Source organism: Rheinheimera fenheensis (assembly GCF_039871805.1).
In the GTDB taxonomy this organism is placed as follows: Bacteria; Pseudomonadota; Gammaproteobacteria; order Enterobacterales; family Alteromonadaceae; genus Alishewanella; species Alishewanella fenheensis.
On record NZ_JBDPJM010000013.1, the window covers coordinates 1 to 108,360 of the forward strand.

Here is a 108,360-nt window from a genome sequence, read left to right on the forward strand (position 1 = left end):
GATTGGCTATGTCAGCCCGGCTGAGTTTGAGCGCAAATGCGCATAACCGAGTGTCTACTTTTTATGGGTAAGAACAGTTACTGGAGATTTCATATGCCACATACTTGCCCAACATGGGCTCACGGAGCTACTCCTCATACTGACAATAATGCTGTCGCTAGCTCTAGCTCTACGGTGAGCGGTGTGACTGTAATCGAAGTCGTGGATGCCACATATAGAAACAGTCGCCCTTTTAGTGGAATTTTTGAGATGGTAAATCCAATCCGAGATCCACGAAGTTGGCGAGGGTTGAGAGTTGAAGTCTATTGCTCTTGGCATGGAGTAAGACCGCCAACGACATGGCCTAATATCAAAGTTGCTCCTAATAATTACAAGATTATTACCAATTATTCAGGTGTTGTCATTCGTGACATATCTTAACCTAACAAATAAAGGCAGTATTGCCCTGCGGGCCGGACGCGCTGACGCGCGCCGCTGCTTTAGGCGTTATATTTACTGATGAATCACTTTAACTTCTCAGCATCGGAGCATCAAAAAGCAGGCTGGCTGCTTGTCCTATTTGCATGTTGCTACTTTTTTGCGTTGCTTGCAGGTTCGCAAAGCTCTGGAAATATAAATTCCTCTGACGGGCCCGGAAATAGTTGTATTGAGTTGTCTGGCAGCGAGCAGTTGGAATGCTATCGTGTTGAAAATAACTTACCACAGTTATACAGCGACACTGTTTCTTTTCGTAAAGAGCTAATTTTTTTGGGGCAGTTGTTTTTTGTTGTTCAACTACTGATGCTGACAGCGTTTAAAATAAATTGGCTACAGGCATTATTGGTGTTCGGGTTTAATGGCGCAATTGTGTTATTTACTTCGGTTGGCCTGTGGCTATTTGCCTTACTTGTGCCGCTTATATGCTTTTCGTTAGTGCGTAACTATTGGCATTTAAGAGCTTGGTTTTGGTAAATATAACAAACGCCATCAAAAACGCGCCCTTTGGGCGCTCGACTCGCAATACGTTGCTCGCGTTTGTGGCGGGCGTTAGGCAACAATATGGATTTCGTGGCAACAAAAAATTTCATTATTAGCTTGCTAACTTTTGCGCCGGTAGTTGTTTTAGCAATTATTTCTTTGCCTGTGTTTTACGGAATAGGTGCACTGAAAAAGAGACATGTTGACTATCACATGATATTTAGGTGCTGTGGAAAGGCGATCTTTATCCAATTTTTGTTCTTACTGGCTACAATGGCTTTTTTCTTGGTGCTTTATCTGAATGAGAGCATTCAAGGTATTCCCGTAGTTCTACTTTTGTCAGTATCAACTCTAATATCGTTTATCGTGTTTGTTTCTACATGTATTAAAAGGCGAGCATTAATTTATGCCTAACAAACGCAGTCACAATCGGCCACTGCGTGGCCTGGACCTCAACCGCTGCGCGGGTTTCGGCCTGTGCTGCGAGCGTTAGGTGCGCGAGTATCAGAGTATGAGATGTTGTAGCAGAGAACTCAAAAATCCAGACATCGTTGACGGAACTGCATACTTTGTTTGCCCTGAATGCGGTGGTGTTCGAGAAGTTGAAAACTATCGAGTTTACACGCACGAAGAAGCTCTTAGTTACTTCAAAGAAAAATATGGATTCACACTACCTAAAGAGTATGTGAAATTCTCCGAATCAGAAGAAACTAAGGTAGTTAAACTCCCGTCTTGTGAAAACGAAACTCTAAAATACTATTTTGGTGAAGGCTTTTACGAAATTGGCACTTTTGCAAGCGTAGATCCTAATTCGGAATACTCAATATATAGCTCCATAAGCTCTGGCAGAGAGTGGGGCCTTCCGGAAACATATGTGCCGCTAGAAGGTGATGGCCATACATGGTTGGCCCTAGACTATGGAGATTCTTTTACTGAACCCAAGGTTGTTGTCACAGAGACGGATGAAGGCAATAGTCTAGTTGTGGCAAATACTTTTAATGAGTTTGTATCAAACCTCCTTCAATATGAAGAGGTTTATGATTTAAATGGTAATGTAATCTACAGTGAATAAAGCACCTAACAAGTCAAAGCACGCGGACTTGGTAAAGCTGTCACCTTTTTCGCTTGCGCAAAAAAGCCGCCAACTTCACCAATCCGGTGTTTGAGGCGTTAGCACTATTACAGGGAGTTAAGATGACTACCAAGAAAATGGTTGATTATGCAGCACTTTTACATTTCATATTTTATGGTGTTGTGTTTATCGTCGAGTTATTGAGCAAAAGTACTATACCAGCCAACTATATTCAGTTTGTTATTGTTGCTCTGGGGTTAGGTTTTGTTGCACTAACTAAAGACAGAAGCCACCTCGTTAATTGTTTAGCCTTTTCTGCCATAGTAAGCAGCTTTCTTTTGTATATTGCATCCCTTTTAGGCGCGGTAATAACAGATGAAATCTTTATGGTATTTACTGGCTATTTCGTCATTTGTTGGTGCGTTGTGCTAGTTAATGCCATTCGGGTTAAGGTGTTTAATTCCCGTGCTAACAATCAAATTTTATCGCCAGCAAAAAGCGCTGGCTGCGACGTCAACCCGCTGCGCGGCTTTCCGCGCTAAATTTGGGCGTTATAAATTATTGCGAGTTTTGATGAATCGGATAGCTAGCTTTTTGCTTCTGCTTTTTACTGCCAATTCCGTTGCCTGTGACAAGGAAGCGGATAGCAGTATTGAGCCTTTTTTAAGTTATAAATATTCCAGTTCAGAAACCGAAAGTTGCAGTTTAGTAAACCTTTATGTTCCAGAAAGACTAAATAACCAGAACCTTTCAAGCATTAGCTATAAGTTCGGTGAGGGACAAAAAAATGAGGTTCCGGTTATGTTCTTTGATCCGACAGGAATTGAAGGAATTGAAAAGCCGGGGTATGTGTTATCTCAGTTGTGTTTAACGCAAGAGAGCTTACAGCTTTCGGCAATAACGCTGATTTATAAGCCTGAAGCGGAGCTCAATGGTGCTATTGCCTTTTGTGTGTCGGCAAAGGATTATCAGCTTAAAGAGTTAAATAATTTATAACAATCCGCGTCATTCGGTGCCTACGGCCCCTGCGACGCTCACAAGTTCGCGCGCATGCGCGGGGCGTTATAAATCCTTACCACCTTGAGAGTAACGTCATGTTTAAAGTAGCTAAAACTCAACATGTACTAGCAGTTGCCGATTTTGATTCTGCGGTAAGGTTCTTTACAGAGAAGCTCGGTTTTACCCTGGAGAACACTATTGGCGGCTGGGCATTTTTGCACCTTGATCATTTTTATCTGATGGTCGGCGACTGTCGTGGTGAAGTTCCGGCAAGGGAAACGAATAATCACGCGCTTTTTGCCTATGTCAACTGTGAGGGTATTGATGAGTTGTATAACCAGTACCAACAGCGAGGTGTTAACTTCACCCAAAAAATTTCAAATAAACCTTGGGGGTTACGAGAATTTGGCGTCGAAACGCCTGAAGGGCATAGAATCATGTTTGGGCAAAGCCTGAGCGTTGCACGTGATAGTGAATAATAAAAAGGAGTTTGATACATGGTGAGTAATTCAGCCAGAAAACGGAATATTGTCGTGTTGTCTTTAGTGGGTATCGCAGTTGCCTGCGCTTGGGGCTACTCGAAATACCACTACGCTAAATCGGTAGCAGATGAAATAGACGCCTTAACACCGTTTGCCAATGAAAAAATCGAACTGATCGCGGTGGAAGCATCGGATAAACATTTTACGCTGCAGCTAAGTATTGCCGGTGTTCACCCTGACGCTGAAAATATTCAGGCGCTAAAAGCCTATTACGACGATGTCGCGGTAAATTATGTGTGTAGCAGCGAACAGTTTAAGTCGCAGTTTGAAGACGGTTATCGAATTAGTTTTGATATCAGCTATTTAGACCAGTCAGAGTTGACCTTTAAAAAGACCTTTGTGGCAAAAGAGCAATGTGGCGGGGTTAAATCTTAACCAACTTATCAGGCAGTGAAACGGTGTAGGCAGAACCAGTTGCTATGCCGCTAAGAAAGGTTTTGTATAGGAGTAATTAAGTGCGTTTATTGGCGTTTATAGTTTTGTCTTTGCTGGCAAGCGGCTGTGCCTCAAATACAGCCGTGCAGGAACCGGTAGAGGTGGTTACGGTGCAAAAAGAGTTTCCACCGCAGCTATGGTCTGATCATAAGGAGTTAACGGTATCAGCAGCAGCTTGCGCGGAAAAAGGTATGCAGATCCTTAACTCGCTGGGGTTTACACAAGTAGTTAAAAGCCGTCATGGTGAGTACCTTTACGGTAATTACAGTAACAACCGGGCAGCCATAAAATGTATTGCTGTTAAAGGCCAGACATTGGTTTACGCAATAGTGGCTGGCCCTAAAAAAGCTGTAGTTGAAAAACTACGCAACGAAATAATGTGGCAGTACTAACAATAGAGCTGTATGACCTGTTAAGTGTTATTACCTGTTGTCACTGTTATCTGGTGTTACCGCGGCGCTAATCCGGCAGCGCCGCTAATACTTTACCCACCAGCTGGTTTAGCTCATCGCCATTACCAATCCAGCGCGTGACAATCAGTAAATCATTGTATTTGTCTATATAAATAACGTTGCGGCCAGCGCCCTGAAAGGTGACTGCGGTTTCAGGCGCGTTGGGCAGGGCTTTGCGGCCGGGGTTTAAAAACCAGTTGGCAAAGCCGTATTCCGCATTGGCGCTGCCGCCGGTACGTGCCATTGCTATCCAGTCTTTGCTGATTAACTGCTGGTCTTGCCATTTGCCGTCGCGCAAAAACAAATAGCCAAAGCGGGCTAAGTCCCAAGCGTTAATAAAAATGCCGCCACCCCAGTGGCCACCGCCAGATACCGACTGCACTTTTTGCCCATCCAGCTCAATCCAGCTGTTGTCATAGCCATACCAGCGCCAGGTGGTTGAGGCGCCAATGGGCTGCATAATCTGCTCGTTTAACACCTCAGGTAAGGGTTTGCGCCAGACATACAAGGTAGACAGTGCCAGCAGGTTAATGCGTACATCATTGTATTTGTAATAGCTGCCGGGAGTGCGCAGTGGCCGGTTTGGCCAGTCGGCCGGGGTGTTGCCTTCGGGGCGGTCGGCCCAGTCGGGTTTGCCCCACAGTGCGCCTTGCCAGTCACTGGTTTGGCGCAGCAGATGCTCCCAGCGAATTTGGCTGTTGTGTTCGCCCTCAAATAGCGCTGTGCCATGCGGCATGTAAGGGCCCACTTTATCGTTCAGGCTGCGAATTAACCCCTGCTGCCAGGCCAGACCGGTAACAGTGGTCAAAAAGGTCTTGGCGATGCTGTGTGTCATATCGACACTGTCGACATCTCCCCAGCGCGCGATCAGTTTGCCCTTGTAAACAACAAGGCCATTAGCGCCGGCGCGCACACCCATCGGGCCAATAATCTGATCATAAGGCTCGCGCGCACCAAAGGTGGTGGCCTGCACGATGGCTTGATCACGCGAGGCCGGGTTTTCACTCTCAATCGCATAAGCCACTGCTGCTGCGAGTTTTTCGTCATTAACGCCCAGTGCCTGCGGCTGAGCGCTGGCCCAGTCGCCGCGGGGTGGGTAATACGTATCGGCCAGTATTGGCAGTGCACAAAGCGTTAGCATTAAGGTTAGGGTTAAGCGCACAGCATACTCCTATTAAAAATGACTGCAGGCAGTGTGGCTGGCGCGCCACCGGCCGGCAAGAGGCATGGATTAAAATTGCGCCTGGCTAACCACTGGCTGCGATTGCACGCCCTGGATTGCACCCTGTAAAGATTACCGCTGGCGGGTAACTTCTACAGCCGGTTTGGCAAACTGACGCGGGTGTTATGTAAATAATATTTCTTAGAATACTGTTTTAATTCGTTTTTCTATAGCTGGCATGGCCATTGCGTTTAGTGTAAGCACGCGGCAGCCAAACGCTGCCATTAGATGTTACCAACATAAGGAGACATAGTATGGCCAGTGCAACCAGTACAAACAGTCAAGCGAACAGCAAAGCTAACAGTGGCTTAAACTCGCCGGTAACCGCCAAAGCCAGCGAAGCGGCGCACCATGCGGTGGATGCCGTGGCGGCCAAAGCGGCTAACGCTGAAGACAGCCTGCGCAAAACGGCGGCCAGCTCGCAAGAAACCCTGGCACATAAGCAGGAAGAAATTAAACAGCAACTGCAAAGCTCGTACAGTAAAACCCGCGAGTTAGCCGCGCAAAACCCGCTGGCTACGGCAGGTATTGCCTTTGCTGCCGGTATGTTGGTAACCGCCTTACTGCGCCGGCGCTAGAGGTAGCTATGCAAAGTCGTGAAACCGCCGCAGCCCCAGCGCAGCGGCCAGATCATGTGGTAAAAGACTCGCTGTCAGCCCATCGGAAGGCTACGCAGAGCGCGCCAGGCAGCAAACTGTCGCCAGGTGCTAAAGCATTAGACGATATTACCGCATTGGCGGCGCTCGGGTGGTCGGTGGCTGAGCTTTATGTTGCGCAGCTTAAACTGGCCGGCAAAACGGCCAAAGCCGAATGGCAGCTAACTGGTCGCAGCCTGTTAATTGGCGCTGCGCTGCTGGTGTGCTTTGGGGCCGGGGTTATCTTGCTGTGGGCCGGCACGTTAACGTTACTGGGTATGTTGCTGTGGCAGGTGTCTCAGTCAATTACTGTTACCGCTGCGACACTGATAATACTGCAGCTTGCTTTGCTATGGTGGTGCTGGCACAGCCTGGCCTATGTGTTGACGCAAGTGGGTTTTACGCAAAGCTGGCGTCAGTTACGCCGCATATTTGTCCGCAGCGCCCGGGCAAAAAGCAATAAAGACACCCATCACCCAACACAGGAGTAGCGCTATGCTTATTGGCCGCTTGCTTAAAACCGAACAACAACAGGTACAGGTGTTAGCAGAAAAAAGCCTGCAGCAGCACAAGCAGCTGCAGGCTTATCAGTTTTTACTCAAGCGAAGTACAATGCGCTTTTTAGCGTCAGCACCCGGGCTGACACTGAGTTTTAGTGCCGGCGTGTTATTCCAGCTACGCCATCATCACAGCATGAAAACCTTACGCAGCCTGATGCGATGGCGCCACCTTAGCGGCCTCTAGTAAGGCTGCTCTTCACTTTCCGCCGCGGCAACCTACAGTCGCGCGCTTTACTTGCTGTATCTTTTTAAACGCTTAAATAATTAAGTTGTTTTAAATCAATATTTTATATGTTTCGGCGCAATTGCTTGTGTTTATGTCTTGCTTTTATACTGTGCGGCGCCTAGTATTTATTGCTGTGCGGCGCACAGTATGTGGTGCACAGTATAAAGCTAGAGACAGGAATGCACAGCATGACCACTGCACAACTAGACAAAATGCGCTTAGAGCTGCGCCGGGGCGTGCTGGTGCTGGCCGTACTGGCCTCGCTTAAGCAGCCACACTACGGCTACTCACTGCGCCAGCAGTTGCAACAGGGTGGTATCGATATTGACGAGGGCACGCTGTACCCGCTGGTACGCCGGCTGGCCGAGCAGGAGCTGTTAACCAGTGAATGGCGCCAGGGCGAGGGACGCGAACGGCGCTATTACCAGTTATCAGAACTGGGTGCACAGTTACTCGGGCAGTTAACGGATGAATGGCAACAGCTAAATAATGCGCTTGGCAGTTTATTAGGCACAGCATCACAGGAGCAACTGTAATGGAATTGGTACAACGTTATATCGCCGCCGTGCAGCGTGAATTGCCGGAAGACAAACGCGATGAAATAGGCCGCGAGCTTAACGCCAATATTATGGATCAGCTGGATGCACTGGCAGCGCAGCAGGGTAAGCTTAACGAAGCTGAAGTTGCAGCAATATTAAAGCAGATGGGCCACCCACGTACGGTAGCGCAGCAATTTGTACCGCCACAGCCGCTGATTAGCCCGGGCTATATGCCGCTGTATAAAAACACCTTATTTATGGTGTTGGGTATTTTGCTTTTGCTGCAGGTTGTTGATGCCACGGCCGCCTGGTTGGGTAGCGATATGAGCTTTGTGCTGTATATGAAACGCTTGCTTAGTGGCTATGTTGAAGATGTGCTGTTGGGTTTTACCAGTATTACCCTGGCATTTTGGCTAATGTCGCGCAATAAACCTGTAGCGCACAGCCAGTGTGAGCAGAGTTGGCAGCCAGAGAAACTGCCGGCGGTTGGCCCGCACTGGCAGCATATTCCCCTGTCGGATATTTTTACCGATCTGGCGACCTATTTGTTTTTGTTCATTGTGATTTGGTATCCCTTGTGGCTGTCGCCAGAGCAGTTGGCAAACAACAGGTTTTTACTCAACGACGATGCACAACATGTACTGAGATGGTTCAGTCCGCTGGTGCTGTTTGGTATTGCCAATAGCCTGTGGCAACTGCGGCAGCGATTCTGGCAGCGAGGTATGCTGTTGGCGAATATCGTATTAAATAGCGCTTTTGTCGTGGCTATAGTACTGCTTGCGTTAAGTGGCCCGCTGTTACAGCTGGAACCTGCGGCCTGGCAAAAGGTGTTGGACTTACACCAGATAGAACGTGCGGTGCAGATAAGTTTGTTTATTATAGCGTTGTTTCCGCTTTGGGAAGTGTTGCGCGATCTGTGGCGGCTGAAAAAACTGCGCTAAAACCTGCAGTGCCGCCTGTGTTACAGGCGGCCACTGTTTATCAGGCCAATAATAACGCCGGTAAAACCCGCGCCATACCCCAAAACTAAACCGCAAATACACCACAGCTTGTTCCTGCGGTATGCTGCTTCGCCCCGTTGCTTTAATTGTGGCGTCATTAACTGCCAGCCACGATAGTTAAACCACAGTAAGCCGCCGATAAATAGCGTAAACGCACTAAGCGGCCCCCAGGCGCCTTTTGTTAATTCATAGCTGGCGGTGAGTAACAGCCCGCTCGCCAGCACCCAGGCAATGGTGCGGTTACGCAGTGCAATCAGCTGCTGCTTTTCCACCGCGCTGCCCGCCCGTTTTATTGGCTGGCGCATACCGGCCACCACCCCAACTACGCCGGCCATTGCCCCCAGCATAGCGCCGCCCAGTAACAAGCCAATTTTACCCAGCCATGAACTCTGGCTGGCACCAGCGCTTACCGTAGCGGCAGCCAGCGGCGGGCTGGCTACAGTTAGCGCACTGCAAATGGCTGTGGTTAAACCCAGGCCGGGCGCGGTGGTTAAGATGAGCTTACCGTACTTGGCCAGCATCTGCTCTTTTAACAGCTCGCGCACCCGTTGCAGCTTTTTACGTACATTGGCTTCGCTTAACCCCAGCAGCTCAGCCACTTGCTGGCTGTTTTGCTCTTCGCGGTAAAACAACAGCACGATCTCGCGGCTATCTTCTGGCAACTGGCTAATAAAATTCGCCATGATCTGATTTTGCTGGGCTTGTTCCAGCTCGCCGGCGAGGTCGCTGTCGCTGGCAAAATCGGCCAGCAAGGTTTCGGCCTCACCGGCGCTTACCCTTGCTGCTATTTTGTTATCGCGCAGGTAATTAAAGGCGCGGTAGCGGGTGATCTGGCGCACCCAGGGCAAAAAGCTGGCCGGGTTTTGTAGCGTATTCAGCTGCTGCCAGATATGAATAAACACCTGCTGGGTAATATCTTCACTGGCATCGAGATCTTTTACTATTGCCAGCGCAATGCTGCTGACACTACGCTGACAACGCGCCACCAGTCGGCCAAAGGCGCTGACATCACCTTGCTGCGCGGCGCTGACATCGGGGATCAGCTGTTGTTCGGTCAGGGTAATACTCATGGCGGTTAGTCCTTTAGTACTGCGCTCAGTTGTGCCAGTAGCCAATCAGGCTGGTCCAGCATAATAAAATGCCGTGCCTTAGGGTGAAACTCAAGTGTGGCATTAGCAATACCGGCCAGTTGTTGCTGATACAGTTGCTGCGCATGCTGGCGTTCGGCATCGCTTCTAAGGGCGCCCCCGGCACCTAACAGCAGCACTTTGCTTGTTATGGCACTTACTGCCGGACGCAGATCGGTGGTCAGTAGCTCATACAGCGCCTGGCCGGCCGCTTTGGGATCTGACGCTGTTGCCATGCTTAGCACCAGTTGCTGATGCACATCGCTGCTGGCCTGAATAAACAAGCCCTGCGCCGTCATTGCACTTAGCTGTTCTGAGCTCATCTGCTGGTACTGCTGGCGCAAAAATGCGGCCTGGCCCTGCATCATCTTAGTGGTGGTGTCGTTGCTGCGGCTGAATACCGGCGCCAGATAGGGCAGGCCGTCCACGGCGATAATAGTACCAATCCTATCCGGTGCGCTGCTGGCCAGGTTAAAGGCCATAAAAGCGCCTAAACTGTGGCCCACCACAGCCGGCTTATCCAGTTGCTGCTGGGCAATATATTGTAGTAACTCTTGTTTAACCTTGGGCAACAAGTCGCCTTCAATGGCAGGCTTACCGGCAAAACCGGCGATACTGACTAAATGCAGCTGATAGTCGCGGGCTAATGCTTCGGCAGTTGGGCGCCAGACCCGGGCGTCTGACATTAACCCCGGTATCATTAGTACCGGTTTGCCTGTGCCAATGACTTCAACGCTGAAGCTCTCGGCGGCGTTGCTATTAAAATTTGCTGCCAGCATGCCGCCGACAATGGTCAGGCTGATGGCAAAGTAAGTCCAGAAGCCGGGTTTGGTTTTAGTGTTTTGTGCGGTGCTGTTCATAGATGCTCCTTGATAATTAACGCTGTTCATTACCAAGTACCGTCAGCAACACCGGCTGTGACAAAAAACGGAAAAATATTTCAAGCGGGCAGAACTGGAGCGGGTGGCGGGAATCGAACCCGTGTCTAAAGCTTGGGAAGCTTTCGTTCTACCATTGAACTACACCCGCTGTGGTTGCGTGCTAAGATAAGGCCTTATTCGCGGTAGCGTCAACACTGTTTACGTTAACTAAGATGCCATAACAGGACACAAATATGCTCCGTTATAAAATTGCAGGTCTGAGCCTTTTACTTATTAGCTGGGCGCGCGCCACGCCGCAATTTAGCCAGGCTGAGTGTATTACACTGAACCAGCAGCGGCTGGAGCTGCGTAAACAGTTGCGCCAACCTTACGATGCGGCTCATGGCCAAAGGTTACAGCAAGAGCTGCGTGAGTTAGAGCGCTTGTTGGCACAACACTGTAAAAAACCGGTTAAAACGCCGCCGTCGGTGCAGCCGCTGTCACGACAAAGCGACTAACGCCAATCAGCTGGTTTGATGCCGTCACAACTTTTACCTGCCACTGGCCTGTTGCATGCTGCGGAAAATGCTGTTTGCGGCTCCAGGCACGATAGCCACTGTCGCGCCCTCCACTGATATCCAGTTCAATCCGGTCTACCTCTTTGCCGTTGTGCAGCCAAACATGGTAAATGGCTTCGTGCAAACCGCGCGGAGCCTTAACAGCGGTGAAACTGTACAACCCACTGCGGTGCAGGCTTTGCTCGTCCAGCTGGTTAATACTGCGCCCGGGCAGACGCTGCTCGGTATTCAGTTGTTGCGTCAGCACTATGCTCGTCAGGCGCAGCGCCGCGGGCGGGATCACGCTGCGTAATTGCCATAGCATGGTGCCCAAAGCACTGAGTAACAGCAGCAAGCAAGGCAAACGCCACCAGCGGCCGCCTGGCAACAGGCGGCCCAGTGCTGTCAAGCTAAACAGCACTGCACACACCAGTGCTGTAGCCAGACTTTGGCTGGTCGTTAGCTTAAGCAATACCGGTAGAATAACCAGCAGTACCACAAACAGGGCAAAGGCGTGAAAGATAGCAAACAGGGTGCGCTGCGGTGCCAGTTTGCGGTAATACAGCGGGTCTGTTACCGACACCAGCGCACAGATAATGATCAGTACAGTAAAGCCGGCCTGAGCATGGTTCCAACTGGTAGCGGCCAGAAAAAACGGCAGGGCGAAAAACAGACTTTCCTGATGCACCAGCTGCAGCGCAAAGCGCACAGCATTGTCGGGAATGGCAACGCCAAAACGCTGTTGTACGCGCTGGCTTACCCAGTTATCCAGCCAGAACCAAAGCCAGCTTAACATCAGCAATACCGCAATCAGTTGTGCCAACGCCTCTTTGCGTTCAACCAGAAAAAAGCTGGCCACGCCGCTAAAAAAGGCCAGCACCGCCATTAAACCGGGGCGGCGCTGTAAAAATGCTATGCTGCTAACAAACACATGCTTGGCGACAATCAAGGGTGCGGCTCAACCTGAATAAACTGGCTAAAGCCTAGCACAAGCCGCTGAATGCTGGCTTTACCGGCAGCCGCATTCCGGGCACTTAGCCGGCGCTTACCAGGCCGCGGGCCTGCATCAGCTGGGCAATTTCTGGCAGGCTGGCTGGGTCGTCTATGGTTGACGGCACGCTGTACTCACTGCCATCGGCTATTTGCCGCAGTAACTTGCGTAGTATTTTACCCGAACGGGTTTTCGGTAAGCGTTTGACAATAAGCGCTTTTTTAAAGCAGGCCAGGGCGCCAATTTCTTCGCGTACCATGGCCACCAGCTCGGCTTCTAAAATGGTTTCATCTACTTCAACGCCGTTTTTAATCAGTACCAGTGCCATCGGTTGCTGGCCTTTAATTGGCTCAGGAATACCAATTACGCAGCATTCGGCAATGGCCGGGTGGCTGGCAACGATTTGCTCCATTTCACCGGTAGACAAACGATGCCCCGCCACGTTGATGACATCATCGGTGCGGCCCATCACAAACAGATAGCCGTCTTCGTCAATATAACCGCCATCACCGCTGGCGTAATAGCCGGGGAAGGTGGCGAGATAACCGTCGACAAAGCGTGCGTCATTGCCCCAGATGGTGGTTAAGCAGCCGGGTGGCAGCGGTAGCTTTAAGGCAATATAGCCTTGCTCATTGGCTTTTTGCGGCTGACCGGCCTCGTCGAGAATTTGCACATTAAAGCCTGGCACCGGTACGGTAGACGAACCGGGTTTCGCGGGTAACAGGGCGATACCTGCCGGGTTGGCGGCAATCGGCCAGCCGGTTTCGGTTTGCCACCAATGATCGATTACCGGCTTGTGCAGTTTATCGACCACCCATTGGTATGTTGCCGGATCCAGCCTTTCGCCAGCCATAAAAATGGTGCGCAGTGCCGATAAGTCATACTGCTGCAGCGCCGCTTCTGGGTCTTCTTTACGGATCGCGCGAAAGGCGGTGGGCGCAGCAAACAAAATATTGACTTTATGCTCGGCACACACGCGCCAAAAAGCCCCGGCGTCAGGGGTAAAGACCGGTTTACCTTCATACAATACCGTGGTGCAGCCAGCGATTAACGGCGCATAAACAATATAAGAGTGGCCAACTACCCAGCCTACATCGGATGCGGCCCAGAACACATCGCCCGGTTTGGCGTTATACACCGCCTGCATGCTGTAATTCAGCGCCACCGCATGGCCGCCGTTATCACGCACCACGCCCTTGGGTTTGCCCGTGGTGCCCGAGGTATAAAGCACATATAGAGGATCCGTGGCTTTTACCGGCACACAAGCAGCCGGTTCGGCTTTAGTCAATGCGTGCTGCCAATCCAGATCGCGGCCGGCTTTTAGCTCAGCCACACATTGTGGCCGCTGGTAAATAACGCAATGTTCAGGTTTATGTGCGGCTTTGTCGATAGCATCATCCAGTAGCGGTTTGTAGGCAATCAGTTTGCTAATTTCAATACCGCACGAGGCGCTAAGTACCACTTTGGGCTTGGCATCATCAATTCGCAGCGCCAGCTCGTGGGCGGAAAAGCCACCAAATACCACTGAGTGCACGGCGCCCAGACGCGCCACGGCCAGCATGGCAATGGCGGCCTGCGGGATCATTGGCATGTAAATCACCACCCGGTCGCCTTTTTGTACGCCCAGGCTTTTTAATACCCCGGCGAATTGTGCCACCTCATCGCGCAATTCACGGTAACTAAAGCGTTGTTTGGTTTTGGTTACCGGCGAGTCGTAAATCAGCGCTGTTTGCTCCCCCCGGCCTTGTTCAACCTGGCTGTCCAGTGCCAGATAAGCGGTGTTTAACACGCCGTCGCTAAACCACTGATAATGCACAGCGTCCTGCTGCAGTAATATCTGTTGTGGTGCCTTATACCAATGCAGTTTTGCTGCCTGTTGTTGCCAAAAAGCTTCAGGGGCGTCGGTGGCTTGCTGGTACAGTTGTTGGTAGTCGAGTTTGGCTTGTGTTGTCATTGGAGATCTCCGCACCAATTAAAGCTCAGTTACTAGCTACTACTGTAGCGAAAAACCGGCGTTAGCGAACTTAGACTTAAGGTGCATAGACTTTAGGCTAAGGTGCTTAGCTTGTATCTGGCCCAGGCTTGTGGTCTGATCCATGTCAGTGTGGCGAGGCAGTGGTTTCCGATGGCAATTGAGATTTCAAACAGTGTGGTGTTGGCCGATAACGAGCTGGAATGGCAGTTTATCCGCTCCAGTGGTGCCGGTGGCCAGCATGTGAATAAAGTGTCTACCGCTGCCCAGCTGATTTTTGATATTAAGGCGTCGAGTTTACCGGCGTTTTATAAAGATAGGCTGCTGGTAAAAAGCGATCATCGGATTACGCAAAGTGGCAAAATTATTATTAAATGCCAGCAAAGCCGCAGCCAGGAGATGAACCGCGAACAGGCGCTGGCACAGTTTATTGAGTTGGTGCAGTCGGTAGCGCGGGTAGCGAAAAAGCGTATTGCCACCAAGGCCACCTATGGCAGCCAGCAGCGGCGGCTGGAGCATAAAAAGCAGCGTGGCGCTACTAAGGCGCTGCGCCAGCAGAAGCCCCAGACCTAAAGCGCCCTGGCGCGAATATTTTTACCTTTAATCTTGCCCTGTTGCAGTAACTGCAGGGCCAGCTTAAGTTTGCTGCGTTTTACCGCAACAAAACTCCAGATATCGTGCAGCTGAATTTTGCCTAAGTCATCATTAGTTAGCTGCTTGCTGGCCGTTAAGGCGCCAACGATGTCGCCGGCACGGATCTTATGCTTTTTACCGCCGTCCAGCTGCAAGGTGGCCATTACTGGCGCTGCTGGTCGTGCTGAAGCATCGGCTGGCGGTAGCTCAGCCGGTTCAATGGTTATCCCTAAACCATCTTCCAGCGCCAGCAACTTGCCAGCATCGCTGGCGGTAAACAAACTCAGCGCCATACCGCTTTGACCGGCGCGGCCGGTGCGGCCAACACGATGGGTATGAGTATCGGCATCATGCGCCAGTTGGTAGTTAAATACCGCATCGACACTGCTGATATCCAGCCCGCGGGCGGCGACGTCGGTCGCGACCAAAATGCAGGCACTGCCATTGGCAAATTGCACCAGCGTTTGATCGCGGTCTTTTTGCTCCATATCGCCATGCAGCGCCAGCACACTAAAGCCTGCATCGGCTAAGGCGTCGGCGACGTCTTGCGTTTCACGCTTGGTATTACAAAACACCATGCTGCTTTGGCCCTGATAATTCAGTAGCAAAGTCTGCAGCGCTTGCAAGCGGTCGTTATTGTGGCTGAGCTGATAAAACTTCTGCTCGATACTGCTGCTGGTATGTTGCTCGTCGACGGTTACCCGAAGTGGCGAGCGCAGTAACCGCTCACTTAAGCTGGCAATCGCGCTGGGGTAGGTCGCACTGAACAGCAGGGTTTGCCGTGCAGCAGGTGCCATGGCAATTACGGCGTCTAAATCGGCGCTAAAACCCATTTCCAGCATGCGGTCGGCTTCATCCAACACCAGTGTGGTTAAATCGTCCAGTTTCAACCGGCCTTTGTCCAGATGATCGATCACCCGGCCGGGTGTACCAACGATAATGTGGGCGCCGTGCTCTAACGAGCCAATTTGCGGGCCAATCGGCACACCGCCGCACAGGGTCAGAATTTTAATATTGTGAATGCTGCGCGCCAGTTTACGCAGCTCTGCCGCGACCTGATCGGCCAGCTCGCGGGTAGGACACAGCACCAGGCTTTGTACGCGGAAATACTTTACATCCAGTTTGGCCAACAAGCCTAAACCAAAGGCCGCGGTTTTACCTGAGCCGGTTTTCGCCTGAGCAATAACATCTTTACCTTCAAGAATTGCCGGCAGTGCCTGTGCCTGAATGGTGGTCATGCTGCTGTAGCCTAAATCGCTCAGATTACTGACTAACGCCTGAGGTAAATTAAGGCTGGAAAATGGGGTATTGCTCATGCTGCGACTCCGCAAAATAACACACTGCGGGCCTGCGCCTGCAAAAGGGGCGGCATTGTAGCAGAAAGGTATAGCTTTGCATCTGTTTTGCTGAAAATTTCAGCAAAACAGATGCGGTTACGCAATGTTACATAACCCGATTACGCCTTCGGCATGAGATCCAGCAGTGCGATTACCGTTGCCTCAACGCCTTTGGTTACTGCAGGCTGTGGGGCGATTTTAAACAGCGGGCTATGGTGGCTTGGTACGGCCGGGCCGCCGGCTTTTTCCGCGGCAAAGGCTTCAGCCGGTGTACCACCTACCGCAAAGTAGGTGCTGGGAATATAGGGCTCAGTGGTAAAGAACGGAAAGTCTTCCGCGCCCATACCCAAGCGCTTGTAGTTTTCGTCAAAGACCGGTTGACCCATGTTGGCCGCCCAGGCTTTTTTCAGCCGCTGCGTCAGTGGAATATCATTCACGGTTGGCGGTGTGGGCTCGTCATCAATAATCACTTGTGGCAGTTTATCTTCCGGCAAGCCTGCCGCGCGGCCTAAGTTCTCCGCCACCCGTTTAATGGCTGCAATTAAATATTCGCGGGTTTCCCAGCTGTCATTACGCACGGTCAGCTGCAGGTGCGCCTTATCGGAAATAATATTGTGCTTGGTGCCGCTGTGAAAGGCGCCAACGGTTATCAGCGCCGGCTCTTTGGGCGCAATTTCACGGCTGATAATGGTTTGTAGCGCCAGCACGATTTGCGCGCCCAGCACGATAGGGTCTTTACCCCGGTGCGGGCTGGCACCGTGGGCGCCAACGCCATGCACGATAATATCAACACTGTCTACGCCCGAGTACGGTGAGCCTTCAACGGCGACAATTTTGCCCGCCTCAATTTCTGAAGAAACGTGAAACGCCAGCGCATAATCGGGTTGGCCAAAACGGCCCCAGATATTGTCTTCCATCATGCCTTTGGCACCACCGACGCGCTCTTCAGCCGGTTGCCCTACCAGCATCAGCGTGCCAGACCATTGATCTTTCATCGCCGCCATACGCCTTGCTGTGCCGACCAGGCTGGTAATATGCACATCGTGGCCGCAAGCGTGCATCACATGCACCTCGTTACCATCCCAGTCTTTTTGTTTCGCTTTAGAGGCGTAGGGTAAACCGGATTTTTCCTCAACCGGCAGGCCATCCATATCGGCGCGCATCATGACCAGTGGACCCGGGCCGTTTTTCATCATTGCCACAACACCGGTTTTACCTACGCCTTCGGTGACCTCAAACCCGGCCGCACGCAGCTCATTGGCCAAACGTTTGGCCGTTTTAAACTCCATATGCGACAGTTCAGGGTTTTGATGGAAGTGGGTAAATAAGGCACCCAAATGCTGCTGGTAATCTTGTTGGATCAGTGTGCTAAGATTGTTGCTGTCAGCTGACACAGCAAAGCTGCTAAGGCTAATCAGGGCGGCAATAAGCGTTGGTTTCATAATTGGACTGCCATCGACTGTTAAGTACTGTCTAAGCTACCCTGCTGGTGATGAAAACACCAGCCTTCGTCGTTACAGGCTGCGCCCGATGGCAAAAATAGCAGGTTAACCCGTCTGTTGACGGTTGCTACCTTGTTCCAGTGATTTGGCCGCCTGCTCTTCTTTGGGCAGGGCCACAACATGCTCTGCTGAGGTTGGCAGGGTTTTGCCTAAAAAGCTGCCGCCACGTTCAATGCTTAAATCGTCGCAATGAATAGTGCCATGGGCTTTACCCTGCGGCAGAATTTCTACGCTGTTGGCGTAACATTCACCGTCGAACAGGCCATTAATAATGACTTTGTCGGCGGTAACTTCGCCTTTAATACGGCCGGATGCACTGATAATTAACGTTTTGTCGCTGACAAGTTTGCCTTCGACGTAGCCGTCAACCTGCATATCACAGCTTAGTCGGAGACTGCCGTTAATTGAGCATCCTTGTGCGATGACAGTTGTAACTGAGTGCTTGCTTTGGTTTCCAGCATGCTTACTAAAGAGTCCCATTTAATGCTCCTTTCCTTTTCAAACACCAGATCGAAGTTAGTGGCATCCCAGTCCATAAAGTGCTGAGGGTTAAGTGCCCGATCAAGGAAATGTACTTCATAGTGCAAATGTGGTGCGGTAGACAGCCCGGTATTACCCGAGGTAGCAATTAACTGGCCCTTGTGCACAAAGTGGCCAGGTTTCACTTTAAAGTCCTGCAGGTGGGCATACAGTGTAGAGAAACCAAAAGCATGGCGGATCTTTAACAGGTTGCCAAAACCTTGCTTGCTCGAGCGTACTACCTCGACCACGCCGTCAGCCGGGGCGTATATTTCGGTGCCGCGGTTAGCCGATAAGTCCACACCTTTATGGTGTTGCTGTTTGCCGACTATAGGGTGTTGGCGCAGGCCAAAGCGAGATGAACGGCGGCTAAACTCCAGCGGTGAACCATTAGGGACCAGCTGCAACATGGCCATACGGGCGGCCGAGTTTACCGAAGCCGTGTCCAACCTTGCTTCCAGATTTTGTGGATATTGCTGTTCCAGACCCAGTGCCAGTTCAATTTCACCGACGCGGTTGATCACCTGCAGCATTTCGTCCTGCTTCTGGTTCAGCTCGTGCTCCAGTTGATTTTTGTTGTCCTGTAGCAGCGCAATTTCGTCACGCAGTGCGCTGGCTTGGCTGGCCAGATGGGCGCGCTGTGCCTGGCTTTGCTCTACGCTTTGCAGCAGGTACTCAATGACGGCAGCAGTAATAACCAACCCGAAAAGTAGTAGCCACATTGCAATAATAGCGTTACGTTTGAACAGCTTACTGACATTAAAATGGCGTGTACCATTGATTGTCGAAACAGAAATGATAATGCGATCTTTCATTCAGGCCGGTTTTCGCTCAATGGTTTTGGGTTGCTCAGGGGGCTAAAAATAGGGGGCTTTGAATACGCTGTCAAGAATTTACTGCGCTTGCTAATGCGGTGTTACCAACGGGCAAAATGGTCCTCTGCCAGTCCAGGCACTTGTTGTAGCGTAAGTTTCTCGCCGTTTGCAAGGGTAATTTCGCCGCAAAAAAAACCGCAATACTGCCGAAAATTACTCGCCAATATGCCCAGGTTAAGTTTCTGCTGCCGCACTTGCTGCGGGGTAAATTGCAGTGCTATCCGGCCGGTGTCGTCGCGGTATTGCCAGGGCGCCTGTGGCTGTTGGCGGTTTAGCGCTATCGCGACGGGTGGCAGGCTTTGCCACTGGCCATTTAGCCATAAGCCATTCTCTGTAGTGCCGGTTTCATTAACGCCACAGGCCAGGTTTAAACCAAAACGGCCCTGAGGTAGCACGGCACTGATACTGCCCCAGCGCCAGCTGGTTTCGCGGCGCATAAAGCCGGCAGAAAAATCATAACCGGCCAGGGCAGCAGTTAAATCCAACGGCTTGCCTCGGTAGCTTAGTGTACCGTTAACCGCCAAGGCATTATGCTTTTGTGTGTAAGTCCAGCCGTTGTAGCCGGTGGGCGTGCACAGCGCCAGTGGCGAGGCATCTGCTGCGCCATTCAGGCTAAACTCGCCCTGCAGCAAGGCGCCACTTAAGCGAACCTGCCAATTGTACTGCTGTAGTGTCAGGCTGATTTGCTGCTTGCCACTGATGCGCGCTTCGCCCTGTACCGGGCTTGGGCTCATGCGAGCGCCCAGGCTAAAAGGCTTTAACAGCTCCAGCTCGTCCAGTTGGCCGGTTTTGCGATCATAAAAATAACAAAAGGCGCTGGCCAGGTAGCGGATATCAGCAATAGCAATACCAATTTGCCAGTCGGGGTGGCTTAGACTTACAAACTGAAACTGTTTAAAATGCAGGTATTTACTAAGTGCACTGGCGGGTTTGTCCATCACAGTGCGATAGACAAAGCGCTCAAGGCCAAGCTCTGTGGGCGGCGTGGCATAATGACCAAAACAGGGCTGGCCATCCTGGCCGATAACGGCGCTGGCAGAGGTGATAGTTGACATTAGCTGGGCGGGCAACGATACGGCAGACGGCAGTTTACACACCGTCTGCCAGCAGCATTAATGACCAGCGTGACCGTCTATGCCATGGACATGGCCGTGATCGAGCTCTTCATCAGTGGCATCGCGCACCAGCACCACTTCTACGTCGAAGGTCAGGTCAATGCCAGACAGCGGATGGTTACCATCTACCACCACTTCATCTTCTGTCACTTCCAAAATAATCACTGACTGTTCGCGGCCATCCGGGCCTGCCGCGCGAAAGCGCATACCTACGGCAACTTCCATACCGTCGAACATCGACTTAGGCACGGCCTGAGTTAACGCATCGTGACGTTCGCCATAAGCATCTGCGGCAGCAATGTTGGCAGTAAATTTATCGCCGGCACTTTTACCGGCTAATGCTTGTTCCAGACCAGGGATCAGCGAGCCGTGGCCAAACAGAAAGACTAAAGGCTCGCCACCGACTGAGCTGTCCAGTTGGTTACCTTTGCTGTCGGTAACGGTGTAGTGCATGGCGACGACTTTGTCTTGAGAAATGGTCATGAAAACCTCATTAAGTTAGCGAATAGGGTAACGGCATTAATTGCAACAGTGGCGCGCTGTCACTGTGCAGCCGTAACGTATCTGCCGCGGTTATGTCGTTCGGTAATACTGCGATTAACCATAATTCGTTATTAATATTCGCAGCATTGACGACCTGGCCACTGCGGCGCCAGTTGTCTCCAAGTTGTATTTCAATATCGGTGCCGGTGGCGGGCAGCTCGTCGGTCTTCGCCGTTAATATAAAGGCTGCCCGTTTATTGCCGCCACGGTATTTCAACCGCGCCACGGTTTCCTGGCCGATATAACAGCCTTTGCTAAAGCTGATGGCATCCAGCGCCTGTAAGTTAAGCATCTGTGGCACTAACTCGCCAATTAAGCCCTGCTCCAGATAACTAAAACCTTGCTGAATATGGCGCACCAGCCAGGCATTGGGGCAGGCCAGTGGCAAGCCTTGTTGCATTAACTGCTGGGCCTGAGCTAACGGCGTTAGCAGTAAAAAATGCGTGTCGGTCAGTGCCAGTAACATCGCCTGCTGCTGTCGGCTAACAGTGCCTTTGGCCGGGCGCTCAAAGCCCAGTTGCTGGATCAGTGCGCTTAGGGCAGAGCTATCAGTGCCTTCACTGCAGCTTAAGCCAAACACAGCATAATGCTGCAGGCCGGCTTCAAAGCTCACTTTGGAGAATACACCAAATTTTTTCCACTGTGCGCCAGAGGCAGTTAGCTCATCACGAAATGCAATAACCACTAACTGCTCGCCGGCATCGGCCAGATAAAACTGCGACCACATTTTACCTTTGGCGTCACAGTGGGCGCCGTGTAAAAAGTTAGCATCGGTTAAGCTGTTTACGTCGCAGGTGGTCTGCCCCTGCAGGTACTTGCGGTTGTCAACGCCACCAACCAACAGCGTATCAAAGGCCGGCAGCGGCGACAGGAAGGCGCCCTGAACTTTTGTGCTTAAACTGGCGTATTGTTCTGCGGTTAACCAGGATGTGTGCATAATACTGTGACGGTCGTTAAGGCTGATAAACAATAGCACTATGATTGGGGGTAAGCGGCAAAAGCTCAACCCCGCGGGTGGAATTTTGTTAGAATCAGCCGGCAATAGGGCTGTACCCGGCAGCAAATTAACTAAAACAGGAATGATAAAGCAGATATGGCAGAATTAATGAGTAAACCCCGGCTACGCTGGGCGTGTCGGCGCGGCATGCTGGAGCTGGATGTGCTGTTGGCACCGTTCGTGGAAGAAGGTTACGACGCCCTGGATTTACAACAGAAACAAGATTTTGAGCGTCTACTGGCCTGTGATGACCCGGATTTATTTGCCTGGTTTATGGGTCACGCCAAATCGTCAGATGCAGCTATTCAGGCCCTTATTCAGCTGATCCTGGATCGTGTCCGCGTCTGAGCTGGTGCTGACGCCGTCGCGTTGGGCACAACGTGTGCTCATGCTGACGGCCCTATGGCCGCCACTGTTATTCGGGCTGGTGCCCATGCCCTGGTGGGCCTTATTGTTGGCAGTACCTTTGCTGTTCAGCAGTTATTGGCTGGGTGTCAGACAATATCAGCAGTTACGCCAGCCGCAAGCATTACTGTTACATGCTGACGGTACTGTGCATTGGTTTACGCTGCCAGCAAGCGCCGCTGTTGTCAGCGGCACGTTGTGTGGTGGCTTGGTTAGCCAGTGGGCCATCAAGTTGTGCTGGCAACGGGATAATAGTAAGGCGATAAGCCAGCAGTGGGTATTTGCCGATCAATGCCCGCGAGCGCAGTTTCGTGCACTGGCACGGGCGGTTAATCAGGCTAACTGGCAGCGCCAGCCGGTAGATTAAGCTACAGCATTAGGCTTTAGGCGTCAGGATGCTGGGGCCACTGCCTTCACGCTGCTGCGGGTAATCCAGGTTGTAGTGCAGGCCCCGGCTTTCTTGTCGTTGCATGGCGCAGCGGATAATCAGCTCTGCTACCTGTACCAGATTACGCAGCTCCAGCAGGTTATGGCTGACACGGAAATGGCTGTAATAGTCCTGGATTTCCCGTTGTAATAGTTCTACCCGGTGCAGTGCGCGTTCCAGCCGCTTATTGGTGCGTACTATGCCAACATAATCCCACATAAAAAGCCTAAGCTCATGCCAGTTGTGCGTTATGACCACTTCTTCATCAGAATCACTCACCCGGCTATCATCCCAGGCAGGCAGCGTCGGTAGTGGGCTTTGTTTGTCCAGCTGGGCCAAAATATGTTGCGCTGCGGCGCGGGCAAATACCACGCACTCCAGCAATGAGTTACTGGCCATGCGGTTAGCACCATGCAAACCCGTGTAGGCAACTTCACCAACAGCGTATAAGTTATCTAAGTCGGTTTTGCTGTTTAAGTCAGTCATCACGCCGCCACAGGTATAGTGGGCGGCCGGTACCACAGGTATCGGCTGTTTGGTAATGTCGATGCCAACACTTAAGCACTTAGCGTAGATAGTGGGGAAGTGCTCAATAATAAAATCTTTTGGCTTGTGGCTGATATCCAGATACACGCAGTTAGCGCCCAGACGCTTCATTTCATAGTCGATGGCACGGGCAACAATGTCGCGTGGTGCTAACTCGGCGCGCGCATCAAAATCAGGCATAAAGCGGCTGCCATCCGGCCGTTTTAAATAGGCGCCTTCACCGCGCATCGCTTCGGTGATTAAAAAATTAGGTGCATCGGGGTGATACAAGCTGGTCGGGTGAAACTGGTTAAACTCCATATTGGCCACCCGGCAGCCAGCGCGCCAGGCCATGGCAATCCCATCACCACTGGCGACATCGGGGTTACTGGTGTACAGATACACCTTGCTGGCGCCGCCGGTAGCCAGTGCGGTAAAGCGCGCTTTAACCAGCTCTACTTTGGCCGCGCTTTTATTCCAGACATAGGCGCCATAGCAGCGTTTGGGGTCTAGCCCCAGCTTGCGGCCATTAATCAAATCTATCGCGTTATAGTTTTCCAGCAAGCGGATATTCGGGTGTGCTTTCACCTGATCGACTAGCGTAATCTGCACGGCCTGGCCGGTGGCATCAGCCGCATGCAATATACGGCGGTGGCTGTGGCCACCCTCGCGGGTTAAATGATATTTAAGGCTGCCATCCTCATCTTTGTACTGGTCAAAGGGTACGCCTTGCGCAATCAGCCATTCCATCGCCGCTTTGGCATTGCCCGCGGTGAACTGCACGGCAGTTTTATCGCATAAACCGGCGCCGGCAATCAGCGTATCTTCCACATGAGAGGCGATACTGTCGTTTTCATCAAATACGGCAGCAATACCACCCTGGGCATACAGGGTCGAGCCCTCACGCAGCGGGCCTTTACTTAACACCAGCACCTTTGCCTGCTCTGCCAGCTGCAACGCCAGCGACAGCCCGGCGGCACCACTGCCGATAATTAAAACGTCACACAGATGTTCATTTGCTTGCGTCATGCGATACACTTGCCATCAATGAAAGTGCCGCTATTGTAGCTTTTTTGTCAAACTTAGCAGAACTATTTCTCAGACCCAGAGTCCTAACTGCACGCGAGATAAGCGCCAGTTAGCATAAAGACGAGTATTACAGGGGATAAGCTCAGATATGAGCGAGCAAGAATTGGACTGGCAGATTGTCCAGCGCGTACAGCAAGGCGATAAAGCCGCGTTTAATGTATTGGTGCGAAAATATCAGCATCGTATTGCGAACTTAATTTCACGCTACGTTTCTAACCACGGAGACGTAGCCGATGTGGCGCAGGAAGCCTTTATTAAAGCTTACCGGGCAATACCGGGGTTTCGCGGCGAAAGCGCCTTTTATACCTGGTTGTATCGCATCGCCGTGAACAGTGCGAAAAATTATTTGGTTGCCAATGGCCGTAAGCCGCCGGCAACCGATGTAGACGCAGAAGATGCCGAATATTTTGAAGGTAGCGATGCGTTAAAAGAACAGGACTCACCGGAAAAACTGCTGTTATCCGACGAGATCCGTCATGTGGTGTTTAGCACCATAGAAAAACTGCCGGACGAGCTGCGCACGGCCATTACGCTGCGTGAGCTGGAAGGGTTAAGTTACGAGGAAATTGCAGATGTGATGGGGTGCCCGATAGGCACTGTCCGCAGCCGCATTTTTCGCGCCAGGGAAGCAATTGATCTGCAGCTTAAGCCGTTAATAAGCTAGCGGGCAGGGCAACAACCAGTAATTAAGACAGGAAACATTATGTCGTTAGAAAATCAGGATTGGCTTTCAGCTGCCAGCGACAACCAGCCACTGAGTAAAGCTCAGCTTGACAGCTTGCTCAGTAGTGCGCAGTTGCAGCAAACACTGGAGCGCTATCAGATGCTAGGTGCTGTGTTACGCCACGAAACGCAAAGCCCGTTACCGGCCAGTTTTGCCGATGACTTTGCTGCCGCACTGGAAAACGAACCAACCTATCAGCTAAAAAGCAGCCAAAGCCTGTTCAGCCGGATTAAAAGCGGTGTGGCACAGGCGGCGAATGGCCGCTGGCTGCAACCTGTGGCACAGGGCGCTGTGGCAGCAGGTGTGGCGCTGATTGCAGTACTGGGTGTGCAGCAGTATCAACAGCCCGGTGAAGAGATGCTGACCCCTCAACCTATGTTGCAAACCCAGCCAATTGCCGGTTTTGCTACCCCGGTTAGCTTAAGCCAAACCACAGTGTCTGACCGTTTCGCTGAGCAAGAGCAGCAAGCGATGTTGGAGCAGCAAAAGCGGTTGCAGGCGCTATTAAACGCCCATCGCCAGCAAGTGCGGGTAATGGAGCAGGCACAGCAAGCCAAACAGCAAAACAATGACGGACCCAAACCTAACGAGCCTTAATGATGCGAACCTCTGGCGTATGTAGTGCCATTGTATTCATGCTGCTGTCTGCCCTGGCGCACGCCGAGCAGACTGCCTGGCAGCTGTTTGATAAAGTGCAGTACGCGGTTAAACACTACAACTTTGACACCTCTTTCGTGGTGTTAAAAGGCAGCAAAGTCGACACCTACCGCTGGTTACATGGCCAGACAGCCGATCAGGAAATAGAACATCTTATTCCGCTGGACACCAGTGGTGTAGACATTCTGCGCCGCGATGCACTGGTGTATTATTTGCTCACTGACCGGCCGGCCTTTGTTACCCGCGCCAGCCATATCCCCGAACTGCCAGCGCTGTTGTTTGAAGACAAAGACACCATTAGTAAGCTTTACCATGCGGTTGCTGGCAGTAGCTCAGTGATGTCGGGTCGCAGCGCTCAGCTATTGCGTCTTACCGCAAAAGAAAATGGGCGCCACCATTATTGGTTATGGTTAGACGCGCAAACTGGCTTTCCGCTGCGCATCGATACTATGTCAGATAACCAGAACGCGCTGGAGCGTTGGCTGGTTACCCATATGCAGATAAGTCCGGAGCTGCCGGAGAATTTACGCGCCCTGATGGCGGCCGAGTTACCCAAGCCGGCTGATACCACGGTTGCCGCGGTTTTTAACAGTATCCACCAGCTAACCTGGCTGCCGGAAGGTTATCAGCCAGTGGCAGAGCCGGCCAGCATACCGCAGCTTGAAGGCAGCTTGTTAAGCTATTGGCTACTAAGCGATGGCCTGCATCAGGTATCGGTATTTGTGCAAAACGCCCAGCGTTTACCTACCCAGGCGTACCGCGATGGTGCCACCACCATTTATGTGCAAACCAATGCCCAGCTGGAAGTGACGGTAATCGGCCCGGTGAGTATAGATACTGCCCGGCAACTGGCAGCAGCGGTACGCTGATGGTCGAGCAAATTGCTACCGTACTGCGGGTTGAGCAAGACGGCGTTTGGTTAAGCTCTACCCCGGTGGCCAGCTGTAATGCCTGTCAGGTGTCCAGTGATTGCGGTACCGGTATCGTCGCTAAAACCTTAACTGCGCGCAGCCAGCAGTTTTTTGTCCCTACCCGTTTAAACTTATTGCCCGGCGAGCAGGTAAAAGTCGGCCTGAGCGAACAGCAACTGATTGTCGCCGCCCTGATGGTGTATTTACTGCCGCTGGTATTGCTGTTAACTCTGGCATTAGCCGGCGCGGCTGCCGGACTTAGAGAGGGTTACCTGATGCTACTGGGGCTGTTAGGTGCTGCTGCGGGGTTTATGCTGGCACGTCGCTATGGCAAACAGCAGGAGCAACACAGTCAGGTAGTGATCCTACAGGTGCTGCCTTCGGTTGGCGTGCAGCAATAACACATAGCAAGCGCGCGCTGGATAGAGTACAATTCGCGCTAATTTATCGGAATAACCCGCGTTGCACTGCTGCAGGTTTTGGTTAACTAACACCATAGCGCCCTGTGCTACGCCTACTGTTTTTTGCGGACAAGATGCCTAAACTCACTCATATCAGAAACTTTTCTATCATCGCCCACATTGACCATGGTAAATCGACACTGTCTGACCGGTTAATTCAGTACTGTGGTGGCCTGTCTGACCGCGAGATGCAGCAGCAGGTATTGGACTCGATGGACTTGGAACGCGAGCGCGGTATTACCATCAAGGCGCAAAGCGTCACCCTGCATTACAAAGCTGATGACGGCGAAACCTACCAGCTGAACTTTATCGATACACCAGGCCACGTCGATTTTACCTATGAAGTCAGCCGCTCGCTGGCCGCCTGTGAAGGGGCACTGCTGGTAGTCGATGCCGGCCAGGGGGTAGAAGCGCAAACGGTAGCCAACTGCTACACCGCGTTGGATATGAATTTAGAGGTACTGCCGGTACTGAATAAAATCGACTTACCGCAAGCCGATCCGGATCGTGTATCGCAGGAAATTGAAGATATTATCGGTATTGAAGCAGTAGGCGCAGTGCAGTGTTCAGCCAAAACCGGCCTGGGCATTAAAGACGTACTGGAAACTATCGTGAAAAAAATTCCGCCACCGGAAGGCGAACCGGAGCAGCCTACCCAGGCACTGATTATTGACTCCTGGTTCGACTCTTACCAGGGCGTGGTGTCTTTGGTGCGGGTAAAGCACGGCAGCATTAAAGAAAAAGACAAAATTAAAGTGATGTCGACCGGCCAAACCTACGAAGTAGATAAAGTCGGCGTATTCAGCCCTAAAGCCACTAACACCGGTGAGCTGAAAACCGGTGAAGTAGGCTTTGTTATCGCCGGTATTAAAGAAATTAAAGGCGCGCCGGTGGGTGATACCCTCACATTGGCGAAAAACGCGGCCGAAAAGCCATTGCCCGGTTTCAAACGCATTAAACCGCAGGTATATGCCGGTGTGTTCCCGGTGTCGAGCGATGACTATGAAGATTTTCGTGATGCGCTGGCCAAGCTGAGTCTGAATGACTCTTCGCTGTTTTACGAGCCGGAGAACTCCGGTGCACTGGGCTTTGGTTTCCGCATCGGTTTCCTTGGCATGTTGCACATGGAAATTATTCAGGAGCGTTTAGAGCGCGAATACGATTTAGACCTGATTACCACAGCGCCGACGGTAGTGTATGAAGTGGTGAAGAAAAACGGCGATATCGTCATGGTAGACAACCCCAGTAGCCTGCCACCGACCAACGATATTGACGAAATTCGCGAACCTATTGTGGAAGCGCATATCCTGGTACCGCAGGAATATCTGGGTAACGTTATTACGCTGTGTATCGAAAAGCGCGGTGTGCAAACCAATATGCTCTACCACGGCCGTCAGGTCGCGGTTACCTACGAGCTGCCAATGGCAGAAGTGGTCATGGACTTCTTTGACCGCTTAAAGTCTACCAGCCGTGGCTATGCCTCGCTGGATTACAGCTTTAAGCGCTTCCAAACCTCGAACATGCAACGGGTAGATATTCTGATCAACGGCGAGCGTGTTGATGCGCTGGCCATTATCAGCCATATCGATTTCGCCCAGGGCCGTGGCCGTGAGCTGGCTGAGAAGCTCAAAGAGCTGATCCCACGGCAGATGTTTGATATTGCTATTCAGGCCGCCATAGGTAACCACGTTATTGCCCGTACCACTATTAAGCAAATGCGTAAAAACGTATTAGCTAAGTGTTACGGCGGTGACGTTAGCCGGAAGAAAAAGCTGCTGCAAAAGCAAAAAGAAGGTAAAAAACGCATGAAGCAGGTGGGTAACGTGGAAGTACCACAAGAAGCCTTCCTGGCCATATTGAAAGTGGGTAAATAAAAGGGTTTAGCATGGCGGGTTATTTTGCAATTTTTCTGGTACTGCTGACGCTGGCCAGTGGCTTAATCTGGTTGCTCGATGCGCTGGTGCTGGCACCTAAGCGCCAGCAAAAACTGGCGCTGGCACAAAGCTCTGCGACCGGTCAGCTGCCAGTTGAGGCCACCGAGGAGCTCACCAAAGAGCCACAAATTGTGGAAACCGCCAAGTCCATCTTCCCGGTGATTGCGCTTATCACCATTTTCCGCTCGTTTATTTATGAGCCGTTTCAAATTCCGTCAGGCTCTATGATGCCAACCTTACTGGTGGGCGACTTTATTCTGGTGGAAAAATTCTCTTACGATGTTAAAGATCCGGTCTGGCGCAAGACGCTGTACAGCAATAACAAGCCGCAGCGTGGCGATGTGGCGGTATTTAAGTACCCCGAGCAGCCTACGGTAGACTACATCAAACGGGTTATCGGCGTACCGGGCGACAGGATCATTTACCGTAACAAACAGCTGTTTATTGAAAAAGCCTGTCAGGCGGGCCAAAGCACTGACTGTGGCACGCTGGAAATGGTGGCCCAAACACTGAAAAATGAAGGTGAGTTTTATCAGGAGCAGTACCCGCAGCGCCGCTACACTGAGCAGTTAGGCGAGGCCAGCTTTGATATCCTGCAAACACCCGCCCGGCGTGAGCATACCGAATTCTTCTTTAAGCAGCGTGGCACGGCGATAGACGAATTTATCGTGCCAGAAGGCCACTATTTTGTGCTGGGCGATAACCGCGATAACAGCCGCGATGGCCGCTTCTGGGGCTTTGTGCCCGAGCACAATATGGTGGGTAAAGCGGTGTTTATCTGGATGAGTTTTGAGTTTAGCGACGATCCGGACAGCTGGTTACCCGGCTGGGTGCCGACAGGTGTGCGTTTTGAGCGGCTGGGCGCTATTCACTAAGCCGCGCTAACAGCAGACACGAGACAGTAATGCAAAAATCGTTAACCCCACTGATGGCCCGTTTGGGCTATCAGTTTTCTGATATTAGCCTGCTGGAGCAGGCGCTGACACACCGCAGCTGCAAAGGCCAACACAACGAACGCTTAGAGTTTTTAGGCGATGCGGTGCTTAGCCTGGTCATTGCCGAAACCTTGTTCAGCCATTTCCCCAAAGCACGCGAGGGCGACCTTACCCGTATGCGCGCGACCTTGGTAAAAGGCGTTACCCTGGCCGAGATAGCGCAGGAACTGCGCTTGTCAGAGTATTTGCGCTTAGGGCCGGGCGAGCTGAAAAGCGGTGGTTTTCGCCGTGAGTCTATTTTAGCCGACGCGGTAGAAGCCATTTTGGGCGCCATTTACCTCGATAGTGGTATGGAAGCCTGTAAAGCGCGCATTTTACTCTGGTTTGGCAGCCGGCTGGAGACCATTACCCCAGGCGAGCAGAAAGACTCCAAGACCCGCTTGCAGGAATATCTGCAGGGGCTACGCTTAGCCTTGCCGGTGTACGATGTAATAGCCACTGTTGGCGAGGCGCATCAGCAAACCTTCACCGTGCGCTGCAGTATTGCCGGCATGGCCCCAATAACCGCTACCGGCAGTTCACGCCGCAAGGCAGAGCAGGACGCCGCTCACATGGCGCTGGAACAGTTAAAAAATGACAGATAACACCACCTTACCCACATATGCTGCGCTGGTTGCCATTGTCGGGCGGCCCAATGTCGGCAAATCTACCTTATTAAACAAACTGGTGGGGCAAAAGGTCAGCATTACGTCGAAAAAACCGCAAACCACGCGCCACCGTATTGTCGGTATTGATACGCGCGACAATTATCAGACGGTCTATGTCGACACGCCGGGCCTACACAGCGAAGAGAAACGCGCGATTAACCGCTTAATGAACAAAGCCGCTGCCAGCTCGATTTTAGATGTGGAATTTGTGCTGTTTGTGGTCGAGGGTACGCGTTGGACCGACGATGACCAGATGGTACTAAACCGGCTTATCGCGGCGAAAAAGCCGGTGGTGCTGGTGGTGAATAAAGTTGATTTATACCGCGATAAAGACACCCTGTTGCCGCATTTACAGTGGCTCGGCAGCCAGCTGAACTTTGTTGATGTCGTGCCGCTGTCGGCCGAAACCGGCGACAATATTGAGGCGCTACGCGCTGTGGTGCAAAAGCACTTGCCGCCTTGTGAGTTTTTCTTCCCGGATGATTATGTCACCGATCGCTCAATGCGCTTTATGGCAGCAGAAATTGTGCGCGAAAAGCTGATGCGCTTTTTAGGCGACGAGCTGCCTTATTCCGTAACGGTAGAGATTGAACGCTTTAAATGGGAAGAAAAACATTACCATATCGCGGCCTTAGTATTAGTTGAGCGCGACAGCCAGAAAAAAATGGTCATTGGTAATAAAGGCGAGCGTATTAAAACCATTGCCACTGAAGCGCGGCTGGATATGGCCAATATGCTGGAGCAGCCGGTGTTTTTACAAATTTGGGTCAAGGTTAAATCGGGCTGGGCCGACGACGAACGGGCACTGCGCAGCCTGGGTTATGGTGAAGACTAAGCCCTTATGCAAGCAGCGCTTTGGCCAGGCTACATTTTACACAGCAGGCCGCTGGGCGAAGATAAGCTGATCCTGCAGTTATTGCTGCCGCAGCTCGGGCGTTTATCGGCGGTGGTGCGTAAACGTCAGGGTAAAACCCGTCAGGCATTACAGCCGTTTCAGTTGTATAACTTGCAGCTGGTGGGCCGCAGCGAGCTTAAAACCGTAAAAAGCCTCGATGAAGCTGGCCCGGCGCTGCTGCTGAGCGGCAAGGTGTTGTACAGCGGGCTCTATATTAACGAGCTGGTGTGCCGGCTGTGGCCGGATAACCTGGCGGCTGAGCAGTTGTTTCAGTTGTATCAGCAGTGTCTCACGCAGCTACAGGCTGTGCAGCAAGGCAAAGCCGGGCTTGAGCCCTGTTTGCGCGAGTTTGAATTCGCCTTGCTGTCAGAGCTGGGCCAGCCGGTAGACTGGCAGTATGATGCGCTGGGCGAGCCTATAGCACCAAACGCCTGTTATCAGTGGCAACATGAGCAGGGTTTTGTGCCTGCATCAGCCGGTTTCGCCGGCGTGCAGTTACTGAATATCGGCGCGGCTAACTGGCAGGACAATGCCACGCTGCTAAGCGCTAAGCAGCTTAGCCGCCAGCTGCTGGCACCTTTATTAGGCAATAAGCCATTGGCCAGCCGCGCACTGTTTGCTGGCCTTTAATTTTACGCTGGAGTAAGCATGCATAATCCTATTTTTCTGGGTGTTAACATTGATCACGTTGCGACATTACGCCAGGCCCGCGGCACCTATTACCCTGAGCCGGTACATGCTGCCCTGGTAGCTGAGCAAGCCGGTGCCGATGGCATTACTGTGCACCTGCGCGAAGATCGCCGCCATATTATTGACCGCGATGTGTTTGTGCTGCGCCAGACTATTGCCACCCGGCTGAATTTTGAAATGGCGGTCACTGACGAAATGTTGGGTATTGCCAGCGAGTTAAAGCCCCATTTTGCTTGCTTTGTACCGGAGAAACGCCAGGAGCTGACCACCGAAGGCGGCCTGGAAGTGGCCGGCCAGTTAAGCCGTATTACCGATGCGGTAACGCAAATGCGCGAGCACAATATTCTGGTGTCGCTGTTTATCGATGCTGACCACAGGCAAATTGAAGCCGCCGCTAAAGCCGGTGCGCCCTATATCGAAATTCACACCGGTAAGTACGCTGAAACCCAGGATGCCGCTGTGGCGCAAGCGGAGCTAAAGCGCATTAGTGAGGCGGCGGCCTTTGCGGCGTCACTTGGGCTGATTGTTAACGCAGGCCACGGTCTGCACTACCATAATGTGCATCCGATTGCCGCGATACCGCAGATGCACGAGCTGAATATTGGCCATGCAATCGTTGCGCGCGCCGTGTTTAGCGGCTTAGATGCCGCGGTACGCGAAATGAAGCGGTTGATGGTCGAGGCACGTCGCTAACATGGCGATAGTGGGCCTTGGCACCGATATTGTAGAAATAAGCCGGATAAGCCAAAGCTTAAGCCGCAGCCCGGCGCTGGTAAAGCGGGTGCTCACGGCGGCAGAGCAGGCGATATACCACGAGTTGGCACAGGCTAACGCGGATAACGGTGCCCGTTATTTTGCCAAGCGCTTTGCCGTAAAAGAGGCTGCGGCCAAGGCGCTGGGTACCGGCATTGGCCGTGGCGTATCGTTTCAGCATTTTCATGTCAGTAATAACAGCGATGGCGCGCCACAGCTTAGTCTGAGCGATGGCGCTGCACAGCGCGCCGCCCAGCTTGGTGTTAATCATATCTGGTTGTCGCTGAGCGATGAGCAGGCTTACGCCGTGGCCACGGTGATCCTGGAGCGGCAATAACATCTTGTCAGGCGCAGGCCTTGTTGGATAGTGTTAAATAGGCTTTACCACTGAGACCAATGCTGACTCTCGCTTAGCAAAGCCTGAATAATATCATCCAGCTCTAATAATTCCGGTTCCAGCGCGGTCAGGTTTTGACCCTGTTTTAACTGCGTCTCTATGATTTCCGCTAACTGTTTTAACCGGGGTACACCGGTATAACAGCAGGCACCATGCAATTTGTGGATCTGTTGCAGCAGGGCGGCACTGTCATTTGCCGCCGCAGCGTGCTGCAGCGCGTCCCGGCTGGCGGGTAAGCTGGCCAACAGCATGTTTAGCATGTCTTTCATCAGCTGGCATTTACCACCGGCCCGCTCCAGCGCTTGCGGCCAATCGACCAGCTTACTGGCAGGCCACTGCTGTGCCGGCGCGCTAAGCCGGCTGGCCGGGCAGAACTCCTGCAGGCTGCAGTGCAGCATTTTTTCATCCAGTGGCTTGGTTAAGAACTCATTAAAGCCCAGTGTCAGCAGGCGGGCACGCTCGCCGTCTACCGCATGGGCAGTTACGGCAACAATTGGCGTGTGTTCGTTTAATGAACTTTGGCGGATGCGCTGACAGGCGGTTACGCCGTCCATAACCGGCATATTAATGTCCATAAAAATAATGTCGTAAGCGTGCTGCGTGGCTTTGTGCCAGGCCTCGGCGCCATCACGCGCAGAGTCAATATGCTCTACCTGCTCGGCCAGCAGGGTGTTTATTAGCTTCAGATTGGCATCATTATCATCTACCGTCAGCACCTTTAAACTGGCCGGGCGCGGGGCTTGCTGCTCGTGCTGGGCCGTTTTCGCCTGTAAATAAGGCTGCGCCAGGGTAGCGGCCAGTTTGCGTTGGTGTGGCGGTTTAGATAAGCAGGCATCGGCACCGGATTTTAATAAGGTTTCGCGCAGGTGCGGTGACAGCGTATTGACCAGTAAATAGGTATAGTGGCACTGGGCTTTTAGCTGCGGGATCAGCGCCATGACCTGATTCACCTGATTAATCGCTACCGTGCGGCCAATCAAGCCGATGTCATAGTGTTGCTGATGGGCCAGCGCCTGTTGCAACTGGCCTTTGGTGGCGCAGGCGCTAACCTGCAGACCCCAGCTGTGCAGCAGGTTTAACGTGGCTTCGCGTGAGTACTGCTGTGGCTCAAAGTACAGCAGCTGTTTATTTTCCAGCACCTCCAGCGGCAGTGGCTCGGCGACGCTAAGCTGATGGCGCAGGCATTTAATGGTAAACCAGAAGGTTGAGCCTTCGGCGGGTTTACTTTCAAAGCCGATATTACCGCCCATGGCCTTCACCAGCCGCTGTGAAATCATCAGGCCAAGGCCAGAGCCACTCTGATGACTGCGCTGCTCATGGGTGGTAAAACCCAAAAACAGCTGCTGCTGTTGCTCGTCGCTGATGCCGCGGCCGGTATCCTGCACTGAGCAGTGCAGGCTAAGCTGATCTTCATTTAACAAGGTGGCGGATACCCGCACCACTATGCTGCCGTGATCGGTAAACTTAATCGCATTACCGGCAATGTTCATCAGTACCTGGATAAAGCGTGCCGGATCGGCCACCAGATCGTCCGGGCACGACGGGTCGACCATCAGCACCAGCTCGAGTTGTTTATCAAAGGCATTGGCTGCCAGCAGCTCAATGGCATCATTGAGTAAATCGCGCAGCGAAAAAGGCTCGGGGTTAATCGACAGCCGGCCTTCTTCCAGCTTGGAGAAATCCAGCACGTCGTTGACCAGATGCAGCAAGCTGTTGGCTGATTTTTGAATGGTGGTCAGGTAATCATGCTGGCTGGCTGACAGCTGGGTTTTTAATAGCTGACGGGTAAAGCCGATCACGCCATTTAGCGGCGTGCGCAGTTCATGGCTCATCTTGGCTAAAAATTCAGATTTTTGCCGGTTGTCTTCCTGCGCTTTACGCCGGGCAAAATCGAGCTGGATATTCTGCACTTCCAGCTGCTCCATACTTTGCTGCAAGTCGCCGGTTACCTGCTCAATCTGGTTTTGCATGTCCTGCTCTTGCTGCAGCCGGCGCTGACCTAACTGCACCAGACCCTGCTGTAACTCGTTAAATTCGCGGATAACGCTGTGGCTGCCAGCCTGCACCGGGCTGTCGGATAATAATTGCTGCAGTTGCCGGCGGCTGCTGTGCAGTTGCGGGTATAACAGACGCAGCAGCAGATATAACGGCAAACCAATACAGAGCAGGCAACCGAAGGCCACCAGCAGTGCCTGCAGCAGCAACTGCTGTTTTGCCAGTTGTAGCGTGGTTAGTGGCAGTTGCAGCACCAGATAGCCGGCGGCCTGCTCAGCTTGGGGCAGTTGCTGATAAAGCAGCAAATATTCAGCATTATCATCAGGGTAAAGCCGTTGCTGGCTCTGCGCCTTGCTCTGTGGCGTTGGCAGAGCAATCGCCTGCTGCGGATTGGTTTGCACCACAAGCTGATGCGTTGGGCTTAACAGGCTGATATTGCTCAGTGCTGGCGAGTGCAGGCGGTGGGCAGTGCTGAGTAATTTGGTCAGTTCGGTCAGCTGCTCACGCTGCAGTAAATCCTGGCTGCTTATCGCCAGCGGCAGGGCGATATCCTGAGCGCGGTGTTGAAAAGAAAGTACTAACTCCTGGTAGCGAACATAGCTAAAATAACCGGCACAGCTTACACTAACCAGCAAGGCTGGCAGCAAGCTTAAAAGCAGTAACCAAGAACGTAAACTCATTGTCGTCACCGGCTGGCAAAATGCAAAAAAGGCAAGACCGGATAATGACATAAGACATCGCGCTTGCCTACACGCCACGCACGCAAAACAGCAACAGAGAGCTCATGGTTAACATATACAAAGCCAAACCCAAGGCCAGTTTGCAGGGTAAAGTCTTATCTTTTACCATCACTGATCACGATTACGAAGTGCACGGTATCAGCCAGCAGGGTAATAAAATTGCTTTTATCAGTGCTGCCTTACCCGGCGAGCAGGTGCAGGCGCGTGTCAGCGAAGATAAAGCCGGTTTTATCAAAGCTAACACGGTTAACGTAGTAAACGCCTCTGCCTTACGCATTACGCCGCTTTGTCCTTACGCGGCAAGCTGTGGTGGCTGTCAGCTGCAACATATCAGCCCGGACAATCAACGGCAGTTAAAACAGCAGGGCATTGATAAGCTTATCCGCCATCAGACCGGGCTGAATGCCTTGCCCTGGCAGCCGATGTTAGTGGCAGATGACAGCGGCTACCGGCGCCGCGCCCGCATTGGTGTGTGGTATGACAAAAAGCAGCGCCGTTTAAGTGTCGGGTTTCGCCAGCAGGGCGATAAACAGATTACTAATGTGGCCAGCTGCATGGTGCTGGCAGCGCCGCTACAGCCGATTTTTAGCGTGTTACAGCAGCTGGTGCCGACACTAGCGGATCCGACTAGCATTACCCACGCTGAAGTGCTGATGACAGACCAGCAGCCGGTGGTGATTTTACGCCATACCAAAGCACTTACGGCTGAGCAGCGTCAGCGCTTTATCGCCGCCTGGCCAGAAGCGCTGTGGCTGGGTGAGGCACAAAGTGGCCAGTTTGATTACTGGCAGGAACCTAAAGCACTAAGCTACCGACTAAACCAGGGGCTGCAGCTGGAATTTGCACCGGACGATTTTATTCAGGTTAATGCTGCGGTTAATCAGCTGATGGTTAATCAGGCGCTGGACTGGCTGAACCCGGGGCCCAACGATAACGTACTGGAGCTGTATGCCGGCATGGGTAACTTTACCCTGGCACTGGCGCAGCGGGCTAAAACAGTGCACGCCATAGAAGGCATGGCCAAAATGGTGCAACAGCTGGCAACCAATGCTAAGGTAAACGGTCTTAGCAACGTGGTGGCACAGCAGGCCGATTTGCATTTAGCCTGGCCTAAAGCAGACTGGAACCGGTCGCAGTACAGCAAAGCATTGCTGGATCCGGCCCGCGCCGGCGCGGTGGGTGCAGTAGAGCAATTATGCCGCTTAAAGCCGGCACAGATATTGTACGTGTCGTGCAACGCGGCTACCTTCGCCCGTGACGCCAAAGTGTTATTGCAGCAGGGCTATCAGCTGCAAAAGATCGGCGGTGCCGATATGTTTAGTTACACCAGCCATCTTGAAGTCATGGCCTTATTCAGCCGGTAGTACAGAGGAAAGCGCACATGGTTAGGGTTCGTCAGTCGCATACAACAGACTACAACAGCGGAGAAACGCTGGAGTGGCTTTGCTCGCTTGGACTGACAGAGAAAAAAATCAGCAGCCTGATGCAGGCAGCCGAGTTTTTAAAGCAGCACCAGCTGACCGACAGTGAAACGGCGGTACGCCATGGCTGGGAGATGGTCGAAATTCTCGCTGAGCTGAAAATGGACAGCGACTCGCTGCAAGCCGCGCTGTTATTCCCGCTGTTAGACGCCGCGCTTGTCAGCAGTGTGCAGGTAGAGGCCGCTTTTAGCAGCCAAGTGGTAAGCCTGCTGCGCTCAGTGCAGCAAATGGAAGCCATTCGCACCATTCCCACCGGCCCCAATCAGAGTGTTAACCCGCAGCAAGCCGACAATTTACGCCGTATGTTGCTGGCGATGGTAGAAGATGTGCGCGCTGTGGTGATTAAGCTGGCGGCACAAATCTGCTATCTGCGTGAAGTAAAAAACGCCGATGAAGAAACCCGGGTACTGGCCGCCAAAGAAACCAACGCCATTTTTGCGCCCCTGGCCAACCGTTTGGGCATTGGCCAGTTAAAGTGGGAGCTGGAAGATTTAGCTTTTCGCTATCTGCACCCACAACTGTATAAACAAATTGCCAGTCTGCTGGAAGAGAAGCGGCTGGACCGCGAGCAGTACATGCAGGACTTTGTCGCCAGCGTGCGGCAAAAAATGGCGGATGCCAACCTGCAGGCTGAAGTGTACGGCCGGCCAAAACATATTTTCAGTATCTGGAAAAAAATGCAGAAAAAGCAGCTGGCGTTTGATCAGCTGTATGACATTCGCGCAGTACGGGTTATTACCGAACGGGTGCAAGACTGCTACGCCGCCTTAGGTCTGGTGCACACCAGCTGGCGCCATCTGCCCAAAGAGTTTGACGATTACATCGCCACACCCAAGCAAAACGGCTATCAGTCTATTCATACCGTGGTGTTAGGCCCGCAGGGCCGGCCGGTAGAAATTCAGATCCGCACCCGGCAAATGCACGAAGACTCCGAGCTGGGCGTTGCGGCGCACTGGCGCTACAAAGAAGGTGCCACCGCCGGTAAAGACGGTGCTAACGATGAAAAAATTGGCTGGCTGCGTAAAATTCTGCAGTGGCAGGAAGATGTGGTCGACAGCAGTGATTTAGCCGAAGAGCTGCGTAATCAGGTTATTGAAGACAGGGTCTATGTGTTTACCCCCAAAGGCGACATTGTCGATTTACCGATGGGCTCCACACCGCTGGACTTTGCCTACTATGTGCACTCTAACGTCGGCCATCGCTGCATTGGCGCTAAGGTGTCCGGCCGTATTGTGCCCTTTACCTATCAGCTTAAAACCGGCGATCAGGTAGAAATTCTGACCGGACGCGAGCCCAACCCCAGCCGCGATTGGTTAAACCCGCATCTGGGCTATTTAAAATCCAGCCGGGCGCGCTCCAAAGTGCAGTACTGGTTCCGCCTGCAGGACAGAGATAAAAACCTGGCTGCCGGTAAAGAGCTGCTGGATACCGAACTGACCCGGCTGAACCTGGTGATGGAATATCCGGCCAAGGTGTTAAGCCGCTTTAACGTCAATAGCATGGAAGAGCTACTGGTCGGCATTGGCGGTGGCGAAATAAAAGTGACCCAGGTGGTGCACTTTATTCAAAGCCAGTATGCCAAAGCGGAAGAGCCGGACATTGACCCGCGTTTAATCACTAAGCCCTTGGCACCGGCCAAAGCGAAAAGCGACGTGGTGGTGCAAGGCGTGGGTAACCTGCTAACCCATATGGCCGGTTGTTGTCACCCGCTGCCGGGCGATGCCATTATCGGTTACATTACCCAGGGCCGCGGTATTGCCATTCATCGCGACGACTGTGATCAGTTTAAAACCCTGCAGGACAGCCACCCCGAGCGGGTGGTCGATGCCACCTGGGGCGATAAATATGCCTCGGGTTATGAGGTGGATATCCGCATCGTCGCGCACGATCGCAACGGCTTGCTGCGCGATATCACCAGTATATTGGCCAATGAAAAGGCCAACGTGACCAAGATGAGCAGCAGCTCGGATATTAAAGCGCAAACAGCGGTGATTAATATGACGCTGGAGCTGTATAACCTCGACTCGTTAAACAAACTGCTGAGTAAAATCAGCCAGATAGATGATGTAGTGGAAGCCAAGCGCTTTCACCACTAAGTGTAAAGGCCTGCAGTGTCAGACAATATTCAACGTTTACTCAATATTATGAGCCGCCTGCGCGACCCGCAAGGCGGCTGCCCGTGGGATCTCAAGCAAACCTACGCCACTATCGTGCCTTATACGCTGGAAGAGGCCTACGAAGTGGCCGACGCTATTGCCCGCGAGAGCTTTGACGAGCTAAAAGACGAGCTGGGTGACTTGCTGTTTCAGGTGGTGTTTTACGCCCAAATGGCTAAAGAGCAAGGCCGCTTTGAATTTGATGACTGTGTCGCGGCCATTTGCGACAAATTAGAGCGGCGCCACCCGCATGTATTTGGTGATGTCAGCGCCGACAGTGCAGAAACGGTTTTAAAGAACTGGGAAGCGCTAAAAAGCGCCGAGCGCAAAGACGTCGGCCAGCACAGCGTGCTCGATAATATCCCGCAGGCCATGCCGGCGCTTAGCCGTGCCTATAAGCTGCAAAAGCGCTGTGCCAATGTCGGTTTCGACTGGCCAGATGTACAAGGCTGCTGGGATAAAGTGAAAGAAGAAATCATCGAAGTGGAAGAGTGCGAAACCGGCAGTGACGCACTGGCCGAAGAGCTGGGCGACTTAATGTTCGCCTTAGTTAACGTAGTGCGCAAACACAAACTCGACCCCGAAGCCGTGCTACGCGCCGCTAATACTAAGTTTGAAAAACGCTTTCGCGCCGTAGAGCAAGCCTTAGCCGGGCAGGGTAAAAGCCCCGAGCAGTCCGATTTGGCCGAAATGGATGCGCTGTGGCATCAAGTCAAAAAGCACACCCCGCGATAAGGTCTGCAACGCATTGGCAGATGCGATAGGGCACAATATCAGTGCGTATTTTAGAGGGGGTGATAAAAGGGCATAGCAGGCTATGCCCTTAGCTGCGGCTTATTTATTGCCCTGGAAGGTGGTGTAACTGTTAATCAGATTACGATAATCCGGGATATGATTTGAGAACAGTGTACCTAAGCCTTCAATGTCATTGCGCCAGTCACGGTGTAATTCACAGGCGGCACCGAACCAGGTCATCATTTGCGCGCCGGCTGCCGACATTCTGTCCCAGGCTGCATCACGCGTCATCGGGTTAAAGGTGCCCGAGGCATCAGCGATAACAAACACATCAAAGCCTTCTTGCAGCGCAGACAGCACCGGAAAGGCCACACAGACTTCGGTTACTACACCGGCAACGATAAGCTGCTTTTTGCCGGTTGCTTTCACGGCTTTAACAAAATCATCGTTATCCCAGGCGTTAATCTGGCCCGGGCGGGCGATATAAGGCGCTTTGGGGAACATTTCTTTCAGTTCCGGCACCAGAGGACCATTCGGACCTTGCTCAAAGCTGGTCGTCAGGATAGTGGGTAAACCGAAATACTTCGCCAGATCTGCCAGCGCCAGCACATTGTTTTTAAACTTGTCCGGGTCAATATCACGCACCAGCGACAATAATCCGGTTTGGTGGTCAACTAACAATACTGCGGCATTATTTTTGTCGAGACGTACATAAGGCTTAGTCATGATTTGCTTCCTTCTGTTGAAAATGGCAATCGCATAGTTTGCACGGTTGCCGTTGTTAAGTGTTAAGTGTTGAGTGCTAAGTTACCTGGCCGAACTTCCCGCTTTGGAAGTCTAGCAGTGCCTGCTTTATCTCGGCTTCGCTGTTCATCACGAAAGGACCATAGCCGACGATGGGCTCCTGTATTGGCTCACCGGCAAGGATCAGCAATTGCGAGTCCTGCTCGGCTTGCAGCACAATGTCAGTACCGGCCTGAGATAAAATAAGCGTTTGATTTGCCGTGACAGTCTGAAAGTTGGCTTTTAGCTTGCCACTGCGCACGATAACCATGGCAGACCAGCCATCAGGCAGTGGCAACACGTAGTTGCCAGAGGCCTTAATGTCACCGTCAATCACCAGCAGTGGCGAAAAGGTGTGCGCCGGGCCGCTTAAGCCTGCTGTTTCACCGGCAATGAGCCTTAAAAAACCCCGGTTATCCGCCAATGGGATATGCGGTATCTGCGCTGCCGTTATCGTTTGATAACGCGGCGGCGTCATCTTGTGTTGCTTGGGTAAATTTACCCACAGTTGCAACATTTCCAGAGTGCCGCCTGTTTCGGCAAAACTTGCTGAATGATATTCCTCATGCAAAATGCCACTGCCAGCTGTCATCCACTGTATATCGCCGACACCGATAACACCGTGCTCGCCGGTGGAGTCACGGTGCGCCACTTCGCCGGCGTAAACCAGAGTGACGGTTTCAAAACCACGATGTGGATGATTACCTACGCCGCGTTTATCCGTCGTCGCACTAAACTGCATGGGGCCGGCATGGTCCAGCAGTAAAAAAGGGCTGATGGCGCTACCCTGCGCCTGATATGACAGTAATGTCTTTACCGGAAAGCCATCGCCTACCCAGTGCGGGTGAGATGCTGTCTGGACACTCATCACGTTTTTCATCTGCGCTCTCCTGATAAAGGGTTGTAATTAACTTTATATACAGAACAGAAGCTTGAGTAGTTGGCGTTTTTGGGTAGGATAGTTCTATATATGGAACTATTGGTGGCAGCAGATGCAGGATTTAAATGATTTCTACTACTTTGTAAAAACCGTAGAGCATGGTGGTTTTGCGCCGGCCAGCCGGGCATTGGGTTTGCCGAAATCGAAACTCAGCCGTCGTATTGCCGGCTTGGAGGAGCGGCTGGGGGTCACCCTGATCTATCGTTCTACCCGGCAGTTTAATGTCACTGAAATCGGTCAGACATTTTTAACTCACTGCAAAGCCATGCTGATAGAGGCTGATGCCGCACAGGAAGCCATTGAGTTTAGCCGGGCAGAACCCTGCGGGACCATCAGGCTTACCTGTCCTATCGCCTTATTGCATGTGCATATCGGCCAGGCGCTGGCCGACTTTATGGTTAAATACCCGAAAGTAAATATTCATCTGGAGGCCAGTAACCGTCGGGTAGATGTGGTGGCGGAAGGCGTGGATGTGGCAATCCGTGTAAGGCCGGCGCCACTTGAGAACAGTGATTTGATCCTCAGAGTGTTGTCTGAGCGGGGCCTGTGTTTAATGGCCAGCCCGGCGCTTATAAAGCAGTACGGCCAACCCACACACCCGATTGAATTATCAAAATGGCCAAGTTTAGGCCTGGGTGAGCCACAGCATCACTATGCCTGGACGCTGTTCGGTCCTGACAATGAAGAAGTCTCAGTACCGCATCAACCGCGATATGTTACAACCGATATGATTGCACTGAGGAATGCCGCACTGCGCGGCGTAGGGGTGGTGCAGCTGCCGTCATTAATGGTCACCGAGCAAATCAAAGATGGCAGCCTGGTGCATTTATTACCGCAGTGGCAGCCGAAAAGAGACATTATCCATCTGGTGTATCCATCCAGACGCGGCATGTTGCCAGCAGTGAGGGCCTTAGTTGATTACCTGGTGCAGTATTACAACTCGTTCGAAGAAGAGTGAGCCGTCGTTAGTTTTTAATTGGGCTTTACCCGCTCCGCCCCTTTTTTCAGGTCGCGGTCTTTAATTGTTCAAAAATCAATCATCTGGCGGTAATAAACCAATTTCATGATGCCTTGTTCATCAACAAGAGGCATCAAAATGAAAATCAAAATAATCAGTGCTTTAGCATTAATCTGTACCATACAAACTGGCGTGGCCGTTGCAGCAAACTGTGTTTATGGTTGCCCGACAGGAAAATCCGGCCAGACTATCGAACGCCCTATCTATACGCTGCACAACAACAGCTCAACCAAGTTCGCCAATTGGGTTGCCTATAAAGTCACCAAAAATACTATTGATGGCCCAAGCCGAACCCGCACCTGGAAAGCTGATCCGAATATCAGCTCCGCTTATACCTTGGAACCCGCAGACTATACCGATGCGGCTGCAGTGCTGGGAACGGATCGTGGCCATCAGGTACCTCTGGCCGCGTTTAGCAACACAGCGTATTGGGCAATGACCAATTATTTATCCAATATCACACCGCAGGCTGCCGATTTAAACCAGGGCGCCTGGGTAAAGCTGGAAACCGCAGTGCGCAACCTTGCCCGCACCGGGCAGGATGTTTATGTGGTGTCTGGCCCATTGTACGAATGGTATTTTGGGAGCTTGCCGGGTGCAGATGAAAGCCATACCATCCCATCAGGCTATTTTAAAGTGGTTATTACCGATAACGCTGGTTGGGTAGAAGCGTCGGCCTACATTATGGAGCAAAACCTTAGCCGCTCCGCCAGTTACTGCCCGCGTGAAGTTACCGTTAATCAGGTTGAGTCACGCAGCGGGCTGAACATTATGCCGTCTTTACCCTCGTACAAAGAACCTGCAGTAGAGGGACAAGTTGGCGGCTTAACAGCAGCGCTGGGCTGCTAATTAAAACCTCCTTGAAGATAGCGGTGCAGCTGGCAGTCGCCGCTACTGAAAACGGGGGGGGGGGGCTTGATGTGAATTAGCGCCGTCCCTTCTCTATTTCACTAAAACTTAAGCACCTCAAACTTTCCTGTCCGCATCAGAATAACGCCCGCGTTAGTCAGGCGGATTTATCCGCGTTTTTAGCAAACAACGGTTGTACCTATAAGTTGTTGTAAGTTTTAAAGAAGCGATGTACTGTTCTGTACATTAAATTTACAAAGGCCGGTTTTTTCCTGTTTGACTGCGGCTTTGCTTTCCGAACAAGCGCAAGCTTAAAAATATTGGAATGATCATTTATGTCTGGACAAGAAATCGAATACGAAGAAGAAAGTTGGTTTGACGAACCTGTTGATCCACAACTGCTAGCAGAGGCTATCAAAGAACTCAGAGAACGTTGTGATAAGGCAGGAATAACTGTTAAAGAAACTGAAGGGTTAGAAGAACACGAAATTGCTTTTGAACTGTCATTCTCATGCGGAAGAAACAAACGAACACAAACTCTTTGGGACTATGACGATATCAAGAGCTTATTAGCCGTTCCATTTGAAAAGTATACGTTTATTGACGGATATAGGGCTATTAGCTCTTATTCTGATAATACAATTGAGGCGCAGATAAAGCCAATTGGTCCATTTCCTCCTCGTTCAATTATTCGGAGGCTTTTCGGTGATAGAATTGATGAAGATGACTTACGAGCAGAAAAGTATGGCATTGAATTAGTTCCAGATGAGGGGGGGGGGCCAAAAGTTTCAATTGGCCCTGCAACTCCAGAATTTAGAGCAATAAGCCGTGGTCCATCTTTCGGCAATCTGAGTTTAAAACTATCGAATAGTGGAATATCACAGCATGATCAGGCTCGTTCTTTACTAGAAAAAATATCCAATTCAATCTTTTTTCAGATTGAACTTCTCTCAGGGATTCCTCTTGGATTATCTAGGGAAAGGCAGTATCCAAAGCCTATTCGAGGAAAAAATCAGAGAGCATCAATTGAAGGTCTACAATATCCAAAAAATGAATATGATGAAGCGCCAATTTCACTATATTGGTATGGCACCAGCGCTATGGGGATGCCGCTTTTACAGTTTCTGGCTTTTTATCAAGTAATCGAGTTCTATTTTCCGACCTATTTTCAAGCTGAGGCTAGGCGGAAGATTCGAGCAATATTGAAAAACCCAACATTCAGGAACGATCGAGATGCGGATCTAGGTAAGATACTCAGTGCAATACAACTGGGGAGAGCAGGCAGTTTAGGCGATGAAAGATCTCAATTGCGAGCTACAATTGCCGAATGTGTAGATCCTGATTCTTTGAGGTCGTTTTTTTCAGATTCAGAAGAAAGAGCAAGTTTTTTTTCATCAAAAACGAAGGGTATTACAGATCACAAAATACCGCTCGCTAATTCAAGTTTGGATCTTAGGAACGATGTGGCAGATAGAATTTATGATATTAGGTGTAAGATTGTGCATACAAAATCAGATAGTAGAAATGGAGAAATTGAACTTCTTTTGCCATTTTCCAAAGAAGCTGAACAGCTACACTACGACATCGAACTAGTGCAATATATTGCTCAGAATGTGCTCATATCAGCAAGTGCGCCACTATGACAATGAAAAAGCTAATGAGGAATGTACATTGGAATTAATTTTTAATTGGATAGAAACATTAACTCCATTTCAACAAAGCATTTTGGGATCGGCTGTATTCGCTTTCAGTTCTATTATTGCTCAAAAGATATATAAAAAATTAAAGGCTGGCGGGTCTGAGTTCTGGAACGACTATACGAACCTCGATATCCACAAACACATACTGCATAAGCACTACGTAAGGTCATCGAATATTCAGATGTCTAGCTATGGCTCATCAATTGCACTATTAATTGCTGCCCGTTGGGCAATGTTATCAATCTTGGCTCTAATTTTTGCGTTTGGTGTAAATTCAGCAATTGAAGGTAAGTGGATTTATGTGGTCGGGGCATGGATTGCGTTTAATTGGATGCTTGAGGCTAGAAACTGGGTTAAAGACTCGGCCGACCTTAGCAACGTCTCTCATATACCCCAAGAGAAAATTGAAGAAGTAACAAAGCAACTTCTATCTCAGCCTGAAACAGAAGTTAATCCAGCTGAACACAACTAACAAACTAAGCCAGAGGCGGCTCAACAGTTGCCGCTTCTTTTTGATTTTTAGGAACAAGCTGGTAGCCTTAACTTCCATTTATAAATCAATGGGGATAGAGTCATTGATTTGCAGTGTAAACTGCGGCGACAACACGCAGGCTCTCATTGCTTCGCGCTTGATTTTGGTCTAGGTTTCATGCCAGCCAAGCTGGGATTTGAATTTGCAGGTAATTTATGAGCAAACCCTTCCAGAGAGTGGGTTCTAAATCAAATGCCCAAGCAGGAAAAGACTTTGAGCTTTGCGCTAAAAAGTGCCTACTGTCTATAGGTCTTGATTTGGTGCAAGATATTAACATCCCTGTCGGGATCAACGGCAGACTGAAAGGGCATTCTTTTGACCTTGGATGTTTAGAAACAAAAGTCATTGTAGAGTGCAAATCTCATAAATGGACTTCGGGTGACAATGTTCCAAGTGCAAAATTGACAGTTTGGAATGAAGCGATGTATTACTTTCTTGCTGCGCCTGATGATTTCAGAAAAATTATGTTTGTACTGCGAGATTTCAGTGATAAACGTAGTGAAACACTAGCAGAGTATTACATCAGAACTTATGCCCACTTAATACCCAATGGTGTTGAGATTTGGGAATACGATGACTCTGTATCTAAGGCAGTGCAGTTAACAAGTTAACTGCGCGCCGGTTAATCCATGACAATGCCTCCATTTATGCTCGAACGCACCGAATTTTGACTATCCACTGCGTTTAGTGTTTAAGTTGGGTTCTGCTGAATCGGTAATCCGTTTTCAACCTTAACATGGCGGTGTACATGAGTAGTCGTATTTTGAGCTACATGCTGGCGTTAATTTTCTTCGCTTCGGGCGCTGCTAAATTATTGTCGTTACCATTCGAGGTTGAAGCCTTTGCTCGCTGGGGTTATTCAATTGAATTTATGTATTTCACTGGTGCCATTGAATTGCTTGGCGCGGTAGGGTTACTTTTGCCCCGACTGTCATCATTTACTTCTGTATGCCTGGGTGGGCTAATGCTTGGCGCTATGGCAACGCACCTTGCTCACAACGAGTGGTTAATGTTCTCTGTTGCTTCTGCTATAGCGCTAGCAGCATTCTGGCGTGGTTGGTCTGGCCGGGAACAGATTCGTCAGTTAATTAGCACCCTTGGCCGCAAGCAGTAGCTCTGGCAGGAATTTAAGCCGCACTATGAAAAAAATCTATACCCATGATAATGCCTTTATTGTGCATAACGTGAAAAACCTGGTTGAAGCGCAAGGCATCGAGGTCTTTCTGAAAAATGAATTTGCCCAGGGCGCTGTGGGTGAAGTGTCCGCTTTTGATGCCTGGCCGGAGCTGTGGGTGATAAACGACAGCGACTATGACAGAGCGCTGGCGGTTGTGAATGCGACACAGCAGACAGACAAGGCGGCAGATTGGGTTTGTGCTAACTGTGGCGAAGTTAACGCCGCATCTTTTGATATGTGCTGGCAGTGCCAGCACGATAATCACGGCAACTAAGTTGAGTGCAAGCGCAAGCTGGCCTGCTTAAGTGAAGCGAAGCGCTTTTTGCGCTTCGCATTGATTAACGGTTAATTCGCTTCTGCTTCCATTACTGGCGCGCTGTGGCTAACGCGGCTATGTTTAGCGCGCAATTTGCCGGTTACTGTGGCCAGCTTGCGCTGCATTTTGTCGGCTGCGCCGGTTATTGCCTGACTTACATTGGCGGCGTGCTCGGTAACAGCCACCGGGTCTAAACCTTCAAAACGGGCTTCTAACAAACAACGCTTATCAGCGCTGTCGCGTTTTTGCTGGCCATTTTCATCGCCTAAATGCACTTCAATACGGGTGAGATGATCGGTAAAACGGCTAAGTTTAGTGTGCAGTGTATCGCGGATAAATTCAGCTAGCCGTTCGTCTGACTGAATATGACGGTCTGTATGAACTTGAACTTGCATAGGCTACTCCTGTGTTGACTAAAGTCGGCAGTTTGTACCATTAAGCAGACCCTGCCGGCGTCGAAAGGTTTCCATCTGCTGAGGAATATCTGGCGCTCTTACGCTCTGGCTTCAAGGCCTGAGGGAAACTTTATTCGCTAAAATACCGCTTAGCTGCAGCTTTACGTTGAGTGGTGCCAGACGCTTTGCTATACTTGCCTCCCGTCCTGATACCAATTCTTGCACAACCGTTATCTCCCAGTGTTTACCGCACCGGGCGCTTACTTTTTTGCAGTTTTGGTATTCATCTATTGATTAACAAGGTCTCAGGGGTCTTATGACTACAAGATATATCTTTGTGACGGGTGGCGTGGTTTCCTCCTTAGGTAAAGGCATTGCTGCAGCATCTTTAGCCGCCATTTTAGAAGCGCGTGGTCTAAAGGTTACCATCCTTAAACTTGACCCCTACATTAACGTAGATCCGGGCACCATGAGCCCGATCCAGCATGGTGAAGTGTTCGTTACTGAAGACGGCGCTGAAACCGACCTGGATTTAGGCCACTACGAGCGTTTCATCCGCACCAAGATGAGCAAGCTGAATAACTTTACCCAGGGCCGTATTTACGCCGACGTGCTGCGCCGTGAGCGCCGTGGCGATTACCTGGGCGCCACTATTCAGGTTATTCCGCATATTACTAACGAAATTAAAAGCCGTGTGGTTGCCGGTGCCGAAGGCTATGACATTGCCATCGTCGAAATTGGCGGCACGGTGGGTGATATCGAATCACTGCCATTTTTAGAAGCCATTCGCCAGCTTGGCACCGAAGTGGGCCGCGAGCGTACGCTGTTTATGCATTTAACGCTGGTGCCGTACTTAGGCACTGCCGGTGAAATTAAAACCAAGCCAACCCAGCACTCGGTAAAAGAGCTGCGCTCTATCGGTATTCAGCCGGATATTCTGGTGTGCCGTTCTGACCGTGCGATTCCGTCAAACGAGCGGGCGAAAATTGCACTCTTTACTAACGTAGAAGAAAAAGCGGTTATTTCGTTAAAAGACGTCTCCAGCATTTACCAGATCCCGGCGCTGTTAAAATCACAGGGCTTGGACGATTTAGTCTGCCGCCGTTTCTACATAGACGCACCGGAAGCCGATTTATCTGAGTGGGAACAGGTGCTGTATCAGGAGTCGAACCCAACGGGTGAAATCACTATCGGTATGGTGGGTAAATACGTTGAGCTGCCAGATGCGTATAAGTCAGTTAACGAAGCCTTAGGCCATGCTGGCTTGAAAAACCGTGTTACGGTAAATATTAAATACATCGACTCGCAAGATGTCGAAAGCAAAGGCGTCGGTATTCTTGCCGGTGTAGACGGCATTTTAGTGCCCGGTGGTTTTGGTGAGCGCGGCGTAGAAGGCAAAATTCTGGCGGCGCAATATGCCCGTGAGAACAAGGTGCCTTACTTAGGCATCTGTTTAGGCATGCAGGTGGCGCTGATTGAGTACGCCCGTAACGTAGCAGGCATGGCTGGCGCGCATTCCACCGAGTTTAATAAAGACACTGATTATCCGGTTGTGGGCTTAATTACCGAGTGGCGAGATGCCGATGGCTCAGTAGAAAAGCGCACCGATAAGTCTGACCTGGGCGGCACTATGCGTTTAGGCAGCCAGAACTGTAACCTTATAGACAACACCAAGGCCCGGGAAATTTATGGCAAAGCAGTTATTCAGGAGCGGCATCGTCACCGTTATGAAGTGAATAACCACTTACGGCCAAAATTAGAAGAGGCAGGATTAGTGGTATCGGGTTTGTCGGCCGACAACCAGCTGGTGGAGATGATTGAAATACCGTCGCACCCGTTTTTTGTTGCTGGCCAGTTCCACCCGGAATTTAACTCGACACCGCGCGATGGTCATCCGCTGTTTCAGGCCTTTGTTGCCGCTGCGTTTAAAGCGCAGAAACAGCAACGCGTATAACTTTGCTAAGCCGTGCCCTCCAGTACGGCTTTTTTCGTTTTAACAGGGAAAATTAAGCATGTCTGAAATCGTAAAAATTATCGCCCGTGAAATCATGGATTCGCGCGGCAACCCCACTGTCGAAGCCGATGTGTATTTAGCCAGCGGCGCTATGGGCCGGGGCTGTGCGCCATCAGGTGCCTCTACTGGTTCGCGTGAAGCCTTAGAGCTGCGCGACGGTGACAAAAGCCGTTACCTGGGTAAAGGCGTAACCAAAGCGGTGGCCAATATTGATGGCCCAATTCAGGCAGCCTTAAAAGGCAAAAGCGCCTACAACCAGGCGCAAATCGACCAGATCATGATCGATTTAGACGGCACCGACATGAAAACCAAACTGGGTGCTAACGCGATTCTGGCGGTGTCATTAGCCGTGGCCCGCGCTGCCGCTGCCGATAAGAAAATCCCACTGTATCAGCACATTGCTGACTTAAACGGCACGCCTGGCGTGTACAGCATGCCGGTACCGATGATGAACATCATCAACGGTGGTGAGCACGCTGATAACAACGTGGATATTCAGGAGTTTATGGTACAGCCGGTTGGCGCCAAAAGCTTTGCTGAAGCGCTGCGTATGGGCGCAGAGATTTTCCACAGCCTGAAAAAAGAGCTGCAAAAGCGCGGCCTGAACACCGCTGTAGGTGACGAAGGCGGCTTTGCGCCGGATCTGAAATCAAACGAAGAAGCGCTGTCGGTTATCGTGGAAGCGGTAAAAGCCGCCGGTTACGAAATGAATAAAGACGTGACGCTGGCGCTGGACTGTGCGGCGTCTGAGTTCTACAAAGACGGCAAATACGTATTAAGTGGCGAGAACAAGAGCTTCGACTCTTTCGGCTTTAACGACTATCTGGCGGGCTTAACCCAGCGTTACCCCATCGTATCGATTGAAGATGGTCTGGACGAGAGCGACTGGGACGGCTGGAAAGATTTAACCAACAAAATTGGTAGCAAAGTGCAGCTGGTCGGTGACGATTTATTCGTGACCAACACCAAAATTTTAACCCGCGGTATCGAGCAGGGTATTGGTAACTCGATTTTAATCAAGTTCAACCAGATTGGTTCGTTAACCGAAACCTTAGCAGCGATTAAAATGGCCAAAGATGCCGGCTTTACTGCGGTTATCTCGCACCGTAGCGGCGAAACCGAAGATGCCTTTATTGCCGATTTAGCCGTAGGTACTGCCGCAGGTCAGATCAAAACCGGTTCACTGTGCCGCTCAGACCGCGTGTCGAAGTACAACCAGTTACTGCGTATCGAGCAAGAACTGGCTGGCACAGTGCCTTACAAAGGCCGCAGCGAAATTAAAGGCCAGTAATCATCAGTAAGCAAAGCCACCCTAAGGTGGCTTTGTTGTTTTAAATGAGGTTATTAGCCCGTTGTTGAACAAAATTTGCGCTGTACCGGCTTTTGTCATATCGTGACGGCAATATAGGAACACACTAATATAGTTTAAGTTGGCGGAAAGGATAATGCTAAACAGCTTGTATCGATATGGTGTTGCACTGCTGTGTGTCAGCTTTGTGCTTATTGTACGGCCGGCGGTGGCTGAGCCCGTATTTAAGGTGGCGATTTATTACCCGCAAGTGCCGCCTTATATGTACGCTGGTGCTGATAATGTGCCCGTTGGCGTGGTGCCAGAGCTGTTAAACGCGTTTTTTGCCAGCCAGCCTTATACCCTGAAATACGTGTTTGAGAACCGCCATCGCGCTGAAATTGGCCTGTACGATGGCAAGTACGACGCATCAGTATTATCCGCTAAATGGACCATGCAGCCCGAAGAGCTGTTGTTTTCCCAGCCGGTGCTGGAGCACCGTGACTATTTGTATGCTACCAGCCCTTTTAATGATGAGCCGGCCAGTTTGATCGGCAAAACCATTTGCCTGCGCCGCCACTACATTTACAGTGCAATTAACGCAGCGCTGCAACGTGGTGAGCTGATTAGAATTGATGCAGAATCCGAGTTCGACCAGTTTAATATGCTGGTGAATAACCGCTGTCAGCTGGCGTATATGAATGAACATGTCGCCAGCTGGCTGGCCAACAACCGGTTTGCTGAGCATACCTTTTACCGTCGCCATAAGGCTGCTGATAAAACCGATCTGACGTTGGCATTACACCCGAAATGGGCGCAGTTAAAACCGCGGTTGGATGCCTTTATCCGCGAGGCTCACCGCACCGGTGTTATTGACCGCGCCTTAGCCCGGCATATCAACACGTCTGAATAAGTACTGTTACCACCTCTGGTTGTCATAAAACCGTCATTGCAGCGTCTTATTATAGGCACTGTTATCAGGACGATAGTCGTTGGCATCGGACAGCTCTGGCCTGTAATGTATTAGCCGGGTAAGTAAATTGGGACTTAGTGATTTTCATCGGCAGGAGCTGCAGCGCATCATCAATGGCAGGTTGCTGACGCCGTTATTTCAGCCGTTAGTCTCACTGAGCGATGGCAGTATCCTGGGCTATGAGGCGCTGATCCGCGGGCCGTCTGACAGTGCGTTACACTCGCCGTTGTTGTTGTTTAAAACAGCACAAACTTTTGACTTACTTGAACCTTTAGAGCTGCTGTGTCGCCAGTTAAGTATTCAGGCGTTTGCCGACAGCGGCGCCGCTGGCCAGTTATTTATTAATGTTAACCCCATGCTGTTGTTAACATCCGATCACCCCTCTGGTCTGACAAAAAGCTATATCCAGCACGCTGGCCTGGCGCCAGAGCGGATTGTCATCGAGTTATCTGAACAGTTTCAGGTAGAAGATACCGAGTTGTTTATTAATGCTGTTAAGCATTACCGCGAGTTTGGCTTTAAAATTGCCATCGATGACTTGGGCAGTGGCTTCTCCGGGTTAAAGCTGTGGTCTGAATTACAGCCTGATATCGTCAAGATTGACCGTTATTTTGTCGACCAACTACACAGCGACCCAATAAAAAAGGCCTTTGTAAAAAATATTATTGAGCTGGCGAAAAGTACCGGTTCGCTGATTGTGGCCGAAGGGATAGAAACCAGCGAAGAGTTGTTGTTTTGCCGCGAACTGGGTGCTGATATCGGCCAGGGCTATTTGCTCGGCAGGCCAAATCCAGATTGTATCGAAGTGCCTCTGGCAGCATTATCACTGTTACGTCAGGACAAAGCATTATCGTTAAGTGAATCCCTGGAACCTGTGGTAAGTAAAGTGACAGCCGTGCCGGCACAGCTTGCCGCGCAGCAAGTCGCAGCGATGTTTGCCGCTGATAAACACTTGGCCTGTTTGGCGGTGGTAAACAAAGAGCAGTTACCCCTGGGGCTGGTCAGCCGCAGCATGATTAATGAGCGTTTTTCACATCCTTTTGGCCGCGCGCTGTATGAAAAAAAGCCTATCCATCAGTGTATGGAGCCAGCCATTATGGTTGAACGCAGCTTATCGATGGATGACCTAAGTGGTGTGCTAACTGCCGAGGTGAACGATGATGCCAGTCCGTATTTTATTGTTACTGAGCAAGGCCGTTACTATGGTTTGGGCTCGGTGCGAAAGGTATTACGCCAGCTGAGCGAGCACAAAATTCAATTGGCACGTTATGCGAACCCTCTGACAATGTTGCCGGGCAATGTGCCGATAAACCGGCATATTGACCAGTTAATAAGTAGCGGTACAGCCTTCACCATTGGCTATATCGATATCGACAGTTTTAAGCCTTATAACGACGTTTATGGTTATAGCAAAGGTGATTTGATTATCGAGTTACTGGCACAGATCATTCAGGCGGAAGTCGGTGAGCACGATTTTGTCGGCCATATCGGCGGCGATGACTTTATTGTGCTGTTCGTCGGTGAGGATGCGACGGCGCGCTCAGCGCGGATCTGTAAACGCTTCGAGCAGCGCATGGCCAGCTACTATTTACCTGAGCATCTGGCCAGTGCGGGGTTTTACGCCACCGATAGGCTTGGCAGCCCGTGTTTTTTCCCGTTGTTAACCCTGTCGATAGGCTTAGCAACGCCAGATCTTTGTCAATGCAGTAATCATCATGATGTCTCGGCATTGGCATCCGATGCCAAGCAGCAAGCCAAGAAGATTACCGGCTCGGCGGTGTTTTGCAATAAGCGCCGGGTACCTAATCATCTGGCCGCTTTGTCCGCCGACGCCCTAAGCAGCAAGGTTAAGACAGGCTAATTTGCTCTAAGTGGTTTTGGATATGCAAATAATGCGCGCTGTAATACTGCTGTTTGCTCAGATGACCATAAGCAAAGTGCGGTGCCAAGTCACCTTGCCAGCTGATAAACAGCTCCAGTTCGTGAATAAGCTCGGCTAGTGCCACATCAGCTGGCACCGCCTTAACTAGCGCCGGTGCGCCGGGGATGGCTTCATCTAACGGGTGCTGCATAGTGCCCGCAGCCGCAAAGGCATTAAAGGCTAAACTTCCGGCCGTGTGTTGAAACAGTGCGCTGTTAGCCTGCGGATAACCGAAACGGGAATAGCGCACGCTTTGCGCCAGATGCTGAAAAATTTCGCTGACGCTCCAGCTGCCGCTGCTGCTTAACTTAGTGGCAGGTAAGCGTTTTAATGTCAGCACTAATTGCTCAAGCGGGTAGTGGCGTGCCATAGCCACTACTTTGCTGCCGATAATAGCTGCTGCCGGTGCCGCCAGCGTAAGCTGCAGAAATTGACGTCGGTTCATAAAGCCTCACTGCTGTTTCGACCAGACTAATCGATTTGCCAAGCTTGTACTATCATAGCGGGTGAATTTATCGCTTAGCAGCACAGGATTTGCTTGTACAAGCCCGGCCGGATTGGCTAACATCTGGCCATGATCGATGCTGGCGCAACCCAACCGCATTTCTGGCAGGTGTCCAGAGAAAACCAGACTTATACTGAGCTGTGTAACGCTTTGTATGAGCGAGAACTGCTGCGCCTGTCACAGCTTAGCACCGAGCAACTGCTGCGCTTGCCCAACCGGCTGGCCAGTTTGCCGTTTTATATTCGCCGTGCTGCCAGCAATATCTTGCAGCAGCAAACCGAGCTGCAATTAGACAGCCAGAACGCGTCCTGGTATGCCAAACAGGCGGCTACGTGCCCGGCACGCAAGCAGCAGGCAGACCCCATAGACGCGTTCTACCGCAAATATGCCAAGCCCGGTTTAATAGTGCCGGTGTATATAACACAGCTGACGCACGAGCAAATCGTGCTCGACAGCGTTGATGAAGTAGACAGCCAAGGTATGCGTCTGCACTGTAACGAGCATGGCTGGTTTAGCTTTGGCGGTACACCGCTGGAAAGCGGTAACAGCGATAAATTTTTGCTCAAACCGGCCAAAGCCATTATTACCGCAGCCTGTTGTGGCCATCAGTGGTTAAATGGTGACAAAAAGCCACCGCGTTTACTTAGCCTGCGTGAGTTGTTATTGGCCAGTCGCATTAACTGGCACAATTTTGCCAAGCCGTTGCCGGCCTTGTTAAGCTGATGTGCGGTTTCGGGCTTTGCAATCGCCGTCTCAGGCTTCATAATAGCCCCATCCTGTCAACTGAAGCTGTGTTATGCGCTTACTTACTGCCCTGTTACTGATTTTACTGGCACTGCTGCAATACCGGCTGTGGTTTGGTCAGCACAGTATTGCCGACTATTTTCGCCAGCAAGAAGAGCTGCGCAGCCAGCAGGCCAGTAATTTGGAGCTGGAAAAGCGTAACCGCGTGCTGCGCGCCGATGTTAAAGATTTACAACAAGGCCTGGAGGCGATTGAAGAGCGCGCCCGCAATGAGCTAGGGCTTATTCGCCAGGACGAAGTGTTTTTCCGTGTATTTAGCCAAGGCGCCGGGGGCAGTGATGCAAAACCCTGAGTGGCCGGCGATTGCCGCTGTTATGCCGGCGGCAGGTATTGGCAGCCGTATGCAGGCTGCGCTGCCAAAGCAGTATCTGCAGTTGCATGGTAAAACCCTGCTTGAGCACAGTGTCGACCGCTTGCGTGCCGTGCCGGCCGTCTCGGCCATTTGGCTGGCACTGGCAGCCGATGATCCCTATTTTGCCGATACGCCGCTGGCAGACAGCGATATTCAGCGTGTGAAAGGTGGCGCCGAAAGAATGCACTCGGTGTTAAATGCGCTGCAGTTTGTTGACGAGCATCATTACCCCTGGGTATTAGTGCATGACGCTGCCCGCCCTTTGGTGCGCGCCGACGACATTGAAAAGCTCATCGCACAGTGTTTAGCGGCCAATGAGGGCGGCATTTTAGCCTGCCGGGTGCGCGATACCATGAAGCGTGGTGAGCTCTGTGTGGCCGAAACTGTTAGCCGCGAGCATTTATGGCATGCCCTGACACCGCAGTTTTTCCCCACCGCCATGTTAAGAGCAGCGCTGAAAGATGCCATTCAGGCCGGTGTCGCGGTTACCGATGAAGCTTCCGCCATGGAGTGGGCCGGGCACAAGGTGTTGCTGGTCGAGGGACGCAGCGACAATATCAAAATTACTCAGCCGGCCGATTTAGCGCTGGCCGCATTTTATCTGGAGCAGTTAGCACAATGACAATGCGCATTGGTCATGGCTTTGATGTCCATGCCTTCGGTGGCGAAGGCCCAATTACGCTGGGCGGTGTAAAAATTGCCTGTGAACAGGGTTTAGTGGCGCACTCTGATGGCGATGTGCTGCTACATGCCTTAGCCGATGCGCTACTGGGTGCTTTGGCACTGGGCGATATTGGCCATCATTTTCCTGATACCGACGCTGCATTTAAAGGCATAGACAGCCGTATTTTGCTGCGTAAAGTATTCAGCGACGTTAAAGCACGCGGTTTTGCCATTGGTAATGTCGACATGACCATTATGGCGCAGGCACCGAAAATGGCGCCGCATATTCTGGCAATGCGCCAATGTATCGCTGCGGATTTAGCCTGTGATATCAGCCAGGTCAATGTAAAAGCCACTACCACCGAAAAGCTGGGTTTTGTTGGCCGTAAAGAGGGTATCGCAGCTGAAGCTGTGGTACTGCTGGTTGGCGCATGAGTGTCGCGCCATTAGCCTATTTGTATGCCAAGCCGGAGGCCACCGCCTTACTGCGTCAGCAGCCCGATGATTTTATTGTTGAAGAGCAGCTGAATTTTACCCCCAGCGGCAGTGGCGAGCATGTGCTGCTGTATATCGAGAAAACCGGCCAGAACACGCAATTCGTTGCCAAACAACTGGCGGAACTCACCGGTTTGCGTACCCGTGATATTAGTTATGCCGGCCTAAAAGACCGCCATGCCGTGACCCGCCAGTGGTTTTGTTTTAAATGGCCAATTAAAGCGGAGCTGAATACCGCGCACTGGGTGTTGCCTGGCTGTCAGATCCTGCAGCTACAGCGCCACTACCGCAAACTGCGCTTAGGCGCGCTGAAAGCCAACCGGTTTCAAATCAGGCTGCGTCAGGTGTCTGATACCCAAAGTGTGGTTAAGCGTATTGAGCAGGTAAGCCAGGGCGTGCCGAATTATTATGGTGAGCAGCGCTTTGGCATCAACGGCGGCAACCTTGAACTGGCGCGTCAGCTGTTTGCCGGGCAGGGCATTAGCGATCGGAAACTGCGTGGTCTGGCGTTATCGGCCGCGCGCTCTTTTGTATTTAACCAGCAGGTCGCAAGCCGCATTGAGGCCGGTAGCTTTAACAGCGTAATAAATGGCGATGTGTTGCAGTTAAATGGTTCTGGCTCAGTATTTAAAGTACCAGAGGCTGATCCCGCTTTGCAGCAGCGGCTGAACGAACGAGATGTGCACCCAACAGCCTGTTTGCCGGGCCTGGGCGAGCCTATGGTAAGCGCCGACGCCCTGGCATTTGAGCAACAGGTACTGGCGCAGCATTCGGCGCTGGTACAAGGGCTGATTGACTACCGATTAAGCGCAGAGCGTCGTGCTATCAGGCTGCTTCCGCAGCAACTGACGGCCAGTGTGCATGGCAGTGATATTGTACTGAGCTTTGCTTTGCCCTCAGGTTGCTTTGCCACCAGTGTACTGCGCGAGTTAGTGCAGTACCGCGATTGCAGCAAAACGCAGGATCTGGAGTAACAAATGCGAATTCTTTTAAGTAACGATGATGGAGTGCATGCCAAAGGCATACAGGTGCTGCAACAAGCGCTAAGCCAGATTGCTGAGGTAACCACGGTCGGGCCGGACCGCAATTGCAGCGGTGCCAGTAATTCACTGACACTGATTAACCCACTACGGGTGCAACAGCTGGACAACGGTTTTATGGCGGTAAACGGCACCCCGACCGATTGTGTGCATCTGGCGATCAGTCAGCTGCTGAATTTCACCCCGGATCTGGTAGTGGCCGGTATTAACCACGGGGCTAACTTAGGCGATGACGTGCTGTACTCGGGCACCGTGGCTGCGGCAACCGAAGGCCGCCATCTGGGGTTGCCGGCGCTGGCAGTGTCGTTGGCCGGGCGCGATGAAACGCATTTTACTACCGCCGCCTATGTTACGGTGCAGGTGATTAAAAAGCTGAAATCGCACCCGCTACCGGCCGATCAGATCCTGAATATTAATGTACCCGCCGTGCCGATTGAGCAGTTAAAGGGCATACAGGTGACCCGGCTGGGCCGGCGGCACAAAGCTGAAACCATGACCAGCGCGACCGATCCCTGGGGGCGTAACATCTACTGGTATGGCTCGTTGGGGCCAGAGCTGGATGCCGGTGAGGGCACCGACTTTTACGCCATTGCCAATGGCTATGCGTCTATTACACCACTGCAAATTGATATGACGGCCTATAAAAGTATGGACAGACTACAAAACTGGTTAGAGGGGATCCGGCTGTAACATGGCAGTAGCAACATCACGCAGCGCCGCGGTATTGGCGCAAAAGCTTCAAAGCGAAGGCATTAAACAGCAGCAGGTATTAGCCGCTATCGCCAATACCCCCAGACACCTGTTTGTCGAAGCGGTGCTGGCGCATAAAGCCTATGAAAATACCGCCCTGCCAATCGGCCAGGGCCAAACCATTTCTCAGCCTTACATCGTGGCGCGTATGACCGAGTTGCTATTACAAGATAAAGCGCCGGGCAAGTTGCTGGAAATTGGTACCGGCTCAGGCTATCAAACGGCGATACTGGCGCGGCTGTTTCCACATGTTTGCACGGTAGAGCGGATTAAAGCGCTACAGTTTCAGGCAAAAAGACGGTTGCAGCAGCTGGATTTACACAATGTGTCGATGAAGCATGGTGATGGTTGGCAAGGCTGGCCCAGTAAAGCACCGTTTGACAGTATTATTGTTACCGCCGCGCCCACTGAAGTGCCGGTAGCCTTGCTGCAGCAACTCAGTGATGGTGGCCGGCTGGTGATCCCGGTAGGCGCGCAGGAGCAGGTGCTTCGGGTGTACCAGCGTAGCGGCGATGACATTAGCTCGCAGGACATTGAAGCGGTGCGTTTTGTACCGCTGGTGCCGGGTAGTTTGGCCTAACGCTGGAGTCGCAATGCAGTATCTACAATGGATTATCAAAGGGCTGGCCATGGGCGCAGCTGATGTGGTGCCGGGCGTATCCGGTGGCACCCTGGCGTTTATTTTAGGCATTTATGAGCGCTTACTGGCGGCCATCAGCCGGTGTGATATACAGGCGCTGCGGCTTTTGGGCCGCGGCCGCCTGCAGGCATTCTGGCAGCATATTGATGGTACTTTTTTGCTGTGTTTGTTTGGCGGTATCCTGGCCAGTATCTTTTCGCTGGCCGGGCTTATCAGTTATTTCCTTCAATATAGACCCATTCCTCTGTGGGCGTTATTTTGTGCCTTAATTGTGACTGCCTTGCCTCATTTATGCCGCACGTTGCGCTGGACTCTCTGGCGTCTGATATTGTGTGCCCTGGGCATTGTATTCGCCGTCTTGGTGGGCATGCTGACCCCGCGTGAGCTGGAGCCGCAGGCCTGGATGTTTTTTGTTGCTGGCGCTATCGCCATTTGCGCCATGATTTTGCCCGGTATTTCCGGTAGCTTTATTCTGCTGATGTCCGGCATGTATGCGCCAGTGCTGCTGGCAGTGACACAGCTGCAAGTTGGCGTGTTGTTATTGTTTATGCTGGGCTGTATTGTCGGCTTGCTGAGCTTTTCGCGCTTACTTAACTGGCTGTTAGCGCATTACCATGATGCCAGCCTGGCGCTACTGATTGGCGTTGTAATAGGCGCTTTGTATCGTATCTGGCCATGGCAGAGCGAACAGCAATGGTATTTGCCCTGGCAGTATGCTGCTGAGGTGGCGCCGGCAGATGGCGTAGCAGCGTTTGCCAGCGCTGTGCTTGGCATGGTAATAATGTTGCTGTTACTGAATATGGAAAAGTGGCTTAAAACCCGTACCCCTGCAAGCGGGCAATAGCAGGTGGGTTAAAGCTTAGGCCCAGCGCCGTTGCGCTGGAAAAGGAGTGCGTTATCCGTTGCGTTGTTAATCTGATAACTGGCTGGTACAAGAACGCTGCCTGGTTTTGCTATGGTAAGGGTGTGTTATTAGCCGTGTTATTAGTGCTAACGGGCTGCTCATCGCGCACTGCGCCGGCACCGGTAACAACACTTGAGCTGAGAGAAAATTTTTATCAGGAACGTAATCGCGGCAGTTTAAGTGGCAGCAGTTACACCGTACAACGTGGCGATACCCTGTATTCAATCGCCTTTCGTGCCGGCAAAGACGTGCGGCAACTGGCCAGCATTAATGGCATTGCCAACCCTTACACTATTTACCCTGGCCAGCGTTTAAAATTATCCAGCCCGGCGGCAAAGACCAATAGCAAAACCAAACCGGCCATCGCCAAAACAACACCGACCAAAAATACAAATAAGAATAGTTCAAGCCAAGCAAAATCAAATAGTTCGGTAAAACCGGCTAAACCTGTTGCGCCAAAAAATCAAACGGGTTATGTTCAGACAACAGCAAAAAAGCCAGAAAAAACCGCGAATCCTACCTTAAACAGGGACTTGGTGCAATGGCAGTGGCCGGTAAAAGGTAAAATTATTTCCGGCTTTTCCAGCCAGCAACATGGCAATAAAGGCATCGATATTGCCGGAAGAGAAGGCGGCAGGGTTAATGCGGCGGCAAGTGGGCAGGTAGTCTATGCCGGTAACGCCTTACGCGGTTACGGTAATCTGATTATCATAAAACATAACGATGATTACCTTAGTGCCTATGCCCACAACCGTAAATTACTGGTGAAAGAGAAGCAAATGGTAACAGCCGGTCAGCAGATCGCCGAATTGGGCAGTACTGATGCGACAGATCCCCGTTTACATTTTGAGATCCGTTTTCGTGGCAGTTCAGTAAACCCATTGAAGTATTTGCCAAAATAATAAGATCGACAACAAGTAATATCAGGAATGGATGCGATAGCGCTTGCAAAGCCCCAACACCCTGTAGACGTGGGAGAAAGGATATGGGACAAAAAAGTGACGATGAAGTATTAGAATTTAAAGAAGATGAGTTGTCAGAAGACGCTCTGCTGGAAGATGACATAGAGCCGGATGCGGCGGCACTGGCCAGTGAAGAAAGCAGTTCTGATGATATCTTCACCCGCGACGACAGCCAGAAAACCATGGATGCGACGCAGATTTATCTTGGCGAAATTGGCTTTTCGCCGCTATTGTCTGCTGAAGAGGAAGTGTATTTTTCCCGTCTGGCGTTAAAAGGCGACCAGGCGGCGCGTAAGCGTATGATTGAAAGCAACCTGCGCTTAGTGGTTAAAATTGCCCGCCGTTATATTAACCGTGGTCTGGCCCTGCTGGACTTGATTGAAGAAGGTAACCTCGGTCTTATTCGCGCGGTGGAAAAGTTCGACCCGGAACGTGGTTTTCGTTTTTCGACCTATGCGACCTGGTGGATCCGTCAAACCATTGAACGGGCCATTATGAACCAAACCCGCACCATTCGGCTGCCCATTCATGTCGTTAAAGAGCTGAACATCTACCTGCGCGCCGCGCGGGAGTTGTCGCAAAAGCTTGATCATGAGCCCACACCGGAAGAAATAGCGTCCGCACTGGACCGGCCGGTCGATGAAGTGCGCAAAATGCTTAAGCTTAATGAAAAAATCACCTCGGTTGACACACCGGTGGCCGGTGCTTCAGAGAAACAATTGCTGGACGTGATTGCCGATGAAAAAGAGCTGGGGCCGGAAACTGAGCTGCAAGACGAAGACATTCGACAGCATCTGGTGGTGTGGTTGAACGAGCTTAACCCCAAGCAGCGTGAAGTATTAGCCCGCCGCTTTGGCTTATTGGGTTATGAGCCCTCAACGCTGGAAGATGTTGGCCATGAAATTGGTTTAACCCGCGAGCGGGTGCGGCAAATTCAGGTAGAAGCGTTGCGGCGGCTTAGAGAAATTGTCACCCATCAGGGGCTGAATATCGAAACCCTGTTTCAGGAATAGCGAAGTGTTTCAGGAATAGCGCAGTGACGGCTTAAACCACCATATTCATTTGCACGAACAAAAAGGCGCTCTCAGGCGCCTTTTATGTTTTTCAGATACTGGACTAGCAGGCTACTTGCCTTGCTGATATGTTCGGTCAGCACGTCGCAGGCCGCCGTTGTGTTGCCACTGCGTAACAGCGCAACCAGCTGCTGATGTTCCAACGCACTGGTATCGGTGTAGGCCAGGGCCTGCTCCTGATAGCCCAGATAGCGCGACACCTGTTGGTGTAATAAATCCAGTAAACGCAGTAAATGCGGCTTACCGCAGCTTTGATACAGCAGGCGGTGAAATTGCCAGTTTAACTCGCCGCGCTGATAAGCGGGTAAAGCCATTTGCGACGCTAATTGTTTAAGCAGATCTTCCGCCTGACCCAGCTGGCTAAAGCTAAGTGCCGGCGCAGCTAACTTCAGGGCTAACGGCTCCAGTTGCAGGCGCAGCAAACACAGCTCTTCGGCTTCCGCTGCACTAAAACCGGCCACCTGCATCCCGGCTTTGCCGTGGGCGCTTAGCCAGCCTTCGCTCATCAGTTGCTGCTGCACATCGCGCACCACGATACGACTTACCGCATAATGCGCTGCCAGCTGTTGCTGCGTCAGCACCTGCTCCGGCGCCCAGTGTTGCAGCTGAATATCCTGCTTTAACAGCTGATAAAGCTGCTGTTTTTTTAGCATGCTTTACTCCGGCGCAGGCCATTAACGATCAGCATAGTAAATACGCCGCCAAGCAGGCCCCAGAATGCAGCCGCTATGCCATAGAAACTGACACCACTGGCAGTAATCAGCAGGGTAACGACAGCGGCTTCACGGTACTCGCCATCGCTGCTTGCTACTGCCAGATTAGCGCCTATGGTGCCAAGCAGCGCCAGCCCTGCCAGGGCGGCAATCATCTCTTTGGGAAATGCAGCAAATAGCGCCACCACAGTCGCGCCCGCCAGACCCGCCAGCAGGTAAAATATGCCGGCTGCGATACCGGCGATATAGCGCTTGCTTTGCTGTGGGTGGGCTTCTGACCCGGTGCAGATAGCCGCTGTAATCGCGGCTAAGTTAATAGAAAAGGCGCCCCAGGGCGCAAGCAGAAGGGTGGCCAGCGCTGTGCTGCTAATAAGTGGCGACACCGGCGTTTGATAACCGCTGGTGCGGATAACGGCCACACCGGGGATATTTTGTGACGCCATGGTGACCAGCAGCAGCGGCAGACCCACCCCTAACAGGGCACTGACAGACCAGTGCGGTGTGACCCACACCGGCGTGGTCAAGGTGAGCGTTATAGCGCCGTAGTGAAATTGCCCTTGTAGGACGACACAGACCAGACCGGTAACTAACACCCATAAAATGGCGTAACGGGGTGATAGCCGTTTCGCCAGCAAGTAACTGAGGCACATTATGCCAACCAATACCGTCTGGCTTTGCAAAGAGCTAAAGATACTCAGGCCAAACTGCAGCAGAATGCCGGCCAGCATGGCACTGGCCAGTGGTAGTGGGAGCAGCCGGGTGAGTTTATCAAACCAGCCACTTAGACCAATAACCACGCCCAGGGCGGCAGTAAAAATAAACACGCCAACCGCTTCGTTGATGGTTAACCCTTGCAGACTGGTGGCGAGCAGGGCAGCACCCGGCGTAGACCAGGCGGTGATAATAGGGGCTTTATAGTACCACGACAGGCCGATGCAAGTGGCTGCCATACCAATACCCAGCGCCAGCAACCAGGAAGCCATTATATCCTGACTGGCGCCTGCTGCACTGGCTGCTTGCAGCACTATCGCTACCGAACTGGCAAAGCCCACCAACACGGCGACAAAGCCGGCGACAATGGCCGACAGACTCAGATCTTTGACTCGCATAGCAACACTCAACGATAAAAAGTATACCTAATTTAAAATGTATACATTTTATGTCAAGTTATAACTGCTGTTTTAACTGGTACAACAGATCCAATGCCTGACGGGCACTAAGATCATCCGGATTAAGCATACGTAGCTTTTCCAACACAGGGTGCTCAGCCGGCAGCAGTTCAAGCTGGGGCTGTACTGCCGTGGCACTGGGGCCCGGGGTGTCGTTATGACTATGCTGCTCCAATAGGCTAAGTTTATGCCGTGCGCGCTGAATGACCGCTTTAGGCACCCCCGCTAGCTGCGCTACCTGTAAGCCAAAACTTTTACTGGCCGCGCCTTCCTGTACATGGTGCATAAACACAATATCATCACCGTGCTCTACCGCGTCTAAGTGCACATTAGCCAGACCGGGTAGCTGGCTTGCCAGCTCGGTGAGCTCAAAATAATGGGTGGCAAACAGGGTTAGGGCTTTGATCTGGCTGGCTAAGTAATCGGCACAGGCCCAGGCTAAACTTAAGCCATCGTAGGTGCTGGTACCGCGGCCAATTTCGTCCATCAGCACCAGGCTGTGCTCGGTGGCATGATGCAAAATGGTGGCGGTTTCGGTCATCTCGACCATAAAGGTCGAGCGGCCAGAGGCTAAATCATCCGAGGCGCCAATGCGGGTGAAAATACGATCGACCGGGCCAATTTCAGCACTGGCGGCTGGCACAAAGCAGCCAATATAAGCCATTAACACAATAAGTGCGGTTTGGCGCATATAGGTTGATTTACCGCCCATATTCGGCCCGGTAATCATCAGCATACGCCGGCTGTTGTTGAGCGTTAGCGGGTTGGCAATAAAAGGCTCGGTTAATACCTGTTCTACCACCGGGTGGCGCGCCTGCTCCAGCTTAATGCCGGTTTGACTGACCAGTGTCGGCCGGCAATAACGCAAGCTGTCGGCCCGCTCGCTAAAGCAGCACAACACGTCCAGCTCAGCCAGTGCCTGCGCCAACTGCTGCAGCGCGGCCAAATAGGGTGCAGTTAACTCAAACAGCTGCTCATATAATTGTTTTTCCAGTGCTAAGGCTTTGCTTTGGCTGCCCAGTACCTTGTCTTCGTACTCTTTTAACTCGGGAATAATATAACGCTCGTTATTTTTCAGCGTCTGGCGGCGCACATAGTCTGCCGGCACCTTGGTATCAGCACTTCGGCCGGTTTCAATGTAATAGCCATGAATTTTATTGAACCCCACCTTTAACGAGGCAATACCGGTGCGCTCGCGTTCGCGCAGCTCCAGTTGCTGCAAATAATCTGTGGCACCGCTGGCCAATGCACGCCATTGATCCAGTTCAGCGTTGTAGCCCGGCGCAATGACACCGCCATCACGAATAAGCACCGGCGGTGTTTCAACAATCGCCCGCTGCAACAGCTGTTGTAAGTCGGGCAGCGGCTGACTGTGCTGACAGATCTGCTGCAGTAAGCGGCTTTGCTGTGGCTGTAATAACGGCGCCAACTCTGGCAGCTGGCTTAAAGCCTGGCGCAGCCTGGCAAAATCGCGCGGCCTGGCACTGCGCAATGCTAAACGGGCGACCACCCGCTCAATATCGCCAATCTGTTTCAGCAGTGGTTGCAGTTCATCATACTGCGGTTGTAATTCGGCTACCGCGTCTAAACGGGCATTTACCTGGGCTTGCTGGCGAAGTGGCGCGTGGATCCAGCGCTTTAACAGGCGCGAGCCCATCGCAGTCTGGCTGCGATCGAGCACAGCAGCCAGTGTATGTTCATAGTTACCTGCCAGGTTTTGCGTCAGCTCCAGGTTACGCCGGGTCGCGGCATCCAGCACGATATTGTCTTGGCTGCGCTCCAGTGCGATGGCGCGGATATGCGGTAGCGCCGCGCGTTGGGTGTCTTTCACATACTGCATCACGCAGCCGGCAGCCATCAGTGCCACGGGGGCATCCTCTACGCCAAAGCTGAGCAAGTCTTTGGTGGCAAACTGCTGACACAATAAACGCTTGGCACTGGCCAGTTCAAATTCCCATTCTGGCCGACGCCGCGCACCTTTGCGTTTTTCTACCAGGTAACTGTCGCTGAAATCTTCCGGGTACAACAGCTCAGCCGGGTTTAACCGCTGCAGCAAGGCGGCTAAGTCGTCGCTGTTATCCACCTGGTTTAATAAAAACCGGCCGCTGGTTAAATCCAGCTGCGCCAAACCATACTGGCCGCGTTGCTGATAGATAGCACATAGCAGGTTGTCTTGGCGCTCATTGAGCAGGGCTTCATCGGTTACCGTGCCCGGCGTGACAATGCGCACCACTTTGCGCTCAACCGGGCCTTTGCTGGTCGCCGGATCGCCAATTTGCTCGCAAATGGCGACCGACTCGCCTAATTGCACCAGCCGTGCCAGATAGCCTTCCACTGCATGATAGGGCACGCCCGCCATCGGGATCGGCGTGCCGGCACTTTGGCCGCGCTTGGTCAGGGAGATATCCAACAGCGCTGCGGCGCGTTTTGCATCGTCGTAAAACAGCTCATAAAAATCACCCATACGGTAAAACAGTAAAATGTCCGGGTGCTGGGCTTTTAAGCCCAGGTATTGCTGCATCATCGGGGTATGTGCGCTTAAGGCTTGCTCCGTTTTCATCTCTGACGGCATAATGACGTTGTGTATTCCCTGTTGGATAAGCTATGACGGTCGCAGCAGACAGCCTGCAGCTGGCGACAGATTTAGGCCAGCTATTATTACGGAAAAAGTACAGTATCACCACTGCTGAATCCTGCACCGGTGGCGGCATTGCTTATAGTTTAACCGCAGTACCCGGCAGCTCAGCGTATGTCGATCGTGGTTTTATTACCTACAGCAACAAAGCCAAGCAGCAGTTACTGGCGGTGCGCAGTGCCACCTTATTGCAATACGGCGCCGTAAGCGAGCAAACAGTGTGCGAGATGGCGCAGGGCGCGGCCACTGCAGCCGGTGCCAATATGGCGATTGCTGTTTCCGGCATCGCCGGGCCAGACGGTGGCTCGGCCTATAAGCCGGTGGGGACTGTTTGCTTTGGTTTTTATCTTAACGGCCAGTTAGTCAGCAGCCAGCTGGTATTTGCCGGTGATCGCGCCGCCGTGCGAGAGCAAGCCATTCATTACGCGCTGAAACAGAGTATTGCGCTGTTGACAGCAGAAGCAAACTAGACTACTGTACGAGCATACAGTGTTAATTGTCCGGTGACGCCGGCGCAACCATGGATATAAAAATGGACGACAATAAACAAAAAGCTCTCGCTGCCGCCTTAGGCCAGATTGAACGTCAGTTTGGTAAAGGCTCGATTATGCGCCTTGGCGACAGCACCGCCCTGGATATCGAAGCCGTATCGACCGGTTCACTGGGGCTGGACATTGCCCTTGGCATTGGCGGTTTACCTTACGGCCGTATTGTTGAAATTTATGGCCCAGAGTCTTCCGGTAAAACCACCTTAACGCTGCAGGTGATTGCTGAAGCACAGCGCTCTGGCAAAACCTGTGCTTTTATCGACGCTGAGCACGCGCTAGACCCGGTATATGCGAAAAAACTGGGTGTCGATGTGGATGCACTCTTGGTATCACAACCCGACACCGGTGAGCAGGCATTAGAAATTTGTGACATGTTGGTACGCTCAGCAGCGGTAGACGTGGTCATTGTTGACTCGGTAGCGGCGTTAACGCCCAAAGCCGAAATTGAAGGCGACATGGGCGACAGCCACATGGGCTTACAGGCACGCTTAATGTCGCAGGCGCTGCGTAAGTTAACTGCTAATATCAAGCGCTCTAACACCTTATGTATTTTCATCAACCAGATCCGCATGAAGATTGGTGTGATGTTCGGTAACCCGGAAACCACCACCGGTGGTAATGCGCTGAAGTTCTATGCATCGGTGCGCTTAGACATCCGCCGTATTGGCTCGGTGAAAGAAGGCGATGAAATTACCGGTAACGAAACCCGCGTTAAAGTGGTGAAAAACAAAGTTGCACCGCCGTTTAAACAAGCTGAGTTTATTATTCAGTACGGCGCCGGCATTAATAAGTTAGGCGAGCTGATTGATTTAGGTGTAGCACAAGGTCTGGTGGATAAAGCCGGTGCCTGGTATGCCTATCAGGGCAATAAAATTGGCCAGGGTAAAGCCAATGCAATGAAGTTTTTGCAAGATAACCCGGCCGTGGCAGATGAAATTGAGAAAGAGTTGCGTGCCCGCCTGTTGCTTAAACCGGGTGAAAAACCGATAGAGCAAGCCATTCCTGAGGCATTTGAAGCCGACTTATAACAGCTGTTCATCTAAGGTTAATAAAGCCAGCTTATGCTGGCTTTTTTTGTAATAAATTTTATCTTGCTGTGTTGTTAAACCAGCGATAAGCTGTGTGCAAGTTCAGTTAACATGCTGCACCATCCTGCCATCGCAGTAAAAGCAAGCTGGTATGAAAAATGATAATAATAACAAGGGCATGCTTTGTTGTAGTCTGTCTGTATCTGCTGGGCTGTAAAGCCGACATCAGTGTGCAACAAGAACCTGTTGACCCTGTGGTGCAGGAAATTGCGCTGGCCTTTGTTGAGCGTCCGCTGCTAATTAACGACGATGAACCTTTCCAGCCAGCATTATTTGACCCCAGTGCCTTTAATCCCGGTGCGCGCCTGCTGCTAAAGCAAAATGCGTTTGCCGATTCACCCGAGCGTGATTTAACCAGTGCGTTATTCGCTGACGATGCGTTATACGATGTAAAAGATCTGGTGGCATCACCGGATGGTAAAACACTGGTTTTTGCACTGCGCGCGCCAGAGCTTGAAAATGTGCCAGATGAGCTACAGCCGAAGTGGGACCTGTGGCGATATGATGTGGCAACTACCCGTTTGAGCCCGCTTATTGCAGACTCGCAGCAAGCACAGCGCGGTCATGATGTCAGCCCGGCATTTTTAGCCGATGGCCGCATTATTTTTAGCTCTACCCGCCAGCTGAAATCCCGGCAAATTCTACTGGATGAATTTAAACCTCAGTACACTGCGTTAGACGAGGATTTAAATGCCCCTGCCTTTAACTTACATGTGATCAATGCCGACGGTACTGGCCTTGAGCAATTAACCTTTAACTTAAGCCACGATCTGTATCCGACACTGCTGCCAGATGGTCACATTATCTATAGTCGCTGGGATAATCAAAGCGACCGTAACATGCTGAACTGGTATCAAATGCGCCCGGATGGTAGTGAAAACCAGTTGATCTATGGCTGGCATTCGCATGATAGCGGTGCCGAGCAAAGCCGGGTGGAGTTTGGCAAGGCTATTGTCTTAGACGATGGCAGCGTATCGCTGGCACTGACTAGCGTTGATGCGCCTTATTACAATAGCTGGCCGCAACGTGTTGCTATTGATATTGCCAGTGACAATAGCCAGCCGCTGGCAGGGCAGACCCTGGTTGAACCGGCGCAAACGCCATTGTTTCCCTGGGCTTTTGATAATACCGGCCGCACTGAGCGTGCCGGTGCGATTAACAGCTATATTCCATTGAAAGACAGCAGCGGCCGCTACCTGGTGAGTTGGTCACCCTGCCGGCTGGTCGTGGAAGAGCAAGTGCTCAGCTGTGCACAGGTGGAAGACAGCAGTGAGCTCGAGCTGGCGCAGCCGCTTTACGGCTTGTGGCTGTTTGATACGCAAAAGCAAACTCAGGTGCCGGTAAGGCCGGGGCAGGAAGGGTTTTTGGTCAGCGAGCCGGTGGTGCTGCAGGCGTATGATGAGGGTGCTTTTTTACCGCCTAATCCAACACTGGATACCAGCCTGATTGACGAAAACGCTGCCATTTTGCATATCCGTAGCGTGTATGATTTTGCCGGCAGCAGCAGTGTTGACCTTGCCAGCCTGGCGGACCCCATGCAGAACAGCGCCAGCGACAGACCTGTCAGATATTTACGTTTGGTACGCGGTGTGCCCTTACCCCCTGAAGAGGTGTTAGACACACCGAATTTTGCTTTTGGCGTAAGCCGGCGCCAATTAATGCGCGAAATTCTCGGTACTGTCGCGGTAGAGCCTGACGGTTCTGTGCTGGTGAAAGTGCCGGCCGATGTGCCGTTTAATTTAGCGCTGTTAAATGCCCAGGGCCAGGCGGTATCACCGCTGCACCAGCAATGGATAAGTTTACGGCCGGGTGAAACCCGAAGTTGTAATGGCTGCCATACCGCAGACAGCACAGCGCCCCATGGTCGGGTAGAAGGGGCTGGCGAGGCGGACGCTGCCAATGCCGGCGCCAGTGCTGCAGCGCCTTTTGCCAATGCTAATCCTGAATTGATTGCTCTGCCGGGGGAAACCATGGCGCAAACCGCAGCGCGCATTAATGGTGTGCAAGAGCTTGATGAGGCGCTGCGCTACTTTGATATCTGGACCGACCCGGCCCGGCGCGCGCCGGATACAGCGGAGCAAGTCAGTTATCAGGACTTAACGACAGAGCAGCCGGTAGGTGTGGCCTGCTTTGAACAGTGGCTGGCCAGTTGCCGGCTGCGCATTGACTACCCGACACATATCCAGCCGTTGTGGAGTCTTGACAGACGCAGCTTTGATAGCCAAAGCAATGAGCTGATCGCCGATAACACCTGTGTCAGCTGCCACAGCCGCACCGATGCCGATGGCAATGCCCGGGTACCGGTAGCGCAGCTGGAGCTTGATGCTGAACCCTCAGATCTGGAAGCTGAACACTACCGCAGTTACCGCGAGTTGTTAAGTAATGACAACGAGCAAGAGTTGGTTGGTGGTGTCTTGGTCGACCGTTTAGTGCAGGCCACAGACGCGGACGGTAACCTGCTGTTTGTCACCGACGAAGATGGCAATCTGGTATTGGATGATAATGGCAATCCAATCCCGCTGATGGTCACCGTGACGGTAAACGCCAGTATGCGCGCGGGCAGTGCCCTACAAAGTACGGCGTTTTTCAGCCGCTTTGGCCAGGGCGGCAGCCATCAGGGCTATCTGACCGCAGCAGAACTCAAACTGCTGGCGGACTGGTTAGATATTGGTGCCCAGTATTACAACTCACCTTTTGCTGTACCGGAGCAATAGATGCGTAGTGTCATTTTAGCGCTGTTGATGTTGCTCAGTGCGCCGCTACTGGCAGAGCCGTTACAGGTCACGGTGCAGACCGATTTTGTCAATTTACATTCTGGCCCCGGTCGTGGTTATCCGATAGTGCAGGTGGCGATAAAGCAAGAACGGCTCACCTTATTAAGCCGGCGGCATGATTGGGTGCAGGTTGAATTTAAACAACAGCGTTACTGGCTGGCGCGCAGCGATCTGGTCGCGCTGCAAAACGAGGACGGTGCGCGGTTTAGCGTCAGCGATGAGCAGCTTGACGCTTACCAGCAGCGACAGTTTGAAGCTGGCGTGGCGTTCGGTGATTTTAACGGCAGCAGTTACTATCAGCTGTCGGTGTCTTACCTGTTTAGCCAGTTTGTGCAGGCTGAGCTGGCACTGGGCCAGGCTAATGGTCAGCAGGCGGATAACCTATCGGCAGAGCTGAGTATTTACCTAAACCCTATGCCACACTGGCGCTTATCACCTTATTTTGGCATTGGCGGCGGTGTGCTGCGCACTACACCGCGCACTGTGCTGGTACAAACGCCTGATCGCAACAATACCCTGGCCAGCAGTGAACTGGGCCTGCGTTATTATATCAGCCGCAACTTTATTGCCCGTGCCGGCTACCGGCGCAGTGTGATCGTCACCGACCGTAACGACAACGAAGAGATTGATACATGGAAACTTGGCTTCAGCGTATTTTTTTAGTGCTGTGTTTGGCGCCCGTTTGGGCCAGCGCACAAGAAGTCACACCGGATATCCCGCGTAGTGACATCAGTGAAGACCTGTTGGATAGCGAAAACTGGCTGCTGGGTGTGCGTGCAGGTGTACTGAGTATTGAAGACTTTGGCAGCAGTGCACTGGGCGCAGTACAGCTGAGTTACCAGATTAACGAAGATTTTTATCTCAGTGCCGAGTATGCCTTTGCTAAAGCTGGCCTGACTTCATTTGAAGAATTAAGCGGCGCTGCACCGCTGTTAACCGATGAGCAGCGCAAATGGCAATATTACGGTGCGCATGTTGGTTACATGCTGTTGCCGGGCGAAGTTTTTTTAACCCGTGACTTTGCCCTAAATAGTGGTTTGGCGGTGTTTGCCGGCGGCGGTAATGTCGATTTTGCCGGTGATAAAGTGTTTGCGCTGCACCTGGGCAGCCAGTTCAGGTTGTATGCCACCGACTGGCTGGCCGTAGATCTGACGTTTAGTGATTATATTTTTGAAACCACCATTTTGGCGCGCAGCAAAACGACGCATAACTTAAGTTTGTCGCTTGGGCTGGCACTGTATTTTTAGCGGTAAAGAGAAGGTAATAACGCATGACATTTCGCATCATAACAGTATTGCTGGCAGCGCTGGCTCTGCCACTACAGGCGGCGCAGGCGCCCGATTTTACCCTCAAGGCTTTAGATGGCAACAATCTGCGTCTGGCTGAACAGCGTGGAGACATTATGCTGATCAACTTCTGGGCCAGCTGGTGTGGGCCTTGTATTCAGGAAATGCCGGCACTGGATAAACTGGCGCAAAAATATCAGATGCTGGGTGTGCAGGTCTGGGGCGTGAATGTGGAAAACGACAGTAAAGCAGCGCTGGCTTATCTCAATAAAGTGCCGGTTGGTTTTCCGGTGCTGTTTGATGTGGATAACAGCGTGTCTAAAGCGTTTCAGGTAGAGGCGATGCCAACGACCGTTATTGTTGACAAGAACGGTGCCGTGCGCAGCGTGCATCGCGGCTATCAGCCGGGCTATGAGAAAAAATATGAAAACGATATTAAAGGCTTACTGCGTGAATAAGCGGGTGCTGAGTTTGGTGCCTGTTTTACTGCTTAGCGGCTGTGCCAGCATAGAGCCCTGGGTAAAACCCTATGAGCGCGACAAACTGGCCGACCCTATCATGGCGTTTGGCCGTCACCCGGTGGCATTGCAGCATATTGTGCACGTACAGGACTCCCGCGAGGCGGCTAAAGGGGCGAATGGCAGTGGCGGAGGCGGCTGTGGTTGTAACTAAGGGGCGTGGTGCGATAAAGACGCTTGGCGTAATTATCGTGTTAATGCTGCTAAGCCCGCTGCTGCAGGCTGCGGTATTACCACAGGACAGAGCCGACGTGATGTATCACGGATACCAGGGCGGCGGTGTCTCTATAGATGGCCCGGCGCTGATGCTGCGTAAAAAGGTCGGCCAGACGGTGTCACTGTCCGGTTACTACTACATTGATACGGTGTCAGGCGCCTCGATTGATGTACAAGCAACCGCCTCGGCGTATACCGAAACCCGGCATGAAAAACGCGTTGGCGTCGATTATCTGACAGGCAACAGCATCCTTAGCTTGAATTATGCGCAAAGCGATGAAGATGATTACAACGCCAAATCAATGTCCTTTGCTATCGCCCATGACACCTTTGGCGGCATGACTACGCTAAGCCTGGAAGCCGGCTTTGGTGATGATACGGTGGGCCGTAACGGTGACGAGAGCTTCACGGCCGACGTCAAGCGCTACAACTACAAACTGGGCTGGACACAGGTGCTGAGCAGCAGCTGGATAGCAGCGCTGAATATGCAGGTCGATTTAGACGAAGGCTTTTTAAATAACCCTTATCGCAGTGTGCGTTATCGCGACAATACTGCCCCGCTGGGCTACAGCTACCAGAGTGAAGTCTACCCCGACACCCGTAATGCGCTGGCCATCTCGCTGGTGAATAAAGTGTATTTGCCTTATCGCGCGGCGCTGAGTTTAAACCTCAGACATTATCAGGACAGCTGGGATATTCGCGCACTGGACGCCGAGCTTGAATATGTGCACCCGCTGACAGCCGACTGGACACTGGAAGCCAAGCTACGCTGGTATGCACAGGGGCAGGCCGAGTTTTACCGCGATTTGTTCGATTTTGCCAATCAGCAAAACTTTATGGCGCGTGATAAAGAGCTCAGTGAATTTAGCAATATCACCCTGGGGCTGGGAGCCAGTTATGCGCTGCCGCTGTGGTCGTTCTGGCCCGGCGCTAAGCCCGAGCTGAATGTACAGTGGGATCATATCCGTTTTAGCTATAAGAATTTTCGTAATGTCACGATAACCGACGCGCAGCCTGGGCTGGAGCCGTTATACCGGTTAGACGCTAATGTGGTGCGGGCCTTTTTCAGCCTTTATTTTTAACAGGATAACCAGATGAAAGTGTTAATGTGTTTTGCCTTGTTGTTTGCCAGTCTGCTGGCCCGCGCCGAGCCGCCGGTAGCCACCGAGCTTGAGCAGCTAAAGCAGCAGGTTATCCAGTTAAACCGCGAATTATTCCTACTGGAAGAAGAACTACTGTTTCCACCGCAAACCCAGCTGGCGGTGTTTGTTTCGGCCGATGCCGGCCAGTTTTTCCAGCTAGACAGTGTGCAGCTGCTGTTAAACGACACGCCGGTTGAGTCGCATTTGTATACGGCGCAGCAGTGGGATGCGATAAAGCGCGGCGCTATACAGCCACTGTACAAAGGCAATATTAAAGCCGGCGAGCATAGCCTGACCGCGGTCTTTGTTGGTAAAGGGCCGGATAACCGTGATTATCGCCGTGCGGTAAGCCATACATTTACCAAAACGGAAGACGCGGTGCTGCTGGAGCTGCAGATCAATGATCGCAGTAGTGATTATCAACCTGATTTTGTCGTTAAGCCATGGTCCAACGACTAAGCCGCACCCTGTTGCTGACGCTGCTACTGCCATCCTCACTGCTGGCAGCGGTACCCGTTATACCGGATAACTGGCATTACCGTCAGGCCGCCTGGGCGTTTTATTTGCAACAGCCCGCGCAGGCGTTGGAAACCTTGCAGCTGGCAAAAGTGCAAGACCCACGCACGGCGCTGCTGGAAGCCGGTTTGTACCTGCAACTGGGCATGCCACAGCACGCCGCCGATATTTTACAGCGCTTGTTAAACCAAGACGACGTTGGCGACAATGCCTTACCGCGCGCGCTGCGTAATGTGGCGTTATTGCAGTTTGCCCGTTACCAGCTGGAGCTGGGTAATAAAGCACTGGCGCAGCAATACCTGGCGCAGGTGCAAATAGGCACCGATGGGCAGTGGCTCGGTGAGCAGCAGTTATTAAGCCAGTTAGTTTCCTGGCCCGACATCAATCTGCCTGAAGCGCCGCCTATTGCCGCGTTAGCGGGTTACAGTGAGATGCCTTATATCGTCAGCAATCAGGCATTGGCACTGGCGCGGGCAGGCCAGTCAGAAGTGGCGCTTAACTGGCTTAAGCAATTAGAGCAACAGCTTAGCGTACCAGAGCAAAAGAGCTTTTGGGCGCTGCTGTTTAGTGGGCAATGGCGGTTATTGGGCGCACCAACAGGTTTTATTTACCCCACCGAAGAAAAGGCTGCACTGGGCGATTACATTACCTTGCTCAAAGCACAGTTGCATATTGACCGACAAGAGCTGGCAGATGCTGAAGCCCTACTGGCAAGTTTTCCGCTAGACAGCGTGCTAAGTGACACAGCGCTGGGTTTGTACAGCCATATTCTGACCGAGCAGCGTCATATTCCCACCTTGCTGGCCGTGCTGCAGCAGCAAATTAAGCAGCAGCCATTTAGTTTAACCGCCTGGCAAGGCGCCACCCGCCTGGGCGAGCAACTTGAGCGGCAAGCTGATTTTTCTGGCGCGCTAGCCGCTTACCAGTGGGCCGAGCAGTATTATCAGCAGCAAGGTAACTTAGTTAACCAACAAGCCAGGCCGTTACAGGTTAGCCAGTTACAACAGGGCTTGTCAGACTGGCAACAGTTACAGCTTACCGAAAACAATGACTTATACCGGCTTAGCCAGGACATCTTAACCGTTGAGCAGCAACTGGCGGCGGCGCCGCAGCGCCAGCAACGTTTACAGCGGCTTACCCAGGTGGTGCAGTTCAAACTAGACCAGCAGCAACAATTGCTCAGTAGCCGCTTACCTCAGCTGTCAGGCGATGCGGCGATACTTACCCAGCGCTTTGATAACTTGCGACAGCACATCGCCGATGCTGAACAGCAACCCTTAGCGCTTAGCCTGACCGACGGCGAGACGTATCAGCAGCTGCGCCGTTTAGAGCAGGCAGAGCAGCGCTTTGCCAGCATTAACAGCACGCTGCAAAGTGACAATGACTATGCCGGGCGCCTGGCGCGGCTGCGGGGCTTATTGCACTGGCAATACAGTGACACTAGTGCCCAGGGGCGCTATCAGCGTCGTGAGCAGTTAGAGGCAATAAAAACAGCTTTGCTCGCGGCAGAGCAGCAACTGGCCCAGCTGGCAGCACAGGGCAGCAGCACCGAAAGGTTAAAAGCCCAGCAGCAACGGCTGGTGGAGTTAAGCGCGTCGCAGCAGCAACTTAATCTGGCACTGCTTAGCCAGCAGCAACAGTTACTGGCACGGTTAAATCAGCAATTACAGCAGCAGCGCAGTGCGCAATTGGCGCAGTTAACTGAATTACAACGCCATAATAAGCAGGCAATGGCACGCATGATGGAGCGGCTGTTGCCCGCCGCACTGACACAAGCTGGGGTGGGCCGATGAGCGTATTTCAGCTGCGTCAGCCAGGGTTGTTAGTCTCGCTTGGCCTGTGCAGTGCGCTGCTGGCTGGCTGTGCCAGCGAGCAGCGTCTGGTCGCGCGGCCGGGACTGGCCGATTTACCGGCCTTTGATCAAAGCATTTTGCAAGACGCTCCTGCGGTGAGTGAGCAGCAACTGGATAAGCTGTATCAGCAAATACTGGCGTTAGCGCCGGCTGAAACAACCCGGCAGAAAATTTTATACCGGCTATCGCAGTTGCACACTGCCCGGTTGGATCGTCAGGAACTGCCGGCAGCAGAGGAGCAAGACGCGTTAAGGCAGTTGGTACAGGGCTATCAGCAGTTACTTAACGATTATCCGCAGGATCCGAATAATGAGCTTATCCGTTATCAGCTGGCACGTAGCTACGATTTACTCGGTGAGCAGCAGGCTTGTCTTGATCAGCTAACAATACTGCTACAGCAATACCCTGATTCAGCTTTCGCCGCCGAGGCCTGGTTTCGGCTGGCCGATATTTATTACAGCCGTGCTGACTATGAGCAGGCGCTGCAGGGCTATCTGGCCGTGCTGCAAACCAGTGATGAGAGTTTGCAGACACAAGCACGCTACATGGCAGGCTGGAGCTACTTTAAACAGCAGCAGTTTGAGCGCGCCGATGAGCAGTTTTTACAGCTGTTAGACAGCTTGTACAGCGATGCTATTGTGCCTGCAGACGACAGCCGTCAGAGCATGCAACAGGAAGTGCTGCGCACCTTAAGCATTTCGCTCAGTTATCAGCAGCAGGCTGAAAGCTTAACGGGACTGATCGACAGAGTCAGTTTTAAAGGTAACCAGCGACCCCTGGCCATGGTGGCGCAGCTTTATCAGGCATTGGCAGATTTTCTGCTGGAGAAACAACTGGCGGCGGCTGCGCTGGCAAGCTATGCCGCCTTTGTTGAACACTACCCAGGCTCAGTGCTTTCCGCGCGGATGCAGCTGAATATCATCAACTACCATTTGTCAGACGCTAACGCCAGTGCGGCATTGGCGGCGCAGCAGCAGTATGTCAGCTTGTTTGGCCCGGCAGCTGGCTTTTGGCAGCAGGCTGACAGCACGGCACTTAGCGAAGTGCAGCCTTATTTGCTGCAATATCTGGATTATTTTGCCCGCAGTGGTTATGCCAAAGCGCAGTCGTTACCACAGCCAGAGCGAGCGAAAGCCTATGCCGCTGTAGTGCCGCTATGGCAGCAAATGCTGCAGGTGCTCGAAGAGCCCCGTCTTCAGGGCGCTGCGGCAGCGAACAGTTATCAAGCTGATGATCTGCGCTATTTACTGGCCGAGTCGCACTTTGGTGCCGAGCAGTGGCAAGCGGCATTAACGCTGTACACTGAGCTGGGTTATGCCCAGCAGCTTAACGCTAGCCTGTTCAGTGCCCCCGATGCCGCCTATAAAGCCTTGTTACTTAGCGAACAGCTGGCACAGAGTGCAGCAGCCAGTGAGCTGGAAATACAGCAATGGCAGCGCCAGCAAAACGACTTTGTCCGCTACCACAGTGCGCATCCCGCCGCGCAGCAGGTCGCCTTGCAACAGGTGCAGCAAGCCTATCAGGCAAAAGACTACCAGGCGGTGCTCGCGCTGAGCAGCGTGGTAGCGCAGTGGCCAACGCCAAGCACGCCGGCTTTAGTGGCCGAGGCGCAGTTTTTACACAGTCAAAGTGAGCTGGCTCTGGCGCAATACAGCGCTGCTGAGCAAAGCATCAGTGCCTTATTACAAGGCAGCCTGAGCGCGGCGCGCCGCCAGCTGTTAACCGAACAACTTGCGTCCAGTATTTATCAGCAGGCCCAGCTGCCAGCGCAAAGCCCTGAGCAAATCTTAAACCATTTGCAGCGCCTGCAAAGCGCGCTGCCAGACTCGGCTTATCATCAGGCGGCTGCTTTTGAGCAAATAACCTTGCTGCGCCAGCAAGGCCAGCATCAGGACGCTATCATAGCGCTTAAACAGTTTATTCAGCGTTACCCGCAAAGCGAGCGGCTGTTAAGCGCCCGCGCTATGCTGCTCGATAGCTACGAGCAGGCAGAGCAGTGGCAAGCCGCAGCGGATGAGCTGAGCTATCTGGCAGCCAATAGCACTGCACCAGAGCAGCAGCGCGAAGCCTTGTACCTGGCGGCGCAGTATTATCAGCGCGCCGGTGCGCAGCAGCAGGCCCTGAACAGCTGGCGCAGTTATGCCAACCGTTACCCGCAGCCGCATCTGCTGGCACAGGAAGCCCGGGCTCAGTTAGTGGCGCTGTATCAACAGCAGCAGGACCTGTACCGGCAAAATTTCTGGCGGGAAAAAATTGCCAGTTTTGAGCAGCAGTATGCCGGCGACGGTAATAGCCGCAGCCAGCAACTGGCGGCGCAGGCGCTGTTAGAGCTGGGCCGGCACAACAGTATGCTGTTCCGCGGTGTGGCACTAAGCCACCCGCTGAGTAAAAGCCTGAAGACCAAACAGCAACATATGAGTACGGCCATTAAGCAATACCAGCAAAGTATGCAGTTTGGTGTGGCAGAGCTGGTCAGTGAAGCGCAGTTCCAGGTGGCAGAGCTTTATCAGCAAATGGCCAAAGCCATTTTAGCGTCAGATCGGCCCAAGGGGCTGGACGAACTGGCACTGGAAGAATATGAGCTCTTGCTGGAGGAGCAGGCTTACCCGTTTGAAGAGCAGGCCATTGCCATTTATCAGCAAAACACCCGGCTGACGCAGCAGCAATTATGGGATAGCTGGATAGCGCAGAGTTTCGAGCGCCTGGCGCAGTTATTGCCGGCAAAATTTGATAAACCAGAAGCCTATAGCGGAGCTGCCGATGCGGCCTATTAATCGCAGTTTCATCCTGTATCCGGCGCTGTTGTTGGCGATGTTGCTGACAGCCTGTAGCCAGACAGCACCAGTGGCACCTACTGCAGTTGACGCGGTGGCTAATGAGGAGCTAGCCGCTGAGGGCGCCAGTTTGCCGACCCAGCAGGCAGCCGTTGTACCGAGCTTAACCGATGACGAGCAGGCGCAATTTGCCTCCGCTGCGGCGCTGCTGCGCCAGGGCGACTTTGCCGGTGCAACCGGGGCGTTTCAGCGATTGCAGCAGCAACTGCCTGCGGCACCCGGTGTGGCTTATAACCTGGCATTAAGCCAGTGGCGCGCCGGTGACGTTGACAGCGCCGAGCAGACCTTAACCACGCAGCCAGCCTTACAGCTGCATGCGCCGGCACTAAATTTGGCCGGTGTGCTAGCACGTCAGCAGGGCCGTTTTGCTGTGGCTGAGCAGTATTTCAGCGCAGCACTTAAAGCGGATAGCCAGTATGCACCGGCCCATAAAAACCTGGCGTTTTTATACGAGCTGTATTTAGGCCAGTTATTACAGGCGCGTTATCACTATCAGCAGTATCAAGCCTTAAGCGAGGATCCGGCCGTGGCCGGCTGGCTGGCACTGCTGGAGCAACAATTAGCGCAGGAGCAAACCGATGCACGCTAAATTCTGGCTGTTACTGCTGGTTGCCAGCACGGCAGCGGCACAGCAAACTGCCGAAGTACAAATTGACAGCACCATCAGTGGTAATCAGGAGCAGCCGAAAACGATTTACGTTCTGCCCTGGCAAAGCCCGGTGGGTGAAATTCGCATTGCCGCTGAGCCTTTACCAGCGCAAAAAATAACCTTGTCGCCGCTCGATCGGCCGCAATTTTTACGCTTTATCGCGCTAAAACAAGACAGCAACAGCGCGACAACATCAACAGCAGTTAACGAAAAACAGCAATAAGAGGACAGGTTTCATGGAGTTGTTCAACGGCATCGTTCGGTTTTTACAGGAAGGCGGCGTGTTTATTTACCCCATCGCGTTCATTTTAGTCTTGGGTATTGTTATTGCTGTTGAGCGTTGGTGGTTTTTACGCTCAGTCTATGCGGTTAACCAACGCGCTCTGGCGCAGGTGCAGCCGGCACTGGCACAAGCCGATACCAGCAAAATTCTGCAGTTAGCGCAGCAAAGCAGTGCACCATTGATTGCCATGCTGGAAAGTGGCATACACCGGTTACGTTCGTCTACACGGCGTGAAGATATGGAATACGCCATGGAAGAGGTGGTGCTGGAGTATAGCCTGCGTCTGCAAAAGCGCACGCCGTTTCTGGCAACCTTGGCCAACGTGGCCACCCTGCTAGGACTGCTCGGTACCATCATGGGGCTTATTGCCGCCTTTTCGGCGGTGGCTAATGCCGACCCGTCGGAAAAAGCCAGTTTGTTATCGTCCAGTATTTCGGTAGCGATGAACACCACCGCCTTTGGCTTGATCACTGCCATCCCTCTGGTGTTCGTACATGCATTGCTACAGGGCAAAACCGCGACCATTATCGACACCATGGAAATGGTCGGCATTAAACTGATGAACAGTATCGCCAAGCAAACAGACGGTGGGCGGGATGATAAAGCGGCGTAAAAACCTGCTCACTGAAGCTGAGCTAGACATCACGTCTTTTATGAACTTGATGATCGTGCTGGTGCCGGTGTTATTGCTAAGTCTGGTATTTGCGCAAATCCGGGTGCTGAATATTCAGCTGCCGCCGTTAACCGAACAGCAATTGCAGCAGGAGCAGGAACAGCCACAGCTACTGGAGTTGGAAATTCACCCCGACCGGTTAAGGTTGAATTACCCGGCGGGGCAGCCGCTGCGGGTGTTTGAGCTGACGGCTGAGGGCCACTACGATTTTGCCGCCTTAAGCCTGTTTTTACAGGATTTGAAACTGACGTTGCAGCAAAAAAACATCGATAAGCAGGATATCAGTATTCTGGCGGCGGACGATCTGGACTATCAAACCCTGGTCAGTGCGATGGACACCGTGCGTTCGTTTAAAGCTGTAGTGGCCGCTCAGTTGGTTGACGCTGAGCTGTTTCCGCAAATTTCACTGGGACAGTTGCCGGCGGAGGTGAGCGAATGAAGATGTCATTTCGCGCTAAGCGCTTGGAGCGGCAAAATCAGCGCCTGGCACAGGCCAGTAAGCTTAATCTGGTCGCTCTGATGGACATTTTCACCATACTGGTGTTTTTCCTGATGGTGAATCAGTCTGAAGTCAAGGTGCTGCAAAGCAATAAAGATATCAGCCTGCCGCGCTCGGTGTCCGAGCAGCTGCCGACAGAAAAAGTGATGCTGACCATTACCGGTAGCGCTATCTTGGTGCAGGGTAAACCGGTGTGGCAGGGCGACTGGCAACAGGACAGCAGCCTGTGGCTGCCAGAATTAACCCAGGCATTAACCACTGAGCTGAATTATCTGGCCAGCCGCGCCGGGGCGCTTGATGAGACCCAGCAAGCTCTGGGCCGGCCGCTGACAATTTTAGGCGATGCGGCCACACCTTACGGTTTGCTGCGCCAGCTGATGGCCATTTGCGCGGCCACCGAATACCGTGACTTATCGCTGGCGGTAGAAGCGATGGCGCCGGCCAGGGCGGAGGCACCATGACAGCGGCAGTAGTAAGCCTGCATAGCTGGCAAACAGAAGATAAACGCTTTTACCAACTGCTGTGGCTGGGGCTATTGTTATGGTTGGTATTTGCCGTGCTGGTGCCGGCACTGCAGGTACCCGAGCGCAGCCGTGAAGTGCAGGAGCAGCTACCACCAACGCTGGCGCGGGTCATGTTAGAGCAAAAACAAATAGCGCCACCGCCTGAACCTGAGCCGCTGCCAGAGCAAAAAGCTGAGCCGCTGCCCGAGCCTGAAACCAAGCCCGAGCCTGAACCGGTAGAAGCGCGTGCTGATACGGCAAAACCCGACCCGCAGCAAGCGCGCAAGCAGGCAGAGCAGGCCGGCTTAATGGCGATGCGTGATGAGCTGGCGACACTTAGGCAAAGTTTTCAGCTGGATAACAGCGCGCCGCAGCTAAAAAGCCGTGGTGACCAGCAGGCCACACAGGTAGAACGTACTTTACTGCGTAACGAAGCCAACAAGCAATTCGCTGCAGCAGAAGCAGCGGCGGCTGCCGGCGACATCGTGCGCTCAGAGCTGGCCGACACCAGCAGCGTTGCACTGGCTGAAACCGAGCTAAAAGGGCTGTCGGCCGTGGGCAGAAAAGATGCTGGTAACACCTTGGCCGACAGCAGTAGCCAGGGCAGTAGTGCTGGGCAAGGCCGTTCAGAGGCGCAGATCCGTCGGGTGCTGGAAGCGAATAAAAGCAGCTTGTACACGTTATACAGCCGGGCACTGCGGGCTAATCCGTTGTTAAAAGGTAAAGTGGTGTTTGAACTTGTGATAAACCCGGACGGCAGTCTGGCCGATGTCAGTATAAAAAGCAGTGAGCTGAACGATGCCAAACTGGAGCGCTCATTAGTGCTGCGGTTACGCTCGGTCAATTTTGGCGCCGAAGCGGCGGCAGTGACCCGCTCGCAGTGGACGGTGGAATTTTTACCGGGCTAAACCGGAGGATACTTATGCGTAACGTGATGATGATATCCAGCTTGCTGCTGGCACTGTTGCAGGGTGCGCCGGCGCAGGCCAGCGCGCTGGAGCAGGCAAAACGGCTGCACGAGCGGCTGGCAGGCGTACCGGCTGATGCCGGCACCTTAAGCCAGATGCAAACGCTGATTGAGCAGGGTAATGCCCGCGCCGCTGCTGAGCTTGCCATGCAACACCCGGATTTTTACCGCACAACGTTAAAGTTGTTCGCAGCCCCTGCTACCAACCGCGACCTGGACGTGTTTGAGCCATTAAATGACTACACGGCGACCGTGATTGGCCTGGTGCGTGATGAGGTGGATTTTCGCCAGTTGCTGCAAACCGATATTTTATACGTGGGTGCCGACAGCCTTGGCCTGCCGCCTTATCAGAGCGATAACAATGCCCATTATCTGGCGTTGGAGCAACAGGCCGTCGACCTGGCGCAGTATTTAGAGCCGCGCTCGCAAAGCAGTTTAAATGGCATTCCGGCGGAGGCTGCTGCCGGTGTGATGACCAGTCGCGCCGCTGCCAAAGCGTTTTTTTATCTTGGCACTAACCGCGCCATGTTCCGTTTTACGCTGATGAGCCAGCTATGTACTGACCTTGAGCCACTGCAGGACATTAGCCGGCCGACTGATCGCATTCGTCAGGATGTCAGCCGCAGCCCGGGCGGCGACAGCCGCATCTTCAACAACCGCTGTGTTGGTTGCCACGCCGGCATGGACCCGCTGGCACAAGCCTTTGCCTATTACGATTATCAGTTCACCGATGAAGATGGCAGCAATGGCCGCATTTTTTATCAGCAAAGCGGGACCCAGAATGAGCTGACCCAAAGCCGGGTGCAGCCGAAATACCATATTAACGCTGGCAGCTTTCCTTATGGTTACCGTACGCCAGACGACAGCTGGGTGAACTATTGGCGTCAGGGGCAGAATATGGCGTTAGGCTGGGATAACAGCCTGCCAGGCGAAGGCAATGGCGCCAAAAGCTTAGGCCAGGAGCTGGCCCACACGGAGGCATTTGCCCAGTGTCAAGTGAAAAAGGTGTTTCGCACGGTGTGCCTGCGTGAGCCGGAAAACCTGACCGATGTCAGCACCTTACATAGCATTACCGCCAGCTTTCAAACGGGTGGCTACAAATTAAAGCAGGTGTTTGCCGACACGGCCACCTACTGCATGGGAGACTAAGCCATGAAGCATATACTGTTGCCCGTGCTGTTTACACTGCTGCTGGCCGGTTGTGGTGGCGCTGAAGTAGAGCAAAACCCACCGCCACCGGTGCAGGAAGACAACACCAACTACACCGGCCCGGCACCGCAAACGGCGGATATTCAGCTGTTTAAACTGACGCTGTGGGACAATGTTGCCAGCGCCAACCGCTGCGGCGCCTGCCATGTGCAGGGCAATACTGCGCCCTTTTTTGCCCGTAACGACGATATTAATCAGGCGTATGCTGCTGCGACAGCCTTAGTTAACCTCGCCGATCCGGCGCAATCACTGCTGGTCACTAAACTGGCTGGTGGCCATAACTGCTGGCAGGCCAGTGACAGTGCCTGCGCCGATACCATGGCGCAGTGGATCCGCAACTGGGCCAACAACAGTGAGACCGAAGCGGCTACAGTAACCCTGGTGGCACCGCCTATACGTGACCCAGGCGCCAGCAAAGTATTACCGGAGGATCCGGCGCTATTTGGCAGCACCGTTTATCCGCTGCTGCGCCAGTATTGTGTCAACTGCCACGCGCCGGATGCGGCGCAAACCCAGTCACCGTTTTTTGCCAGCAGCGACTTGGCAGCCGCCTACGAGGCCAGCCGTAAGTTGATTAACCTGGATAACCCTGAGTTGTCACGCTTTGTGGCACGCTTAGGGGGCGAGTTTCACAACTGCTGGTCAGATTGCACCGCCGATGCCGCGCAAATGCTGTCTGCCATTGAGCAAATTGCTGATAGTGTCGAGTTAACCTCAATCGACCCTGCTTTGGTGGTGTCAAAAGCGCTGCGGCTGGATGATGGCGTGGTTGCCTCCAGTGGCGGCCGCTTTGAAGCAAACCAGATTGCCTTTTACCAGTTTAAAACCGGCAGCGGCGCCATTGCTTACGATACCTCAGGTGTGGAGCCTGCGGCTAATTTAAGCCTGCAAGGCGATATTAGCTGGGTAACGGGCTGGGGTATTCAAATTAATAGCGGCCGGGCGCAGGCCAGCACACAAAACAGCAGTAAGCTGGCGAATTTGATCAATGCCACCGGCGAGCTGTCTTTAGAGGCCTGGCTGGTGCCGGCCAATGTCACGCAGGAAGGGCCGGCGGCGATTGTCAGTTATGCCGGTAGCAGCAACGAGCGCAATATCACCCTGGGGCAAAGTCAGTATAACTATGACTTTTTGCTGCGCAGTGATCAAAGCGATCTGGCGGGCTTACCCGCGGTCAGTACCGCCGATGCTGACGAAGTGCTGCAGGCGACGTTACAGCACGTGGTACTCACGCAGGACCCGGTGAATGGCCAGCGCATCTACGTTAACGGTGAAGATACCGGTGTACGCGCTCCGGCTGTGGCTATCCGCAACTGGGATAACAGCTTTGCCCTGATGCTGGGGAATGAAGCCAACGGCAACCGCCAATGGCAGGGCACAATACGGCTACTGGCCGTGCACAACAAAGCGCTGAATGCGGCGCAGGTGCAGCAGAATTACGAGGTGGGTGTGGGGCAGAAGTTTTATCTGCTGTTTGCCATTGGCGAGCTGATCAATCTGCCTGATAGCTACATCGTATTCGAAGTGGCGCAGTTTGATAATTACTCCTACCTGTTTAACGCGCCTTATTTAGTCAATCTGGAAGGCCGTACACTGTCACAGCCCCTTAATATTAGCGGTATGGCGCTGGGGTTAAACGGTAAAGAGGTGGTCACTGGCCAGGCCTGGATCAAACAACAATTCGAGCTTGGCACTGATGCTGATCTGGCCGGTGGCGCTGTGTTGTCTGCGCAAGGCACCATTATTGGCAGCGAGTTAGGTGCCCAGGGTGATGAGTTTTTCTTATCTTTTGCCCGCATAGGCGAGCTGACCAATGTCCGCACTGACAGCACGGCCCCGGTGCAGCAAATTATTGCCAGCAGCACTAACAGCAGTGATATTGGCCTTAAAACCTTTGCTGAAATTCATGCCAGTATGAGTGCGCTAACCGGCGTGCCACAGCAGAATGTTGCTGTGGCGCAGGTGTATCAGACTATTCAGCGCCAGCTGCCCTCTTCTGACAGCTTGGATACTTTTGTCTCTGCACAACAAATGGCTATCACTCAGCTGGGTATTGCCTACTGTAACGCGGCGATTGAAGATAACGCCATCCGGCAAAGCTGGTTTGCCGGTATCGATTTTACTGCAGCGCCTTCGACCACATACAGCCCGGCAAACCGGCCGCTGTTTATCGATGCACTGCTTACCCGCCTGATGCCACTGGCACCGTTAAGCTCGGCACCGCGCGCTGAGGTAGAGACTGAACTGGACGCGCTGATAGGCCGGTTAAGTAACTGTGGCGGCAGCTGCAGTAGTGATCGCAGTCGCACCATTGCCAAAGCGGCCTGCACGGCCGTGTTGGCCAGTGCCGAGCTGGTATTGCAGTAGGAGAGCAAAATGAAACGACATAAAACCTTACACCCGGATAGCCCGTTACTGCATGCCTGTCACAGCAAACCGATAAGCCGGCGCGATTTTATTGCCTGTGGCTTAAGCTATGGTGCTGCCGTGCTCACCACCGGCTCAGTGTTTGGCTTGTTTGCTAACCCAAATAAGGCCCATGCTGAACTCTCGCCGGATTTAGAGGCGCTAAAACAGCTGTGTGGTATTAATGTGCAGGGCGCCGGTAAAATTCCGTTTATCTGCTTTGATTTGGCCGGTGGCGCCAATATTGCCGGCTCTAATGTGTTGGTGGGCGGCGCAGGGGGTCAGCGCGACTTTTTATCGGTGCAGGGCTATAGCAAGCTGGGTTTGCCAGCAGATATGGTGCCGCAGGCGGTAAACAGCGCCGATCCGGCGGCAGGCTTTGTTAATGATCAGCTGGGGTTGGCGTTTCACAGTGACTCGCAAATGCTGGCCGGTATTTTAGAGCGCACCAGTTTGGCAACCCAGGCCATGACCAATGGTGCCGTGCTGCCGTCGCGCTCGGAAAACGACACCGGTAACAACCCACATAACCCTATGTATGCCATTGCCAAAGCAGGCGCCAGCGGCTCGTTAATGCCACTTATCGGCTCGCGAAACTCTGACTCCGGCGCCAATTCAATGATGCCGATGGAGTTTTATAACCCCGAGCTTAGGCCAACCAAAATAGACAGGCCCAGCGATGTCACTGGCCTGGTAGATGTGGGTGATTTATTTGGCCTGCTCAACCAGAATGATGCGGTGGCGGTGATGGAAGCGGTACAGCGCATCAGTGACAGTAAACTGGGGCGGGTCAACACTAACATTAGCCGTGATGCGGTGCTCAAAGAGCTGGTGCGCTGTGGTTATGTGAAAAGTGCCGATTTAGCCGATCGCTTTGGTAACCCGGCAACGCTGGATCCGGCTGCCGATCCTGACATTGTCGGCGCTGCCGGCATTTTTAGCGCCGAAGAATTTAATAGTGATGGTGAGTTTCGTAAAACGGCGTCGGTCATGAAGCTGGTGGTGAACGGTTTTGCCGGTGCGGGTTCTATTACCATAGGCGGCTATGATTACCATACCGGCGAACGGGGTACCGGTGAGCTGCGTGACCTGCGCGCCGGCCGCTGCATAGGGGCCTGTCTGGAATATGCTGCCCGGATGAATCAGCCGCTGATGATCTATGTCTACAGCGATGGCTCAGTGGCCAGTAATGGCCGTATTGATGACTCAGAGTTTGGCCGGGGCAAAGGCGAGTGGACCGGGGATAACTCATCCACTGCGGCGTCTTTTATCCTGGTATACAGCCCTAATGGCCGGCCTACGCTGTTAGGTGGCAGTGCTGAGCAGCAGGCCCGGCATCAGCAAATCGGCTTTATGCGGCCAGATGCATCGGTAGAAACCGGCTCGTCGGTGGCGGCCAACAACGTGAATTTGCTGGTGCAAACTGTACTGCTAAATTATCTGGCACTGCATGGTGAACAGGGGCGCTTAGCTGAAGTAGCACCTTTTCATGGGTTGGGTAATGCGGCCAGCCTGGATCGGCTTACGGCTTTTGCGCCTATTGTCTGACGCGACAGATTATTTCTGTCGCCGGCAGGCAAGTTGGCGCTGGCGCGTATATAGTTGATTAGGTTGCAGCTTAATAGCTGCCGTTAATTGGCGTTAACGCTATCGGAGCTTAAGTGATGAGATGGGTATGTCTTGCACTGCTGGGCCTGCTGCTAAGTTATCCGGCGAAAAGTTGTGTCTGGCGCATGGGCATTGAAACCAGTTTTGCGCCTTATATTATGCAGCAGGGTGATAGCTGGCGTGGCCTGAACGTTGATTTACTCTCTGCGCTGGCAACAGAGATGGGCTGTCAGCTGGAGTTTATTCACAGCCCCTGGCTTAGGGCATTAAAGCTGATGGAGCAGGGCCAGTTAGATGTGGTAACCCATCTCACCTACAATACCGAGCGCAGCCGCCAGTTTGCCTTTATTGGCCCACACCATCAGGAAGTGATTTATCTGGTGGGGATACCGCAAGCTTTTCCTAATCTTACCGAATTGTCTGAACTGAAACGCACTGGCACCACCGGCATCATTGCCCTGCTAAACGGCGCTTATTATGGTGATGAGCTGGATAGCATCTTAAATGATGCGAAAAACCGTACCCGTTTTGTTTTTATTCGCGGCAATGAAGATAAGCAGGCTTTGCTGCTCAATGGCCGGGTGCATGGTGTGCTGGAAGACATTGCAGCGTATCATTACTGGAAAAAACGCGCCAGCCTGCCGACAGCAGATTATCAACCGCTGTTTGAGGTATTTCAAAGCCCGGTCTATTTTGGTTTTAACCTAAACACCTTTGATGCACAGCAGCTTACTGCAATGGCGGCGGCCTGGCAGAAGTTGTACGACAATGGCACCTTAAAACAGGTTATGCAGCCATATCAGCTGGACGACTATCAGTTTAGCTTACCGGCACCACAGCCGAGACTGGCGCCCTAGCCGGGTAGGGTGTAAAGCTTACAGCAGCGGCGCAGGTACCAGCTTTTCGTCGGCTGCTATCTGGTATTTCCGATAAATAGCGTTAAGCTCACCCTGCTGATAGAGGCGCTGCCAGGTATCAGCGATGTGTTTAAGTTGCTTTTCGCTTAGGGAGACTTTACTAAAACCAAAATACACCGGGCTTTCGTATACTTTGAGCAAGGGCTGATAACGCTCAGCGTCCGGGTATTTATGGTGCTGCCAGTAGTGCAGTACGCTGATGTCTTCTAAAATGGTGTTAACCCGTTTTGCCCGCAGCAGCGCCAGTTTATCCTGAATACTGCTGATGCTTACCAACTGACGGGCGAAAGTGGGTTGCAGGCTTAAACGGCTAAACTCTTCGCCATAATAAGCACCATGTAAGGTAGCGATACTACCCAGATCAACGCCCTCAGCCAGCTGTTGTAAGCTTGCCGGCGCAATAATTTCGCTTGGGTCGCCCACCAGATAAATACTTTCGATATGATGCGGGCCGATAAAGGCAAATTGAGCTTTGCGCTCGTTGCTTACCGACAAGTGGCTTAGTACATCCAGCTCGCCCTGGGCACTCATTTGCAGGGATCTGAGCCAGGGGCTATTAATAAACACCAGCTCACAGTTAAGCTCTTGTGCCAACCGCTGCATCAGCTCGACACTTAACCCGGTCCATTGTTGTTGCTGCTGAATTAAATGCGGTGGAAAATCGGTTTCGGCGGACATGCGTAAGGTGCAGTCAGACTCAGTAGCACTGACCAGCAAGGGGCTAAGGCTAAACAACAGGCTTAGTGCCAACTTACGCAACATAAGGCGCTCCATGCACATTGCTATTTGCTAATGAATGTACAACAGCATGCTTTGCCTGTACAGCAACAAATGCAGGGTAACTTACCTCAGAGTAAACACGCCTTAGGGCGTTAAGCCGCTGGAAAAATACATCTTACGCTCAGCATCAATAAAAATAGCTTCATAGCCATCAATTTGCTCAATTAATGCCATGCCTTGCTTAAGTCCCAGTACAAACAAGGTGGTCGACAGCGCGTCGGTCTGGGTAGTATCGGCGCCAATGACTGACACGCTTAACGCGCCAGCCGCACTTTTACCGGTTTTAGGATCTAAAATATGGTGATAACGCACACCATCTTCAATAAAAAAGCGCTCGTAATCGCCAGAAGTACTAATGGCGCTATCTGCCAGTGGTAGGGTAACGGCATATTTGTCATCCTGTCGTGGGTGCTTTACGCCCACCAGCCAGGGCTTGCCGGTTTTATCACCGAGTAAACGGCTATCGCCACCGGCGGTAAGCTGGGCATGCTTAATACCTTGTGTTGCTAACAAGCCAATGGCGCGCTCTACCGCGTAGCCTTTAGCAATACCGCCTAAATCAATTTTAATGCCGGGCTGGCTGTATTTAACCTGCTTGTTTGCCAGTAGTTCAACGCTTTGGTAATTCACTAACTGCCGGCCTTGCTCCAGCTGACGTGCATCCGGCTTCTGGCCGCTGCGATAATCGTAGTAAAAACCCACCGAAGCGAAGGTAATATCAAAGGCGCCGTGGCTTAGCATCGAAATATGCCGCGCCCGCTGCAGCAACTGATACATCTCAGCCGAGACCGTCACTGGCGCCCTAGACGCCTCACGGTTAAGCAAGCTTAACTCACTACTGGCGATATAGGGGCTCATCAGCTGGTTAATCCGTTCAAACTCCGCCTGTACCTCGCTGATTAACCGCTGTGCCTTGCTGCTATCGTCACACCACAGCTCAATATAGGCCTGGGTGCCAAGCGTTTCGAAGGCCTGACGGTGCCACTGGGCCTGTGCAGTAGAGAGCATCATAAAACAGCCAAACAGAGCAAAACAGCCTAGGTAAACACAACGGCATAGGGTACGCACAGATAAAATCCAAAGCTAAATAGTGACATCGCATTGTTGCAGAGTCGTTAGCTTTACTCAATGTTAGCGCTTAACTTTTAACAACCTTGTGTCTGGTTGGGAATGAGGCGACTGACTGTAATTTAACGCTGACACTAATCATTTGCATATTTAGCCATCTAAACGTATAGAAGTTGACTTTGTTGCCGCTTTTGCGCAAAGTAGCGGCTATGTCAGTTAAGCGGGTGTGGCTATGCCTATTAAAGTGATCGATCAGTTGCCGGCGGTAGAAGCGCTGTCGGCAGAAAATGTGTTTGTGATGACCGAGAGCCGGGCGCAGTCGCAGGATATCCGGCCGCTGAAAATCGCTATTTTAAATTTAATGCCAAATAAAATTGCCACGGAAATTCAGCTGCTGCGCTTGCTGGCCAATAGCCCGTTGCAGGTGGATGTCGATTTGCTGCGCATTGATGACCATGTCAGCAAGAACACGCCGCCGAGCCATTTAAACTGCTTTTACCGCTATTTCTCTGAAGTGCAGCAGCAAAAGTACGATGGCCTGATTATTACCGGTGCGCCGCTGGGGCTGGTCGATTATGAAGATGTGACTTACTGGGCGCAGTTTGGCGATATATTGCGCTGGGCCGATCATAACGTCACCTCTACCTTGTTTTTATGCTGGGCGGCGCATGCGGCGCTGTATCAGTATTATGGTTTGCAGCGTGAAATCCGCGGCGAAAAATTATCCGGTGTGTACTGGCAGCAGGTTACCCAGCCGCTGTGTCCGCTGGTGCGCGGCTTTGACGACCAGTTTTTAGTGCCACATTCGCGTTATGCCCAGGTGCCAAAGCAAAAGTACCAGCAGCATGATGACTTACATATCCTGGCTGAAGCCGATGTTACCGGCGCGTATTTACTGCAAAACAGTAGTGGCAGCCGGGTGTTTGTCACCGGCCATCCGGAGTATGATCTCACCACTTTGGATGATGAATATCAGCGCGATCTGGCCGCCGGGCTTAACCCCAGATTGCCGGAAAACTATTACCGTAATAACGACCCACTGCAAGGGCCGCAAAAACTGTGGCAAAGCCATGCCTTTTTACTGTTTAGCAACTGGCTAAACTACTATGTGTATCAGGCCACGCCGTTTGAACTAAGCCAGATTGGCCAAAGCGCCTAAACCCTCGGGCAACCTAAAGAGCATTTTATGACTGCAAGACTAACGCCTGAACAATTCCGTCAGTTACTTTCACAGCGTATTGTTATTCTCGATGGCGCCATGGGCACCATGATCCAGCAGCACCGCTTAGAAGAAGCCGATTATCGCGGCAGCGAATTTGCCAACTGGCCCTGTGATGTGAAAGGTAACAACGATTTGCTGGTACTGACCCAGCCGGATTTGATTGCCGATATTCACCGCCAGTATTTGCTGGCCGGTGCTGATATTGTCGAAACCAACAGCTTTAACGCCACCACTATCGCGATGGCGGATTATCAGATGGAAGGGCTGTCGGCACGCATTAACCGCGAAGCGGCCGCGCTGGCGCGTAAAGTCTGCGATGAAGTGACCGCACTTGAACCAGACAAACCGCGCTATGTTGCCGGTGTGTTAGGGCCGACTAACCGCACGGCATCAATCTCGCCTGATGTGAATGATCCTGGCTTTCGTAATGTCAGCTTTGATGAGTTAGTTGCCGCTTATACCGAGTCGACCCGCGCCTTAATTGAAGGCGGTGCCGACATTATTATGCTGGAAACCATCTTTGATACGCTAAATGCCAAAGCTGCGGCTTTTGCTGTGCTGCAGGTGTTTGATGAAATGGGCGTTAAACTGCCGGTGATGATCTCCGGCACCATTACTGACGCCTCCGGCCGTACTTTATCCGGCCAAACCACCGAGGCGTTTTATCATAGCCTGGCCCATGTTGAGCCGGTCTGTTTTGGCCTGAACTGCGCCTTAGGGCCGGATTTGCTGCGCCCTTATGTCGAAACTCTGTCAGGTGTCTCGGAGGCCTATGTTTCAGTACACCCCAATGCCGGCTTGCCGAATGAATTTGGCGAATACGATTTAGGCGCCACTGAGATGGCCGCCGAAATTGCTGATTGGGCCAAGCAAGGCTTTTTAAATATCGTCGGTGGCTGCTGTGGCACCACGCCCGAGCACATTAAAGCCATCGCACAGGCTGTAAAAGACGCGCCGCCACGGCAGCCAAAAACGGCTAGCCATAGTTTTCATTTAGCCGGCCTTGAAGCCTTTTCTCTGGAGTGGTAATGCAGCAACAGGCCAGATTTATTAATGTCGGCGAGCGGACTAACGTTACCGGCTCGGCGAAATTTAAAAAACTGATTTTAAACGGCGATTTTGAAGCGGCGCTTGATGTCGCACGCCAGCAAGTCGAAAACGGCGCGCAAATTATCGACATCAATATGGACGAGGCGATGCTGGACAGCAAAGCCGCCATGGTGCGTTATCTGCAGCTGTTAGCGTCAGAGCCGGATATCTCACGGGTGCCGATTATGGTCGACTCGTCGAAATGGGAGGTGATTGAAGCGGCGCTAAAATGCATTCAGGGCAAGGCGGTGGTCAACTCTATCTCGCTAAAAGAAGGCGAGGCGCCGTTTTTGCAGCAAGCCCGTTTATTACGCCGCTACGGTGCCGCTGTGGTGGTAATGGCCTTTGACGAACAAGGCCAGGCTGATACCAAAGCGCGCAAGGTAGAAATTTGCGTGCGCGCTTACAAGTTACTGACAGAGCAGATTGGTTTTCCGCCAGAAGATATTATCTTTGACCCGAATATCTTCGCTGTGGCGACCGGTATTGAAGAGCACAACAACTACGCGGTGGATTTTATTGAAGCCACCCGCGAGATAAAACGGCTGTGCCCTTATGCCAAAATCTCTGGCGGTGTATCTAACGTGTCGTTTTCGTTTCGCGGCAACGATGCGGTTCGCGAAGCTATTCACTCGGTATTTTTATTCCATGCCATCGCCGCCGGCATGGACATGGGCATTGTTAACGCCGGCCAACTGGCGGTGTATGACGATATTCCTGACTTGCTGCGCGAGCGGGTAGAGGATGTGATTTTAAACCGCCGTGATGATGCCACCGAGCGCTTGCTGGATATTGCTGCCCAGTTTAAAGGCGATGGCAGCGTGGCGGAGAAGCAGGACGATGCCTGGCGCAGCCTGCCGGTCAATAAGCGGCTGGAACATGCCCTGGTAAAAGGCATCACCGACTTTATTGATATCGACACCGAAGAGGCGAGGCAGCAAGCGGAAAAACCGCTGCATGTGATTGAAGGGCCGTTAATGGACGGCATGAACGTGGTCGGCGACTTGTTTGGTGAGGGCAAGATGTTTTTACCACAAGTCGTTAAATCGGCCCGGGTAATGAAAAAAGCCGTCGCCTATTTGCAGCCTTTTATCGAGCAGGAAAAAGAAGGTGGTCAGGCGCAGGGCAAGGTGCTGTTGGCTACCGTGAAAGGCGATGTGCACGATATCGGCAAAAACATTGTTGGTGTGGTGCTGCAGTGTAATAACTTTGAAGTTATCGATTTGGGCGTGATGGTGCCGTGCGCTGAGCTGCTGCGCGTGGCGAAAGAGCAAAATGTCGATGTGATTGGTTTGTCTGGCCTTATCACACCCTCTTTAGATGAAATGGTGCACGTGGCCAAAGAAATGACCCGGCTGGGCTTTACCCAGCCGCTACTGATTGGTGGCGCCACTACCTCAAAAGCGCACACAGCGGTAAAAATTGAACCGCATTATCAGCATGGCGTGGTCTATGTGCCCAATGCCTCACGCAGCGTATCGGTGGTGCAGGCGTTAATCGGCAAAGACAGCAAAGCCGATTACTTAGCCCGCATTAAACAGGAATATATCGTAGCGCGTGAGCAACATGCCCGTTCGCGCCCCGGTGAAAAACTGCTGAGTTTCGCTGAGGCCAGAGCGAATAAATTCCAGCTCGATTTAACCAAGGTGGCACCAGCGCCAAAACAGCCCGGAGTGCATCTGTGGCAGGATGTCGATTTAAACATCTTGCGCGACTACATCGACTGGACACCGTTTTTCTTAACCTGGCAATTATCCGGTAAGTATCCGGCGATACTTAATCATGCTGAAGTGGGTATAGAAGCGCGCAAGCTGTTTAAAGATGCTAACGCTATGCTCGATCGGATGATCAATGAAGGCCATGTCAAAGGTAAAGCGGTGTTTGGTCTGTTCCCGGCCAATAGTGCTGGAGAAGATATTATTGTTTACACCGATGAGAGCCGAACGACTGAAAAAGCCCGGCTGTATAACCTGCGTCAGCAATTGCAGCTTAGAAACAATGCGCCCAACTGCAGCCTGGCCGATTTTATCGCCCCGGTGGAAAGCGGTGTAAAAGATTATATCGGCGGCTTTGCGGTGAGCACCGGCTTTGGCGCTGATGAATTTGCCGCACAATTTGCCGCCGAGCATGACGATTACAACAGCATTATGGTTAAAGCCCTGGCTGATCGTTTAGCCGAAGCCTTAGCCGAATACCTGCATTTGAAAGTGCGCCGTGAGTATTGGGGCTATGCTGCAGATGAGGCGCTTGATAACGAGCAGCTAATTCGTGAGCTGTATCAGGGCATACGGCCGGCACCGGGTTACCCGGCCTGCCCGGAGCACACGGAAAAAGGCACCTTGTGGCAGCTGTTGGATGTAGAAGCACAAACCGGCATTACCCTTACCGAAAGCTATGCCATGTGGCCGGGTGCCGCGGTGAGTGGCTGGTATTTTGCGCACCCGGACAGCAAGTATTTCGCTGTCAGCAAAATAGGCGAAGATCAGCTCAGCGACTATGCGGCGAAAAAAGGCTGGAGCCAGACAGAGGCAGAAAGCTGGCTGGCGCCGAATCTGCGCTAATCCTTTTCAGTTGCCGAACCAGATCGGCTAAGTGATTGTTATAGGGTTAAGATTTATGTTCCTGCTATAGCAAAATACTTGCCTTACCACGTTGCACTCAGGTAAAACCATCTACACTAGATGCAGTAAGCAGGTGCTGGAGCGTATTATGGTCAGGTGGGTATTGTTGGTGTGGCTGGCGCTATCGGCGCTGCTGTCGGTCCAGCAAACGCTTGCGGCACCACTGAATGTGCTGGTAGGGCAAAACAAACCGCCTTACATCAAGCTGGAAACGGTCAGTGGTTATGAGATAGAGCTGCTACGTGAAGTGGTGCGCCGCATGGGGCATGAAGCGGTATTTGTGTTTGTGCCCAATTCACGCATCCGAGGTTTGCTGGAAAGTGGTAATGGCGACATTGCCACCTTGCAGCCGAATGAGCCAGATGAGCCCGGTTTGTTCTTTTCTCAGCCTTATATTCGCTATCAGAATGTGGCGGTGAGTCGAGCCCGGGATGAATTTACCTTGCAGCACCCGGCTGATCTTGCGGCGAAGAATGTTATTGCTTTTCAGGGCGCCACTAAGGTTCTGGGGCCGGATTATCGCGACAGTGTGGCGCAAAACCCTGCCTATCAGGAAATGGTGGATCAACGCGCCCAGGTGGATATGCTGCTGTATGGCCGCACCCAGGTGGTGGTGTTAGACCGAAATATTTTTACCTTTCATATGCAAAATGCGGCACAGCCGGTTGAAGTAAGTATTCACCCGTTGTTTGGCTCAACGCTTTACCGTGCTGCGTTTCGCGATCCGGTATTGCAACGCAGTTTTGATAAAGCCTTGCTTAGCGTGTTACTGGACAACTGGTATCAGCAACTGCAGTTAACCTACTTTTTGCAGGTTAACCAGCAGCTGCCAAACCGCTTTTATTGCCCAGAGCAGGCCGCAGCGCCGGCAAACTCGCCTTAGTCAGGCGTGTTCAGCCTTTGTTTAACCAAAGCGCCAGTTTGTCGGCCAGCAACTGCGTTTCTATGGGTTTGGTAATCAGATCGTTAATACCGGCTTCTTCGCATTGTTGACGTACTGAGTCTGTCTGATGCGCTGTCATGGCAATAACCGGCAGCTGCGCTAACGCTGGCTTTTGTCTTATTGCCTGACAGCAGGCATAGCCATTCATGCCAGGCAGCTCAATATCCAGCAGTACCAGGGCGACTGACTGTGTTGCTAACAGGTCAAGGGCCTGCTCGGCACTGTCTGCGGTTAGTACTTGATAGCCGAGTTTTTTCAGTAAAATCACTGCCAGTGTCTGGTTAAAGTAGTTGTCTTCGACCAGCAAAATGGTGTTGCTGCTTGAGTCAGAGCTGCTGCTTGAGCCAGTACTGCTGGCTAAATATGGGCTGTGATTAATCTCTTGCTGCGGTGCAGGCGTTGCCAGTGGCAGTTGCAAGCTAAAGCTAAACACAGTACCGACACCGGGCTGGCTTTGTACACTCAGCTCACTGTGCATAAGGTGCAGCAAACGCTGACAAATTGCCAGCCCCAGGCCGGTGCCGCCGTATTTGCGGCTGATAGAGTTGTCAGCCTGGCTAAAAGCCTGAAACAGTTGCTGTTGCTGTGCAGCGCTGATGCCGATGCCTGTGTCACTGATAGCAAAACTCAGCTGGCAAACGCCATCGCTGGTTTGTGCCTGCAGCCTAAGCCCGATACGGCCTTTTTCGGTAAATTTCACCGCGTTACCTAACAGATTAATCAGTACCTGCGATAAACGCAGTGCATCACCTAGTAGCAGTGCAGGCAGCTTGTCATCAACTTCCAGTGTAAAGGCCAGGTTTTTTTGCGCCAACTGCGCACTGAACATATCTGTTACCTGGTTTAGCATCTCTCGGGGAGCAAAGGGAGCTGTGTCCAGTTCCAGTTTGCCGGCTTCAATTTTGGAGAAATCCAGAATGTCATTAATGATGCTGAGCAGAATTTTGCCCGCCGCGCGGATCTTGGCCAGATAACTTTGTTGGCTGGCGAAGTCGTTGCTGTGCTGCGCCAGTTCAGCAAAGCCCAGCACAGCATTTAATGGTGTGCGCAGTTCATGGCTCATATTGGCCAGAAACTCACTTTTTGCCGCAGTGGCCGACTCTGCTGCCTGCTTGGCATGTTGTAGCTGTTGCATGGTGTGTTGCAAGTGCGCTGTACGTTGCTGTACCTGGGTTGTCAGGTAGAGTTTTTCTGCTAACAGTTGCCGGGTACGCCATTTAAGTAACAGATACAACAGCACAACGACAGCACCCAGGTAAATAAACCAGGCTAATGGGCTGGCATACCAGGCGTGAGGAATATGGATGTTAAGCGGGGTAGAAAGTTGTTCATTTCCCTGTTGGTCGCGGCTTCTGACCATAAACTGATAATCGCCGGCGGGCAGGTTGGTATAATCCCGATACAGCTCTTTGCTCAAGGCAGACCACTGAGTGTCATAGCCAATCAGCTTTGTTTGAAACTGCATACCAAATACCTGGCTGAAGTTGGCACTGGAGTAGTCAAAGCGCAGACTATTGTCGGTTGCCGTGAGCGCAAGGCGTGCTGGCAAAGCGCCGCCCTGATAAAACAGCTTGCCATCCAGGGTTCTGAGCTGTCGCAACAGCGGCGGTTTAGGAGCCAGCTGGCGGTGTTCATCCGGGGCAAAGCGAAAAATGCCTTCGGCGCCACCAAACCAAATCACCTGTTGTTCGTCAATCAGTACTGTATCCAGCGGGATATCCTGCAGCGGGGCCAGCGCTGAGTCATGCCAGCGATACTGGGCACTGTGATCCTGATACAACACACCGGCGCGGCGGCTGCCGTTGTCGTTATCCCAGGTCAACAACCACAGGTTATTATCGGCATCAGCTTGCGGATAGCGTACCCAGGGTTGGCTGGGACCGAATGCCTGCGCCATCGCCTCATCGAGGTAAAAGGTGTCGTCTGCTGCGTTAAAACGGTAAAACCCCGCCACAGTTGCCAGCAGTAACTGATTATTGTGCCAGTAAACAGCGTTACGGTTATTACTGGGCAGGCCCTGAACTTTGCTAAAACGCTGTACTGGCAGCGGCACTCCACCGGGCCAGTTTGCCGGCAGTTGCAACCGGTAAACGCCATGTGCCAGGGTGCCTAACCACAACTCGCCATGCTCAGTTTCTACAATGCTGTTGAGGTTACCACTGACACCCGGTACCCGGCCTTCGTCCAGCCATTGGCCATCTACCCAGCGCATGCTGGCCAGGCCATCCTGCAGGCCAATATAAACCCGCTCTGGTGTGAGTTTTGAGCGGTATAACACTTTGCTGGCAAGCTCAGATTGACGCAGCAAACTCAGCTGCTGTTGTTGCAATCGGTAGACACCATTGCTGTTTGCCAGCAGTAACTGGTTATCAAACTGCATAAAATCCCAGGTTTGCTTTTGCACGGCGCTAAGTGCATCAAAGCGGTTTGTCGTATTTTTGACGAATAATCCCAGGCTGGTACCGGCATAGAATTGGCCCTGATGTTGAAACAGTGCCAACACATTGCCCTGTATGCCATTAGCACTGTTGTAGTAAGTTAGGGCTGATGCCAGATCGATGCGGCTTAAGCCATGATCCAATGCCAGCCAGATACCTTGCTGGTGGTCCTGATACAGTGCCCGTACGTTCTGATCGACCAGGCCATACTGGCTGTTAATATGGCTTTTTAACGTACCGTCTGGCTTGAGGATAAACAGGCCGTTCTGACTGGTGCCCAAGGCAAAGTCACCGTTGTGCAGCCTAAGGCCGGTATACAGGGTTGCCTGCGCCAGGAGTGCGTCAATATTGGTATGCCAGCGCCTTGCCCCTTCAGCGGTGAGCAAAAACAGCTGCCCTTCGCGGCTACCGGCCAATAAGGTATCGTTATCATAGTGTTCCAGCATAAAAACACTGGTGTTGGCGAAAAACTCTGAGCCAGGCAGCAGGGTAAAACTGCCGGCCTTAAGCTCCAGCAGGCCGGTACCTTCTTCACGGACTATCAGGCGGTTATTCAGCCAAAACGCTTTGTGAAAAGCGCTGTTGGTGGTCCAAACCTGCACATCGTCCACGCCAAGCCAGAAAATATAATCACGGCTAATAAAATACACACCGGTATCGGTCGCAAAGGTTTGGCGGACATCCTGAAACTGACGGTAATGTTCTGGAATGCGTGACAATAAGGAGACATATTGGCTGCCGGTGCTGCTGTGGGTGTCCAGATAACCTATTTCACCTTTTGAACCGACATAAATGCGCCCGTCTGCCGCGGTTGCCAGTGAACGTACCACGGCTTTATTGCGGGTGGGGATCATACGCCAGTTGGCGCCGTCATATTCCAACACACCCACATTATTACCCACATACAACAGGCCGCGCGGGTCTTGTACCACGGCCCAGTTCTGGGTGCCGCCGTTGTAGTCTTTAGGTTTAAAATTGGCCAGTAGCGGTGTACCGTGTTGGCCCTGTGCGAAAGCAGCACCACACAGGCATATCAGCCAAAGCGTAATAAGACGCAGCAGTAAGGTATTCACTATGCTAACCTCCTGTTGGCACAGTTGCACCGGCCCAGGCTGCTGTTAGACGCGCAGCCCGGCCAGTATTAAATTATTTGCGCAGCACCTTATCAAGGTAACCCATAGCGAAGGCGGACAGCACAAAGGTGATGTGAATAAGCAGATACCACATAATTTTGTCATTGGCGATAATTTCGGTATTCATAAACACCTTCAGCAGGTGAATAGAAGAGATGGCAACGATAGAGGCAGCAACCTTATTTTTTAGCGAACCTGAGTCTAATTTGCCCAGCCAGCTTAGTTTGTCATCGTTACCCTCTAAATCGAGTCGCGAGACAAAGTTTTCATAGCCGGAGAACATCACCATAACAATTAAACCGCCCACCAGCGCGATATCAATCAATGACAGCACGACCAGAATAAGCTCTACTTCTTTCATGGTCAAAAGCACTGGCACGATATGAAATACTTCCTGAAAAAATTTTATGCCAAGCGCCAGTAATGCCAGGCTCAGGCCCAGATAAATTGGCGCCATGATCCAGCGCGACGCATACATCAGTTTTTCGATAAAGTTTTCCATAGCTACCCCATAACAGCCGAGGCAGTATTATGCGGCGTCACTGCCAGATATCAAGATCTGTGCGGGCTTTTTATCGTGGAAGTGAGCTAAAAGCACGGAGAGTTAACGCATAAATTGGCACTTTGCCGCAACGTTGCCCAATGCTGGCGGGCTTTGTGTTAGCCTGCGCGCAAAGTGCAACGCTATAAAAAGTGCGATACTACAGATCGTTATGAATAAAATTGTCGGTTTAGCCTTAAGTTTTGCCCTGCTTGGTAGTGTGCAAAGCCAGGCTTATGAAGGTTTTTGGTCAGCATATCAATTACAGCACAACAGCCCGATACTGGCGCAGTTAGACCTGACAGAGCAGGAGCGCGCCAGTGGTCTACCCCTGACGCAATTACACCAAACGGTGGTGCGCTTAGGGCGTTGCACTGGCGCTTTTGTCTCGGCCAGTGGCCTGTTGCTGACCAGCGCAGACTGTGTGGCAGACTATTTACCGCCAGCCGCTTTAACGAAAGATAATACCGGGCGGCAAAACGCCACTCGTCGCGCTGCTGAGCAGAAATTGCCGGGCCTTAGCGCCAAGCTGCTGTTGCAAAGCCGTGATGTCAGCAACCAGGTGCAACGGGCGCTTGGTGTGGCGTTAGATGCACAGGATAAAGCCGCGCGCCTGGCGCAGCTTAAATCTGCCATGCTTACTGGCTGTCAGAGTGGCGCCGATATCCAGTGCCAACTGGTGGCAGATCATCATGGCTTGCTCTACCGCTTAGAGCAGTATCGGTTGCTGAACGATATTCGCTTGGTGTATTTACCGTCGCCAGCCACTGACGACGCCCGTGGTTGGCCGCGATATGCAGCTAACTATGTGCTGTTGCGGGTTTATGGTAATGAGCAAGGTGTAAGCTTGGCTTATGATGACGCACATCAGCCATGGCAAAGCCATTTTGCCCGCTTAAGTAACGCCGCCTTAACTGAGCAGCAGTTAATACTGACAGCGATGTTTCCCGGCCAAACCCGGCGTTATCGCCCGGCAAGTGAGCTGAAATTCCAGTTTGACAGCGCCCACCCGCAGGCTCTGGCGTATCAGCAGCAAATGCTACACCTACTGCGTGAGCTGGTGCCTGAAGACTCGGCACTTTCGTTGCGTTATGCCGGCCTGCTGACCCAGCTGCAACAGCAGTTTGACCAGCAACACGCCAGGCTACAGCAATATCAGCGCAGTGCTCTTTTTAGCAATAAATTGACGGCACAGCAGGCGTTAAGCCAGTGGATAAACACTAGCCCGGTGCGGCAACAACTGTATGGGCCGATACTGCAACAGCTGGAATCGCTGCTGATGCAACAACAGCAACTGGCGCTCAGAGATCTGGTACTGAACTATTTGCAGTATGCCCGTTTACCGGCATTGGCACGTGAGTTATATCAGCTGGCACAATTGCCTTACAACGAACGGGTACAGGCTGCCAAAGCTTTCTTACCCGAGCTTGAGGCGTTTGAACAACAATTTGATGCCAGAGTTGATATGGAGCTGGCACTGCATTTTCTCGGCCAGTACGCCCGTTTGCCTGCTGAGCTGCGCCTGGCGGCACTGGATCAGTACTTTGCCTTAAACGATGGCTTTAATCGTGACATTGTTAGACACAAATTATCTGCCATCTATCGCGGCACCGGCTTAACTCGGGCTGACATGCGTCAGTATTGGCTGGGCCGGCCAGCCAGCGATTTTGTGCAAAGCCAGGATCCGCTGCTTAGTTTTACTGTCGCACTGGCACCGACACTGACACAATTGGCTACGCAGCGCCAACAGCTGGCTATTGAGTTGGAGCAAGCCAGAGCTGCATCGATGGAAGTGGTACTGGCTTATAACGAAGCGCGTAATATTGCCAGCTACGCCGATGCCAACGGCAGTTTTCGCGTCAGCCTGGGCCGGGTGAGCGGTTTCGCTCCAGATGATGCGGTGTGGTATCAGCCTTTTAGCAGTTTGACCGCCTGGCTTGGCCGTCAAAGCCCGCTGCAGCTGGCTGAAACCGTGCCTGACATTGCAGTTAACTTTTTAGCCAGCAATGATAGTTGCCATAGCAACCCTTCGGGTATCAGCTTTAATCAGCAGGGTGAACTGGTCGGCGTGATGTTTGGCGCAGTGCCGGCCAACTTGTTGTCAGACTGGCAGTATCAGGCGCAAACCGGCCGCACCGTGCAGGTAGATGCGCGTTTTATTCGCTGGCAACTGAAGCAGGCCGGCCAAACGGCCATTTTGGCCGAACTTGATAACCTTGCTGCTACAGCAAAATAAGGCTTTAACAGACACTCTCTTAATTTCAACGCTTTTGCAGTATCATAGCGATGCAGTAACGGCAGACCCTTGTCTGTTGTGGTTATTTTAGCCGGAGTGGTTGTGAATAAAGCGTTTAAGTTAAAACTGATTATCCGCCGGGCACCCGCCCAGGCCGCCTTGGGCTGGCTAAAACAAGCCTGGGCTATTTTTATGCAGGCGCCTCTGGTGTGGTTATTCATTTACTTGCATATGCTCGGTTTTCTGCTGCTTAGCATGCTACTGCCACCGATAAGCAGTTTTATCGTCGCTTTGTTGATGCCTTTTCTTACCGCTGGCATTTATAAAACCGTGGTAGCACTGCAACAGGGTAAACAAATTAGTGTGACCGGCTTATATCAGGTATTTAAAGAGCCGCAGTATCGGGTGGTATTTATCCGTTTAGCCTTGGCCGAGCTGGTGGCAACTTTGCCGCTGGTGTTTATGTACGCCTTGATGGTAGAGCAGGCAGAAGCCGGCGAGTTCAGTATGTCACTGGCGCTGATGATTGCTGTTTGGTTCACTGTAAGCAAGATGGTGTTTGCTTACACCATAGCGGTGGCGTACTTTCTGCAGCAATACAGCGTGCTGGTGGTGATGCAAGCCAGTCTGGTGGCCTGCTGGCGCAATATAACGCCACTGGCATTATACAGCCTCTTGAGTCTGGTGCTGATAATGCTTACCATGCCAACCTTGTTTATCGGCTTAATCGTGGTATTTCCACTACTGCATATCGCGTTCTTTTTATCCTTTAATGAATTTTTTGCGTTGCAGGTAAAAAGCACGGATGACGGCGTGCTGGAAGTGTGAGCGTGACCGAGCCAGACAGCAGCACACTTAAGCAAGCGGCATTAAACTGGTTAAGCCGGCGCGATTACAGTGAGGCGCAGCTGAAGACACGGCTGCAGCGCCTCGGTGGCGAGCCATCGCAGGTACAGGCGGTGCTGGATTGGTGCAAAGCGCAAAATTATTTAAACCAGCAGCGTTTTGTGCAAATGTTAGTGCGTAGCCGCGCCAATAAAGGCTATGGCCTGGCGTACATTATTCAGGAGTGTCGGCAGCAGCAAATTAGCCGCCAGCAGGTGCTGGAAAGTGCTGACGAGCTGGAACTGGATTGGTTTGCGCTGGCGCGCCAGCAATACCTGAAAAAATACGGCTTAAGCGCCGCGACAGACTATAAAGACAAGTTAAAGCGGATGGCCTATTTACAGCGCCGTGGCTTTAGCAGTGAACAGATCGAATTTGCCATTAACCAAACTGAGTAACACCCAAGCGGACAGGATTTCTTCATGACTATGACATCGGCCAGTATCAGGCGTGCTTTTTTAGACTTTTTTGCCAGCAAACAGCACCAGGTGGTGCCCAGCAGTTCGCTTATTCCGGGTAACGATGCCACCTTGTTATTCACTAATGCCGGCATGGTGCAGTTTAAAGACGTATTTTTAGGCCAGGATCCACGCAGTTACAACCGGGCTGTGTCAGCCCAGCGCTGTGTGCGGGCCGGTGGTAAGCACAATGACTTGGAAAACGTTGGCTACACGGCACGTCACCACACCTTCTTTGAAATGCTGGGTAACTTCAGCTTCGGCGATTATTTTAAGCAAGACGCTATTGCCTACGCCTGGGAGTTTTTAACTGAAGTCGTCAAGCTACCGAAAGAAAAGTTGTGGGTGACGGTATACCAAACCGACGATGAAGCTTACAACATCTGGAAAGACACTATAGGGGTGCCGGCCGAGCGTATTATCCGCATTGGTGACAATAAAGGCGCGCCTTATGCGTCAGACAATTTCTGGGCGATGGGCGACACAGGCCCTTGTGGCCCTTGCACCGAAATTTTCTATGATCACGGCGAACATATCTGGGGTGGCCCACCGGGTTCAGTGGAAGAAGATGGCGACCGCTACATTGAGATCTGGAATATCGTCTTTATGCAGTTTAACCGCCACAGCGATGGCCGGATGGAAAAACTACCCAAGCCCAGCGTGGATACCGGTATGGGGCTGGAACGTATTGCAGCTATTTTGCAGCATGTACACAGCAACTACGAAATTGATACCTTTGTTGCACTGATTAAAGCGGCTGCAGAAGCAACCGGCGCAACCGATTTAACCGATAAATCGCTGCGCGTAGTCGCCGACCACATCCGCAGCTGTGCCTTTTTAATTGTCGATGGTGTACAGCCGTCGAACGAAGGCCGTGGCTACGTGTTGCGCCGTATCGTGCGCCGCGCGGTGCGCCATGGCAACAAATTGGGTGCCAAAGGTGCCTTCTTCTACAAGCTGGTGCCGGCCTTGGTAGCGCAAATGGGCGAGGCTTACCCAGAGCTTGTGGCCAAACAGGCGGTAGTAGAAAAAATCCTCAAACTGGAAGAAGAGCAATTTGGCAAAACGCTGGAGCGTGGCCTGGCTATTTTAGAAGATGCGCTGTCTACTTTAGACGGCACCATACTGCCCGGCGAGCTGGTATTCAAGCTTTATGACACCTATGGCTTTCCGGTTGATTTAACCAACGACGTGGCGCGCGAGCGTAACCTGACAATCGACCAGGCCGGCTTTGATGCCGCCATGGCCGAGCAGCGCAAAAGAGCACAGCAGGCGTCTAACTTTGGTACTGACTACAACGCCCAGTTAAGCTCAACTCAGCATACTGAATTTACCGGTTACCAGCATGAGTTCGGCAATGCCACAGTAGTAGAAATACTGCAGCAGGGCCAAGCGGTTGAAACGCTTAACGATGGCGCAGACGCACTGCTGATTTTAGATAAAACGCCATTTTATGCTGAGTCTGGCGGTCAGGTCGGTGATACCGGCCGGTTAACGCTGGCCAGTGGTGCCGTGTTTGTGGTGGAAGACACTATTAAGCTGGGTAAAGCCTTTGCCCACAAAGGCCGTCTGCAAGGCACGCTTAAGCTGGGTGATAAAGTGGATGCGCAGATCGACAGCGCCCGTCGTGCGGCCATAAAACAAAACCACTCTGCCACCCATTTGCTGCATGCGGCACTGCGTAAGGTGCTGGGCGAGCATGTAACACAAAAAGGCTCTTTGGTTGGGCCAGAGCGGCTGCGTTTTGACTTTAGCCATTTTGAAGCAGTAAAACCTGAACAGCTGCGCCAGATAGAGCAGTTGGTTAACGAGCAGATTCAGCAAAACAATGCTTTAGATACCCGTTTAATGCCAATTGAGCAGGCCAAAGCGGCTGGTGCTATGGCGCTGTTCGGTGAAAAGTACGATGACGAAGTGCGGGTACTGTCGATGGGCGACTTCTCTATCGAGCTGTGTGGCGGCACCCATGTGAGCCGTACCGGTGATATCGGCCTGTTTAAAATTGTCTCTGAAGGTGGTATCGCCTCGGGTGTGCGTCGTATTGAAGCGGTTAGCGGTGCCGGTGCCATCAGTTTTATTCAGCAGTTAGAGCAGCAGGCACAAAGCGTTGCCGCCGCGCTGAAAGGCGATGTAATGAGCATCGCTGAGCGGGTGCAGCAGGCGCTGGAGCGCAGCAAGCAGCTGGAAAAAGACATTGAGCAGTTAAAAGCTAAGCTGGCCAGTCAGGCCGGTGCCTCCTTGCTGGAGCAAGCCGAGCAGCATGGTGGTGCCACAGTATTGGTGGCGCAGTTGCCTGCCACTGAGCCCAAAGCATTGCGTACCACCCTGGATGAGCTGAAAAATAAACTAAGCAGTGGCGTGGTGCTGCTAGCCACCGTAAATGATGACAAAATTAGCCTTATCGCTGGGGTAACGGACGATCTAACCGCCAAAGTGCATGCCGGCCAGTTAGTGGGCTGGACCGCCGGTAAATTAGGCGGTAAAGGCGGTGGCCGGCCAGATATGGCGCAGGCGGGCGGCACCGATGTTGCCGCCTTGCCAGCGGTGTTAACAGAAGCAAAAACGCATATCAGCAGTAAATTAAGCTAAACTGCTTGTGTCAGCCAGTGTGGCAGGTATTGCCAGCTGGCTGATCGCTCTTTAAGTTGGGGGCGTAACACTAAAGCGCACTTTGCCGTGTCGTGCGGGTGGAATATCGCGTATTTAGCGGTAACAAGCGGCAAAATTGCTACACTGGCAGCGTTTTGCGGCAAATATGCCGGTAATTATGACCATTTATTTAAACGCCTGACTTTTAATCAGCCAAGCAGCTGAGTTATGATACGGCGCTTTCGTGTACACCGGTGTCACTGGCGCTGGATTAAAGGATAAAGGAGCAAACGAATGCTAATTCTTACTCGTCGTGTTGGTGAGACACTGATGATCGGTGATGAAGTTACCGTAACGGTGCTGGGTGTGAAAGGCAACCAGGTTCGTATCGGCGTGAATGCACCTAAAGAGGTATCGGTGCATCGTGAAGAGATCTACATGCGCATCCAGGCCGAAAAAGGCTCTGCAGATTCAACTTATGGTGAAGACGACTAATTTCCACGTTTTTACCGCGACTTGCTGACCATTTGTGCCGTTTTTGTACGTTTTATAACTTAATCACGGTGAATTGCTTAAAAGGTCGGCAAACGCACTTTTCAGTTCCAAAAATTGTTTGACTTATTTTCCTGAGACATTAATATACACGCCGCAACACAGCGCGGAGATGTGGCCGAGTGGCTGAAGGCGCACCCCTGCTAAGGGTGTATAGGGGAAACTCTATCGAGGGTTCGAATCCCTCCATCTCCGCCAGTTTTTCAGATTGGACGCGTAGCTCAGCTGGATAGAGTACTCGGCTACGAACCGAGCGGTCGGAGGTTCGAATCCTCCCGCGTCCGCCATCTGAAAAAAGCACACAGCACAGTGCCGGATAAAGTGCTACTATTTGCAATACCCAGGACGCGTAGCTCAGCTGGATAGAGTACTCGGCTACGAACCGAGCGGTCGGAGGTTCGAATCCTCCCGCGTCCGCCA

General features: G+C 52.2%; 106 protein-coding genes and 4 tRNA genes. 84 read left to right on the top strand and 26 right to left on the bottom strand.

Going from position 1 to position 108,360, the window contains the following annotated elements:
• The first annotated feature begins 498 nt into the window (after positions 1 to 498).
• The 7 genes from ABGI61_RS15170 (at position 499) to ABGI61_RS15200 (ending at position 4,397) form a co-directional block, all read left to right on the top strand.
• Positions 499 to 951 carry a hypothetical protein gene (locus tag ABGI61_RS15170; RefSeq protein WP_347602661.1) on the top strand — a complete coding sequence of 151 codons (453 nt, stop codon included), beginning with the start codon at positions 499 to 501 and terminating at the stop codon, positions 949 to 951.
• 499 nt (positions 952 to 1,450) lie between these two features.
• A complete protein-coding gene (locus tag ABGI61_RS15175; RefSeq protein WP_347602664.1) occupies positions 1,451 to 2,029 on the top strand; it encodes an SMI1/KNR4 family protein in 579 nt (192 codons plus the stop codon).
• Positions 2,030 to 2,151: 122 nt separating this feature from the next.
• The gene (locus ABGI61_RS15180; RefSeq protein ID WP_347602667.1) at positions 2,152 to 2,571 is read left to right on the top strand and encodes a hypothetical protein; all 420 of its coding nucleotides are present in this window, start codon (positions 2,152 to 2,154) and stop codon (positions 2,569 to 2,571) included.
• The gene (locus tag ABGI61_RS15185; RefSeq protein WP_347602670.1) at positions 2,495 to 3,025 is read left to right on the top strand and encodes a hypothetical protein; all 531 of its coding nucleotides are present in this window, start codon (positions 2,495 to 2,497) and stop codon (positions 3,023 to 3,025) included. The genes ABGI61_RS15180 and ABGI61_RS15185 overlap by 77 nt, the downstream gene beginning before the upstream one ends.
• Positions 3,026 to 3,123: 98 nt before the next feature.
• Positions 3,124 to 3,507 carry a VOC family protein gene (locus ABGI61_RS15190; RefSeq protein WP_347602673.1) on the top strand — a complete coding sequence of 128 codons (384 nt, stop codon included), beginning with the start codon at positions 3,124 to 3,126 and terminating at the stop codon, positions 3,505 to 3,507.
• Between the two features lie 18 nt (positions 3,508 to 3,525).
• Positions 3,526 to 3,945: a hypothetical protein gene (locus tag ABGI61_RS15195; protein ID WP_347602676.1), complete on the top strand. Its 420-nt coding sequence runs from the start codon at positions 3,526 to 3,528 to the stop codon at positions 3,943 to 3,945.
• Between the two features lie 170 nt (positions 3,946 to 4,115).
• Entirely contained in the window at positions 4,116 to 4,397 is a 282-nt protein-coding gene (locus tag ABGI61_RS15200) for a hypothetical protein (RefSeq protein WP_347602678.1), read from the top strand.
• A gap of 67 nt (positions 4,398 to 4,464) precedes the next feature.
• Here the strand turns inward: ABGI61_RS15200 and ABGI61_RS15205 are convergent, their stop codons facing one another.
• Entirely contained in the window at positions 4,465 to 5,619 is a 1,155-nt protein-coding gene (locus ABGI61_RS15205; RefSeq protein WP_347602681.1) for a serine hydrolase domain-containing protein, read from the bottom strand.
• Positions 5,620 to 5,933: 314 nt separating this feature from the next.
• On the opposite strand from ABGI61_RS15205, the gene ABGI61_RS15210 reads away from it, so the two are divergent.
• From ABGI61_RS15210 to ABGI61_RS15230, 5 genes are all read left to right on the top strand, one after another.
• Positions 5,934 to 6,257 carry a DUF883 C-terminal domain-containing protein gene (locus ABGI61_RS15210; RefSeq protein WP_347602684.1) on the top strand — a complete coding sequence of 108 codons (324 nt, stop codon included), beginning with the start codon at positions 5,934 to 5,936 and terminating at the stop codon, positions 6,255 to 6,257.
• An 8-nt stretch (positions 6,258 to 6,265) separates the two neighbouring features.
• Positions 6,266 to 6,805, top strand: coding sequence for a hypothetical protein (locus ABGI61_RS15215; RefSeq protein WP_347602687.1), 540 nt, complete (start codon positions 6,266 to 6,268; stop codon positions 6,803 to 6,805).
• A gap of 4 nt (positions 6,806 to 6,809) precedes the next feature.
• Positions 6,810 to 7,058 (top strand): hypothetical protein, encoded by a 249-nt coding sequence (locus ABGI61_RS15220; RefSeq protein WP_347602690.1) that lies wholly within the window; start codon positions 6,810 to 6,812, stop codon positions 7,056 to 7,058.
• A 230-nt stretch (positions 7,059 to 7,288) separates the two neighbouring features.
• Positions 7,289 to 7,636: a PadR family transcriptional regulator gene (locus tag ABGI61_RS15225; RefSeq protein ID WP_347602693.1), complete on the top strand. Its 348-nt coding sequence runs from the start codon at positions 7,289 to 7,291 to the stop codon at positions 7,634 to 7,636.
• The gene (locus ABGI61_RS15230; RefSeq protein WP_347602696.1) at positions 7,636 to 8,580 is read left to right on the top strand and encodes an HAAS signaling domain-containing protein; all 945 of its coding nucleotides are present in this window, start codon (positions 7,636 to 7,638) and stop codon (positions 8,578 to 8,580) included. Before ABGI61_RS15225 ends, ABGI61_RS15230 begins: the two co-directional genes overlap by 1 nt.
• Positions 8,581 to 8,600: 20 nt before the next feature.
• On the opposite strand, the gene ABGI61_RS15235 is transcribed toward ABGI61_RS15230, so the two are convergent.
• The 3 genes from ABGI61_RS15235 to ABGI61_RS15245 all read right to left on the bottom strand — a co-directional run bounded on the left by ABGI61_RS15235 (position 8,601) and on the right by ABGI61_RS15245 (position 10,796).
• Complete coding sequence (locus tag ABGI61_RS15235; RefSeq protein ID WP_347602699.1) at positions 8,601 to 9,710, bottom strand: RNA polymerase sigma factor; 1,110 nt, start codon at positions 9,708 to 9,710, stop codon at positions 8,601 to 8,603.
• Positions 9,711 to 9,715: 5 nt separating this feature from the next.
• Positions 9,716 to 10,627, bottom strand: a complete 912-nt coding sequence (locus tag ABGI61_RS15240; protein WP_347602702.1) for an alpha/beta fold hydrolase — start codon at positions 10,625 to 10,627, stop codon at positions 9,716 to 9,718.
• 95 nt (positions 10,628 to 10,722) lie between these two features.
• A tRNA-Gly gene (locus ABGI61_RS15245) sits at positions 10,723 to 10,796 on the bottom strand.
• Between the two features lie 85 nt (positions 10,797 to 10,881).
• Here ABGI61_RS15245 and ABGI61_RS15250 point away from each other — a divergent pair.
• A complete protein-coding gene (locus ABGI61_RS15250; protein WP_347602705.1) occupies positions 10,882 to 11,145 on the top strand; it encodes a hypothetical protein in 264 nt (87 codons plus the stop codon).
• Here ABGI61_RS15250 and ABGI61_RS15255 read toward each other — a convergent pair.
• Entirely contained in the window at positions 11,099 to 12,133 is a 1,035-nt protein-coding gene (locus tag ABGI61_RS15255; protein WP_347602708.1) for a DUF5924 family protein, read from the bottom strand. The two genes, ABGI61_RS15250 and ABGI61_RS15255, sit on opposite strands and share 47 nt — an antisense overlap.
• Positions 12,134 to 12,218: 85 nt before the next feature.
• Complete coding sequence (locus ABGI61_RS15260) at positions 12,219 to 14,129, bottom strand: propionyl-CoA synthetase (protein WP_347602711.1); 1,911 nt, start codon at positions 14,127 to 14,129, stop codon at positions 12,219 to 12,221.
• A gap of 171 nt (positions 14,130 to 14,300) precedes the next feature.
• Between ABGI61_RS15260 and arfB the strand changes: the two genes are divergently transcribed.
• The gene (arfB, locus tag ABGI61_RS15265) at positions 14,301 to 14,720 is read left to right on the top strand and encodes an alternative ribosome rescue aminoacyl-tRNA hydrolase ArfB (protein ID WP_347602953.1); all 420 of its coding nucleotides are present in this window, start codon (positions 14,301 to 14,303) and stop codon (positions 14,718 to 14,720) included.
• Here the strand turns inward: arfB and dbpA are convergent.
• The 7 genes from dbpA to ygfZ all read right to left on the bottom strand — a co-directional run bounded on the left by dbpA (position 14,717) and on the right by ygfZ (position 21,608).
• Complete coding sequence (gene dbpA / locus ABGI61_RS15270; RefSeq protein WP_347602714.1) at positions 14,717 to 16,096, bottom strand: ATP-dependent RNA helicase DbpA; 1,380 nt, start codon at positions 16,094 to 16,096, stop codon at positions 14,717 to 14,719. The two genes, arfB and dbpA, sit on opposite strands and share 4 nt — an antisense overlap.
• A gap of 140 nt (positions 16,097 to 16,236) precedes the next feature.
• The gene (locus tag ABGI61_RS15275) at positions 16,237 to 17,559 is read right to left on the bottom strand and encodes an amidohydrolase (protein WP_347602717.1); all 1,323 of its coding nucleotides are present in this window, start codon (positions 17,557 to 17,559) and stop codon (positions 16,237 to 16,239) included.
• Positions 17,560 to 17,664: 105 nt separating this feature from the next.
• Positions 17,665 to 17,994, bottom strand: coding sequence for a bactofilin family protein (locus ABGI61_RS15280; RefSeq protein WP_347602720.1), 330 nt, complete (start codon positions 17,992 to 17,994; stop codon positions 17,665 to 17,667).
• A gap of 8 nt (positions 17,995 to 18,002) precedes the next feature.
• Complete coding sequence (locus ABGI61_RS15285) at positions 18,003 to 18,953, bottom strand: M23 family metallopeptidase (RefSeq protein ID WP_347602723.1); 951 nt, start codon at positions 18,951 to 18,953, stop codon at positions 18,003 to 18,005.
• Positions 18,954 to 19,054: 101 nt separating this feature from the next.
• The gene (locus tag ABGI61_RS15290; protein WP_347602726.1) at positions 19,055 to 20,068 is read right to left on the bottom strand and encodes a DUF2804 domain-containing protein; all 1,014 of its coding nucleotides are present in this window, start codon (positions 20,066 to 20,068) and stop codon (positions 19,055 to 19,057) included.
• Positions 20,069 to 20,125: 57 nt separating this feature from the next.
• Entirely contained in the window at positions 20,126 to 20,611 is a 486-nt protein-coding gene (locus ABGI61_RS15295) for an FKBP-type peptidyl-prolyl cis-trans isomerase (RefSeq protein ID WP_347602729.1), read from the bottom strand.
• 10 nt (positions 20,612 to 20,621) lie between these two features.
• The gene (gene ygfZ, locus ABGI61_RS15300; RefSeq protein ID WP_347602732.1) at positions 20,622 to 21,608 is read right to left on the bottom strand and encodes a tRNA-modifying protein YgfZ; all 987 of its coding nucleotides are present in this window, start codon (positions 21,606 to 21,608) and stop codon (positions 20,622 to 20,624) included.
• A 156-nt stretch (positions 21,609 to 21,764) separates the two neighbouring features.
• On the opposite strand from ygfZ, the gene ABGI61_RS15305 reads away from it, so the two are divergent.
• Together ABGI61_RS15305 and ABGI61_RS15310 are read left to right on the top strand one after the other, a co-directional pair.
• Positions 21,765 to 22,016, top strand: coding sequence for an FAD assembly factor SdhE (locus tag ABGI61_RS15305; RefSeq protein ID WP_347602735.1), 252 nt, complete (start codon positions 21,765 to 21,767; stop codon positions 22,014 to 22,016).
• Positions 22,003 to 22,440 carry a protein YgfX gene (locus ABGI61_RS15310; RefSeq protein ID WP_347602738.1) on the top strand — a complete coding sequence of 146 codons (438 nt, stop codon included), beginning with the start codon at positions 22,003 to 22,005 and terminating at the stop codon, positions 22,438 to 22,440. Before ABGI61_RS15305 ends, ABGI61_RS15310 begins: the two co-directional genes overlap by 14 nt.
• A gap of 9 nt (positions 22,441 to 22,449) precedes the next feature.
• On the opposite strand, the gene nadB is transcribed toward ABGI61_RS15310, so the two are convergent.
• The gene (gene nadB, locus ABGI61_RS15315) at positions 22,450 to 24,054 is read right to left on the bottom strand and encodes an L-aspartate oxidase (RefSeq protein ID WP_347602741.1); all 1,605 of its coding nucleotides are present in this window, start codon (positions 24,052 to 24,054) and stop codon (positions 22,450 to 22,452) included.
• Between the two features lie 148 nt (positions 24,055 to 24,202).
• Between nadB and rpoE the strand changes: the two genes are divergently transcribed.
• From rpoE to acpS, 11 genes are all read left to right on the top strand, one after another.
• The gene (rpoE, locus tag ABGI61_RS15320) at positions 24,203 to 24,778 is read left to right on the top strand and encodes an RNA polymerase sigma factor RpoE (RefSeq protein WP_008223366.1); all 576 of its coding nucleotides are present in this window, start codon (positions 24,203 to 24,205) and stop codon (positions 24,776 to 24,778) included.
• Between the two features lie 39 nt (positions 24,779 to 24,817).
• Positions 24,818 to 25,435 carry a sigma-E factor negative regulatory protein gene (locus tag ABGI61_RS15325; protein WP_347602744.1) on the top strand — a complete coding sequence of 206 codons (618 nt, stop codon included), beginning with the start codon at positions 24,818 to 24,820 and terminating at the stop codon, positions 25,433 to 25,435.
• Positions 25,435 to 26,364, top strand: a complete 930-nt coding sequence (locus tag ABGI61_RS15330) for a MucB/RseB C-terminal domain-containing protein (protein ID WP_347602747.1) — start codon at positions 25,435 to 25,437, stop codon at positions 26,362 to 26,364. The genes ABGI61_RS15325 and ABGI61_RS15330 overlap by 1 nt, the downstream gene beginning before the upstream one ends.
• On the top strand, positions 26,364 to 26,807 hold the full coding sequence (locus ABGI61_RS15335; protein ID WP_347602750.1) for a SoxR reducing system RseC family protein: 444 nt from the start codon (positions 26,364 to 26,366) through the stop codon (positions 26,805 to 26,807). Before ABGI61_RS15330 ends, ABGI61_RS15335 begins: the two co-directional genes overlap by 1 nt.
• Positions 26,808 to 26,941: 134 nt before the next feature.
• Complete coding sequence (gene lepA, locus ABGI61_RS15340) at positions 26,942 to 28,741, top strand: translation elongation factor 4 (RefSeq protein WP_347602753.1); 1,800 nt, start codon at positions 26,942 to 26,944, stop codon at positions 28,739 to 28,741.
• A gap of 11 nt (positions 28,742 to 28,752) precedes the next feature.
• Positions 28,753 to 29,676: a signal peptidase I gene (gene lepB, locus ABGI61_RS15345; RefSeq protein WP_347602756.1), complete on the top strand. Its 924-nt coding sequence runs from the start codon at positions 28,753 to 28,755 to the stop codon at positions 29,674 to 29,676.
• A gap of 29 nt (positions 29,677 to 29,705) precedes the next feature.
• Positions 29,706 to 30,380, top strand: coding sequence for a ribonuclease III (gene rnc, locus ABGI61_RS15350; RefSeq protein ID WP_347602759.1), 675 nt, complete (start codon positions 29,706 to 29,708; stop codon positions 30,378 to 30,380).
• Complete coding sequence (era, locus tag ABGI61_RS15355; RefSeq protein ID WP_008223353.1) at positions 30,370 to 31,278, top strand: GTPase Era; 909 nt, start codon at positions 30,370 to 30,372, stop codon at positions 31,276 to 31,278. Before rnc ends, era begins: the two co-directional genes overlap by 11 nt.
• 6 nt (positions 31,279 to 31,284) lie before the next feature.
• Positions 31,285 to 31,968 (top strand): DNA repair protein RecO, encoded by a 684-nt coding sequence (recO, locus tag ABGI61_RS15360; RefSeq protein ID WP_347602763.1) that lies wholly within the window; start codon positions 31,285 to 31,287, stop codon positions 31,966 to 31,968.
• Positions 31,969 to 31,986: 18 nt separating this feature from the next.
• Positions 31,987 to 32,721 carry a pyridoxine 5'-phosphate synthase gene (gene pdxJ, locus ABGI61_RS15365; RefSeq protein WP_347602766.1) on the top strand — a complete coding sequence of 245 codons (735 nt, stop codon included), beginning with the start codon at positions 31,987 to 31,989 and terminating at the stop codon, positions 32,719 to 32,721.
• A 1-nt stretch (position 32,722) separates the two neighbouring features.
• A complete protein-coding gene (gene acpS, locus ABGI61_RS15370) occupies positions 32,723 to 33,118 on the top strand; it encodes a holo-ACP synthase (RefSeq protein ID WP_347602769.1) in 396 nt (131 codons plus the stop codon).
• A 44-nt stretch (positions 33,119 to 33,162) separates the two neighbouring features.
• On the opposite strand, the gene ABGI61_RS15375 is transcribed toward acpS, so the two are convergent.
• The gene (locus ABGI61_RS15375; protein WP_347602772.1) at positions 33,163 to 35,853 is read right to left on the bottom strand and encodes a response regulator; all 2,691 of its coding nucleotides are present in this window, start codon (positions 35,851 to 35,853) and stop codon (positions 33,163 to 33,165) included.
• A gap of 104 nt (positions 35,854 to 35,957) precedes the next feature.
• Here ABGI61_RS15375 and rlmD point away from each other — a divergent pair, with 104 nt between their 5' ends.
• Genes rlmD through mazG form a run of 3 tightly spaced genes read left to right on the top strand, consistent with a single transcriptional unit; the run spans position 35,958 to position 40,285 of the window.
• Positions 35,958 to 37,277, top strand: coding sequence for a 23S rRNA (uracil(1939)-C(5))-methyltransferase RlmD (gene rlmD, locus ABGI61_RS15380; protein ID WP_347602775.1), 1,320 nt, complete (start codon positions 35,958 to 35,960; stop codon positions 37,275 to 37,277).
• A gap of 17 nt (positions 37,278 to 37,294) precedes the next feature.
• Positions 37,295 to 39,490, top strand: coding sequence for a GTP diphosphokinase (relA, locus tag ABGI61_RS15385; RefSeq protein WP_347602778.1), 2,196 nt, complete (start codon positions 37,295 to 37,297; stop codon positions 39,488 to 39,490).
• Positions 39,491 to 39,505: 15 nt separating this feature from the next.
• Positions 39,506 to 40,285: a nucleoside triphosphate pyrophosphohydrolase gene (gene mazG, locus ABGI61_RS15390; protein ID WP_347602781.1), complete on the top strand. Its 780-nt coding sequence runs from the start codon at positions 39,506 to 39,508 to the stop codon at positions 40,283 to 40,285.
• 99 nt (positions 40,286 to 40,384) lie between these two features.
• Here mazG and ycaC read toward each other — a convergent pair whose 3' ends face one another.
• On the bottom strand, positions 40,385 to 41,011 hold the full coding sequence (ycaC, locus tag ABGI61_RS15395; RefSeq protein ID WP_347602784.1) for an isochorismate family cysteine hydrolase YcaC: 627 nt from the start codon (positions 41,009 to 41,011) through the stop codon (positions 40,385 to 40,387).
• 76 nt (positions 41,012 to 41,087) lie between these two features.
• On the bottom strand, positions 41,088 to 41,948 hold the full coding sequence (locus ABGI61_RS15400; protein WP_347602787.1) for a pirin family protein: 861 nt from the start codon (positions 41,946 to 41,948) through the stop codon (positions 41,088 to 41,090).
• A gap of 112 nt (positions 41,949 to 42,060) precedes the next feature.
• Here ABGI61_RS15400 and ABGI61_RS15405 point away from each other — a divergent pair, with 112 nt between their 5' ends.
• From ABGI61_RS15405 to ABGI61_RS15435, 7 genes are all read left to right on the top strand, one after another.
• Complete coding sequence (locus ABGI61_RS15405) at positions 42,061 to 42,966, top strand: LysR family transcriptional regulator (protein WP_347602790.1); 906 nt, start codon at positions 42,061 to 42,063, stop codon at positions 42,964 to 42,966.
• A 138-nt stretch (positions 42,967 to 43,104) separates the two neighbouring features.
• Positions 43,105 to 43,875, top strand: coding sequence for a DNA/RNA non-specific endonuclease (locus ABGI61_RS15410; protein ID WP_347602793.1), 771 nt, complete (start codon positions 43,105 to 43,107; stop codon positions 43,873 to 43,875).
• Between the two features lie 335 nt (positions 43,876 to 44,210).
• Positions 44,211 to 45,518 (top strand): hypothetical protein, encoded by a 1,308-nt coding sequence (locus tag ABGI61_RS15415; protein WP_347602796.1) that lies wholly within the window; start codon positions 44,211 to 44,213, stop codon positions 45,516 to 45,518.
• Between the two features lie 28 nt (positions 45,519 to 45,546).
• The gene (locus ABGI61_RS15420; protein ID WP_347602799.1) at positions 45,547 to 46,047 is read left to right on the top strand and encodes a hypothetical protein; all 501 of its coding nucleotides are present in this window, start codon (positions 45,547 to 45,549) and stop codon (positions 46,045 to 46,047) included.
• 215 nt (positions 46,048 to 46,262) lie between these two features.
• A complete protein-coding gene (locus tag ABGI61_RS15425; RefSeq protein WP_347602802.1) occupies positions 46,263 to 46,718 on the top strand; it encodes a hypothetical protein in 456 nt (151 codons plus the stop codon).
• Between the two features lie 137 nt (positions 46,719 to 46,855).
• Positions 46,856 to 47,221: a DoxX family protein gene (locus tag ABGI61_RS15430; RefSeq protein ID WP_347602805.1), complete on the top strand. Its 366-nt coding sequence runs from the start codon at positions 46,856 to 46,858 to the stop codon at positions 47,219 to 47,221.
• 25 nt (positions 47,222 to 47,246) lie between these two features.
• Positions 47,247 to 47,558, top strand: coding sequence for a putative signal transducing protein (locus tag ABGI61_RS15435; protein ID WP_347602808.1), 312 nt, complete (start codon positions 47,247 to 47,249; stop codon positions 47,556 to 47,558).
• Between the two features lie 71 nt (positions 47,559 to 47,629).
• Here ABGI61_RS15435 and ABGI61_RS15440 read toward each other — a convergent pair whose 3' ends face one another.
• Entirely contained in the window at positions 47,630 to 47,995 is a 366-nt protein-coding gene (locus ABGI61_RS15440; protein WP_347602811.1) for an HPF/RaiA family ribosome-associated protein, read from the bottom strand.
• Positions 47,996 to 48,311: 316 nt separating this feature from the next.
• Here ABGI61_RS15440 and pyrG point away from each other — a divergent pair, with 316 nt between their 5' ends.
• From pyrG to ABGI61_RS15460, 4 genes are all read left to right on the top strand, one after another.
• Positions 48,312 to 49,949 carry a CTP synthase gene (gene pyrG / locus ABGI61_RS15445; protein WP_347602814.1) on the top strand — a complete coding sequence of 546 codons (1,638 nt, stop codon included), beginning with the start codon at positions 48,312 to 48,314 and terminating at the stop codon, positions 49,947 to 49,949.
• A gap of 58 nt (positions 49,950 to 50,007) precedes the next feature.
• Positions 50,008 to 51,300 carry a phosphopyruvate hydratase gene (gene eno / locus ABGI61_RS15450; protein WP_347602817.1) on the top strand — a complete coding sequence of 431 codons (1,293 nt, stop codon included), beginning with the start codon at positions 50,008 to 50,010 and terminating at the stop codon, positions 51,298 to 51,300.
• Positions 51,301 to 51,454: 154 nt separating this feature from the next.
• The gene (locus ABGI61_RS15455; RefSeq protein WP_347602820.1) at positions 51,455 to 52,210 is read left to right on the top strand and encodes a substrate-binding periplasmic protein; all 756 of its coding nucleotides are present in this window, start codon (positions 51,455 to 51,457) and stop codon (positions 52,208 to 52,210) included.
• Positions 52,211 to 52,337: 127 nt separating this feature from the next.
• Positions 52,338 to 54,131, top strand: a complete 1,794-nt coding sequence (locus ABGI61_RS15460; RefSeq protein WP_347602823.1) for a GGDEF domain-containing protein — start codon at positions 52,338 to 52,340, stop codon at positions 54,129 to 54,131.
• Here ABGI61_RS15460 and ABGI61_RS15465 read toward each other — a convergent pair.
• On the bottom strand, positions 54,118 to 54,636 hold the full coding sequence (locus tag ABGI61_RS15465) for a DUF1569 domain-containing protein (protein ID WP_347602826.1): 519 nt from the start codon (positions 54,634 to 54,636) through the stop codon (positions 54,118 to 54,120). The genes ABGI61_RS15460 and ABGI61_RS15465 overlap by 14 nt on opposite strands.
• 129 nt (positions 54,637 to 54,765) lie before the next feature.
• Between ABGI61_RS15465 and ABGI61_RS15470 the strand changes: the two genes are divergently transcribed.
• From ABGI61_RS15470 to rpoS, 10 genes are all read left to right on the top strand, one after another.
• Positions 54,766 to 55,419, top strand: coding sequence for a hypothetical protein (locus tag ABGI61_RS15470; RefSeq protein WP_347602829.1), 654 nt, complete (start codon positions 54,766 to 54,768; stop codon positions 55,417 to 55,419).
• Between the two features lie 73 nt (positions 55,420 to 55,492).
• Positions 55,493 to 55,792 carry a cell division protein FtsB gene (ftsB, locus tag ABGI61_RS15475; protein WP_347602832.1) on the top strand — a complete coding sequence of 100 codons (300 nt, stop codon included), beginning with the start codon at positions 55,493 to 55,495 and terminating at the stop codon, positions 55,790 to 55,792.
• Positions 55,779 to 56,474, top strand: a complete 696-nt coding sequence (ispD, locus tag ABGI61_RS15480; RefSeq protein WP_347602835.1) for a 2-C-methyl-D-erythritol 4-phosphate cytidylyltransferase — start codon at positions 55,779 to 55,781, stop codon at positions 56,472 to 56,474. The genes ftsB and ispD overlap by 14 nt, the downstream gene beginning before the upstream one ends.
• On the top strand, positions 56,471 to 56,950 hold the full coding sequence (gene ispF / locus ABGI61_RS15485; protein ID WP_440590621.1) for a 2-C-methyl-D-erythritol 2,4-cyclodiphosphate synthase: 480 nt from the start codon (positions 56,471 to 56,473) through the stop codon (positions 56,948 to 56,950). Before ispD ends, ispF begins: the two co-directional genes overlap by 4 nt.
• Complete coding sequence (gene truD, locus ABGI61_RS15490) at positions 56,947 to 57,984, top strand: tRNA pseudouridine(13) synthase TruD (protein WP_347602838.1); 1,038 nt, start codon at positions 56,947 to 56,949, stop codon at positions 57,982 to 57,984. The genes ispF and truD overlap by 4 nt, the downstream gene beginning before the upstream one ends.
• Positions 57,985 to 57,987: 3 nt before the next feature.
• Positions 57,988 to 58,740, top strand: a complete 753-nt coding sequence (gene surE / locus ABGI61_RS15495) for a 5'/3'-nucleotidase SurE (RefSeq protein ID WP_347602841.1) — start codon at positions 57,988 to 57,990, stop codon at positions 58,738 to 58,740.
• Between the two features lies 1 nt (position 58,741).
• Positions 58,742 to 59,380: a protein-L-isoaspartate(D-aspartate) O-methyltransferase gene (locus ABGI61_RS15500; RefSeq protein ID WP_347602844.1), complete on the top strand. Its 639-nt coding sequence runs from the start codon at positions 58,742 to 58,744 to the stop codon at positions 59,378 to 59,380.
• Between the two features lie 13 nt (positions 59,381 to 59,393).
• A complete protein-coding gene (locus tag ABGI61_RS15505) occupies positions 59,394 to 60,284 on the top strand; it encodes a DUF368 domain-containing protein (protein WP_347602847.1) in 891 nt (296 codons plus the stop codon).
• 122 nt (positions 60,285 to 60,406) lie between these two features.
• Positions 60,407 to 61,246 (top strand): peptidoglycan DD-metalloendopeptidase family protein, encoded by an 840-nt coding sequence (locus ABGI61_RS15510; RefSeq protein WP_347602849.1) that lies wholly within the window; start codon positions 60,407 to 60,409, stop codon positions 61,244 to 61,246.
• Between the two features lie 83 nt (positions 61,247 to 61,329).
• Positions 61,330 to 62,319 carry an RNA polymerase sigma factor RpoS gene (gene rpoS, locus ABGI61_RS15515; protein ID WP_347602852.1) on the top strand — a complete coding sequence of 330 codons (990 nt, stop codon included), beginning with the start codon at positions 61,330 to 61,332 and terminating at the stop codon, positions 62,317 to 62,319.
• Between the two features lie 71 nt (positions 62,320 to 62,390).
• Here rpoS and ABGI61_RS15520 read toward each other — a convergent pair whose 3' ends face one another.
• Genes ABGI61_RS15520 through mutS form a run of 3 tightly spaced genes read right to left on the bottom strand, consistent with a single transcriptional unit; the run spans position 62,391 to position 66,833 of the window.
• Entirely contained in the window at positions 62,391 to 63,032 is a 642-nt protein-coding gene (locus ABGI61_RS15520) for a GntR family transcriptional regulator (RefSeq protein WP_347602855.1), read from the bottom strand.
• Positions 63,026 to 64,213: a benzoate/H(+) symporter BenE family transporter gene (locus ABGI61_RS15525; protein WP_347602858.1), complete on the bottom strand. Its 1,188-nt coding sequence runs from the start codon at positions 64,211 to 64,213 to the stop codon at positions 63,026 to 63,028. Before ABGI61_RS15525 ends, ABGI61_RS15520 begins: the two co-directional genes overlap by 7 nt.
• A gap of 46 nt (positions 64,214 to 64,259) precedes the next feature.
• Positions 64,260 to 66,833 carry a DNA mismatch repair protein MutS gene (gene mutS, locus ABGI61_RS15530; protein WP_347602861.1) on the bottom strand — a complete coding sequence of 858 codons (2,574 nt, stop codon included), beginning with the start codon at positions 66,831 to 66,833 and terminating at the stop codon, positions 64,260 to 64,262.
• Between the two features lie 32 nt (positions 66,834 to 66,865).
• Between mutS and ABGI61_RS15535 the strand changes: the two genes are divergently transcribed.
• The 21 genes from ABGI61_RS15535 (at position 66,866) to ABGI61_RS15635 (ending at position 89,325) form a co-directional block, all read left to right on the top strand.
• Positions 66,866 to 67,366: a nicotinamide-nucleotide amidohydrolase family protein gene (locus tag ABGI61_RS15535; protein ID WP_347602864.1), complete on the top strand. Its 501-nt coding sequence runs from the start codon at positions 66,866 to 66,868 to the stop codon at positions 67,364 to 67,366.
• Positions 67,367 to 67,428: 62 nt separating this feature from the next.
• Complete coding sequence (recA, locus tag ABGI61_RS15540; protein WP_347602959.1) at positions 67,429 to 68,472, top strand: recombinase RecA; 1,044 nt, start codon at positions 67,429 to 67,431, stop codon at positions 68,470 to 68,472.
• Positions 68,473 to 68,702: 230 nt separating this feature from the next.
• Positions 68,703 to 71,246: an HzsA-related protein gene (locus ABGI61_RS15545; RefSeq protein WP_347602867.1), complete on the top strand. Its 2,544-nt coding sequence runs from the start codon at positions 68,703 to 68,705 to the stop codon at positions 71,244 to 71,246.
• The gene (locus ABGI61_RS15550; RefSeq protein WP_347602869.1) at positions 71,247 to 71,969 is read left to right on the top strand and encodes an SH3 domain-containing protein; all 723 of its coding nucleotides are present in this window, start codon (positions 71,247 to 71,249) and stop codon (positions 71,967 to 71,969) included. It abuts the gene before it with no gap.
• Positions 71,939 to 72,553, top strand: coding sequence for an outer membrane beta-barrel domain-containing protein (locus ABGI61_RS15555; RefSeq protein WP_347602872.1), 615 nt, complete (start codon positions 71,939 to 71,941; stop codon positions 72,551 to 72,553). Before ABGI61_RS15550 ends, ABGI61_RS15555 begins: the two co-directional genes overlap by 31 nt.
• Positions 72,554 to 72,576: 23 nt before the next feature.
• The gene (locus tag ABGI61_RS15560) at positions 72,577 to 73,050 is read left to right on the top strand and encodes a TlpA disulfide reductase family protein (RefSeq protein ID WP_347602875.1); all 474 of its coding nucleotides are present in this window, start codon (positions 72,577 to 72,579) and stop codon (positions 73,048 to 73,050) included.
• On the top strand, positions 73,016 to 73,264 hold the full coding sequence (locus ABGI61_RS15565; protein ID WP_347602878.1) for a DUF4266 domain-containing protein: 249 nt from the start codon (positions 73,016 to 73,018) through the stop codon (positions 73,262 to 73,264). The genes ABGI61_RS15560 and ABGI61_RS15565 overlap by 35 nt, the downstream gene beginning before the upstream one ends.
• Complete coding sequence (locus ABGI61_RS15570) at positions 73,251 to 74,408, top strand: DUF3570 domain-containing protein (RefSeq protein ID WP_347602880.1); 1,158 nt, start codon at positions 73,251 to 73,253, stop codon at positions 74,406 to 74,408. Before ABGI61_RS15565 ends, ABGI61_RS15570 begins: the two co-directional genes overlap by 14 nt.
• Positions 74,409 to 74,420: 12 nt before the next feature.
• Positions 74,421 to 74,927: an AraC family transcriptional regulator gene (locus ABGI61_RS15575; RefSeq protein WP_347602883.1), complete on the top strand. Its 507-nt coding sequence runs from the start codon at positions 74,421 to 74,423 to the stop codon at positions 74,925 to 74,927.
• On the top strand, positions 74,912 to 76,777 hold the full coding sequence (locus tag ABGI61_RS15580) for a hypothetical protein (protein WP_347602886.1): 1,866 nt from the start codon (positions 74,912 to 74,914) through the stop codon (positions 76,775 to 76,777). The genes ABGI61_RS15575 and ABGI61_RS15580 overlap by 16 nt, the downstream gene beginning before the upstream one ends.
• Positions 76,774 to 79,611, top strand: coding sequence for a tetratricopeptide repeat protein (locus tag ABGI61_RS15585; RefSeq protein WP_347602889.1), 2,838 nt, complete (start codon positions 76,774 to 76,776; stop codon positions 79,609 to 79,611). The genes ABGI61_RS15580 and ABGI61_RS15585 overlap by 4 nt, the downstream gene beginning before the upstream one ends.
• Positions 79,598 to 80,260: a tetratricopeptide repeat protein gene (locus tag ABGI61_RS15590; protein ID WP_347602892.1), complete on the top strand. Its 663-nt coding sequence runs from the start codon at positions 79,598 to 79,600 to the stop codon at positions 80,258 to 80,260. Before ABGI61_RS15585 ends, ABGI61_RS15590 begins: the two co-directional genes overlap by 14 nt.
• The gene (locus ABGI61_RS15595; protein WP_347602895.1) at positions 80,250 to 80,543 is read left to right on the top strand and encodes a hypothetical protein; all 294 of its coding nucleotides are present in this window, start codon (positions 80,250 to 80,252) and stop codon (positions 80,541 to 80,543) included. Before ABGI61_RS15590 ends, ABGI61_RS15595 begins: the two co-directional genes overlap by 11 nt.
• Positions 80,544 to 80,556: 13 nt before the next feature.
• A complete protein-coding gene (locus ABGI61_RS15600) occupies positions 80,557 to 81,216 on the top strand; it encodes a MotA/TolQ/ExbB proton channel family protein (protein ID WP_347602898.1) in 660 nt (219 codons plus the stop codon).
• Positions 81,200 to 81,715 (top strand): biopolymer transporter ExbD, encoded by a 516-nt coding sequence (locus tag ABGI61_RS15605; RefSeq protein ID WP_347602901.1) that lies wholly within the window; start codon positions 81,200 to 81,202, stop codon positions 81,713 to 81,715. Before ABGI61_RS15600 ends, ABGI61_RS15605 begins: the two co-directional genes overlap by 17 nt.
• Entirely contained in the window at positions 81,712 to 82,236 is a 525-nt protein-coding gene (locus ABGI61_RS15610; protein WP_347602904.1) for an ExbD/TolR family protein, read from the top strand. The genes ABGI61_RS15605 and ABGI61_RS15610 overlap by 4 nt, the downstream gene beginning before the upstream one ends.
• Complete coding sequence (locus ABGI61_RS15615) at positions 82,233 to 83,186, top strand: AgmX/PglI C-terminal domain-containing protein (protein ID WP_347602906.1); 954 nt, start codon at positions 82,233 to 82,235, stop codon at positions 83,184 to 83,186. The genes ABGI61_RS15610 and ABGI61_RS15615 overlap by 4 nt, the downstream gene beginning before the upstream one ends.
• 14 nt (positions 83,187 to 83,200) lie before the next feature.
• Positions 83,201 to 84,394 carry a hypothetical protein gene (locus tag ABGI61_RS15620; protein WP_347602909.1) on the top strand — a complete coding sequence of 398 codons (1,194 nt, stop codon included), beginning with the start codon at positions 83,201 to 83,203 and terminating at the stop codon, positions 84,392 to 84,394.
• 3 nt (positions 84,395 to 84,397) lie between these two features.
• A complete protein-coding gene (locus ABGI61_RS15625; protein WP_347602912.1) occupies positions 84,398 to 86,821 on the top strand; it encodes a LamG domain-containing protein in 2,424 nt (807 codons plus the stop codon).
• A 9-nt stretch (positions 86,822 to 86,830) separates the two neighbouring features.
• Positions 86,831 to 88,408, top strand: a complete 1,578-nt coding sequence (locus ABGI61_RS15630) for a hypothetical protein (protein ID WP_347602915.1) — start codon at positions 86,831 to 86,833, stop codon at positions 88,406 to 88,408.
• A gap of 116 nt (positions 88,409 to 88,524) precedes the next feature.
• On the top strand, positions 88,525 to 89,325 hold the full coding sequence (locus ABGI61_RS15635; protein WP_347602918.1) for a substrate-binding periplasmic protein: 801 nt from the start codon (positions 88,525 to 88,527) through the stop codon (positions 89,323 to 89,325).
• Positions 89,326 to 89,343: 18 nt separating this feature from the next.
• Here the strand turns inward: ABGI61_RS15635 and ABGI61_RS15640 are convergent, their stop codons facing one another.
• Together ABGI61_RS15640 and ABGI61_RS15645 are read right to left on the bottom strand one after the other, a co-directional pair.
• Entirely contained in the window at positions 89,344 to 90,147 is an 804-nt protein-coding gene (locus ABGI61_RS15640) for a substrate-binding periplasmic protein (protein ID WP_347602921.1), read from the bottom strand.
• A gap of 102 nt (positions 90,148 to 90,249) precedes the next feature.
• Positions 90,250 to 91,176 (bottom strand): FAD:protein FMN transferase, encoded by a 927-nt coding sequence (locus ABGI61_RS15645; RefSeq protein ID WP_347602924.1) that lies wholly within the window; start codon positions 91,174 to 91,176, stop codon positions 90,250 to 90,252.
• 289 nt (positions 91,177 to 91,465) lie between these two features.
• Between ABGI61_RS15645 and ABGI61_RS15650 the strand changes: the two genes are divergently transcribed.
• The 4 genes from ABGI61_RS15650 (at position 91,466) to ABGI61_RS15665 (ending at position 97,048) form a co-directional block, all read left to right on the top strand.
• A complete protein-coding gene (locus ABGI61_RS15650) occupies positions 91,466 to 92,392 on the top strand; it encodes a homoserine O-succinyltransferase (RefSeq protein WP_347602927.1) in 927 nt (308 codons plus the stop codon).
• 27 nt (positions 92,393 to 92,419) lie between these two features.
• On the top strand, positions 92,420 to 93,484 hold the full coding sequence (locus ABGI61_RS15655; protein ID WP_347602930.1) for a homocysteine S-methyltransferase family protein: 1,065 nt from the start codon (positions 92,420 to 92,422) through the stop codon (positions 93,482 to 93,484).
• Positions 93,484 to 96,105, top strand: coding sequence for a methionine synthase (gene metH, locus ABGI61_RS15660; protein WP_347602933.1), 2,622 nt, complete (start codon positions 93,484 to 93,486; stop codon positions 96,103 to 96,105). The genes ABGI61_RS15655 and metH overlap by 1 nt, the downstream gene beginning before the upstream one ends.
• Positions 96,106 to 96,253: 148 nt before the next feature.
• On the top strand, positions 96,254 to 97,048 hold the full coding sequence (locus tag ABGI61_RS15665; RefSeq protein ID WP_347602936.1) for a substrate-binding periplasmic protein: 795 nt from the start codon (positions 96,254 to 96,256) through the stop codon (positions 97,046 to 97,048).
• A gap of 10 nt (positions 97,049 to 97,058) precedes the next feature.
• Here ABGI61_RS15665 and ABGI61_RS15670 read toward each other — a convergent pair whose 3' ends face one another.
• Both ABGI61_RS15670 and ABGI61_RS15675 read right to left on the bottom strand, forming a co-directional pair.
• Positions 97,059 to 100,619 (bottom strand): hybrid sensor histidine kinase/response regulator, encoded by a 3,561-nt coding sequence (locus ABGI61_RS15670; RefSeq protein ID WP_347602939.1) that lies wholly within the window; start codon positions 100,617 to 100,619, stop codon positions 97,059 to 97,061.
• A 73-nt stretch (positions 100,620 to 100,692) separates the two neighbouring features.
• On the bottom strand, positions 100,693 to 101,181 hold the full coding sequence (locus ABGI61_RS15675; RefSeq protein WP_347602942.1) for a TIGR00645 family protein: 489 nt from the start codon (positions 101,179 to 101,181) through the stop codon (positions 100,693 to 100,695).
• 211 nt (positions 101,182 to 101,392) lie between these two features.
• Between ABGI61_RS15675 and ABGI61_RS15680 the strand changes: the two genes are divergently transcribed.
• The 8 genes from ABGI61_RS15680 to ABGI61_RS15715 all read left to right on the top strand — a co-directional run bounded on the left by ABGI61_RS15680 (position 101,393) and on the right by ABGI61_RS15715 (position 108,360).
• A complete protein-coding gene (locus tag ABGI61_RS15680; RefSeq protein ID WP_347602944.1) occupies positions 101,393 to 103,456 on the top strand; it encodes a S46 family peptidase in 2,064 nt (687 codons plus the stop codon).
• 102 nt (positions 103,457 to 103,558) lie between these two features.
• Positions 103,559 to 104,284: a DUF2189 domain-containing protein gene (locus tag ABGI61_RS15685; RefSeq protein ID WP_347602947.1), complete on the top strand. Its 726-nt coding sequence runs from the start codon at positions 103,559 to 103,561 to the stop codon at positions 104,282 to 104,284.
• Between the two features lie 2 nt (positions 104,285 to 104,286).
• On the top strand, positions 104,287 to 104,739 hold the full coding sequence (locus ABGI61_RS15690) for a regulatory protein RecX (RefSeq protein WP_347602950.1): 453 nt from the start codon (positions 104,287 to 104,289) through the stop codon (positions 104,737 to 104,739).
• Positions 104,740 to 104,769: 30 nt separating this feature from the next.
• Positions 104,770 to 107,388, top strand: coding sequence for an alanine--tRNA ligase (gene alaS, locus ABGI61_RS15695; RefSeq protein WP_347602962.1), 2,619 nt, complete (start codon positions 104,770 to 104,772; stop codon positions 107,386 to 107,388).
• A 294-nt stretch (positions 107,389 to 107,682) separates the two neighbouring features.
• Positions 107,683 to 107,883, top strand: coding sequence for a carbon storage regulator CsrA (gene csrA, locus ABGI61_RS15700; RefSeq protein WP_008222063.1), 201 nt, complete (start codon positions 107,683 to 107,685; stop codon positions 107,881 to 107,883).
• Between the two features lie 165 nt (positions 107,884 to 108,048).
• Positions 108,049 to 108,138 (top strand) — tRNA-Ser (locus tag ABGI61_RS15705).
• A 12-nt stretch (positions 108,139 to 108,150) separates the two neighbouring features.
• A tRNA-Arg gene (locus ABGI61_RS15710) sits at positions 108,151 to 108,227 on the top strand.
• A gap of 56 nt (positions 108,228 to 108,283) precedes the next feature.
• A tRNA-Arg gene (locus ABGI61_RS15715) sits at positions 108,284 to 108,360 on the top strand.

Bases quoted from the DNA above. Each gene is read 5' to 3' on its own strand.
- ABGI61_RS15170 (WP_347602661.1), top strand. From the start codon at position 499: ATGAATCACTTTAACTTCTCAGCATCGGAGCATCAAAAAGCAGGCTGG.
- ABGI61_RS15180 (WP_347602667.1), top strand. From the start codon at position 2,152: ATGACTACCAAGAAAATGGTTGATTATGCAGCACTTTTACATTTCATA.
- ABGI61_RS15190 (WP_347602673.1), top strand. From the start codon at position 3,124: ATGTTTAAAGTAGCTAAAACTCAACATGTACTAGCAGTTGCCGATTTT.
- ABGI61_RS15195 (WP_347602676.1), top strand. From the start codon at position 3,526: ATGGTGAGTAATTCAGCCAGAAAACGGAATATTGTCGTGTTGTCTTTA.
- ABGI61_RS15210 (WP_347602684.1), top strand. From the start codon at position 5,934: ATGGCCAGTGCAACCAGTACAAACAGTCAAGCGAACAGCAAAGCTAAC.
- ABGI61_RS15215 (WP_347602687.1), top strand. From the start codon at position 6,266: ATGCAAAGTCGTGAAACCGCCGCAGCCCCAGCGCAGCGGCCAGATCAT.
- ABGI61_RS15220 (WP_347602690.1), top strand. From the start codon at position 6,810: ATGCTTATTGGCCGCTTGCTTAAAACCGAACAACAACAGGTACAGGTG.
- ABGI61_RS15225 (WP_347602693.1), top strand. From the start codon at position 7,289: ATGACCACTGCACAACTAGACAAAATGCGCTTAGAGCTGCGCCGGGGC.
- ABGI61_RS15230 (WP_347602696.1), top strand. From the start codon at position 7,636: ATGGAATTGGTACAACGTTATATCGCCGCCGTGCAGCGTGAATTGCCG.
- ABGI61_RS15235 (WP_347602699.1), bottom strand. From the start codon at position 9,710: ATGAGTATTACCCTGACCGAACAACAGCTGATCCCCGATGTCAGCGCC.
- ABGI61_RS15240 (WP_347602702.1), bottom strand. From the start codon at position 10,627: ATGAACAGCACCGCACAAAACACTAAAACCAAACCCGGCTTCTGGACT.
- ABGI61_RS15250 (WP_347602705.1), top strand. From the start codon at position 10,882: ATGCTCCGTTATAAAATTGCAGGTCTGAGCCTTTTACTTATTAGCTGG.
- ABGI61_RS15260 (WP_347602711.1), bottom strand. From the start codon at position 14,129: ATGACAACACAAGCCAAACTCGACTACCAACAACTGTACCAGCAAGCC.
- arfB (WP_347602953.1), top strand. From the start codon at position 14,301: ATGGCAATTGAGATTTCAAACAGTGTGGTGTTGGCCGATAACGAGCTG.
- dbpA (WP_347602714.1), bottom strand. From the start codon at position 16,096: ATGAGCAATACCCCATTTTCCAGCCTTAATTTACCTCAGGCGTTAGTC.
- ABGI61_RS15275 (WP_347602717.1), bottom strand. From the start codon at position 17,559: ATGAAACCAACGCTTATTGCCGCCCTGATTAGCCTTAGCAGCTTTGCT.
- ABGI61_RS15280 (WP_347602720.1), bottom strand. From the start codon at position 17,994: ATGCAGGTTGACGGCTACGTCGAAGGCAAACTTGTCAGCGACAAAACG.
- ABGI61_RS15285 (WP_347602723.1), bottom strand. From the start codon at position 18,953: ATGAAAGATCGCATTATCATTTCTGTTTCGACAATCAATGGTACACGC.
- ABGI61_RS15290 (WP_347602726.1), bottom strand. From the start codon at position 20,068: ATGTCAACTATCACCTCTGCCAGCGCCGTTATCGGCCAGGATGGCCAG.
- ABGI61_RS15295 (WP_347602729.1), bottom strand. From the start codon at position 20,611: ATGACCATTTCTCAAGACAAAGTCGTCGCCATGCACTACACCGTTACC.
- ygfZ (WP_347602732.1), bottom strand. From the start codon at position 21,608: ATGCACACATCCTGGTTAACCGCAGAACAATACGCCAGTTTAAGCACA.
- ABGI61_RS15305 (WP_347602735.1), top strand. From the start codon at position 21,765: ATGGCAGAATTAATGAGTAAACCCCGGCTACGCTGGGCGTGTCGGCGC.
- nadB (WP_347602741.1), bottom strand. From the start codon at position 24,054: ATGACGCAAGCAAATGAACATCTGTGTGACGTTTTAATTATCGGCAGT.
- rpoE (WP_008223366.1), top strand. From the start codon at position 24,203: ATGAGCGAGCAAGAATTGGACTGGCAGATTGTCCAGCGCGTACAGCAA.
- ABGI61_RS15325 (WP_347602744.1), top strand. From the start codon at position 24,818: ATGTCGTTAGAAAATCAGGATTGGCTTTCAGCTGCCAGCGACAACCAG.
- ABGI61_RS15330 (WP_347602747.1), top strand. From the start codon at position 25,435: ATGATGCGAACCTCTGGCGTATGTAGTGCCATTGTATTCATGCTGCTG.
- ABGI61_RS15335 (WP_347602750.1), top strand. From the start codon at position 26,364: ATGGTCGAGCAAATTGCTACCGTACTGCGGGTTGAGCAAGACGGCGTT.
- lepA (WP_347602753.1), top strand. From the start codon at position 26,942: ATGCCTAAACTCACTCATATCAGAAACTTTTCTATCATCGCCCACATT.
- lepB (WP_347602756.1), top strand. From the start codon at position 28,753: ATGGCGGGTTATTTTGCAATTTTTCTGGTACTGCTGACGCTGGCCAGT.
- rnc (WP_347602759.1), top strand. From the start codon at position 29,706: ATGCAAAAATCGTTAACCCCACTGATGGCCCGTTTGGGCTATCAGTTT.
- era (WP_008223353.1), top strand. From the start codon at position 30,370: ATGACAGATAACACCACCTTACCCACATATGCTGCGCTGGTTGCCATT.
- recO (WP_347602763.1), top strand. From the start codon at position 31,285: ATGCAAGCAGCGCTTTGGCCAGGCTACATTTTACACAGCAGGCCGCTG.
- pdxJ (WP_347602766.1), top strand. From the start codon at position 31,987: ATGCATAATCCTATTTTTCTGGGTGTTAACATTGATCACGTTGCGACA.
- acpS (WP_347602769.1), top strand. From the start codon at position 32,723: ATGGCGATAGTGGGCCTTGGCACCGATATTGTAGAAATAAGCCGGATA.
- ABGI61_RS15375 (WP_347602772.1), bottom strand. From the start codon at position 35,853: ATGAGTTTACGTTCTTGGTTACTGCTTTTAAGCTTGCTGCCAGCCTTG.
- rlmD (WP_347602775.1), top strand. From the start codon at position 35,958: ATGGTTAACATATACAAAGCCAAACCCAAGGCCAGTTTGCAGGGTAAA.
- relA (WP_347602778.1), top strand. From the start codon at position 37,295: ATGGTTAGGGTTCGTCAGTCGCATACAACAGACTACAACAGCGGAGAA.
- ycaC (WP_347602784.1), bottom strand. From the start codon at position 41,011: ATGACTAAGCCTTATGTACGTCTCGACAAAAATAATGCCGCAGTATTG.
- ABGI61_RS15400 (WP_347602787.1), bottom strand. From the start codon at position 41,948: ATGAAAAACGTGATGAGTGTCCAGACAGCATCTCACCCGCACTGGGTA.
- ABGI61_RS15405 (WP_347602790.1), top strand. From the start codon at position 42,061: ATGCAGGATTTAAATGATTTCTACTACTTTGTAAAAACCGTAGAGCAT.
- ABGI61_RS15410 (WP_347602793.1), top strand. From the start codon at position 43,105: ATGAAAATCAAAATAATCAGTGCTTTAGCATTAATCTGTACCATACAA.
- ABGI61_RS15415 (WP_347602796.1), top strand. From the start codon at position 44,211: ATGTCTGGACAAGAAATCGAATACGAAGAAGAAAGTTGGTTTGACGAA.
- ABGI61_RS15425 (WP_347602802.1), top strand. From the start codon at position 46,263: ATGAGCAAACCCTTCCAGAGAGTGGGTTCTAAATCAAATGCCCAAGCA.
- ABGI61_RS15430 (WP_347602805.1), top strand. From the start codon at position 46,856: ATGAGTAGTCGTATTTTGAGCTACATGCTGGCGTTAATTTTCTTCGCT.
- ABGI61_RS15435 (WP_347602808.1), top strand. From the start codon at position 47,247: ATGAAAAAAATCTATACCCATGATAATGCCTTTATTGTGCATAACGTG.
- ABGI61_RS15440 (WP_347602811.1), bottom strand. From the start codon at position 47,995: ATGCAAGTTCAAGTTCATACAGACCGTCATATTCAGTCAGACGAACGG.
- pyrG (WP_347602814.1), top strand. From the start codon at position 48,312: ATGACTACAAGATATATCTTTGTGACGGGTGGCGTGGTTTCCTCCTTA.
- eno (WP_347602817.1), top strand. From the start codon at position 50,008: ATGTCTGAAATCGTAAAAATTATCGCCCGTGAAATCATGGATTCGCGC.
- ABGI61_RS15455 (WP_347602820.1), top strand. From the start codon at position 51,455: ATGCTAAACAGCTTGTATCGATATGGTGTTGCACTGCTGTGTGTCAGC.
- ABGI61_RS15465 (WP_347602826.1), bottom strand. From the start codon at position 54,636: ATGAACCGACGTCAATTTCTGCAGCTTACGCTGGCGGCACCGGCAGCA.
- ABGI61_RS15470 (WP_347602829.1), top strand. From the start codon at position 54,766: ATGATCGATGCTGGCGCAACCCAACCGCATTTCTGGCAGGTGTCCAGA.
- ftsB (WP_347602832.1), top strand. From the start codon at position 55,493: ATGCGCTTACTTACTGCCCTGTTACTGATTTTACTGGCACTGCTGCAA.
- ispD (WP_347602835.1), top strand. From the start codon at position 55,779: ATGCAAAACCCTGAGTGGCCGGCGATTGCCGCTGTTATGCCGGCGGCA.
- ispF (WP_440590621.1), top strand. From the start codon at position 56,471: ATGACAATGCGCATTGGTCATGGCTTTGATGTCCATGCCTTCGGTGGC.
- truD (WP_347602838.1), top strand. From the start codon at position 56,947: ATGAGTGTCGCGCCATTAGCCTATTTGTATGCCAAGCCGGAGGCCACC.
- surE (WP_347602841.1), top strand. From the start codon at position 57,988: ATGCGAATTCTTTTAAGTAACGATGATGGAGTGCATGCCAAAGGCATA.
- ABGI61_RS15500 (WP_347602844.1), top strand. From the start codon at position 58,742: ATGGCAGTAGCAACATCACGCAGCGCCGCGGTATTGGCGCAAAAGCTT.
- ABGI61_RS15505 (WP_347602847.1), top strand. From the start codon at position 59,394: ATGCAGTATCTACAATGGATTATCAAAGGGCTGGCCATGGGCGCAGCT.
- rpoS (WP_347602852.1), top strand. From the start codon at position 61,330: ATGGGACAAAAAAGTGACGATGAAGTATTAGAATTTAAAGAAGATGAG.
- ABGI61_RS15520 (WP_347602855.1), bottom strand. From the start codon at position 63,032: ATGCTAAAAAAACAGCAGCTTTATCAGCTGTTAAAGCAGGATATTCAG.
- mutS (WP_347602861.1), bottom strand. From the start codon at position 66,833: ATGCCGTCAGAGATGAAAACGGAGCAAGCCTTAAGCGCACATACCCCG.
- ABGI61_RS15535 (WP_347602864.1), top strand. From the start codon at position 66,866: ATGACGGTCGCAGCAGACAGCCTGCAGCTGGCGACAGATTTAGGCCAG.
- recA (WP_347602959.1), top strand. From the start codon at position 67,429: ATGGACGACAATAAACAAAAAGCTCTCGCTGCCGCCTTAGGCCAGATT.
- ABGI61_RS15550 (WP_347602869.1), top strand. From the start codon at position 71,247: ATGCGTAGTGTCATTTTAGCGCTGTTGATGTTGCTCAGTGCGCCGCTA.
- ABGI61_RS15555 (WP_347602872.1), top strand. From the start codon at position 71,939: ATGGAAACTTGGCTTCAGCGTATTTTTTTAGTGCTGTGTTTGGCGCCC.
- ABGI61_RS15560 (WP_347602875.1), top strand. From the start codon at position 72,577: ATGACATTTCGCATCATAACAGTATTGCTGGCAGCGCTGGCTCTGCCA.
- ABGI61_RS15565 (WP_347602878.1), top strand. From the start codon at position 73,016: ATGAAAACGATATTAAAGGCTTACTGCGTGAATAAGCGGGTGCTGAGT.
- ABGI61_RS15575 (WP_347602883.1), top strand. From the start codon at position 74,421: ATGAAAGTGTTAATGTGTTTTGCCTTGTTGTTTGCCAGTCTGCTGGCC.
- ABGI61_RS15580 (WP_347602886.1), top strand. From the start codon at position 74,912: ATGGTCCAACGACTAAGCCGCACCCTGTTGCTGACGCTGCTACTGCCA.
- ABGI61_RS15585 (WP_347602889.1), top strand. From the start codon at position 76,774: ATGAGCGTATTTCAGCTGCGTCAGCCAGGGTTGTTAGTCTCGCTTGGC.
- ABGI61_RS15590 (WP_347602892.1), top strand. From the start codon at position 79,598: ATGCGGCCTATTAATCGCAGTTTCATCCTGTATCCGGCGCTGTTGTTG.
- ABGI61_RS15595 (WP_347602895.1), top strand. From the start codon at position 80,250: ATGCACGCTAAATTCTGGCTGTTACTGCTGGTTGCCAGCACGGCAGCG.
- ABGI61_RS15600 (WP_347602898.1), top strand. From the start codon at position 80,557: ATGGAGTTGTTCAACGGCATCGTTCGGTTTTTACAGGAAGGCGGCGTG.
- ABGI61_RS15605 (WP_347602901.1), top strand. From the start codon at position 81,200: ATGATAAAGCGGCGTAAAAACCTGCTCACTGAAGCTGAGCTAGACATC.
- ABGI61_RS15610 (WP_347602904.1), top strand. From the start codon at position 81,712: ATGAAGATGTCATTTCGCGCTAAGCGCTTGGAGCGGCAAAATCAGCGC.
- ABGI61_RS15615 (WP_347602906.1), top strand. From the start codon at position 82,233: ATGACAGCGGCAGTAGTAAGCCTGCATAGCTGGCAAACAGAAGATAAA.
- ABGI61_RS15620 (WP_347602909.1), top strand. From the start codon at position 83,201: ATGCGTAACGTGATGATGATATCCAGCTTGCTGCTGGCACTGTTGCAG.
- ABGI61_RS15625 (WP_347602912.1), top strand. From the start codon at position 84,398: ATGAAGCATATACTGTTGCCCGTGCTGTTTACACTGCTGCTGGCCGGT.
- ABGI61_RS15630 (WP_347602915.1), top strand. From the start codon at position 86,831: ATGAAACGACATAAAACCTTACACCCGGATAGCCCGTTACTGCATGCC.
- ABGI61_RS15635 (WP_347602918.1), top strand. From the start codon at position 88,525: ATGAGATGGGTATGTCTTGCACTGCTGGGCCTGCTGCTAAGTTATCCG.
- ABGI61_RS15640 (WP_347602921.1), bottom strand. From the start codon at position 90,147: ATGTTGCGTAAGTTGGCACTAAGCCTGTTGTTTAGCCTTAGCCCCTTG.
- ABGI61_RS15645 (WP_347602924.1), bottom strand. From the start codon at position 91,176: ATGATGCTCTCTACTGCACAGGCCCAGTGGCACCGTCAGGCCTTCGAA.
- ABGI61_RS15650 (WP_347602927.1), top strand. From the start codon at position 91,466: ATGCCTATTAAAGTGATCGATCAGTTGCCGGCGGTAGAAGCGCTGTCG.
- ABGI61_RS15655 (WP_347602930.1), top strand. From the start codon at position 92,420: ATGACTGCAAGACTAACGCCTGAACAATTCCGTCAGTTACTTTCACAG.
- metH (WP_347602933.1), top strand. From the start codon at position 93,484: ATGCAGCAACAGGCCAGATTTATTAATGTCGGCGAGCGGACTAACGTT.
- ABGI61_RS15665 (WP_347602936.1), top strand. From the start codon at position 96,254: ATGGTCAGGTGGGTATTGTTGGTGTGGCTGGCGCTATCGGCGCTGCTG.
- ABGI61_RS15675 (WP_347602942.1), bottom strand. From the start codon at position 101,181: ATGGAAAACTTTATCGAAAAACTGATGTATGCGTCGCGCTGGATCATG.
- ABGI61_RS15680 (WP_347602944.1), top strand. From the start codon at position 101,393: ATGAATAAAATTGTCGGTTTAGCCTTAAGTTTTGCCCTGCTTGGTAGT.
- alaS (WP_347602962.1), top strand. From the start codon at position 104,770: ATGACATCGGCCAGTATCAGGCGTGCTTTTTTAGACTTTTTTGCCAGC.
- csrA (WP_008222063.1), top strand. From the start codon at position 107,683: ATGCTAATTCTTACTCGTCGTGTTGGTGAGACACTGATGATCGGTGAT.